A 114,122-nucleotide genomic window follows, 5' to 3' on the forward strand; every position below is an offset into this window, starting at 1 on the left:
CTTCTGGCCGCCCGCGGGTTCCACGTCGCGCTCGGCCTCGCGCTCCGGGCCGGACAGGACGAAGCGGCGGTAATCGTCCATGTCGCCGTCGAAGGTCTTCACGGTGCCGTCCGCCACCAGCCACAGCCGGTCGGCGCAGGCCTCGACCAGGAACCGGTCGTGGGAGACCAGGATCACCGCGCCCTCGTAGTCGTTGATCGCCTCGACCAGGGCCTGGCGGCTCTCGATGTCGAGGTGGTTGGTCGGCTCGTCGAGGATCAGCAGGTGCGGGCCGTGGAAGGCCGCGAGCCCCATCAGCAGCCGCGCCTTCTCGCCGCCGGAGAGTTTCTCCACCGGGGTATCGGCCTTGTTGGCCCCGAAGCCGAGCCGGGCGGTGGCCGAGCGCACCTTCGCCTCCGGCACGTCGGGCATCAGGGTGCGGACATGCGCGTAGGCGCTCTCGGCGGGGCGCAGCTCGTCGAGCTGGTGCTGGGCGAAGTAGGCGACCTCCATCTTCGAGGAGCGCTTGACCTCGCCGGCGAGCGGCCCAAGCCGGCCGCCGATCAGCTTGCAGAAGGTCGATTTGCCGTTGCCGTTGGCGCCGAGCAGCGCCACGCGGTCGTCGGGGGCGAGGCTGAGATCGAGGCCGGTGAGCACGATCCGGTCGCCGTAGCCGGCCTTGACCCGCTCCATGGCGACGATCGGCGGCGACAGGGGCTTCTCCGGGCTCGGCAGGTGGATCACCGGCACGTCGTCCTCGAGCAGCGCCGCGATCGGCTCCATCTTGGCCAGCCGCTTGACCCGGGACTGGGCCTGGCGCGCCTTGGTGGCCTTCGCCTTGAACCGGTCGATGAAGCTCTGGAGATGCGCCCGTTCGGCATCCTGCTTCACCTTGGCCTTGGCGAGCAGCGTGCGCTTCTCGGAGAGCTGCTTGGCGAAGCTCGTATAGCCGCCGCGGTAGATGGTGAGCTTGCCGCGGTCGAGGTGAAGGATGTGGTCGACGCTGGTGTCGAGCAGATCCCGGTCGTGACTGATGACGATCGCGGTGCGCGGGTAGCGCTCCAGGTAATCGTAGAGCCAGAGCGTGCCCTCGATGTCGAGGTAGTTGGTCGGCTCGTCCAGCAGCAGCAGGTCGGGCTCCGAGAACAGCACGGCGGCCAGCGCCACCCGCATCCGCCAGCCGCCGGAGAAATCCGAGCAGGGCCGCGCCTGCGCGGCCGCGTCGAAGCCGAGCCCGTGCAGGATCGCGGCGGCGCGGGCCGGGGCCGAGTGGGCGCCGATATCGACCAGCCGCGTCTCGATCTCGGCCCGGCGCAGCCCGTCGGCGTGTTCGGCCTCCGCCATCAGCCGGGCCCGCTCGGTATCGGCGGCGAGCACCACCGCATGCAGGGTCTCCGGGCCGGCCGGGGCTTCCTGGGCGACCGCGCCGATGCGCATGCCTCTCGGCAGCGACACCGATTTCGCGTCGACCGGCAGGTCGCCGAGGATCGCCTTGAACAGCGTGGTCTTGCCGGCACCGTTGCGCCCCACGAGGCCGACGCGGGCGCCCTCCGGGATCGTGAAGGTCGCGGAATCCAGGATCAGACGGTCGCCGATGCGGTAGGTGAGGTCGTTGACGCTTAGCATGGCGGCGTTCTGGCCGTCCGGAAGCGGCGAGGCAAGCGCCGGCTGCCGTGCGGTGTCGGCGGGGCCCACCGCGCCACCGACCCCGGGCAGTTTCCTGAAGCGGCTGCGAAAAACTGCATTGCCAGCAGGGCGTTTAACGAATTTGCAGCATTCGCGCGGCATTTTTGGCCGTCGCGCAGTAGTGCAGCCGACGAAACGTCTGATACGGACGCTGGCTGACATGGCTGGAGAGCATCGCGTCGGACCATGCCATCGATCGTCGCGCCATGATCTCCGAGACTTTGCGCCGGCCTACGGTATGACAGGAGGCACGTGTTGGGCCGGACCCTGATCCTCACCGACGACGTCAGCCGCGCCGGCCGTCTGGCGCGCAATCTCGGCGGCGATGGAGACGTGTCGCTGCACGATCTCTACGGGGACGCTGCGCCACCCTCCGGAGCCGCGCTGATCATCAGCGACGTGAGCGCGCTGACATCCGAATCCCTGCGGCGCCTGCGCCAAGCCCTCGCGGTGGTGCGCGGCCCCGAGACGCCATTCCTCGCCCTCATCCACGGCAATCTCGGCCGCGGCGAGATCCAGGCGTCCGCCCTCGGAGCCACCAAGGTGCTGCAGGCCTCGGCGGCGAGCGCGCTGCTGCTCAACACGGTCACCGCCCTGGCGGCGGGTGCCACGGCGCGACCTCCGGGGGGCGGCGACCTTCGGCATCAAGCCACGGCATCCCGGGACGCCTTCGTGGCCATCTTCCGTGCGGATGGCGCCCCGGCGCTGGCGACCGTCGAATCCGGTGCCGTCCTGGTCAATCGGGCGATCCGCGACGCCAAGGTCCGGGACTGGCTCGACGTCGTCGCGAGCTTCGACGACGCCACGCACCGGCACTGCCTCAGCGTGGCCGGCCTCGCGGCGGATTTCGCCCGGACGCTCGGCCTCAACGATGTCGATTCGCGCTACCTGATCAAGGGCGCCCTGCTCCACGACATCGGGAAGGCCAAGATCCCGCGGGCCATCCTGAACAAGCCGGGACCACTGACGCCCGAGGAGCGGTGCGAGATGGATCGCCACCCAGCCATCGGCCACGCGATGCTGCTGAACGGGCATTACGACGCGCTCACCCTCTCGGTCGTCCGCTCGCACCATGAATATCTCGACGGTTCGGGCTACCCGGATGGCCTGCGCGGCCAGGAGATCCCGGACCTCGTGCGGCTGATCACGATCTCCGACATCTTCGCGGCCCTCATCGAGGCGCGGCCCTACAAGGCGCCGAAGCCGGCCCACGAAGCCTACGCGATCCTGAAGGCCATGGGCGCGAAGCTCGACACCGATCTGGTGCGCGCCTTCGGAGCCGTCGCCACGGCCTGCGAGATGCCCTACCGCGCATCCGCCTGAGCGCGGCCGGGCGATCGGTCCGGACCTCAGTCCAGTTCCCAGGCGGTCTCGTCCTGCATCAGCGCCGCCACCAGGGCGTGATTCAGCTCGTGCCCGGTGTGGAAGGCGGTGACCCATCCCTCGACCGGATGACCCACGAGGGCCAGGTCGCCGATCAGGTCGAGCACGCGGTGCCGCACCGGCTCACCCGGGACGCGCATCCCGCCGAGCACGTGGCCGCGCACCAGGAGCGCCGCCGAGTGCCGAGAGACGCCCTGCAGGAAATCCTTCCGTGCCACATACCCGAAAGCGCGTCCGGCCATCGCGCGCGCGAACCGGCCGAAGCTGCGCGACGGCGCGATCTCGGTCACGAACGTCTCGGGGGTGATGGCCCCCGACCAGTCGACCGATCCGAAATGCGAGAGCGCGATATGACCGGTCACGTGAAGACCCGTACCGGGTTCGATGCGGATGTGCCGCCGCCCATTCGTCACCGAAACAGTGCGGCGCACCCGGATCTGACGGCAGGGCTGCGCCTGCTCGCTCCGGCCCGATGCCCGGATCGCCTCGCACCAAGGCGTGGCGCTCCCGTCGAAGATCGGTAGCTCGTCCGCATCGATCTCGACCACCGCATTGTCGATCTCCAGGGCGCTCAGAGACGCCATCAGGTGCTCGATGGTGCGGACGAGAATGCCCTCGCGCCGCAGCGCCGAGGAGAGCGGCTGCGATTCCCGATGGTACCAGCGCGCCGGGATATCGATGACGCGCCCGTCCCTCAGCCGGCGGCGGAAGACGATGCCGTGATCGGCCGGCGCCGGGCAGACGCGCACGGTGGCATGCCGGCCCGAATGCAGGCTCTGCCCGGACCGCTCGAACGGGCGGGTCAGCGTGGCCTGGAGGCGCGGGACCGGCACGGACGTCCGGGAATCGAAACGCGTGATCGTCACATCATGGTGCATCGGAATCGCCCGCTGCGGCAAGCTTGGCAGGGAGGCCGGGCATGTAGCCCGGATATCCTGATCCACGCTAATAAACTCCTGTTCACCCGGGCCCGGCTTGACCGGCCGGCAAGTGACGGTCACGATCATCTCCGCCCCGTGGATGGAGCGCTGCAGTCGCGGCGTCCAGCTAAACCGTGCGGGCCGCTCCCGTCCCGAGATCTGCTGGCCGGCACCCGTTTGGGCAGGGACGGAGGCCGGACTGGAGTTGAGGGAACAGCATCGATGGCGCGGCTGGGGACCATACCCTTCTTCAAGGACCCGGGCATCGAGCTCAACACCTACGAATCCCGGTGCCACTGGCGGCGCTTCGACGAGAACGAGGTGCTGGTCGACTTCGACGACATCTCCACCGACGTCTACTTCATCGCCTCCGGCGAGGTTCGCATCCTTAACCGGACCCAGTCCGGCAAGGAGGTGATTCTCGGCGAGATGCGCGGCGGCGCGTTCTTCGGCGAGCTGGCTGCGATCGACGGGATCGGGCGCTCGGCCAACGTCACGGCGCTGACCCGCGGCGAAGTCTGCGTGGTGCCGGCGGCGGTGTTCCGGCAGATGGTCTTCGCCTCGGAGGCGATCGCCGACCGGCTGTTCCGTCTCCTCGCCAAGCGCGTGCGCGAATTGAACACGCGGCTGATGGAGCACGCCCTCCTCGATCTGAAGCATCGCCTCTACGCCGAATTGCTGCGCCTCTCGGTGCCGCGGACCGGCGCCTCCGGCGAGCGCGTGGTCTCGCCGCCGCCCTACCACCACGTCCTCGCCGCGCGGATCGGGTGCCGACGGGAGCAGGTCACCCGGGAATTCACCGCCATGGCCGCGGAGGGCCTGGTCGACCGGACCCGCGGCGCCCTGGTCCTGCGCCGGCCGGATCTCCTCGAAGCACGCGTCGCCGAGGCCCTGCGCGAGGATTCCTGATCCCGTGTCGGGCACGCCGCCGCGCCTGGAATTGGACGCGCTGACCAAGCGCTTCGGCGCGCATCCGGCCGTCGATTCGGTGACGCTCGCCCTCGAACCCGGGGAGTTCTTCTGCCTGCTCGGCCCGTCCGGCTGCGGTAAGAGCACCCTGTTGCGCATGATCGCGGGGTTCGAACGGCCGAGTTCCGGCCGGATTCGCCTCGGCGGCCGGGACATCACCGGGCTGCCGCCGCACAGGCGCCCGGTCAACATGATGTTCCAGTCCTACGCGCTGTTCCCGCACATGCGTGTGGCCGGCAATATCGCCTACGGCCTCAAGGGGATGGGCCGGAGCGAGGCTGCCGCGCGGGTCGCCGAGCTGCTGCGGCTCGTCCGCCTCGAAGGCTTCGGCGACCGCCGTCCCGAGACGCTCTCGGGGGGCCAGCGGCAGCGGGTGGCCCTGGCCCGGGCGCTCGCCCGGGAGCCGGAGCTGCTCCTGCTCGACGAGCCCCTCGGCGCCCTCGACCGGGGCCTGCGGGAGGAGACCCAGGGCGAATTGCGCGCCGTGCAGCGCCGCCTGGGCACCGCCTTCGTGGTCGTGACCCACGATCCGGAGGAGGCGATGATGCTCGCCGATCGGATCGGCGTCATGGAGGCCGGCCGGCTGGTTCAGGTCGGACCGCCGGCCGAACTCTACCGGCGGCCGGCGAACCGGTTCGTGGCGGGGCTGCTCGGCGACGTGAATCTCCTCCCCGGGCGCCTCGGACCGGACGCGGCGGGCGGTGCGCGCACCGTGCAGACCGCGCACGGGCAAGTCCGGGGGATCGCCGCCGCGGCGCTGGCTGAAGGCGCGGCGGTGGTGGTGGCGGTGCGTCCGGAGGATCTGGTCTTCGGCGGGACAGGACTGCCGGTCACGGTGGCGGAGGCGACCTTCCTGGGGGATCGCCTGCGCCGAACCCTGCGCCTGCCGGACGGCGGAATCCTTCGGGCCAGTGGCCGCCCGGCCGATGCCGACCTGCCGCCGGGGTCGCAGACCTGCGCCGGGTTCGCGGCCGAGGCCGCGGTGATCCTCCCGGCATGAGCGAAAAGCCGCGGACCCTGTTCGATCGGCTGGTCCGTCTGCCGCCCTTCGTCTGGCTGGCGGCCTTCTTCCTTCTGCCCTTCGCCATCACCCTCAAGATCAGCCTGTCGGAACCGGCGACGGCGATACCGCCCTACCTTCCGGTGCTCGATTGGCGGGGCGGCCTCGATGGCTGGTCCAGCTTCCTCGAAGCCCTCAACTTCGACAATTACGCCACGCTCTCAGCCGACCCGCTCTACCGCGACGCCGCGCTGGGTTCGCTGGGCTACGCCGCCCTGGCCAGCCTGATCCTGGTCGCCCTCGGCACGCCCCTGGCCTATGCCCTGGCGCGGGCGCCGTCCCGCTGGCAGCCGCTCCTCGTCGCGCTGGTGGTCGTGCCGTTCTGGACGAGCTTCCTGATCCGGGTCTACGCCTGGATCGCGATCCTGAAGCCGGAGGGTCTGCTCAACCTCGTGCTGCTCCGGCTCGGACTGATCGCCGAGCCGCTGACGATCCTCAACACCGACGCCGCGGTGATCATCGGTCTCGTCTACGCCTACCTGCCGTTCATGGTGCTCCCGCTCTACGCGGTAATGAACCGCCTGGACCCCGCCCTGCGGGAGGCCGCGGCGGATCTCGGTGCCACGCCGACCCGGGTGTTCTGGAGCGTGACGCTGCCGCTCAGCCTGCCCGGCATCGCGGCCGGCGCAGCCCTGTGCTTCATCCCGATGGTGGGCGAATTCGTCATTCCGGACCTGCTCGGGGGCTCGGAGACCCTGATGCTGGGCCGGGTGCTGTGGACGGAGTTCTTCTCGAACCGGGACTGGCCCCTGGCCTCCGCGGTCGCCGTCCTGATCCTCGCCATCGTCATCGGCCCGGTGGTGCTGTTCCGCGACAGTCTGCGCTCGGGCGAGGGGGATGCGCCGTGACCTGGGTCACCCGTACCGCCCTCGTCGCCGGGCTTGGCTTCCTCTACCTGCCGATCCTGGTGCTGATCGCCTACTCGTTCAACGCCTCGCCCCTGGTCACCGTCTGGGGCGGAGTCTCGACCCGGTGGTACGGGGCCCTGCTGGCCGATGCGCCCCTGCTGGCCGCGGCCTGGGTCTCGCTCAAGGTGGCGATCCTGGCGAGCCTCATCGCCACGATCCTCGGGACGCTGGCGGCGCTCGTTCTGGAGCGGCAGCGCCGCTTCCGCGGACGGGCGCTGTTCACCGGCCTCGTCTTCGGGCCGATCGTGATGCCGGAGGTGATGATCGGCCTGTCGCTGCTGCTGATGTTCATCGGCATCGGACTCGACCGCGGACTCGGCACCATCGTGATCGCGCACGCCACCTTCTGCACCGGGTTCGTGGCCGTGGTGGTCGCCGCGCGCCTGCGCGGCCTCGACCGGACCCTGGAGGACGCCGCCGCCGATCTCGGCGCCCCGCCGATGAGGGTGCTGACGACCATCACCCTGCCGCTGCTGGCGCCGGCCGTGGCGGCCGGAGGGCTCCTCGCCTTCACCCTGTCGCTCGACGATCTGGTCATCGCGAGCTTCGTCTCGGGTCCGGGCTCGACGACGCTGCCGATGCGCCTCTACAGTCAGGTCCGGCTTGGGGTGAACCCGGAGATCAACGCCGCCTCGACCCTGCTGGTCGGCCTCGTGAGCGCGGCGGTGCTCCTGGCCTCCTGGCTGACGGCGCGCCGGGGGCGGCCCTGAGCGATCCGGCGGTCCAAGACAGGACCGTGCCCCGGGTCGCGGGACGCCCGTCCGGACGCGGCCTCAGGCCACCTGGGCCTGGGACGCCGTGTCGGCGCGGGTCAGGCGCGCCACCGCGGCCGTCACCGCGAGGTTCACCACCAGGGCGGCGACGCCGACATTCACGTCCTGGAGCGGCCCCAGGATCGGGAGCTTCGACAGGCTGAACCCGCTCAGCACCGTGGCCGCCACGGTGGCGACGCCGGCCACGATCCCCGCCGCCGCCGCCGGCCGGCTCACGGGATTGCGGGGCAGCAGGCTGGCGATGAAGCAGGGGAACAGCTGCGTCACGAAATTGTAGCCCATCAGCAGGAGCTGCACGATCGTATCGCCGCCGCTGAGGGTGAACCCGACGCAGACCAGGGCCAGGACCGGCACTAGGATCTTGCACAGCCGCGCGGTCGCCGCGTCATCCATGCCGGGCCGCATCGGCCGGACGAGGTTGTTGGCCACCAGGGTGACGCCGGCGATCAGGATCATCGAACCGGGCACCAGCGCGGTGAGCACGCCGGTGGCGCCGATCAGGCCGATGAACCAGGGCGGGAAGCTCGCCAGCGAGAGCTTGAACAGCGACAGGTCGACCTCGGATCCGGCGAGGCCGGGCACCTGCAGCACGGCCGTGAAGCCGATCATGAACACGAACAGGTTGATCAGCTGGTAGACCGGCAGGAGAACCGCGTTGCGCCGGAAGGCGCCGGGCTCGCGCGCCGTGTAGAGCGACGCGAAGGTATGCGGCCACATGTAGCCGCCGAGCGCCGTGAGCAGGACCGTGGTGGAGAACCAGACCGGGCTCTGGCCGCGCTCGGGCAGGGCCAGGAATCCCGGCTTGGCGGCCTCGATCGCCCGGAACAAGCCGTCGTAGCTGCCGTAATAATGCAGGGGCAGGTAGATCCCGAGGAAGATCACCAGCGCCAGGATGGTCGTATCCTTGATCACCGCCGTCCAGGCCGAGCCGTGCACCCCCGACACGACCACGTAGGCCGTGAGCGCGGCGGCGCCGATCCAGACCGCAGCCGTGGACGAGATGGCGCCGTAGGACGCCGTGGAGACGATGATCCCGAGGCCCTTGAGCTGGAGCACGAGGTAGGGGACGAGCGCGACGAGCCCCACCGACGCCACCAGCATGCCCAGGGCCGGGCTCCCGTATTTCCGCGCGAAGAAGTCCGGCTGCGTGTAGAGGCCGTGCTGCTTGGCGTAGCGCCAGACCGGCGGCAGCAGCCAGTACGAGGTCACATAGGCGAGCGTCAGGTAGCAGAGGATGTAGTAGGCCGGGCCGCCCTTCCCGTAGGCGATGCCGGACCCGCCGAGGAACGTGAAGGTCGTATAGATCTCCCCGGCCATCAGCAGGAAGACCAGGGCGGTGCCGAAGCCGCGCCCGCCGACGGTCCATTGCTCCAGGCCCATCTCGCGGCCCAGCCGGGCGTAGAGCCCGAGGCCGATCGCCAGCGCGAAGCCGGCCGCGACGATGGCGAGGGCGACGCTCATCGGGGATCCCCGGACGCGCGATTCTCGGGATCCGCCCTGTAGATCAGCGCCATCACCACCGACGTTCCGATCACGCAGAACACGAGCCAGGCGAGGAGCAGCGGCAGCCCGAGGACGAACGGTTCGACCCGATTCAAGAAGAAGGGCCCGATCAGGATGCCGATGAACGGCAGGGCGGCGAGCCATCGCAGGTTTCGCATGCGCGATACCGTCCAGAAGCCATCAATCCTTTGGGTTGAATCAGTCCCGGGCGGCTGTCAATCGCGGATCTCGAGAAGGCCTGCCCGCGCGGGGGGTGCGCCGACGCACACGGCTACGCTTCGGGCGATCCTATCCTTGTCCCGTCCGCGACCGCGACCGCCGCGGTTGATCGTGAGGGACGCCGTCGATGACCCGCACCCTGACCTTTCTCTCCCTGGCCGCGTTCCTCGCGGCCCCCGTCGCCGAAGCGCACCCGGCTCGGAATCCGGCAAAGCCCGGGCTCAGCGCCGCCATCAAGGCGCGCCAGAGCGCGATGAACGATTTCAGCGCCCGGATGAGCCGCCTGGATGGTCTGATGGGCGTACGGCCCGCCACGCCGGTCCGTACGCGATCGGCCGAGGCCGGGCGATAACGGGCCGTCCGGCTCCGTCGGCCCGGGTCACCGGCCCAGCCCGCCCGCCTCCTCGACGAAGCGCGCCACGGCGTCGGCGCCCGCGCCATCGCGCAGGGACGCGAACACGTAGGGACGGGTCCCGCGCATCCGCCGCGTATCGGCCTCCATCACCGACAGGTCCGCGCCGACGAGCGGCGCCAGATCGGTCTTGTTGACGATCAGCAGGTCCGACCGGGTGATGCCGGGGCCGCCCTTGCGCGGGATCTTCTCGCCCCCGGCCACGTCGATCACGTAGAGGGTGAGGTCGGCCAGTTCCGGCGAGAAGGTCGCCGCGAGGTTGTCGCCGCCGGATTCGATCAGAACCAGATCGAGCTTCGGGAAACGCCGGCTCATCTCGGCGACGGCCGCGAGGTTGATCGAGGCGTCCTCGCGGATCGCGGTGTGCGGGCAGCCGCCGGTCTCGACCCCGAGGATACGCTCCTCCGGCAGCGCCCCGGCCACCGTCAGGATGCGCGCATCCTCCTTGGTGTAGATGTCGTTGGTGATCGCGCAGATCTCGTAGCGGTCGCGGAAGCGCTTGCAGAGCTGCTCCATCAGGGCGGTCTTGCCGGACCCGACGGGGCCGCCGATGCCGACGCGGAGGGGGCCGTTCGCGGAACCAGTCACGGGGGTCATGCAGCGCCCTCAGGAGCGGAAGATGCGGGAATACTGAGTCTCGTGCCGGAACGAGCCGAGGTCCAGGCGGAACGTGGCGGAGCCGAGGGCGTCGAGATCCGCGCTGCCGGCATCGGCCGCCAGCGCCACGAGGCGGGGCGCCAGGGCGGCGACGATCCGCGTCCCGGCCGCTTGGCCCACCGGCGCCGCCCGCAGCGCCGCCGAGACGAGGTTCTGGACGAAGGCGAGGCCGTAGGCGGCCAGCACGGGACCGGCCGCCATGGCGTGCGCCCCGGCGGCGGCCCCGACCGCGACCGGATAGGCGAGTGGGCCGGGCAGGCGTTCGGCCAGTGCCGCCAGCGGCCCGCAGGGCCAGGCCCCGAGGGTCGCGTCGAGGAAGCTGCGCCCCTGCTGGCTGGTCTCCAGGTGCAGCTCGCGTGACGGGGCGAGCGCCAGGGCGAGGTCGTTGAGGTCGGCGAGGGCGTCCCCGTCGCCGGCCCGCCCGGCGCGGTGGGCGTGGGCTGCGAGGATCAGGTCGTTGCGCAGGGAGCCGCAGGCGCAGACATCGCCGAGCCAGGCCGTCAGGCTCGCCTCGTCGCGCACATCGCCCGCCTCCACGGCCCATTCCAGCCCGTGCGAGTACGCGTAGGCGCCCACCGGGTAGCCCGGCGACAGCCACGCCGTCAGCCGGAGCGCCTCCAGGGTCTCAACCATGGGCATCGTGATGATGATGGTCCCCGCCATGCGGATGGTCGTGCCCATGGCCTCCGGCATAGGCCCCGCCCTCGGGGCGGAACGGGCGCACCACCGGCTCGGCGCTGCCGCCGAGTCCCCGCACCATGTCGGCGAGCACGTGATCGTCGGCGATCCAGACGGCGTCGGTGCCGATCTCGGCCGGGATGTGGCGGTTGCCGATATGCCAGATCAGGCGCTTGAGGGCGCGGTCGCTCGGCGCGCGGATCTCCAGCAGCCGCTCCGGCGCGGCCTCGACCCAGACGAGGCGCCCGTCCTGCAGCACCAGGGCGTCGCCGTCCTCCAGTACGGTCGGTTCCGGGAGGTCGAGCAGGAATCCCAAGCCGCCGGCCCCGCGCATGGCGACGCGGCGGCGGTGCCGGTCGCCGTGGTCGAGGATCACGCGGTCGACGATCTCGCCGCCGGACAGGGCGTCCCGGCGCAGGATGCGGGTGGCGCGGATCATGGCCTCAGGACGGGTCAATGAGGTCGGGCTCCTTCGGCAGAAAGCCGTCGGCCAGCGTCTGTTCGATGCCGAAGGGGGGCTGATCGGGCAAGAGCGTGCAATCGATGCCCTCCTGTCCGTCGGCACCACGATAGCTCAGAACAGGAAATAACGCTGGGCCATCGGCAGGACCTCGGCGGGCTCGCATACGAGGAGCTCGCCGTCGGCGCGGACGTCGTAGGTCTCGGGATCGACCTCGATGACCGGGGTCGCGTCATTGAGCACCATGCTCGCCTTCGAGATGCCGCCCCGGACATTCTCCACCGCGACCAGCTCCTTCTGCACGCCGAGACGGTCCCGCAACCCGTCCTCGACGGCCGCCTTGGACACGAAGGTGAGGGCGGTGGCGAAGGGCGCGCGCCCGTAGGCGCCGAACATCGGGCGGTAATGCACCGGCTGCGGCGTCGGGATCGAGGCGTTCGGGTCGCCCATCGGCGCGGCCGCGATGCTGCCGCCCTTGATGACGAGGTCCGGCTTCACCCCGAAGAAGGCCGGCGTCCAGAGCACGAGGTCGGCGAGCTTGCCGGGCTCCACCGAGCCGATGTGCTTCGACACGCCGTGCGCGATCGCCGGGTTGATCGTGTACTTGGCGACGTAGCGGCGGGCGCGCAGATTGTCGGTGCCGGAGGTGTCGCCCGCCAGGGCGCCGCGCTGGCGCTTCATCTTGTCGGCGGTCTGCCAGGTGCGAATCACGACCTCGCCGACCCGGCCCATGGCCTGGCTGTCCGACGACATCATCGAGAGCGCGCCGAGATCGTGCAGGATGTCCTCGGCCGCGATGGTCTCCCGGCGGATCCGGCTCTCCCCGAAGGCGAGATCCTCGGGGATCGACGGGTCGAGGTGGTGGCAGACCATGAGCATGTCGAGATGCTCGTCGATGGTGTTCCGCGTGTAGGGCCGCGTCGGGTTCGTCGACGACGGGAGCACGTTCGGCAGACCGGCGACCTTGATGATGTCCGGCGCGTGGCCGCCGCCGGCGCCCTCGGTGTGGAAGGCGTGGATGGTCCGGCCCTTGAAGGCCGCGATCGTGTCCTCGACGAAGCCCGATTCGTTGAGCGTGTCGGTGTGGATCATGACCTGGACATCGTGGGCATCCGCCACCGACAGGCAGGTATCGATCGCCGCCGGGGTGGTGCCCCAATCCTCGTGGAGCTTCAGCGCGCAGGCCCCGGCCCGGACCATCTCGATCAGGCTTTCGGGGCGCGAGGCGTTGCCCTTGCCGGCAAATGCGAGGTTCATTGGGAAGGCATCGGCCGCCTCGATCATCCGGGCGATGTGCCAGGGGCCGGGGGTGCAGGTGGTGGCGAAGGTGCCGTGCGCCGGCCCGGTCCCGCCGCCGAGCATCGTGGTCACGCCCGAGCAGAGCGCCTCCTCGATCTGCTGCGGGCAGATGAAGTGGATGTGGCTGTCGAAGCCCCCGGCGGTCAGGATCTTCCCTTCACCGGCGATCACCTCGGTTCCGGGGCCGACGATGATGTCGATCCCGGGCTGCACGTCCGGATTGCCGGCCTTGCCGAGCCGGAAGATCCGGCCGCGCACGATTCCGACGTCGCATTTCACGATGCCCCAATGGTCGAGCACGACCGCGTTGGTGATCACCGTGTCGACCGCACCGGCGGCATTGGTCACCTGGCTCTGGCCCATCCCGTCCCGGATGACCTTTCCGCCGCCGAACTTCACCTCCTCGCCGTAGATGGTGAAATCGCGCTCGACCGTGATCTCCAGGCTGGTGTCGGCGAGGCGGATGCGGTCGCCGGTGGTCGGGCCGAACATGTCGGCATAGGCGGAGCGGGGGAGGCTCGCGGGCTTGGGTGTGTTGGCCATGGTCAGAGCGTGCCCATCACGTCACCGCGGAAGCCGAAGACGGTGCGGCCGCCGGAGAGCGGCACCAGCGTGACCTCCCGGGTGGACCCGGGCTCGAAGCGCACCGCGGTCCCGGGCGCGATGTCGAGGCGCTTGCCGCGGGCCTGCTCGCGCGGGAAGACGAGGCCCGGATTGACCTCGTAGAAATGGTAGTGCGAGCCGACCTGGATCGGTCGATCCCCGGTATTGGCAACCTCGATCACGGTGCGCTCGGCATCGGCGTTGAACACGATCTCGCCGGGCAGGGGCGTCACCACGCCGGGCACGTCCGCCGAGGCCGCCCCCCGAATCGGATGATGCACGGTCACGAGCTTGGTGCCGTCCGGGAACGTCGCCTCGACCTGGATGTCGTGGATCATCTCGGATACGCCCTCCATCACCTGATCGGCGGTGAGGACGGTGGCGCCGGCCTGCATCAGCTCGGCGACGGTGCGGCCGTCCCGGGCGCCCTCGACCACGAAGTCGGTGATCAGCGCCACCGCCTCCGGATGGTTGAGCTTGACGCCCCGGGCCAGACGGTTCCGCGCCACCTGGGCCGCCATGGCGATCAGCAGCTTGTCTTTCTCGCGGGGTGTCAGCAGCACGGGCAACCTCGTCGTCGCGACGGCCGGAGCAAGGATCATGCGCGCGGCGCGGTCAAGGGAGCCTGATCGGGCCGCGCGACGGGCCGGCCGCCCTCAGGGTGTCATGCCGGTGAAGCCGGCGAACAGATCCGGAAGCGGCTCGCCCTTGATGGCGGTGGGCAGGTCCCGGGGATGGATGAACTCGTCCCGGAACCAGGGATAGCGCTTCGGATCGAAGGCGGCCCGCAGCCAGTCGATCGTCCGGCGCACCCGCTCGATCCGCTCCGCGTCCGGATGATAGGTCAGCCAGATGTCCAGGCTGAACCGGCCCAGATTGTCCACCGGTATGACCCGCGCCCCGATCGCGCTGGCGTAGGTCGGCAGGAGACCGATCCCCGCCCCCTTGGCGATCGCCCAGTAATACGCGCTGCTGACGTTGATCTTCAGCGCGATCGGAACCGAGGCGGGGAAACCCGGCAGCTCGCGGCTGAAATCCTCCAGGCGGATCGTCTGGCTGCTGGCCTGGACCACGATCCGGTGGCGGGCGAGATCCTCCGGCGCGGCGGGAAGTCCGTAGGTCTGTTCGTATTCGCGCGCCGCGTAGGGAATCAGGTGGATGCGGCCCAGCTTGACCAGCCGCAGATCGGGGCTGGTCGGCCGCGACAGCTGGATCGCCACGTCGGCCTCCAGACGGAGGACATCGGCGGATTCCATCGCGCAGCGCAGATCGACCGTCAGGCGCGGGTTGGCCCGCTGAAACTCGACCAGGCGCGGCGCCAGCCAGAACGCGCCCAGCCCTTCCGTCACCGCGATCCGGACCTCGCCGGCCTCGGCGAAGGGCGCGGTCTCCCCCGCCCGCATCAGGCCGAACGCCGCGGTCTCCATGCGGGCGGCGGCCTCCAGGATCGCGTGTCCCTCCGAGGTCAGACGGATGCCGTCCACGTGGCGCGTCAGCAGCGGCGCGCCGATCAGGGTTTCGAGATCGGCGATCCGCCGGCGCACCGAATTCACCGACACGCCGAGCTTGGAGGCCGCGGCCCGGAAGCTCCCGGAGCGCTCGAGGGTCAAGAAGACGCGGATGCTCTGCCAGTCGGGCATCACGCCCCGGCCCGCCTCCGTCTGTTCCATCTACGGAACGCCCCTGTTCCAAATTTTGCACATACAGGGAGTGCGCTAGATGCGAAGTGCTGAACCGTCAATCCGTACCTCAATGTCAGGTCATCCGATGACGGTGCACATTGCACGCTCCCATTTCGTCGCGACGGACGTGGATCATCTTGGGTCTTCCCAAGTCTCTCCGCGGCAGCGGCACGCACTCGGCGCGCTCAAGGTCGATCGCGTCGCCCGCCACCTCGTGATCTTCATGCCGGCGTCATGCGATCTCGAACGGCTCATCGCGGCCGCGCGGCTCGATCTGCCGGACCTTGCACCGCTGAAGACTGTCCAGCGGGTGATGTCGCGCAACCCGGATAGTGTGATGGCGATCGCCCATCGGCACAGATTCGACGCCGCCGCGCCACGGGGCGACGGCTTCGTCGCCTGCCTGATGCTGAATGCCGACGGCCTCGCCGCACTCAAGGCGGGACGTTTCGACGCGGCGGATCCGCCGGACGCGATGCTGGCCGGCCAGCACGAACGCCCCGCTTGCATCTATGTCTGGGCCGTCCACGCGCGGCGGCGTCTGGCCGGCGGCGTCAGCCTGGTCTTCGACCGCCTCTCCAGCCCGAACTACCAGGGCGTCGACTTCTACGCCCGGGCGGCGACGCCGGAGGGCGCGAGCCTGCTGACGGCCCTCGGCTTCGAAGCACCGAGCGCCGCACAGGGCGGACTCTACCACTTCGCCCGCGGGCCGAAGGCCGAGCCCGCACCGCCCTACGACAGCCACCGCCCCGGCGGGACCGGCACCAGCGTCGCGGTCGCGCGCAGCATGGAGGATCTCGCCCGCGTCATCGCGCTGCGCGCCGCCGTCTACATGGCCGAACAGGCCTGCCCCTACGAGGAGGAGTTCGACGGCAACGACCTCTCGGCCACCCACCTCATCGGCTATGTCGGCGATGAGCCCGCCGGCTGCCTGCGCATCCGCTTCTTCGCGGACTTCGCCAAGATCGAACGCCTGGCGGTGCGGGCCGAGTACCGCAACACCCGCATGGCCTTCGCCCTCGTCCGCGCGGGAATCGAACTGGCCCGGGTGAAGGGCTACCGCCGCCTCTACGGGCATGCGCAGAAGCGCCTCGTCGGGTTCTGGAGCCGCTTCGGCTTCGCGGTCTTCGAGGGGGCGCAGGAACTGGTCTTCTCGGATTTCGACTATGTCGAGATGCTGCTGGAAACCGAGCTCCATCCCCAGGCCATCGGGCTCGGCGTCGATCCCTACGTGATCATCCGGCCCGAGGGCCGCTGGCATCGCGCGGGGGCCCTCGACCGCTCCCGTGCCCGCGCCGTCACCCGGCCCTCCGTCGATCGGAAGGTCGCGGTGTGATGCGCCAGACGAATCCGATCCTCTACCGTCGGCCGCGCAGCGTCCCCGTGCTGGTGCTGGTGGACATGCAGCAGGAATATGAGATCGCCGGCCGGCCGCTGGCGCTCCCGCGCATCGGCCCGGCCCTGGAAAATTGCCGCCGCGCCCTCGGCCATGCCCGGGACAGCGGCATCCAGGTCGCCTATGTGCGCTGGATCGGCGCGCCCCTGTTTCAGGCCGGCACCCGATTCGCCCGCTGGATCGAGGGTTTCGAGCCGCTGGGCTGCGACATGATCTTCGATCGGGATCGACCGTCCTGCTACGCCAGCCCGGCCTTCGCCGACGTGATGGAGCGGGGCAGCCCGCCCCTCGTCGTCGCGGGCTTTGCCGGCGAGGCGGCCTGCCTGGCCACCGCGATCGACGGCTATCACCGCGGGCAGGACGTGACCTTTCTGTGCGACGCCTCCGCCAGCCACGCCCTCGACGGGATCGCGGCCGAGGACATCCATCGCTCGGTGAGCGCCGTGCTGCGCGCCTTCGCGGATGTCACGGACACGCAGGCCTGGATCGACGCCTCGGCGCCCTTCCGGACGACGGCCTCCATCTCAAGACCGACGCATGCCCATGATTGACCGAAGCCACGACAATGCCGCCGGCGGCGCCGTGTTCGCCCGGGACGCGGATATCGATCAGCGCCTCGGACGCCACGCGATCGCGCTCCTCCAGGCCGCGCGGGACGCCGGGGATCCGACGCTGATCGCCCATGCCGAGGCCGCGGCGATGGCGGTCGGCTTCGCGCTGGCGGCCCGCCAGCCGGACGGGGGCCCGGGCGACGACTGATCAGCTCGCGTCGTCTTCGCCGCCGATGAGGCGCATGGCGCGCAGCCGCGCCGTCCGCTCGTCGCGGGCCCGCCGCTCCGCGTCGAGGGCGAGCCAGAGGGCGATCGTTTCGGCCTTGGGCTGCGGCGCGACGCGTGCGTCGGCATCGCGGGCCGCTGCGGTGTGATCGAAGGCGTCCATCGTACGGGTTCCGTGCGCTGATTTGTCGTCCGCTACCGCCCAGGGATCGAGCGGTCCAGCCGAATGGCAGGCTGGGCGTCGACAATGCGCCGCCATCGTCACATCCATCCGCCCCAGTTTCCGCCACACCGGACTGAAGGCCTGTCGCGGACCGGCATCGGCACCGTGCTCCGAACATGTCCGGCCTATGGACCTCGATGACAGAACCGTAATGGACTCGAGCCAGTCTCTGACCATTTACGAGATTGAAATCATTCGTTTCGTCCGTGACGTGTGATTAATATTTTGTCATTACAAAATTGCATGGGGCACGACACGGCGTAGATCTCAGAAACAAGATGGACATCAAGATGGCCTAGACCATCGCGATATCCGCCGAGGGAACTCGGCGTGCCGGGCGCTCTGCGAGCCGAGCGTGTCAGGTCTGGGATTCCATCAGCGTGGCGATAACGGACTCGACCACCTCGATCTGCTGCTGCAGCGCCACGAGCCGCGGCCCGGCCTCCGAGCCGTCGCCCAGGACGAACGTGCCCTTCTGCCGCCGGGTCTCGCGCAGCTTTCGCACCGACGCCACAAGGATCTGCCGCTCCTCGATGAGCGCGGCGCGAAGTTCCTGCAATCCGTCCAGTTCCAGCGTGGAGATCATGCAGCGTCCTGGTCTCTTCGGCCGGGTGCGGCAACGCCGGCCTGTCGGTGATGGGCGATGCCGCTCAGCGCCGGTTGGGCCACGCGACGCCGGGACGGGCGATCGCTGGCCGCTGCGGAGCGGCGGCCGCGAAGCTACCCTGCGACACCCGGATTTGCACGCCCTGTCCCGGCCACGATTCCCCGGCTCGGTGTATCGCATCGGTGTCGGCGGTGGGGATTGTATGCTATTGAATGCAAAATACTCAGGTTCGACCGAGGGCCGGACCGGGAGGCGGACGTGAGCGCATGCTGAGCGGGGACGAGGATGATCGCGCCGCATCGCGATCGCGTGAGATCGATGCGGCGCCAGGCGGGGTCGACCGGCGGCGCGATCCGGTCGCGCGCGGGTCGCGGCGCGGCCGCTCCTTCGCGGCGATCCTGGTCCTGCTCGCCCTCGCGGGCGGGTGTGCCTATGGCTATACGCGGCTCGGCCAGCCCGCCGAGAAGCCGAAGGCCGCCGCCCCGCGTCCCGTGCCCGTGACCCTCGGAACCGTCGAGCAGGGGCCGTTCGCGCTCGTGTCGAACGGTCTCGGCACCGTCCAGGCCTACAACACCGTTCAGGCACGCACGCGCGTCGACGGCGAGATCCAGCAGGTCGCCTTCCGCGAAGGCCAGGCCGTCCACAAGGGCGACATCCTCGTTCAGGTCGACCCGCGCCCCTATCAGGCGGCGATGGACCAGGCCAAAGCCAAGAAGGAGCAGGACACCGCCAACCTCAACAACGCCAAAGCGGATCTCGTCCGGTACACCGGCCTCGGCGCCTACGCGTCGCGGCAGCAGACCGAGACGCAGACCGCCCTGGTCGCACAGCTCACGGCGCAGGTCGCCTCCGATCAGGCCGCGATCGACAATGCGTCGACCCAGCTCGGCTACGCCACCATCCGCGCGCCGATCGACGGCGTGACCGGCTTCCGGCAGGTCGATATCGGCAACATCGTCAACGCCGCCGGCCAGACCCCGATCGTCACGATCACCCAGGTGGAGCCGATCTTCGTGGTCTTCACCGCGCCGGAGGATCAGCTGCCCGCCATCACCGCGGCCCTGCGGAAGGGCGACGTGCCGGTGGAAGCCTGGAGTTCGGACGGGCTCACCAAGCTCGCCGACGGCAAGCTCGCCCTGTTCAACAACCAGGTGGACACGGCGACCGGCACGATCCGCCTCAAGGCCGTGTACGAGAACCGGAACCACGCCCTCTGGCCCGGCCTGTCGGTCTCCACCAAGATGCGGGTCGGCATCGTCGCCGTCGCCACCACGGTTCCCGACAACGCGGTCCAGCATGGACCGGACGGCCTGTTCGCCTTCGTGGTGGACGACGGCAATCACGCCCATCAGCGCGCCCTGAAGGCCGGGCGCTCCGATTCGGGCCGGACCCAGATCCTGAGCGGCGACCTGAAATCCGGCGAGCGGGTGATCACCGCCGGGCAGTACAAGGTCCAGGACGGGAGCCTCGTCGGTGAGCCGCCCGCATCCCGGGCGGCCCAGGCGGAGGCGCCGGACACGTCCGCGCGCCGGGTGGAGGCTCAACGCTGATGGGCCTTCACGCCGCGACGGCGGTCTCACAACTCGGGCGGGCCCGGCGATGAAGGGCGGCATTTCGGCGCCGTTCATCCGGTTCCCAGTGGCGACCACGCTGATCATGGTCGGCATCCTGTTCCTCGGGGTGGTGGCCTATCCGCTCTTGGGCGTCGCCCCGCTGCCGCAGGTGGATTTCCCGACGATCCAGGTGACGGCGCAGCTCCCCGGCGGCAGCCCCGAGACGATGGCGTCCTCGGTGGCGCAGCCCCTGGAGCGGCAGTTCTCGCAGATCCCGGGCGTATCGCAGATGACCTCGACGAGTTCCCTCGGGATCTCGACGGTCACCGTTCAGTTCGAGCTGAACCGCAACATCGACGGTGCGGCGAGCGACATCCAGGCGGCGATCAACGCCGCCGGCGGCCAGCTGCCGAAGAACCTGCCGAGCCCGCCGACGTACCGGAAGGTCAACCCGGCTGATTCGCCGATCCTCCTGCTCTCGGCCACCTCCGACAGCCTGCCCCTGATCGACGTCGACGATGCCGTCGACGTGCAGCTCGCCCAGCGGATCAGCCAGATCTCCGGCGTCGCGCAGGTCTTCATCGGCGGCCAGCAGAAGCCCGCTATCCGCATCCAGGTTGATCCCGCCAAGCTCGTGGCCAAGGGTCTCTCGCTGGAGGACGTGCGCACGCAGCTCACCCTGACCACGGTCAACAACCCCAAGGGCAGTATCGACGGCGGCAGCCACAGCTACACGATCTACGCCAACGACCAGCTCACCGAGGCCAAGAACTGGGACGCCGTGATCGTGGCCTACCAGAACGGCGCGCCCCTGCGCGTGCGCGACATCGGCCACGCGGTGGCCGGCTCCGAGGACACCAAGCAGGCCGGCTGGACCAACGGCCAGCGCGGCGTGTTCCTGGTGGTGTTCAAGCAGCCCGGTGCCAACGTGATCGACACGGTGGACAGCATCAAGGCGCAGCTGCCGCGCCTGACCTCCACCCTCCCGGCCGGGATCAAGATCGGGATCCTGAGCGACCGGACCCAGACCATCCGCGCCTCCGTGGAGGATGTGCAGTTCACCCTGCTGCTCACCATCGTGCTGGTGGTGGCGGTGATCTTCGTCTTCCTGCGCAGCTTCTGGGCGACGGTGATCCCGAGCGTGACGGTGCCGCTCGCGCTGCTCGGGGCATGCGCGCTGATGTGGATCGCGGGCTACACCCTCGACAACCTCTCGCTGATGGCGCTCACCATCTCGGTGGGCTTCGTGGTCGACGACGCCATCGTCGTGCTGGAGAACATCAGCCGCTACGTGGAGGAGGGGATGCGGCCGATGGAGGCCGCCTTCAAGGGCGCGGGCGAGATCGGCTTCACCATCGTGTCGATCTCGGTGTCGCTGATCGCGGTGCTGATCCCGCTCCTGCTGATGGGCGGCATCATCGGCCGACTGTTCCGCGAATTCGCCGTGGTGCTGTCGATGACGATCGCGGTGTCGGCCTTCGTGTCGCTGACGCTGACGCCGATGATGGCCGCCCGGCTGCTCAAGCCGCACGACGCCGAGCGCCACGGCCGCCTCTACCGGATGAGCGAGGCCGGGTTCGACTGGCTGCTCTCGGTCTACGAGGACGCCCTCGACGTCGCCCTGCGATTCCGCAAGGTCACGCTCTTGGTCTTCTTCGCCACCTTGGCGCTGACCGGCTACCTGTTCGTGGCGATCCCGAAGGGCTTCTTCCCGCAGCAGGACACCGGCTTCATGATCGGCGTCACCGAGGCGGGACAGGACATCTCCTTCTCGGCGATGATGACGCTCCAAGAGAAGGTCGGAGCGATCGTCCAGGCCGACCCGGCGGTGGCCACCGTCGGCATGTCGCTCGGCGGGAACGGCCAGGCGCTGAACTCGGGCCGCATGTACATCACGCTCAAGCCCCGGGAGGAGCGCGACGTCAACGCGTTCCAGGTGATCGGCCGCCTGCGCCCGAAGCTCGATCAGGTCGCGGGCATCCGCACCTTCATCCAGGCCACGCAGGACGTGCGCACGGGCGGCCGGACCTCGCGTACGCAGTTCGAATACACGCTCCAGGACCCGGACCTCGCCGAACTCAACACCTGGGCGCCGCGGATCCTCGACCGGCTGAAGACCCTATCGGAACTGCGCGATGTCGCCACCGACCAGCAGACCCGGGGCACGACCCTGACGCTGTCGATCGACCGCGACGCCGCCTCGCGCTACGGGATCACGCCCCAGCTGATCGACGACACCCTCTACGACGCCTTCGGGCAGCGGCAGATCGCGCAGTACTTCACCCAGCTCAACAGCTACCACGTGGTGCTGGAGGTGCTTCCGGCCCTGCAGGGCAGCGTCGAGAGCCTCGACAAGATCTACATCAAGGCGCCCAACGGCGGCGGCCAGGTGCCGATCGCGGCCTTCGCCCGCTGGACCACCGACCCGGTGGCGCCGCTGGCCGTGAACCACCAGGGCCAGTTCCCGGCGGTGACGATCAGCTTCAACCTCGCCCCCGACGTGGCGCTGGGCCAGGCGACAGAGGCGATCGGCCAGGCGATGCGCGACCTCCAGGTGCCGCAAACCGTGGTGAGCGGCTTCCAGGGCACCGCGCAGGCCTTCCAGCAATCGCTCTCGACGGTGCCGCTGCTGATCCTGGCGGCTCTGTTCGTCGTCTATCTGATCCTCGGCATCCTCTACGAGAGCTTCATCCACCCGATCACCATCCTGTCGACGCTGCCCTCGGCCGGCGTCGGCGCCCTCGCGGTGCTCATGTGGGCGGGGTACGATTTCAGCCTGATCGCGCTCATCGGCATCATCCTGCTGATCGGCATCGTGAAGAAGAACGGCATCATGCTGGTCGACTTCGCCATCGTGGCCGAGCGCGAGGAGGGGCTGACCCCCGAGGAGGCGATCCGCCGGGCCGCGCTGCTGCGCTTCCGCCCGATCCTGATGACCACCATGGCGGCCCTGCTCGGGGGCATCCCGCTGATGTTCGCCACCGGGACCGGCTCGGAGATCCGGCAGCCGCTCGGCTACGCCATGGTCGGCGGCCTCGCGGTCAGCCAGATCCTGACGCTGTTCACGACGCCGGTGATCTACATCTACCTCGACCGGCTGGCGCACCGCTTCTCCTTCTGGGACAAGCCCGGGGCGGTGGACGCGGCCCTGGCCGATCCCGGGGCGGAGCCGGTCGAGGAAGTCCGGGGACCGCCCGCGCTCCGCGCGGCGGAGTGATCCGCGTCCCCGCGCGCAGCGCGACGCGGAAGCCAGTCTGACGCTCACGGCAGCGCGGCCCTGTCACCGGACCCGGCTTGGCGCGGGCCGAGGCTGACCCAGGTGAGCCGGGTCCGGCCCCGCGGGGCAGCTTAAAATCAAAGGACGCGCATGAGCCAGACCCTGCCGCTGCGCGGGCTGACCGTCCTGGCCCTGGAGCAGGCGGTGGCCGCGCCCTACTGCACCGCGCGGCTCGCGGATGCCGGCGCCCGGGTCATCAAGATCGAGCGCCCGGAGGGGGATTTCGCCCGCGGCTACGACGATGCGGTGAACGGGCTGGCCAGCTACTTCGTCTGGCTCAACCGCGGCAAGGAGAGCTTCGTCGCCGACATCAAGGATCCGGAGGATGCGCGCCTCCTGCACGCGGTCCTCGCCCGGGCCGACGTGTTCGTCCAGAATCTCGCCCCCGGTGCCGCCGCCCGGGCGGGCTTCGGCGCGGCGGACCTGCGCGCGCGCTACCCGCGGCTGATCACCGTGGACATCTCCGGCTACGGCACCGGCCACGCCTACAGCGCCATGAAGGCCTACGACCTGCTGGTCCAGGCCGAGAGCGGGCTTGCCGGGATCACCGGCCATCCGGCCGGGCCCGGCCGGGTCGGCGTCTCGGTCTGCGACGTGGCCTGCGGGATGGATGCCCATGCCGCCGTGCTGGAGGCGCTGATCGCCCGGGGAATCTCGGGGCAGGGCTGTGCCCTCGACGTGAGCCTGTTCGGCGCCGCCGCCGACTGGATGACTGTGCCGCTGCTCTATTTCGAGGGCACAGGCCGGGTCCCGCAGCGGGTCGGCCTCGCCCATCCGTCGATCTGCCCCTACGGCGCCTTCCCCACGGCCGATGACAGCCTGGTGCTGATCTCGATCCAGAACGAGCGTGAATGGGCCCGCTTCTGTGCGTCGGTGCTGGAGGACCCCGACCTCGCCACCGCCGAGGGATACGCGTCGAACACGGCCCGCGTGGCCAATCGGGACGCGGTCGATCTCCGGGTCGGGGCCGCGCTGGTACGGCTGTCCCGCGACGCGGCGGCGGCCCGGCTGAAGGCCGCCGGGACCGCCTACGGCTTCGTCAACACGCTGGCAGACTTGGCCGCCCATCCGGCCCTCGTGCGCAGTGTGGTCGAGACACAGGCCGGACCCGCCCGGATCGTGGCGCCGCCTGTGCTGATCGACGGGCAGGTGCGGGCGCTCGGTCCGGTCCCCGAAATCGGCCAGCACACTGCGCGGATCCGGGCCGAGTTCGCGCCCCCTGGAAGCAGCGGGCGGAACGCATGACCGAACGGGAGGTGACGATGAGGCTCGAGGGCAAGATCGCGATCGTGACGGGGGCCGGCGGCGGTTTCGGGGCGGGGATCGCCCAACGTTTCGCCGCCGAGGGGGCCCGGGTCGCCTGCGTCGACATTGATGCGGCGGCCGCTGGGCGGGTGGCGGGCGAGATCGGCGCGAATGCCCTCGCGGTCGGTGCGGATGTGGGCGAGGCCGCCGATGTCGAGGCCGCCGTCGCGGCGACCCGGGAGCGGTTCGGCGACCCGCACATCCTCGTCAACAATGCCGGCACCACCCACCGCAACAAGCCGCTGCTGGAGGTGACGGAGGACGAGTTCGACCGGGTCTTTCGGGTGAACGTGAAGTCGATCTTCCATTTCGTCCGGGCGGTGGCGCCGCTCATGCGCGACGGCGGCGGCGGCGTGATCCTGACCGTCAGCTCGACGGCGGCTCTGCGGCCGCGCCCCGGGCTCACCTGGTACAACGCCTCCAAGGGGGCGGCGAGCCTGGCCTCGAAGTCGCTGGCCCTGGAGCTGGCGCCTTGGAAGATCCGGGTGAACGCCCTCTGCCCGGTCATGGGGGCGACCGGGTTGCTCGAGCAGTTCATGGGCATGCCCGATACGCAAGAGAACCGCGCGCGGTTCATCGCCTCGATCCCGCTCGGGCGGTTGTCCCAGGCGAGCGACATCGCGGCGGCGGCCCTCTTCCTCGCCTCCGACGAAGCCGCCTTCATCACCGGCGTCGACCTGCCGGTCGATGGCGGGCGCACCGCCTGAGGAGCCTGCCATGGAAGCCTATACCGAGATCCGCGAGGCCGTGGCGAAGCTCTGCGCGGGCTTCCCCGGCCCGTACTGGCGGGCGCTCGACCGGGAGATGGCCTACCCGACCGCGTTCGTGAACGGGCTGACCGAGAGCGGCTACCTGTCGGTCCTGATCCCGGAGGAGTACGGCGGCTCCGGCCTGCCGCTCTCCGCGGCGGCGGCGATCCTGGAGGAGGTGCAGCGGGCGGGCTGCAACGGCGGCGCCTGTCACGCCCAGATGTACACGATGGGTACGCTGCTGCGGCACGGATCCGACGCCCAGAAGGCGGCGTATCTGCCGGCGATCGCCGAAGGACGCCTGCGGCTCCAGGCCTTCGGGGTAACCGAGCCGACCTCCGGCACCGACACCGGCAGCCTCAAGACCACGGCACGCCGCGAGGGCGACCACTACGTGGTCAACGGCCAGAAGATCTGGACCAGCCGCGCAGAGCATTCGGACCTGATGCTGCTGCTCGCCCGCACGACGCCCCGGGCCGAGGGCATGAAGCGCACCGACGGGCTGTCGGTGCTCCTCGTCGACATGCGCGAGGCGCGGGACAGCGGGCTCACCATCCGCCCGATCCGGACGATGATGAACCACGCCACCACGGAGGTGTTCTTCGACAATCTCCGCGTCCCGGCGCAAAACCTGATCGGCGAGGAGGGCAGGGGCTTCCGCTACATCCTGTCCGGCATGAACGCCGAGCGCATCCTGATCGCCGCGGAATGCGTGGGCGACGCCAAGTGGTTCATCGACCGGGCAAGGGCCTATGCGGGGGAGCGCTCGGTCTTCGGCCGGCCGATCGGCGCGAACCAAGGCGTGCAGTTCCCGATCGCGAAGGCCTACGCCAACATGCGCGCGGCCGAGCTGATGGTGCGCGAAGCGCTCGCCCTCTACGAGGGCGGCGCGAATCCCGGGGCGGAGGCCAACATGGCCAAGATGCTGGCGGCCGACGCCTCGTTCGAGGCGGCCAATGTCTGCATCCAGACCCATGGCGGCTTCGGCTTCGCGGAGGAATACGACGTGGAGCGCAAGTTCCGCGAGACCCGCCTCTACCAAGTCGCGCCGATCTCCACGAACCTCATCCTGGCCTACCTGTCCGAGCACGTGCTCGGCCTGCCGCGCTCCTACTGACATGATGGACTTCGCCGCCTGGATCGGCCGGACCCGCACGCAATCGGACCTCGTCACGCCGCGGCTGCTGGCCGAGTTCCGCGCCACCTTCGCGCCGCATCTGGCGCCGGTCGCCGACGGGACGGCGCCGCCGGCCCTGCACTGGTGCCTCGCCCCGGAGACGGCGCCCGCCGAGTCCCTCGGGCCGGACGGCCATGCCGCCAAGGGTGGTTTTCTGCCGCCGGTGCCGCTGCCGCGCCGGATGTGGGCGGGCGGGCAGATCGAGACTCTATCCGCGTTGCGCGAGGGCGACCACGTCACCCGGACCGAGACGGTGCGGGATGTGGCCTTCAAGGATGGGCGCAGCGGCCGGCTGTGCTTCGTCACGGTCGAGCACGCGGTCGCCACCGACCGCGGCGTGGCGATCCGGGAGCGGCAGGACATCGTCTATCGGGAAGCCGCCGGCGCGCAGACCGGGGCAGCGGCCGCGGCCGAGCGCGACGATCCGGGTGCCTACGATACGGTCTGGTCCGTGCCGGCGACGCCGACGCTCCTGTTCCGTTACTCGGCCATGACCTTCAACGGTCATCGGTTCCACTACGACCAGCCCTACGCCATGCAGGTGGAGGGCTATGCCGACCTCGTGGTCCACGGGCCGATGCAGGCGACGCTCCTGATGAACCTCGCCGCCACGATGCTCGGCCAGGTTCCGCGGCTGTTTCGCTATCGCGGCCTCTCGCCGATGACCGCCAACCAGATTTTTCGCGTCTGCGGCCGGCGGACTGGGGAGCGGTTCGAGGGCGTGACGCTGGATGCAGCGCGCGGCGTCTGCATGCGGGCGCACGCAGAAGTGTGAGCGCGGGTTCGGCCAGTCACGGCTCGCACCGAATCACGCCGTCGTCCCGCGACTGTCCAAGACGCACCCTCATCCCGAGGGCACACCGCATTGCGGGCGCAGTTCGGGATGAGGGACGGATCGATAGAGGCGCTCAGGCGAGCGTCAGGCCGACATTCACGTTGCCGCGGGTGGCGTTCGAGTACGGGCAGACCTGATGGGCGGCGTCCACCAACTTCTGCGCGTCGGCGCGGTCGAGGCCCGGCAGGCTGACCTTCAGATCGGCGGTGATGCCGAAACCGCCCTCGGAGCGCGGCCCGATGCCGACATCGGCGGTGACGCTGGTCTCGGCCGGGACCTTCAGCTGCAGCGACGGGGCGACGGCCTTCATGGCGCCGAGGAAGCAGGCCGAGTAGCCGGAGGCGAAGAGCTGCTCCGGATTCGCACCCGGACCACCCGCGCCGCCCAGTTCCTTCGGGGTCGAGAGCTTGACCTCGAAGCTGCCGTCGGCGGTCCGGGCCGCGCCGTCGCGGCCTCCGGTGGCGGTGGCGGTGGTGCGGTACTTCACGTCGACGGACATCGGCAATCTCCGGTTTCAGGGCAAGGGCGGCATCTAGGGGCCTGCCGCCGGCTGCACAGCCCCGATTTAGATTGTGCGCAATCGAAATTCAAGGATCGATCAGCATGAACCGGTCGACATCCACGAGCCCGCGATCGGTGATCTTGAGGTGCGGGATGACCGGCAGCGGCAGGAACGCCACCTGCAGGAACGGCTCCGGGAGGACCACGCCGAGGCTGCGCGCGGCGGCCCTGAGCGCCACCAGGGCGTGCCGGATCGCCTCGAACGGCATCAGGCTCATCAGGCCGGCGACCGGCAGGGCGATCTCGGCGAGCACGCGGCCGCCCTCGACCACGACGAAGCCGCCCTCGATCTCGCCGAGCCGGTTCACCGCGACGGCCATGTCGGCCTCGTCGACGCCCACCACCGTGATGTTGTGGCTGTCGTGCCCGACCGACGAGGCGATGGCGCCGCGCTTCAGGCCGAATCCCTTCACGAAGGCGACGCCGATCCCGCGCTCCCCCGGCGGCGTCCGGCCGTGGCGCTCCACGACCGCGACCTTGATGGCATCCTGATCAAGGTCGACCCGGCGCTCGCCGCCGACATAGGGCAGGCTCAGATCGTGGCGCAGGGTGATGATCTGGCCCGGGACGACGCCGATCACGGGTGTCGACGGCCCGGAGCCCGGGGCTGCGAAATCCGCGCCCGTCACGCGCCGCGCGCGGACGCTGCCGCGGCCGATCGGCGTCACGGGGGGCCGCGCGTCGAACAGCGCCGCGTCCACCGGTCGCCCGGCGGCGAAGACCTGCGAGACGGCGCAAATCTCCAGATCGTCGAGCGCCACGAGGTCGGCGCGCTGGCCGGGGGCGACGAGGCCGCGGTCGAACAGGCCGAAGGCCCGCGCGGCCGACCACGACGCCGCCCGGTAGGCGGCCAGCGGCGGGGCGCCGAGGGCGATGGCGGTGCGGATGATGTGGTCGAGATGCCCCTCCTCGGCGATGTCCAGGGGATTCCGGTCGTCGGTGCAGAAGGCCAGGAACGGCGCCGTGCGCTCGGTCAGGATCGGCGCCAGGGCGTGCAGATCCTTGCAGACCGAGCCCTCCCGGATCAGCACGGTCATGCCCTTGGACAGTTTCTCCATCGCCTCTTCGGGCGTCGTCGCCTCGTGCTCGGTGCGGATGCCGGCCGCGATGTAGCCGTTGAGCGCGGCGCCGCGCAGCAGGGGCGCGTGGCCGTCGATGTGCCGGCCCTGGAACGCCGCGAGTTTGTCCAACACGCCCGGATCGCCCGCGAGCACGCCCGGAAAATTCATGAACTCGGCGAGTCCGATCACCTTGGGATGGCCTGCGAAGGCCAGCAGGTCCGCGGCAGAGATCCGCGCCCCCGATGTCTCCAGGTGGTCGGTGGCTGGGACGCAGGAGGAGAGCTGCACCCGCAGGTCCATGGCCAGCGTCCCGGCGGAGTCCAGGAACCAACCGAAGGCCTCGGTCCCGAGGACGTTGGCCATCTCGTGCGGGTCGCAGATCCCCGTCGTGACCCCGTGGGGCAGGACGCAGCGCTCGAATTCCTGCGGCGGCATGAGCGAGGATTCGACGTGGAAATGCGTGTCGATGAAGCCAGGCACGACGATGCGGCCGGACAGGTCAATCTCCCGCCGCCCGCGATACGTGTCGAAGGTGCCGACGATCCGGTCGCCGCAGATCGCGATGTCCGAGGCGACGATGTCGCCGGTGACGAGATCGAGGAAGCGGCCCCCCTTCAGGACGAGGTCGGCCTCGACGCGCCCCTGGCCCTGGTCGATCGCCCGTCGCAGGAAGTCCACCTGATCCATCACGCCTCGCTCCACCCCGGCATCTGCCAGGAGCATGCCACGGATGCACGGCCCGCGGCGACGCTTGCGGCCGCGCGGCGGCGGGCGCAGAAGCCCTGCACCTTCAAACCGATCGAAGCTCGCGATGCCCGCCTATCGTTCCCGCACCACCACCCACGGCCGCAACATGGCCGGCGCCCGCGGCCTGTGGCGCGCCACCGGCATGAAGGACGGCGATTTCGGCAAGCCGATCATCGCGGTGGTGAACTCGTTCACGCAGTTCGTGCCGGGCCACGTCCACCTCAAGGATCTCGGGCAGCTCGTCGCCCGGGAGATCGAGGCCGCCGGCGGCGTCGCCAAGGAGTTCAACACCATCGCGGTCGATGACGGCATCGCCATGGGCCATGACGGCATGCTGTACTCGCTGCCGTCACGGGAGCTGATCGCGGATTCCGTCGAGTACATGGTCAACGCACACTGCGCCGACGCAATGGTGTGCATCTCGAATTGCGACAAGATTACCCCCGGCATGCTCATGGCGTGCCTGCGGCTGAACATCCCGACGGTGTTCGTCTCCGGCGGCCCGATGGAGGCCGGCAAAGTCCAGCTCCCGGGGATCTCCAGGAAGGTCGATCTGGTCGACGCCATGATCGCGGCCGCCGACGACCGGATCTCGGACGCCGATGTCGAGGTGATCGAGCGTTCGGCCTGCCCGACCTGCGGATCGTGCTCCGGCATGTTCACGGCCAATTCCATGAATTGCCTGACCGAGGCCCTCGGGCTGGCCCTGCCGGGCAACGGCTCGGTGTTGGCGACGCATGCCGACCGCCGGCGCCTGTTCGTCGAGGCCGGACACCTGATCGTCGACCTCGCCCGCCGCCATTACGAGCAGGACGATGCCGGCGTGCTGCCGCGGGCGGTGGCGAGCTTCGAGGCGTTCGAGAACGCCATGACGCTGGACATCGCCATGGGCGGGTCGACCAACACGGTGCTGCACCTGCTGGCCGCCGCCCACGAGGGCGAGGTGCCCTTCACCATGGCCGATATCGACCGGCTGTCCCGCCGGGTGCCGGTCCTGTGCAAGGTCGCCCCGGCGGTGGCCGATGTCCACATGGAGGACGTGCATCGGGCCGGCGGGATCATGGGAATCCTGGGCGAGCTCGACCGGGCCGGGCTGATCGACACGGCGGCCGGCAACGTCTCGGCCGGGACGCTCGCCGCCGCCCTGGCGCGGTGGGACGTGCGCGTGGGCCCGAGCGCGTCGGTGCAGACCTTCTACCGGGCGGCCCCCGGCGGCGTGCCGACCCAGGTGGCCTTCAGCCAGGAATCCCGCTTCGACGACCTCGATCTCGACCGGGAGGGCGGGGTCATCCGCGACGCGGCGCATGCCTACTCGCAGGATGGCGGCCTCGCCGTGCTCTACGGCAACCTCGCGGAGCAGGGCTGCATCGTGAAGACCGCGGGCGTCGACGCCTCGATCCTGACCTTCTCGGGGCCGGCCCGGGTGTTCGAGAGCCAGGACGCGGCGGTGGACGGGATCCTGAACGGCAAGGTCTCGGCCGGCGAGGTCGTGCTGATCCGCTACGAGGGCCCGCGCGGCGGCCCCGGCATGCAGGAGATGCTCTACCCGACGAGCTACCTGAAATCGAAGGGGCTCGGCAAAGCCTGCGCCCTGGTCACGGACGGGCGGTTCTCCGGCGGCTCCTCGGGGCTGTCGATCGGACACGTCTCGCCGGAGGCGGCCGAGGGCGGCCTGATCGGCCTCGTGCGCGACGGCGACACCATCGCCATCGACATCCCGGCCCGGAGCATCCGCCTGGAGGTCGCGCCGGACGAGCTCGAGCGGCGGCGGGCGGCGCAGGCGGCGGCGGGCTGGCAGCCGGCAACCCCGCGCAAGCGCAAGGTCAGCGCGGCCCTGCGCGCCTACGCGATGCTGACCACCAGCGCGGCGCACGGGGCGGTGCGCCGTCTCTGATCAGCGGTTGCGGCGGACCCGGGCGGCGACCGCGGCGAGCACCGCCGCGAGGCCGGCGACGCGCCGCTGCGCCGCTCCGTGGGCCGGTGCGGCAGCGGCGTCGGCCCCCGCCCCGGGCGCAACGCGGCCGAGGGCCGAGAGCATCAGCGGCTCGATCGCCGCGTAGCCCGCCCGGCTCAGATGCAGCCCGTCGGTGCCGTAGGAACGGCGCAGCCCGCCGGACTTGTCCGCCAGGACGGAATGGTAGTCGATGTAGGTGGCGCCGTGCGCCTGCGCGTGCGCCCGGAGCCACGCGTTGACCGCCGCGATCATGGACGGAGCGTCGGGCACCTCCGGGTTCCACGGGATCCGGGCGGCCGGCATGATCGAGCCGACCCAGGCCGTCACGCCCATCGCCCGCGCCTCGTCGAGCATGCCGGCGATGGTCCGGGCGATCTCGTCGGCGGGGACGAAGAACCCCTCGTTGCGGCCGATATCGTTGACCCCGCAGAGGAGATGGACGCCCCGGGCTCCCGTCTCCTCCAGGTCGCGGCGGAACCGCATGGTGATCCAGCGCGCCGTCTGCCCGGATCCCCCGCGGGGGATGAGATCATGGGCCGCGAAGGTCGCGGCGCGGTGGAAGCCCCATTGCTCGGTGATCGAATCCCCGATGAAGACGATCGGCCCCGTCATGGCCTAGGCCGGCGATCCGGCGCGGGCGCCGAGCACATCGGCGACCTCCGCCAGCAGCCGGTCGGCGATCATCTGCCGGCCCTCGGAGGTCACGTGCACGATGTCGGTGAACAGGAGGCGGCTCTCGCCCTCGAACAGCCGGCCGAGGTCCCGCACCGCGAAGGGCGCGTCCGCGCCGCCTCGGGCGTCGAGGCGGTCGAGAACGCCCTCGAAGCGCGTGTATTGCCGGTCGAGATACGCGAGGAACGTACCGGAGGCGGCGTGGGCCTCCTCGCCGACACGCTCCGCCTTGCGGACGACGGTCGGCTGGAGCAGGAAGCGGACCGGTGCGCCGATGCCCGGTGCGAGCCGGGCCAGCCGCTTCAACGACAGCTCGAATTGCCGCACCACCTCCCATTCCCAGATGTCCGACTGCCAGTTGGTCAGCACCCGCAGGTTCTCGAGACGGTTGAAAATCATCTCCTGCAGGCTCTCGTAGGACAGCTCCTCCGTATCGGCTTCCATCCTCCGGTGGTCGAAGAAGTACTCGTAGAGGCATTCGCTGGCGAATTGGTTGTAGGGATAGCCCGCCCGCGGATCGAAGCTCCACGGCTGGAAGATGTCGGTGCCGCCGCCGACGATCAGGATCACGTCCGGCTGGAGATCCATCAGCCGGCTCGTGATCAGGGCGATCATCTGGTTCAGGCAGGCCGAGATCACGCCGAAATTGTAGACCCGCGCGCCCTCGCCGTGGACCCGCTTCAGGCCGGTCTCCATTCGGCCGGGTATGGTGTCGGCGAAGACCTGCCCGTCGACCAGCGTGCTGTCGCCGACGACGAACACGCGCAGGGTCTCCGAGGGCGGGCGCGGCTCCGCATGCGTGTCGTTGCGGTAGCCGAGCACGTCGTAGCGCCAGCCCTTCTCGGCCAGGACCGCCAGCGGCTTCCCGGCGAACTGCACGTAGGGCGCGGGAAATCGGGTGTTGGCATCGAAGTTCTGGAAGACCTTCAGGAACTTCTGCCGTCGCATGTGTTCGTCGGCATCGGACCGCCGCTCGGCCATGAGCCCTCTCCTCCCGATCGATACGTCAATGGCGGCGCGCCCGCGCGGGTCGCTGGCCCCCGCTCAGCTCCGCAGGGTGGCGTGGTTGTCGAGGAACCAGGCGTAGGTCTGGCGCAGGCCGTCCTCCAGGCCGACCTCCGGCCGCCAGCCCATGGCTCTGAGCCGCGACACGTCCATCAGCTTGCGCGGCGTGCCGTCGGGCTTCGACGCGTCGAACTCCAGCGCGCCGTCGTAGCCGATCACCCGCGCCAGCGCCTCGGCCAGGTCCCGGATCGTGCAATCCTCCCCCGTGCCGACATTGATGTGCGACAGGTCCGGCCGGGTGTTGGCCGCGTAGACCGCGTCGTCCATCTCCATCACGAACACGCTGGCCCGCGCCATGTCGTCGACGTGCAGGAACTCGCGCATCGCCCGGCCCGTGCCCCAGACCGTGACCGCCGGGCGGCCCTCCGCCTTGGCCGCGTGCAGCCGGCGCATCAGCGCCGGCAGGACGTGGGCGTTCTCCGGGTGGAAGTTGTCGTTGGGCCCGTACAGGTTGGTCGGCATCACGCTGCGGTAGCGCCGCCCGTACTGGCGGTTGTAGCTCTCGCACATCTTGATGCCGGCGATCTTGGCGACGGCGTAGGGCTCGTTGGTCGGCTCCAGCACCCCGGTGAGCAGCGCGTCCTCGCGCATCGGCTGGGGCGCGTGCTTCGGGTAGATGCACGAGGAGCCCAGGAACAGCAGCCGGTCGACCCCGTGCCGATGCGCGGCGTCGATGATGTTGGCCTGGATCAGCAGGTTCTCGTGGATGAACGCGGCCGGATAGGTGTTGTTGGCGTGGATGCCGCCGACCTTGGCGGCGGCGAGGTAGACCTGATCGATCCGGTTCTCGGCGAAGAAGCGCCGGACCGCGGCCTGGTCGAGCAGGTCGAGGGCCTGCCGGTCGGCCGTCAGGATCTGCGCGCGCTCCCGCTCCCGCAGGCGGCGCACGATCGCCGAGCCCACCATGCCCCGGTGGCCCGCCACGAAGATGGTCTGATCGCGACCGTCCATCACACGTCCCATGTCCCGTTGAAAGCGCCTCTCACCACGGCCCTATAGCGCCGTTCGATCGGATAATCGCCGCGCGACCATGGAATTTCTGCCGCGCATGGCATCGTCGCAACGGCCATCGGGGCGTTCGCGCCGAGGCACCGGGCCCGGCCGTATCCGAGGCCCCATCGCCGCCATCCGTGCGCCTTCGCAATTCGCCCTTGCGGACCGGCGAACCGGCGCGATAGTGTCAAGCCATGCTGACACTCGCGGTCGATCAAAGCGTGGTGCAAGAGGCCGATCGGCGACCGCATGCCGTGGTCATCGGCTCGGGCTTCGGCGGCCTCGCCGCGGCCGTGCGCCTCGGGGCCCGGGGCTATCGGGTGACCGTGCTGGAGCGGCTGGAACAGGCGGGCGGCCGGGCGCGGGTCCACCGCCAGGACGGTTTCACCTTCGATGCCGGACCGACCATCGTCACGGCGCCCCAGCTGTTCGAGGAACTCTGGACCCTCGCCGGGCGCAAATTGTCGGACGACGTGACGCTCTGTCCGGTCGATCCATTCTACCGGATCCGCTTCGCGGACGGCACGTCCTTCGCCTATAGCGGCGATCCCGAGCGCATGCGCGCCGAGGTGGCCCGCTTCGCACCCCAGGATGTCGCCGGCTACGAGCGCTTCATGGCCCATAGCCGCGCCGTCTGCCAGATCGGCTTCGAGCAGCTCGGCCACGTCCCGTTCGGGCGGGTCGGCGCGATGCTGAAGATCGCCCCGGACCTGCTGCGCCTGTCCGGGCACCGCTCGGTCCACGACGTCGTCTCCCGCTTCGTCCGGGACGAGCGGCTGCGCACGGTGTTCAGCTTCCATCCCCTGCTCATCGGCGGGAATCCCTTCCGGGCGAGCGCGATCTACTGCCTGATCGCGGATCTCGAGCGGCGCTGGGGCGTCCACTTCGCCATGGGCGGCACCGGCCAGCTGGTCGACGGGCTCGTGCGGCTGATCCGCGGCCAGCGCGGGCGGGTGCGCCTGGGCGTGGAGGTCGCGCGGATCCGCGTCGCGGGCGGGGCGGCCACCGGGGTCGAGCTCGACAGCGGCGAGACCATCGCGGCCGATCTCGTGGTCTCGAACGCCGATTCGGCGGTGACGCATGCGCGCCTCCTGCCGCAGGCGCAGCGCTGGAGCCCGGGCCGGTTCCGGCGCGCCCGCTCGTCCATGGGCCTGTTCGTCTGGTATTTCGGCACGCGGCGCCGTTACCCGGAGGTGGATCACCATACGATCCTGCTCGGGCCGCGCTATCGCGGATTGCTGGCCGACATCTTCGACCGCAAGGTCCTGGCCGATGATGCCAGCCTCTACCTGCACCGGCCCACCGCCACCGATCCGAGCCTCGCGCCGCCCGGCTGCGACGCCTTCTACGTGCTGGCGCCGGTGCCCAACCTCGCGGGCGGCCAGGATTGGCGGGCGCTCGCGGAGCCGTACCGGCGGCGCATCGCCGAGATGCTCGAGACGAGCGTGCTGCCGGGCCTGTCAGAGGCGATCGTCACGTCCCGGGTGACGACGCCGCAGGACTTCCAGGACGATTTCCTGAGCTATCGCGGCTCCGGCTTCGGCCTTGAGCCGGTGCTGACGCAGTCGGCGTGGTTCCGACCGCACAATCGCTCCGGCAACGTGCGCAACCTCTATCTGGTCGGCGCCGGCACGCATCCCGGCGCCGGGCTGCCCGGCGTCCTCTCCTCCGCCCGTATCCTCGACAGCGTGGTCCCCGATGCCCGCGTTACCGCCTGAATTCGCCGCCGCGGCCGACCGGACCGCCTGCCGCACCGCGATCCGGCGCGGCTCGAAGAGCTTCTTCGCGGCCGGGCAGCTCCTGCCGGGGGATGTCCGCGAGGCCGCCTATGGGCTCTATGCCTTCTGCCGCCTGTCGGACGACCTCGTCGACGAGGCGACGGACCCGGAGGCCCGCCACGCGGCGGTGGCGCGCCTCGATCGGCGGATCGGCCGCGCCTATGCCGGCCAGCCGGCCGACACGCCCGCCGACCGGGCCTTCTCGGAGATCGTCGCCGGCTTCGCGATCCCCGAGGCGCTGCCGCGGGCGCTCATCGAGGGTTTCGCCTGGGACGCAGCGGGGCGGCGCTACGCCGATCTCGACGCCCTCCACGCCTACGCGGCCCGGGTCGCCGGCTCGGTGGGGGCGATGATGGCGCTGATCATGGGGGTGCGGACCCCGGAGGCCCTGGCCCGCGCCTGCGACCTCGGGGCCGCCATGCAGCTCACCAACATCGCCCGCGATGTCGGCGAGGACGCCCGCATGGGCCGGCTCTACCTGCCGCTCGACTGGATGCAGGAGGCCGGGCTCGACCCGGAGGCTTTCCTGGCCGATCCGCGCCCGAGCCCGGCGCTGGCCGCCATCGTAGCCCGGCTTCTGGCCGAGGCCGACCGGCTCTACGCCCGCGCCGAGGCCGGGATCGACGCGCTTCCGCCCCGCTGCCGACCGGCCATCCGCGCCGCGGGCCTGATCTACGCGGAGATCGGCCGCGTGATCGCCGCCTGCGGGCACGATTCGGTCAGCCGCCGGGCCCGCGTGGGGGGCGCCCGCAAGCTCGCCCTGATCGCCCGCGCCACCCGCATGAAGGCGGTCGCCGCGGACCTCGCCGCGCCGGTGCTGCCGCAGGCGGCGTTCCTGGTCGAGGCGGTCGCGCGCAATCCGCGCCATCCCGCCCGCCTGCGGCCCGCCCTGCGGCCCTGGTGGGATGTGGGCGGCCGCGCGGTTCATGTCCTCGACCTGATCGAGCGCCTCCGCGAACGCGAGGCCTTCGGCCGGTCCGCGCCGTCCTGAGTTCCGGAGATGGGCGAGGGGCTCTTCGCCGTGCTGGATCTCGGCCTCGCCTTCGCCGTGGTGTTCGGTCTGGGCGTCTGGCAGCTGGTCGCCGTGCGCCGGAGCATCCGCCGCGATCGTGATCGACCGGGCGGCGGCCCAGATGGTACCCGGTGAGCCGGGGCCCGGTTATTTCAGCTCGCACACATAGGTGTCGCCGGCCGCGGCCTTGAGGGCCGCCCCGGCCTCGCGGCCGATCCGCTCGGCCTCCGCGGCCGGTCCTTGTCGGGACACCGACCAGTGGCGGCTGCCGTCAGGCAGAAACAGCAGGCCGTCGAGCGACAGGGTCTCGCCCTCGATCCGCGCCAGGGCGGCGATCGGCGTCCGGCACGAGCCGTCGAGTTCGGCGAGCAGCGCCCGTTCGGCGGCGACGGCGGTGGTGGTGCGGGCGCAGGCGATGGGCGCCAGCAAGGCGTGGATCGGGCGATCGTCCGCCCGGCACTCGATCCCCAGGGCCCCCTGCGCCACGGCGGGCAGCATATCCTCGACCGACAGCACGCTGCGCGCCATGGCCTCGAGGCCCAGGCGCTGGAGGCCGGCCAGCGCGAGCAGCGTCGCGTCGCATTCACCGGATTCGAGCTTGCGCATCCGGGTGTTGGCGTTGCCGCGCAGCGGGACGACCCGGAGGTCCGGCCGGCGCATCAGTACCTGAGCGGCCCGGCGCAGGGACGAGGTGCCGACCCGCGCACCCGCTTGCAGGCCGGCCAGGCCGTCGGCATGCGGGGACAGGAACGCGTCCCGCGGATCGTCGCGCTCCAGGATGCAGGCGATGGTCAGGCCCTCGGGAAGCCAGGTCTCCACGTCCTTCATCGAGTGGACGGCGACATCGACCTCCCCGGCGAACAGGGCCTGCTCCAGCTCCTTGGTGAACAGGCCCTTGCCGCCGATCTCCGAGAGCGGCCGGTCCAGGATCTTGTCGGCCACCGTGGTGACGACCACGAGTTCGGTCTCGAGGCCCGGATTGGCCGCGACGATCCGGTCGCGCACCATCCCGGTCTGCGCGAGCGCCATCGGGGAGCCGCGGGTGCCGATGCGCAGGGGACGGTTCAACATCTGGGTCCGGATCTTCTTCGCGGGACGGGGAGGGGCCTTATAGACCGGCCTTCACGTCAGGCCACGGTCCGGTTAGGGATTCAGAGTTGCTGAACCCGGCGCATGTCAAGCTCACGGGCGGCGCGAGTCGGCCCCGCTTTCGCCGGACTGCGCGCCTAGCCGCTCACGGCGAGATTCAGGGCCAACGGAATGGTGCGATGCTGATCCTGCCGAGTCGACGGCAGTTCCTGACCGGCCTCGGCGCGGGCGTCGGGATGACGGCGGCAACGGGCGTCTACGCCCTCGATATCGAGCCGATGCACCGGCTCGTGGTGACCTCCTACGCGCCGGCCCTGCCGCACTGGGACCCGGCGCTCCGCCTGCGCGTGGCGGTGCTGGCGGATTTCCACATCTGCGAGCCGTACATGCCCTTCGACCGGGTCGCGGAGATCGTCGACGCCACCAATGCGCTCAAGCCCGATCTCGTGCTGCTCCTCGGCGACTACCCGGCGGGGGGGATCGCGTGGCGCAAGCTGCCTCTCGGCCAGTTCGCCCGGATGATGGAGGCGTTGAAGGCCCCCCTCGGCACCCACGCGATCCTCGGCAACCACGATTGGTGGGACGACGAGGCGGTCCAGTCGGCCCGGCGCGGGACGCCCGCGGTCAAGGGACTGCTGGAGGCGCGCGGCATCCCCGTGATGGAGAATCAGGCCGTCCGTCTGGTCAAGGACGGGCGCCCGTTCTGGCTCGCCGGCCTCGCCGACCAGCAGCCGTTCACCGGAACCTGGATGTCGCTGAGCCACGCCGACGTGCCCCAGACCCTCGCGGCGGTCACCGATGCGGCGCCGGTGATCCTGATGGTGCACGAGCCCGATATCTTCGTGCGCGTGCCCGAGCGGGTCTCCCTCACGCTGGCCGGCCACACCCATGGCGGGCAGATCCGCCTGTTCGGGCGCTCCCCGGCGATCCGCAAGGTCCGCGGGCACGACTATTCCTACGGTCACATCGTGCAGGACGGCCGTCACATGATCGTGTCCGGCGGCTTCGGGATGAGCCGGATCCCGGTCCGCCTCGGCGTTCCGCCGGAGATCGTCCTGCTGGAACTCGGACAGGTCGAGGCGTCGCCCGCCGCCGTCTGATCGGGCAGGGCGGGGCCCGCGCCGGAACGCCGCGCCGCTCGTTTTTCCGGCATCGCCGCGCTACCTGCCCCACATGCGCGCGCTCCTGCCCCTTCTCGCCCTCACCTGCCTGACGGCCGCCCCCGGACCGGCCCGGGCCCAGTCCTGCGACACCCTCGTCGACAAGGTCACGGCCGAGACCGCCGCCAAGGCGACCGAGCGCCGGAGCGATTACGCCAGCTTCACGGCCAGTCCGGACATGACGCTGACGCTCGCCTGCGGGGAACCGGACCTGTCCTCGGTGGGCGCCCAGTTCCGGGGCGAGAATCCGCCGGACAGCTACTACGACCTGTTCGGCCATGCCGGCCACGCGGTCACGGGCATCGACGCCGCGGTGATCACCGAAGCCGCACGCAAGGCGCAGGCGGCGTCGGTTCGTCTGCGCCACAGCAACGTCGACCTCGGCGGCGCCCGCGTCACGTGCTCGGCGATGGTCTCCCCCGACAAGGGGCCGCTGACCCTCTGTGCGGTCATCGAGCACAGCGACCGGAGCTGAACCCAGCTTCCGGCCGCCGATCCCGCCTCAGAGCGGGATGTTGTCGTGCTTCTTCCAGGGCTGCTCCATCTTCTTGGTGCGCAGCATGCCGAGCGCCCGGGCGATCCGGCGCCGGGTCGAGTGCGGCATGATGACCTCGTCGATGTAGCCGCGCTCGGCCGCCACGAAGGGCGACAGGAACCGATCCTCGTACTCGCCGGTGCGCGCCGCGATCTTCTCGGGGTCGCCCAGCTCGCTGCGGAAGATGATCTCCACCGCGCCCTTGGCGCCCATCACGGCGATCTGCGCGGTCGGCCAGGCGTAGTTCACGTCCGCGCCGACATGCTTGGACGCCATGACGTCGTAGGCGCCGCCGAAGGCCTTGCGGGTGATGAGCGTCACGAGCGGCACGGTCGCCTGCGAGTAGGCGAAGAGCAGCTTGGCGCCGTGCTTGATCAATCCGCCATATTCCTGAGCCGTACCGGGCAGGAAGCCCGGGACGTCGACGAAGGTCACGATCGGGATCCCGAAGGCGTCGCAGTAGCGCACGAACCGCGCCGCCTTCCGCGACGCGTCCGCGTCGAGCACGCCGGCCAGCACCATCGGCTGATTGGCCACGAACCCGACCGTGCGCCCCTCGATCCGGCCGAAGCCGGTCATGATGTTGCGGGCGTAGGCCGCCTGGATCTCGAAGAAATCGCCCTCGTCCACGACGCGGCGGATCAGCTCGCCCATGTCGTAGGGCTTGTTCGGATTGTCGGGGATCAGGGTGTCGAGCGAAGAATCGAGGCGATCGACATCGTCGAAGCTCGTGAGTTCCGGCACGCCGTCGATGTTGTTGGCCGGGAGAAAATCGAGCAGCCGGCGGATCTGGAGGATCGCCTCCACGTCGTTCTCGAAGGCGCCGTCGGCGATCGACGACTTGGTGGTGTGGACCTTGGCGCCGCCGAGTTCCTCGGCGGTGACGACCTCGTTGGTCACCGTCTTCACGACGTCGGGGCCGGTGACGAACATGTAGCTCGTGTCGCGGACCATGAAGATGAAGTCAGTCATGGCCGGCGAGTAGACGTCGCCGCCCGCGCACGGGCCCATGATCACCGAGATCTGCGGGATCACCCCCGAGGCCATGACGTTGCGGCGGAACACCTCGCCGTAGCCGCCCAGCGCCGCAACGCCCTCCTGGATGCGCGCGCCGCCGGCATCGAAGATGCCGATGATCGGGGCGCGCATCTTCAGCGCCATGTCCTGGACCTTCACGATCTTCTGCGCATGGGCCTCCGACAGGGAGCCGCCGAACACGGTGAAATCTTTGGAGAACAGGAAGACCGTTCGGCCGTTGATCGTGCCCCAGCCGGTCACCACGCCGTCGCCGGGGATCTTCTGGCTCTCCATGCCGAAATCCGTGGAGCGGTGCTGCACGAACATGTCGAATTCCTCGAACGACCCATGGTCGAGGAGGAGTTCGATGCGCTCCCGCGCGGTGAGCTTGCCGCGCTTGTGCTGCGCCTCGACGCGCCGCTCACCGCCGCCGAGGCGGGCCTGCGCCCGGCGCTCTTCGAGCCTGTCGAGGATGTCCTTCATGATTGTCGCCCACCCTTCCGCCGCCCGGAACCTGCGGCCCGGATCGGGCCGGTCCAAGCTTATGCATTGACCGATGGAGCGCCCTTAGCACGGGCTTTTCGGGCGGCAAACCGACGCGGCGCATCGGGCGATCGGCCATCGGGAGGGGGGCTGGTGGACGGTGCAGGGATCGAACCTGCGACCTTTCCCGTGTGAAGGGAACGCACTACCGCTGTGCTAACCGTCCGTACCGGGGACCCGCCAAGAGGCGGAGACGCCGCGTCGCCTGTGCGGATGTGCCACCCGGGCACCGGCGACCGGATGCCGGGCCTTCTAGGGCGTGGCGGGCCGGGGCGTCAAGCGTCACGCGGCGGCGAGGTTGACAAGCCCCGTGACACAATGCGCTGTGCCCGGATGCACGAGGGGCCAGCGGACGTGAATCCCGGCAGCGACGTGACGGGTGAGGCCCCGGTTCGGGCGGAGCGGCCGCGCGTCGCGATCACCTACTGCACGCAGTGCAATTGGCTGCTCCGATCCGCCTGGATGGCGCAGGAGCTGCTCTCGACCTTCCGCGACGATCTCGGAGAGGTGGCTCTGATCCCGGCGACGGGCGGCGCTTTCCGGATCGAGCTGAACGGTGCCCTGCTGTGGGAGCGGGTGCGGGATGGCGGTTTCCCCGACGTGAAGGCCCTGAAGCAGCGGGTGCGGGACCACCTCGACCCGGAGCGCGATCTCGGCCATATCGACCGGTCATGAGGCGAGGGAACGGTGACGAGCCCGCGGAGCGCCGCGGGCCGGGGACGGGCCCCGCTTGAGTCCGGACCATCAGGCCGAGGGCGGCGGGCTCCCGGCGGTGATGCCCGCGCGCCGGTCATGGCTGGCGCGGCGGCTGCACCGCTTCGCCGGCAACGGCTTCTCCACGCAGGTCTATCTGATCGCGCTGGTGATCGCGCTGATCGGACCGGGCCTTCTGTTCACCAGCATCCTGCTGATGCGCTACGCCTCGGCCGAGCGGGCGCGGTTCGAGCAGGATGCGCGCGAGAACGTGCGCGGCATCGGCCTGTCGCTCGACCGCGATACGGCCGGTCTCGTCTCGGTGCTACAGACCCTGGCGACCTCGCCGCGGATCCGCCAGGGCGATTTCGAGGCCTTCGACGCCCAGGCCCGGCTCGTGCGCGATTCGATCGACCTCGACGTCCTGCTCCGGCGGCCCAACGGCCAGGAGGTCGTCAACACCGGCGTGCCGCGGAGTGCGCCGATGCCGATCATGGCGGTCCCGTTCGACCAGGAACTCGCCCGGGGCACGCAGCGCGCCATGGTCAGCGGCTTCGTCCCCGGTCCGACCCCCGGCGAGTCGACCTACGCGGTCGGCGTCCCCGTGATGATCGACGGCGAGGTCGGCTACATCCTGAGCTTCACCGTGCCGCTGTCCCGCCTCCAGGGGATCCTGTCCCGGGAGGTCGTCCCGGGCTGGACGACCGGCATCAGCGACCGCAACGGCGTCGTGCTGGCGCGTCTGCCCGATCCTGATTCGGTGATCGGCCGGCCGCGGCTCGCCAGCCTCCGGCAGGTCCAATCGGCGACCCCCGGGGTGTGGGAGGGCCAGGACCGCCAGCACAAGCCCGTGGTGGTGATCGAGGCGCGCTCCCGCCTGACCGGCTGGATGGTCGCCACCAGCATCCCCCAGGCCCTCGTCGACGCCCGGGTGCGGCGCTGGATCTGGGCCTTCGCGGGGTTCGGCCTGCTGGTGCTCGCCACCTCGTCGCTGCTGGCGGTCAATCTCTGGTCGCGGGTCTCCCGGCCGCTGCGTCTGCTCGCCGCCTCTGGACCCGCCCTGGCGCGGGGCGAGGCGATCCCCCGGGTGTCCTCGCCGGTCCACGAGATCGAGCGGCTCGGCCTGGTCCTGTCGGAGGCCTCGCTCCGGCTGCGCACCCGCGAGCAGGAGCGGGACCGGGCGCTGGCCGACACCAGGCGCGGCCTCTCGGCGCTCAGCGAGAGCGAGGCCCGATTCCGGCACATGGCCGATTCGGCGCCGGCCCTGATCTGGATGACCGACGAGACCGGGGAGGTGAGCTTCGCCAACCTGCATTTCGAGCACATGTTCGGGACGCCGGCGGCGGAACTCGCCAATCAGGGCTGGCACCGGATCGTCCACCCGGAGGAGCTCGAGGGGTTCCGCGCTGCCTTCACCGAGGCCTTCGAGGCCCGGGCGTCCTTCCGCATCGAGGTCCGGGTCATCGACCGGGAACGGGCGGTGCGCTGGCTGCGCTGCGAGGGCGTGCCGCGCCTCGACGACGACCACAACTTCCTCGGCTATACCGGCTGCAACATCGACATCACCGATGCGAAGAACGCCGAGGAGCACCTGCTGCTCCTGATCCACGAACTCAATCACCGGGTGAAGAACACCCTGGCCACGGTCCAGTCGATCGCGGCCCAGTCCCTGCGCGGCCTCGAAGGCGCCGAGGCCGACGCCGCCCGGGCGGCGTTCGAGGCGCGCCTGCTGGCGCTCGCCCGGGTCCACGACGTGCTCACCCGGGAGAGCTGGGAGGGGGCCGAACTGTCGGCGGTCGTGGCGGACGCGATCCGGCCGCTCGAATCCGGCGATGGCCGCGCCTCGCGCTTCCGGGTGGCGGGGCCGCCCCTGCGCCTGCCGCCGCGCCTGGCTTTGTCGATCGCCATGGCGCTGCACGAACTCGGCACCAACGCGGTCAAGTACGGCGCGCTCTCCGCCGAGGGCGGGGTCGTCGAGATCGCCTGGACGGTGCGGCGCGAGACCGAGACGCGCCTCGCGCTCCGCTGGTCGGAACGGGGCGGGCCGCCGGTGAAGAAGCCGACCCGGACGGGTTTCGGATCGCGGCTGATCGAGCGCAGCCTCGCCCGGGAACTCGCCGGCGAGGTCGCCTTGACCTACGAGCCCGGGGGCGTCGTCTGCACCATCGACGCGCCGGTGCCGCCCCCGGGCCTGATCGAGCGCAAGAGCGCCGTGGCGCCCGCCCGGATCGCACCGCTGCCGTTGGCCGGATGATCCCGGATCCGCCGCCCGTCAATGATACGGGTCGGCGGCGTCGCGAAGGCCGTCGCCCATGAAGTTGAAGGCCAGCACCGTCACCAGGACGGGCACGACCGGGAGCAGCAGCCACGGGTAGATCTGTACGGCGGCGAGATTCTGCGCCTCGTTGAGCAGCACGCCCCAGCTCGTCACCGGCGGACGCAGGCCGAGGCCCAGGAAGGAGAGGGCGGTCTCGCCGAGGATCATGGTCGGGATCGACAGGGTCGCCGAGGCGATCAGGTGGCTCATGAAGTTCGGGATCAGGTGCCGGCCGATCACCCGCGCCGGGGACGCGCCCATCAGCTCGGCCGCCTGGACGAAATCCTCCTCGCGCAGCGCCAGGAGCTTGCCCCGCACCGCCCGGGCGAGACCCGGCCAGTCGAGGAGGCCCAGGATCACCGTGATGCCGAAGAAGACGAGGAGCGGGCTCCAGTTCGGCGGCAGGGCCGCCGACAGGGCGAGCCAGAGCGGCAATTCGGGCAGGGAGCGCACGACCTCGATCAGGCGCTGCACGCCGGCATCGACCAGCCCGCCGAAATAGCCCGCGACGCCGCCGAGGAGCAGGCCCAGCGCGAAGGAGATCGCCACGCCGACGAGGCCGATCGTGAGGGAGATCCGCGCGCCGTAGATCATCCGAGAGAACAGGTCGCGCCCGAGCTTGTCGGTGCCGAACAGGAACAAGGTGCCGGTCTCCGGCGGGCAGACGAGGTGCAGGTCCCCGTGGATCAGGCCGAGCCAATCGTAGCCGTCCCCGCGGCACAGGAAGCGCAGGGGCTGCGGTGCGCCCTCATCCACCACGTAGTCCCGGCGGAACGTGTCGAGGTCGAGATGCGCCCGGTACGGGTAGACGAACGGACCGGCGAGGCGCCCGTCGTGGACCAGGTGGACGCCCTGAGGCGGCGCGTAGAGGAAATCGCCGTTGCGCCGCGCCTGTCCATAGGGCGCCATCAGCTCCACGAACGGCACGATCGCGTAGAGCGCCAGCAGTATCAGCGCCGAGGCCACGGCAAGGCGGTGCCGCAGGAATTTGCGCAGGATCAGCCGCCAGGCCGAGGCGCTGCCCGCCATGCCCTCGGCGCGGGCATCCGGCTCGAAGGGCAGCGGGTCGACGAAATGGCCGGCGGCGGGCATCGCGTCGTTCATCGCAACCCCATGCGGATGCGCGGATCGAGCCAGAGGAGGGTCAGGTCCGAGATCAGCATGCCGACGAGCGTCAGGGCGGCGACGAACATCAGGATGAAGCCGGCCATGAACTGGTCCTGGCTGCGCAGCGCGTCGAGGAGCAGTGGCCCGACGGTCGGCAGGCTCAGCACCAGCGAGACCAGGACCGACCCTGAGACCAAGTGCGGAAGCAGGTTGCCGATATCCGCCACGAACGGGTTGAGCGACATCCGGAACGGGTATTTCACCAGCGCCCTGACGGGCGGGAGGCCCTTGGCGCGGGCGGTCACCGTGTAGGGCTTGGCGAGCTCGTCCAGCAGGTTCGCCCGCATCCGGCGGATCATCGCCGCCGTGCCGCCGAGCCCGATCACCAGGGTCGGGACGACGAGATGCGCCAGGAGCGAACGGATCTTGGCCCAGGTCCAGGGCTGGTTGGTCAGGGCCGAATCGTAGAGGCCGCCGATCGAGAGATCGAACCAGCGGTTGGCGTAGAACAGCAGGATCAGCGCCAGCAGGAACCCCGGCACCGCGAGCCCGACATAGCCCAGGAGGGTCACGACGGCGTCGCCGACGGTGTGGCGGTGCGTCGCCGAGTAGAGCGCGGCCGGGATCGCCACCAGATGGACGAAGATCACCGCGGTGAGGTTGATCAGCAGCGTGAGCCAGAGGGCGTCGCCGATGACATCCGCCACCGGCTTGTCGTACTCGAACGACCAGCCCCAATCGCCCTGGAGCAGGCCGGAGAAGCCGGCCGGCCCCGGCATCGCCCCGATCCACATCAGGTATTGCTGCCAGACCGGCCGGTCGAGCCCGTATTGGTGGATCAGCAGCTCGGCCTTGGCCACGGAGGTCGCGTCCCCGGTGGCGCGCAGCTCCATGATGCGGTTGGTCAGATAGTCGCCCGGCGGCAGCTTGATGATGACGAAAACCAGCACCGAGATGACCAGGAGCGTGGCCGCCATGGTGGCGACGCGCCGGAGCAGCGGCGCGATCACCGGACCTCCGCGCGCGGACCGGCGCCGCTATCCCAGAACATCTCGTCGAGGCGCTGGACGCCGATCATCGCGGTGGGCTCCCAGGAATACAGGGCGCGCTGCGGCAGGTTGATCAGGCGGGCCGCGCCGACCACCGGCTGGAGCGCGCCGGCGACCGTGCCGATCACCCAGGTGTTGCGGGCGTGATTCATCAGCATCTCGCGCCAGATCGTCGCCTGCGTCCCGGCATCGGTGGTGTCGCGCCATTGCCGGTCGAGGTCGAGGAGGCGCTGGACGTCCGCGACATCGCAGGGCTCGCCGCTCTTGCCGTGACTTTCCGCGCTGAGGCTCCAGGCCGGCCAGGAATAATGCTCCGGCTGCGCCGGGCTCAATTCCGTCGGCGGCATGATCGCGGTCGGCACCGCGAGGTCGAGGCCCTGGGCGGCCACCATCACGGTGAGGCCGCCGATCGAGCGCCGATGCAGATTCGTGCGCTCCTGGGGCTTGGCGATGAGGCGGATACCGACCTCGCGCCAGAATTCCGTGATCAGCTGGAGGGCGTCGAGCACCATCTCGGCCTCGCCGTCGCTCTCCACCACGATCTCCAGGGGCCGTCCGTCGGGCAGCAGGCGGATGCCCGCGCCGTCGCGGCCGGTCAGGCCCAGCGCGTCCAGGAGACTCGCGGCCTGGGCCGGATCGTAGCCGGCGTTGAGGGTTCGAAGCTCCGGCGCGTAGAGCGGACTGTCCGCCACGATCGTGTCGTTGCCCTCGGTGCCCAGCCCGAACAGCAGCGTGTTGTTCAGCGTCCGCCGGTCGATGGCGTGCGACAGGGCGTGGCGGTAGCGCAGATCGCGGTTGAGCCGCCGCCAGACGGGATCGGCCGTGGTCAGGTTCGGATAGAGCGCGATCTCCGAACCGCGGGCCACCGGCCAGAGGTTGGTGCGGTAGCCATGCGCTTTCTCGCCCTCCTTGAGGCTCGGGATGTCGGGCATCGCCAGGCCACGGAACATCAGGTCCGCCTCACCGGCATTGGTCTTGGCGACCAGCAGACCCTGCGAGGCCACGTCCATCACGATCGCATCGACGTAGGGCAGTTGCGTGCCCGCGGTGTCGACGCGGTGATAGCTGCGGTTGCGCTCGAACCGGAACCGGGTGGCCGGCGAGCGGGTCCGCGGCACCCAGCCCTGAAGGGTCGGGCAATCCGGGTTGTTCAATTCGTAATTGTCGTCGAGGCGGTTGTGCAGGGCTGCCCAGCTGCGCAGCTTCTGCGCCTTGGCCTTCGCCTCGGCCACCTCCTTGCCGACGTAGCGGGCGTGGACCGGCTTCAGGTAGTGCGACGGCCGGTAGATCAGCGGATCGCGCGGCGCGGCCAGCGCCGGGAGAAAGATCGGGTTCGGCCGCTCCCAGGTATAGCGGATCGTGAGCGGATCGGGATAGGCGACCTGCGGCGGCTTGCCGTCCACCAGGAAGAAGGCCGGCGGCCCCTCGGGGCTCAGCGCCTTCTCGTTGGCGACATCCTCCCAGTAGTAGCGGAAATCCTCGGCGGTGAACGGCTGCCCGTCCGACCAGCGGTGTCCCTTGCGGATGGTGAAGGTGAAGCGGCCGCCCTCGACATCGACCCGCTCCAGCAGATCGGGCCGGAGGTTCAGGTCGGCATCGTAGCCGACGAGGCGGGTGTAGCCGTAGACCGAGAGGTAGCGCACGTCCCGGGCCTTGGCGATCAAGGTCCGGATCGTCCCGCCGGCGCTGCCGACCCGGCGCCCCCGGGCGGCGAGGTCGACCACCAGGGGATTTTCGGGCGGGGCGGGGGTCTCGCCCTCCGCGCGGGCGATTCGCGGACCGACAAGGGCGGCGGCGCCGAGGCCGGCGACCAGGGTGCGGCGCGAGATGCCGCGCGCGTGGGTCGGCTCACGAGACACGGGACACACGTCGCGTTCGTCGACCCGCGAGTCCGCTTGCTCCAGGAGCGTCGCGAGGAAACCGGCGCCGGTCCCGACCTCGCTCACGACCCGCCTCCCGACACAGGATGCAGGCCCACATAGGTCAGCCGCGCGGGGGAATAGCCGGTGGCCCGGTGCAGGTCGTCGAAGGCGTGCGACCGCTGGATCAGCCCGGACGCCTGCCGCACCAGCGCATCGTCGGCCGGCTGCTCGAACTGGCGGCCGTTGCGGGTCCAGCGGATCGGCTCCGGGCTGTGCGCGGGACCGGTAATCATCGCGATGGTCGGATGCGCGGGTCCGCCATGGGCGTGGATGCGGTGGCCGGCCGCGTCGTCGTCGAACAGCAGACGGGTCAGGCCCCGGGCATGCGCCTCCACGACGCGCCGGCCCTGCGCCACGTGATCGTCGAAGAACGCCACCGTGGCGGCCGGATCGAGCATCGACCAATCGGCCGTCGACCAGTCGGCGGTGCTGTAGCGGGCGCGGGCGTCGCGGTACTGGAGGCCCGACAGGTCGGGGTCGTGGCAGAAGATCGCCGCCCGCGGACAGGCCTGCCGGATCACCCACGTGGTCAGCCCGCGGAACACCCCCGATTCGATCACGCAATCCGGCTTGAGCGCCCGCATCGCCACGTAGAGCTGCAACGCGCCGTTGAAGCCGCTGCCGCCCCGCCGCTGCCGCACGGGGGCGGTCGGGATCAGCGACCAGAACGCCCGGACCTGTTCGAGCACGTCGCCGTCCGGCACGAGGCCGGCGGCCGCGAGGTCGCGTTCCAGGATGGCCGCTGCGGACTCGAGCAGCGTCGCGACCTCGCGCGGCGAGGTCGGCCGGTGGCTCCAATCGGGGGCGGCGGGAACGAGGTCGTAGCCCAACCGGTCGAACAGCGGCGACAGCACCTTCCGGCGCAGGCGTTCCAGCAGGACGGGCGGCCGCGGCTGGATCATGCGGCCACGGCCTCGGCGGCACCGCCGAACCGGACCCGGTGCCCGGGCTCGATCGCCCGCATCGTGCCGGCCTCGTCGGGGTCGAGCCGGTACGGCGCCTCCCAGCGGGACGGGTCGTTCCGGTCGGTGGCCACGGCCGCGAAATCGAGGGGGTGATCCAGGCTCGGATCGGGCACGGCGGCCAGGAGCGCCCGCGTATAGGGATGGACCGGCCGACGGAACAGGGCGGCCCGGGGGGCCTCCTCGACGATCCGGCCCCGGCACATCACGCTGATCGTATCCGCCATGTAGTCGATCACCGCCAGGTTGTGGGACACGATGAGGAAGGACAGGCCGAGGGCCGATTGGAGGTCCTTGAGCAGGTTCAGGATCTGCGCCTGCACCGATACGTCCAGGGCCGAGACCGGCTCGTCGAGCACCAGGAGGCGCGGGTTCGGGGCGAGCGCCCGGGCGATGCCGATGCGCTGGCGCTGGCCGCCCGAGAAGGCATGCGGGTAACGGCCGAGGCCGCCCGGTTCGAGGCCGACCATGGCCATCAGGGCCCGGCAGCGCGCCCGCCGCTCGCCGGCCGGGACGCCGTGGATCTCCATCGGCTCCGACAGGATCTGGCGCACGGTCATGCGCGGGTCGAGGGAGGCGTAGGGATCCTGGAACACGAACTGCACATTGCGCCGGTAGGCGAACAGGGCGTCGCCGGACAGGCCGTGCACGTCCCGCGGGCCGCCGCCGTCGTCGAACAGGATCCGGCCCGAATCCGGGGCGAGCGCCCGCATAATCATCTTCGAGACCGTGGTCTTGCCGGAGCCCGATTCGCCGACGAGGCCCAACGTCCGCCCGGCCGCGAGGCTCAGGGACACATCGGAGACGGCGTGGACGAGCCGGGGTTTCTGCCACAGGCGGCCGGAGCGCAGGGTGAAGGTCTTGCTCACGCCCTCGACCTGGAGCAGCGGGCCGGCCAGCGGCGCGGGCGCCCGCGCCGGCGGGATCTCCGCCTGGGCCGGGCGGATCGGCGTCAGCCGCTCGCCCGGGGCCATGTCGAACCGGGGCACCGCGTGAAGCAGGGCCCTCAGATAAGCGTGGCCGGGGGCGCGCATCACCGTGTCGCGCGGCCCGGATTCCACGAGGCGGCCGCGGTAGAGCACCGCCACGTCGTGCGCCATGTTGGCGACGACGCCGAGATCATGGGTGATCAGCAGGATCGCCATCCCGCTCTCCTCCTGGAGCCGGGCCAGCAGCGCCAGGATCTGGGCCTGGGTGGTCACGTCGAGCGCCGTGGTCGGCTCGTCGGCGACCACCAGGGCCGGCTTCAGGATCAGCGCCATGGCGATCATGGCGCGCTGGCGCAGGCCCCCCGACAGCTCGAACGGGTAGGTCCGCAGCGCCCGGCGCGGATCCGGGAAGCCGACGCGGGCCAGGGCCTCCTCCGTGCGCGCATCGGATTCCCGTCGGCCGGCACCGGTGTGGATGCGCAGGGCCTCCCCGACCTGATCGCCGATCGTATGGAGCGGCGACAGGCAGGTCATCGGCTCCTGGAAGATCATCGCGATGCGCTGGCCGCGGATCGCCCGCATCGCCGAGCCCTCGGCGGGCAGTTGCGCGATGTCGATCTCCGAGGACCCGTCGCGCAGCAAGATCTGGCCGCGGGTGATGGCGGCGGAGGGCGGCAGGATCCGCAGGATCGCCTGCGCGGTCACCGACTTGCCGGACCCCGACTCCCCGACGAGCGCCAGCGTGCGCCCGCGGTTCACATCGAGGGACAGGCCGTGCAGCGCCTCGAACGGCGTCGGTTCCGTGCGGAACGCGACCGCGAGATCGCGTATGGACAAGAGTGCGCTCAACCAGTCCTCACGATCTGGAGGCCCGGATGATGGGGTGCCGCGCCGCCCCTGTCCATCGCGCTACGGTCGAACAGACGCCGCGGATCCGGGACACGCACCGCCGGATGTCCGAGGAGGACGGCCAGCAGATCCTCGACGAAGCGCCAGACGGCCGCATCCTGGACGAGATGGTGGGTGAGCAGGCCGATCGGCCGGTCCGGCACCCGCGTGATGTCGTCCGCGAGCGCGCGCAGCATCGCTTCCGGCTCGCGCAGGGAGCGCGTGCCGCGCCAGTCGATCGGGTCCAAGGTGGCGTCGATCCGGCGCAGGCCGGGGATCGGCGGTCCCGGGACGGCCGACAGGCCGCGATAGCCGAGCTCCGGCAGGAGCGCGGCGAGCGCCGGGGCGAGGCGGTTCCACGGCGGCACGAAAACCGGCAGCAGGATCGATTCCGATATGCGTTCCCGGGCGATCCGCAGACCCGCGGCGGCGTCCGCACGCAGGTCGCTCAGGGGCCGGTCGGCGCCGAACTCCGCGGGCTTGGCGCCGGGCGGGGCGTGATTCCGGTGCGCGAGGCCATGGACCGCGACGCGCATCTCGGGCGCCATTTCGAGGCGTCGTGCCAGCGCGGCATCGATGCCGTCCGGGATGGCGGCGAGCAGGATCGGCGTGCCGCGGGTCTGTGCCAGCCCGATCAACCGGTCGAGCGCCGGTGTCGCCGTCACCGCGTCGTCGTCGCGCCACAGGAAAGGCACCGACAGGCCGCGCCCGGCGATCGCGTCGAGGGCTCGGCGCAGGGCCTGAAAGCCGGGGCTTGCCGGTCGGGTCTGATGGCGCGCCCCGCGTCGGCCGGCATGGAGCGTCGCCACGATCTCGACCGTGCGCCGGGCCCCGCCGAGGTCGATCCCGTGGGGTCCGGGCGGGGGTGCCGCACGCTGCGCCTCCACCGCCCGGAGCAGCGTATCGGCGCTCAGTTCCGCCTCCGGCAGGACCCGGGCGAGGCCCCGGGCGGCGAGGCGCTCGGCACGCAGCCGCTGCTCCGTCTCGCCGCCGGCCTCGAACGGCACCAGCACCGCGGGCGTCCCGGCCGCCAGCAGATCCGTGGCGGTGTTGTAGCCGCATTGGCTCACCGAGACCGCGGCCCCGGCCAGCAGGGTCCGGTAATCGGTCCGGGCGCGGCCCAGGACGCCCTCCGGCAGGCCGCGGGCGAGCGCCGACAGGGCCGCCTCCGGCACGCCGTGTCCCGCCAGGATCCGCCAGCCGAGCTCCGGCCGCCGGCGGCCCGCCTCGGCGGCGGCGCGCAGCAGGACCAGCCCGGCCGGCCCGGACCCGGCGGCGACCAGCACGCCGGCGCGCGCGCCACCGACGGCGGAACGGGTCCCCTCATCCACGTAGCCGGTGTAGCGGAGCTTTCCCGGGGTTTCGGCATCGAGCGGCCAGGAGGCGTCGAGGGGCGCGAGCGCCGGATCGCCGTGGACCAGCACGGCATCGTAGAAGGCGGCAACCCGGGCATGGGCCTGGGCGATCCGCTCCGGCTTTGCGGAGGCGACCAGGATGTCGCGCACCGAGGCGAGCACGAGCGGGCGCGGCACGCTCGCATGCGCGGCCTCGACGAGGGCCAGGAACTCAGCCGCCAGGGCCCTGCGGCCGAAGGGGAACAGCTCGGTCACGACGGCGTCCGGCGCGAAGGTCCCGACCGTCTCGACCATCACGGCGCGGCGGCGCGCCAGCCACACCGCATCCGCCGGCGCCCCATCCGGCTTGAGCAGCGTCGAGAAATCCGTGCCGGCGATCTTGAGCGGCGGCAGCTGGACGAGACGGACGCCGTCGAGGCGCACCATCGGGGCCGGCACCCCGCCGGAGATCAGCATCGCCTCGTGGCCGGCATCCGCGAAGGCCCGGGCGAGGGCCGCGGCGCGGGTCAGGTGCCCGGCGCCGAGCAGGTGCGTGACGGCGATCAGGACGCGCACGCGGTGACCTCCGTCGCGGTCGGAAGCGTGGGTGTCGCGAGGCCTGCCGAAGCCCGCAGCCGCTCCGCGATCAGTGACACCGCCGCCGCCTCGGAGAAGTCTGTCACGAGCCGGGCCCGCGCCGCCGCGCCGAGGCGGCCTCTCCGATGCGGATCCCGGGCCAGGCGGATCAGGGCCGCCCGCAGCGCCGCCGGATCGCCGGGCCGGACGAGGAGTCCCTGGACGCCGTCGGCGATGAATTCCGGCGTCCCCGCGAAGGCGGTCGCGAGGATCGGCAGGGCCTGGCTCGCGGCCTCCATCAGCACGTTCGGCAAGCCGTCGCGGTCGCCGTCGGGGCCGGGCTTGGTCGGCAGCACGAACAGGTCTGCCGCGCGCATGGCCGCGATGACGTCGGGTTGCGCCAGGGCGCCCCGGAACGTCACCCGCCCGGCGAGGCCCCGGTCGCGGACCCGCGCCTCCAGGGATTGGCGCAACGCGCCGCCGCCGATCAGGTCGAGGGTCCAATGCAGGGTGGCGGGCAGGGAGGCGAGGGCGTCGATCAGGTCGTCGTGCCCCTTCTTGGCCACGAGCCGCCCCACGCAGAGGAACCGGAGCGGTGCGGCCGGATCGGTGCCGTCGCGCGCCTCCCGGGGCGGAGGCGGTGCCGGGAAACGGCCGAGGTCGAGCCCGTGATAGGCGAGGCGCGTCCGGCCCGGAGCGAGGCGGTCGAGCCGCCCCTGGCCGTCGCGGGTGCAGGCTACGCCCCAGCGCGCGTCATTCAGTTTCTCGGTCAGCTCCCAGTCCGGCGTCGTCCAGATGTCCTTGGCGTGGGCCGAAAAACTCCAGCCGCGTCCGGTCAGCAGGGCGGCGTAGCGGGCGACGCTGGCGGGCGTGTGCAGGAAATGCACGTGGATGTGGGCGATTTCGGCGGGCAGTTCCCGGGCGAGCACCAGGGCCTGCCCGAGGCGGCGCAGGCGCGAGAGCGTCCGGTCGCGCCGGAGATCGCGGGCAAACAGCGCGAGCAGCGCGCCGAACCGCGGCCGCCGCAACGCCGCCAGGAGGCCCCGGAGCACCCGCAGCGGCGCCGTGTGCAGGTATTCCGGCAGATAGGTGACCGGGGCGCGGATCTGCGCGTGCATCGGATGGCGCGCCCGGTCGGTCGGCCGGCGCAGGGACCAGATCTCCAGGGGCAGGCCGCGCTGCTCCAGCGCCAGGATCTCCTGGGCGATGAAGGTCTCGGACAGCCGCGGATAGCCCTTCAGCACCACGGCGATCCGCCTGTGCGTCACGAGTAGGCCCGCACGCGCGGGCGGCCGATGCCGGACCCGGCGAGCGCCCGGACCCGGCGGGCGACCGCGTCGAGACCGCCGAGCAGGCCCGGGATCAGGACCCGCGACGGCTCGGTCTGGTCCGGCAGAGCCCGGAGTGCGGCGGCCATGCGGTCCGGCGCCCGGCCCTCCGCCTCCATCAGGACCCGGACCAAGCCCAACCGCTCCGCCGCCAGAGCGCGGATCGCCTGTTCCCGGCGCGGCTCGGTGCGGGGGACCAGGATCGCCCGGCGATCGAAGGACAGGATCTCGCAGAAGGTGTTGTAGCCGCCCATCGCCACGACGCCGGCCGCCTTGCGCATCAGGAATTCGATCTCGCTGTCGAAGGTGATCGCGGCGATCTTCCCGGACAGCGCCCGGATGCGCGCGTCGAACCCGTCGCGCGTCGCGGCGTCGAGGAACGGCCCGAAGGCGACGAGGGCGGGCAGCGGGATGCCGGGATCAGCCTCGTAGGCGGCGATGACCCAGTCGATCAGGGAGGCGCCGTCGCCGCCGCCGCCCGCGGTGACCAGGATGAACGGGCCGCTCGCCATGGCGGGCTCCTCGCGGCCGGGGCGCCGCTCCGGGAGGTCGCGGCGCAGATAGCCCGTGAAGATCAGCCGGGCGGCGATCCGCGCGGTCAGCGCCGGGTCCATCGGCAGCGCCGCCAGGGGCTCGTGGATACGGCTGAGCCCGTAGACCCAGATCTCGTCGTAGAAGCGCGCCATGGTCTCGACGGCACCCTTGCGCTCCCACTCGGGCACGAGGCGGTCGGCCTCATCGAGCACGTCGCGCAGGCCGAGGACCAGGCGGATGCCACGGGCAGCGGCCCATGCCAGGGTCGGCAGCAGCTCGCCGTGGAACCCGGCGGGCTCCTTGTCGACGATGATCATGTCGGGATCGAAGGTCTCGCAGCTGCGGGCGATCACCTCTGAGCGAAGGGCCACGGTCCGGGCCAGGGGGACGGCCGCATCGAGGCTGCTGTATTCCCCATCCGCGGATTTGGTCACCGGGGGCAGCCGGACCGTCCGCACCCCGGGGGCGAAGGCGAAGCGGTCGATCACCGGCGAACCCGAGACGATCATCGCCTTGGCCCGGCCGTCGCACGCGACGATGGCGTTGGCGATGGCCCGCGAGCGGCGCAGGTGCCCCAGCCCGAACGTATCGTGGCTGTAGATGAGAACGCGCGGACCGATTGACGCCTCGTCGACTCGCATGCCGGTGACCGCCTCGGTTGACGGCGCGAGGATCGCAGCCGCCGCCCTCTCGCACAAGCGGGGTCACCGGGTAAACACTGAGCGGCCCGCCCGGCGGCGGCACGGCAGCCCTCCCTACCGGACCACCGGCGGCCGCGGCATGCGGAAGGGCAGCATCAGCTGCACCAGCGGGTTCCGGAAGCGATCCAGCGACAGGCTCTCGTGCATCGCCCGGACCGGCTCGCCGCAGAGCGTCGAGGCGAGCAGCGAGCGGGCGTAGAAGGGCGTGTTCTCGTAGGTGGCGAGAACCCGCGCGCGGCCGTCGTCGCTGCGGGTCTCCCGGCCCACCCGCCAGAGGCGGGTCGCCGGCAGGGCGGCGGCGACCGGCGGGCGGATCTCACGGCGGCTGCCGTCCCGGGCGAAGCGCAGCGACAGGTTCTGGCCGCCGCCCTCCCGGTGATGCACGTCGTAGAGGATCGCGGCGCCGTCCGGCAGGTCGGCGCGGCACCAGGTCCAGCGGGAGAACGCCGCCTCCAGCGCCTCGTCGCCGTCATTGGTGTCAAAGTAGGCGCTCCCGCTCCAGCGCAGGCCAGGCTGCGCGAAATCGACTTCGACGCGGGAGGAGGGCGCCATCGGCCACCAGCGGTGGCGTCCGGCCCGGTCCAGGTGGAACGGGCCGGCGGTGAAGCCCGGCGGCTCCAGCCGGACGGTGCCGCGCAGGGCGAAGGGCAGGGGCGCACCGCGCTCGTCGATGCGGATCGTCAGCGCCGTGCCGTCCCAGTGCATGGCGCTCGGGCCGATGGCGATATGGTCGGCGTCCCGCGACAGGCTGTGGCCCCGGCGCTCCGTCATGGCGAAGCGGCTGCGCGCGCCGTAGAGGACCACGTTCATGGCGCAATGGGCGAACGGATCCCGCTCGGCGCTCCAGGCATAGTAGGGCGAGAACACGCTGCCGATGAACGCGATGATCGTGAGGCCCTGACGGCCGTCGTCGCTCACCGCATCGACGTACCACCACGCGTAGCCGCCCTGGGCGACCGGGCCGTCGAAGCGAGGTCGTCCAGGATCGCCGCCGCGGCCAGCCGGCCCGACTGCGCCGCCATCGGCACGCCGGGGCCCGGATGGACCGAGCCCCCCGCCAGGTAGAGGCCCGGCACCGCCGTCCGGGCGCCGGCCCGTTTGAACGTCGCCGCCCAGCCCTGTGCCGCCCGGCCGTAGAGCGCGCCCCCCGTCCCGGGAAACAAGGCCTCGAACGCCGCCGGCGTCGTCACCGCCGGGGCCGACGCCGCGTCCAGGCTCAGCCCGCAGGCCTCCAGCCGGCGGTACAGGGTCCGCGTGCATGTCTCGATCTCCGGCGGCGTGAGCGGGCGGTCCCGGCCATCCGCCGGGGCGTTGACGAGCAGGAGCAGCCGCTCCGGTCCGGCGGAAACGGTGCCGGACTCGGTCCTGTCCTGGGCGCAGATGTAGACGGTCGGGTCGTCGGGCAGGCGCCGGTCGCGCAGGATCGCGTCGAACTCGGCGCGGTAGTCCCGCGAGAAGAACACGGAATGGTGGGCCAGGGGGAAGCCCGTGGGCACCGCCGTGGTGCAGAGGGTCACGGCCGAGAGCGAGCGCTCGGCGGGCGCCAGCCGCGCGCCGGCCGCGGCCGCGTCCGGCCCGAGCAGCCCGGCCCCCAGGGCGGCGCAATCGGCGTTGCAGACGATGCGGTCGGTAGCGATCCGCTCGCCGCCCGCGAGCACGATCCCGGCGACCCGGCCGCGCTCGACGACGATCCGCTCCACATGGGCGCCGTAGCGGAATGCCGCGCCCCGCGCGGCGGCGAGATCCGCCACCGCCCGCGCCAGGGCGCTCAAACCCCCCGCCACGGTCCAGACCCCCGCCTGCTCCACATGGGCGACGAGCATCAGGGTCGCCGGCGCGCTGAACGGCGAGGCGCCGCAATAGGTGGCGTAGCGTCCGAACAGCTGCAGCAGCCGCGGATCGCGGAAGAAGCTGCCCAATGCCGACCACAGGGTGGCGAAGGGCTGGATCCGCCAGAGATCGCCGAGCCCGGACAGCCCGACCCGCTGCGCGAGGCCCGCCGGGCTGGTCCGCCCGTCGCGGATGAACGGCCCCTCCAGCGTGCGGTAGACCTCCGCCGAGCGGGCGCAGAACCGCCGGTAGCCCTCGGCCTCCCGGGGACCCGCGAAGGCGTCGACGGAGGCCGCCGAGGCCTCGATATCGGCGAACAGATCGAGCCGTTCCGTGCGGCTCCAGGCGTGCCGGGCGAGGAGATCCGCCCGCGTCAGCACAACCCGGTCTTCGAGGTGCGCGCCGCATTCGGCGAAGAGTTCCTCGAACACCCAGCGCATGGTGAAGACGGTCGGCCCGGCCTCGACCGCCCGGTCTCCGACCGGAACGCTGCGCATCTTTCCGCCGGGACGCGCGGCCCGTTCCAGGACGGTGACGTCGAGGCCGGCCTGCGCCAGCCGGAGGGCGGCGGCCAAGCCGCCGATCCCGGCCCCGATCACGACGACGCGTTCCTGCGCCACGTTCGCCCCGCTCTGCACCCCGGGAGGGATTGATCTCCCGCCACCGGAGTGTCAATAAGAAATGACACCTGTCGCTGACAAGCCAACACCACACAGGAGGCAACGCGATGGAGTCGGGCCGGCGGATCGAGATGGCGCTGGATCGCGCCGTAGCCTACGCGGAGGCGCCGGGCGCGCCCCCCCTGTTGGCGGAGGCGTTGCGCTACGCCGTCTTCCCGGGCGGGCACCGGATCCGCCCGCGCCTGTGCCTGTCGGTGGCCCGCGCCTGCGGCGACGACGATCCCGCCGGGTCCGAAGCGGCGGCGGCGGCGATCGAATTGCTCCACTGCGCCTCCCTGGTCCACGACGACCTGCCCTGTTTCGACGACGCGCCGATGCGGCGCCAGAAACCCTCGGTCCACGTGGCCTTCGGCGAACCGATCGCCGTGCTGACCGGCGACGCGCTGATCGTCCTCGCCTTCGAGACCCTGGCCCGGGCCGCGGGCCCCTATCAGGGACGGCTGGTCCGCCTGGTGGGGCTGCTCGGCCGGGCCGCGGGCTCGCCGTCCGGCATCGCGGCGGGACAGGCCTGGGAATCCGAGGCCCATGTGAGCCTCAGCGACTATCAGCAGGCCAAGACCGGGGCCCTGTTCGCCGCCGCCACGGCGGCCGGGGCGGCCGCGGCCGGCGCAGAGCCGGAACCGTGGCGGCGCCTCGGGGAATGCCTCGGGGAGGCCTATCAGGTCGCCGACGACCTGCGTGACATCGCCTGCCGTCAGGAGGAGATCGGGAAGCCGGCGGGGCGCGATGCCACGCTCGGGCGCCCCAACGCGGCGGCTCTGCTCGGGACCGGCGGCGCGCTGGACCGCCTGTCGCGCCTGACCCGGGAGGCGGTGGCGGCGATCCCGGCCTGTCCCGGCGCGGCCGCACTCACCGCCGAGATCGAGGCGCAGGCGCGGCTGTTCCTGCCCGCGCGCCTGCGCGCGGTCGCGGCCTGAGCGCCGGCTCGCTCCCGGGGTCCGGTGCCGCGGCGCCGGTCCCGACGGCCCTGCGCGACCGGTGGCTCGCGTGGCGCAATCGTCTGGTGGCGAGCCCGCGGTTCCAGCGGTGGGCAGCGGGCTTCCCGCTGACCCGGGGCATCGCCCGCCGGAATACCCGGGCGCTGTTCGATCTCTGCGCCGGCTTCGTCTACGCACAGGTGCTCGCCGCCTGCATCCGGCTCGACCTGTTCGCCATCCTGGCGGCGGGCCCATTGACCGTGGACGCCCTGGCGTCGCGCCTCGACCTGCCGCCGGAGAACGCCCGGCGCCTGCTGCGGGCGGCTGAATCCCTCGCGCTGCTGCGGTCCCTCCCCGGAGACCGGTTCGGGCTCGCCGATCTGGGCGCGGCCCTGGTCGGTAACCCCGGGATCGGCGCCATGGTCGCGCATCACGCGCTGCTCTATACCGACCTCGCCGATCCGGTGGCGCTCCTGCGCGGGCAGGCGCCGCCGACGCGCCTCTCCGGCTACTGGCCCTACGCCACCGGCGCGGAGGGGGATGCGCAGACGGTCGCCCCCTATGGCGGCCTGATGGGCGCCTCGCAGGCGCTCATCTCGGAGGATGTGCTCGACGCCTGCGACCTGTCCCGGATCCGGCACCTGATGGATGTCGGCGGTGGCGAGGGGGCCTTCCTGGAGGCCGTCGCGGCCCGCCATGCCGGGCCGCGACTCACCCTGTTCGACCTGCCCGCCGTCGCCGAACGGGCCGCGGCGCGCCTGTCACGGGCGGGCCTGTCCGAGCGGATCGCCTGCCGCGGCGGCGACTTCCACGCCGATCTGCCGGCGGGCGCCGACGCCATCACGCTGGTGCGCGTGGTCCACGACCATGACGACGGCCCGGCGCAGGCCCTGCTCGCGGCGGCCCACCGCGCTCTGGCGCCCGGCGGGCTGCTGCTGCTGGCCGAGCCGATGGCCGGCACGCCCGGCGCCGAGCCGGTCGGGGACGCCTATTTCGGCTTCTACCTCCTGGCGATGGGATCCGGACGCCCGCGCCGCCGCGAGGAGCTCCACACCATGCTGACGGCCGCCGGTTTCACCGCCGTCCGCGAGCGGCCGACGCGGCGTCCGCTGCTCACCCGCGTGCTCGTCGCCCAAAAAACGGGCCCGCTTGCGTAAGAATGACTTGACGCTTTGATGTGTCTATCTAGGATGACACTTAGCGGCTCCGATCGGCGAGAGTCGCGTCACACAGGGCGGAATCTCCCAGCCATGGACGCTCTCGCCGTCATCCTCGAAGGACCGGAGCGCCTCGCCATCCAGCATCTTCCGCTGACCCCTCCCGGCGAGGCCGACGCGGTCGTCGCCGTGGCCTGGAGCGGGATCAGCACCGGGACCGAGCGCCTGCTCTGGTTGGGCCGGATGCCGCCGTTCCCGGGCATGGGCTATCCCCTGGTGCCGGGCTACGAGTCGGTGGGCACAGTCGTGGAGGCCGATGCCGCCGGTGCGGTCCGGGTCGGCCAGACCGTCTACGTCCCGGGGGCGCGCTGCTTCGGCCCCGTGCGCGGCCTGTTCGGCGGCGCCGCCTCCCATCTCGTGGCGCCGGCCGCGCGTCTCGTCGCGGTCGATGCGGCGCTGGGCGACCGTGCCTGCCTGCTCGCCCTGGCGGCAACCGCCTACCGGGCGCTGGGCGGAATCCGTCCCGGCGCGACCCCGCTGATCGTCGGGCACGGGGTGCTCGGGCGGCTGCTCGCCCGCCTGACCCTGGTGGCCGGCGCGGAGCCCACCGTGTGGGAGACGGACCTGACCCGCATCGCGGGGGACCACGGCTACCCGGTGGTGACGCCCCAGGCGGATCCGCGGCGCGACTATGCGGTCGTCACAGATGTGAGCGGCGATGCCTCCGGGCTGGACGCGCTGATCGCCCGCCTCGCCCCCGGCGGCGAGATCGTACTGGCCGGCTTCTACGAGGCGCCGCTCAGCTTCACCTTCCCCCCCGCCTTCATGCGGGAGGCCCGGATCCGGATCTCCGCCGAGTTCCGCCCCGAGGATCTCGCCGCCGTGACGGCGCTGATCGAGGGCGGCCGGCTCAATCTCGACGGGCTGATCACGCACCGCACCCCGGCCGCTCGGGCCGAGGACGCCTATCGCACAGCCTTCGCCGATCCCGCCTGCCTGAAGATGATTCTCGACTGGAGGGACGCCGCGTGAACGTTCAGCTCAACAAAGCCGCCCTCAGCCAGGCCACCCAGCTCCGCGCCGAAGCGGCGATCGAGCCGGACGCGGTCCCGACCGCCCCGGTGAAGAAGGAGACGCAGATCATCGCGATCTACGGCAAGGGCGGCATCGGCAAGTCGTTCACCCTGGCCAATCTCAGCTACATGATGGCCCAGCAGGGCAAGAAGGTCCTGCTGATCGGCTGCGACCCGAAGAGCGACACCACCTCGCTGCTGTTCGGCGGCAAGGCCTGCCCGACCATCATCGAGACCTCGACCCGGAAGAAGCTCGCCGGCGAGGCGGTGGCGATCGGCGACGTCTGCTTCAAGCGCGACGGCGTCTACGCCATGGAACTCGGCGGCCCGGAAGTCGGACGCGGCTGCGGCGGCCGCGGCATCATCCACGGCTTCGAGCTGCTGGAGAAGCTGGGCTTCCACGATTGGGGCTTCGACTTCGTCCTGCTGGACTTCCTCGGCGACGTGGTCTGCGGCGGCTTCGGCCTGCCGATCGCCCGGGACATGTGCCAGAAGGTCATCGTCGTCGGCTCGAACGACCTGCAATCCCTTTACGTCGCCAACAACGTCTGCTCGGCGGTGGAGTATTTCCGCAAGCTCGGCGGCAATGTCGGGGTCGGCGGCCTGGTGATCAACAAGGACGACGGCACCGGCGAGGCCCAGGCCTTCGCGGACGCCGCCGGCATCCCGGTCCTGGCCTCGATCCCGGCCGACGACGACATCCGCCGCAAGAGCGCGAATTACGAGATCATCGGCCGGCCGGAGAGCCGCTGGGGCTCGCTGTTCTCCGACCTCGCCGCCAACGTCGCCGACGCCGCGCCGCACCGGCCAACGCCGCTGACACAGGACGGGCTGCTCGGCCTGTTCTCCAGCGACGTGACCGGCCGCGACGTGGTGCTGGTCCCGGCGACCCACGAGGACATGTGCGGCGTCGCCCACGTGACCAAGCCGTCCCTCGAAGTCGTCTACGACGAGGTTTGAGGCATGGCCGTCTCCCTCGACATCGCCGATCTGCGGGCCCGCCCCCGCGCCGCCGCCCCGCCGGCCGAGGCGATCAACCTCGACGCCACGAAGGGCGACGGGCTGGGCTGCCATTCCGGCAAGGACGCGATGCGGGAAGCCGCCGAGGCGGCCGGGATGTCGGAGACGCTGGCGCAGCTCCGCGAGGACTACCCGCAGGGGCCGCACGACCAGCCGCAGAGCATGTGCCCGGCCTTCGGCTCGCTCCGGGTCGGCCTCCGGATGCGCCGGACCGCCACGATCCTCTCGGGCTCGGCCTGCTGCGTCTACGGCCTGACCTTCACGTCGCACTTCTACGGAGCCCGCCGCAGCGTCGGCTACGTGCCGTTCAATTCGGAGACGCTGGTCACCGGCAAGCTGTTCGAGGACATCCGCGAGGCGGTCTACGCCACGGCCAAGCCCGCGGATTACGACGCCGTCGTCGTCATCAACCTCTGCGTGCCGACCGCCTCGGGCGTCCCGCTCCGCCTGCTGCCGAAGGAGATCGACGGCGTCCGGGTGATCGGCATCGACGTCCCGGGCTTCGGTGTCCCGACCCATGCCGAGGCCAAGGACGTGCTGGCCGGCGCCATGCTCAAGGTCGCCCGCTCGGAGGCCGAGCAGGGCCCGGTGGCGGCGCCCCGCGGCGGCCGTTCGGAGCGTCCGAGCGTGGCGCTGCTGGGCGAGGTCTTTCCCGCCGACCCGGTGGTGATCGGCGCGCTGCTGGAGCCCCTCGGCCTCGCGGCCGGCCCGGTGGTGCCGACCCGGGAGTGGCGGGAGCTCTACGCGGCCCTCGATTGCGCCGCCGTGGCGGCGATCCACCCGTTCTACACGGCCTCGATCCGCGAGTTCGAGGCCGCTGGCCGGCCGATCGTCGGCTCCGCGCCGGTGGGCGTCGACGGCACCGCCGACTGGCTCGACCGGATCGGCGCGGCCTGCGGGGTCGCCCGCGGCACCGTCGAGGCGGCCAAGAACCGGATCCTGCCCGGCATCCGCGGGGCGCTCGCCGCCATGCCGATCAAGGGCCGGATCACGCTCTCGGGCTACGAGGGCTCGGAGCTGCTGGTGGCGCGCCTCCTCGTCGAGAGCGGCGCCGAGGTGCCCTATGTCGGCACCGCCTGCCCACGCACCCCCTGGTCCGAAGCCGACCGCGACTGGCTGGAAGCCCGCGGCACGCAGGTTCAGTACCGCGCCTCCCTGGAGGACGACCTCTACGCCCTCGACTCGCTCAAGCCCGACCTCGCCATCGGCACGACGCCGGTGGTGCAGCGGGCCAAGGAGCGCGGTACCCCCGCGCTCTACTTCACCAACCTGATCTCGGCCCGCCCGCTGATGGGCGCGGCCGGCGCCGGATCCCTCGCCACGGTGATCAACGCCGCGCTCGGCAACAAGGCGCGGTTCGACGCCATGCGCGACTTCTTCGAGGGCGTCGGCACCGGCTACGCCGCCGGTGTTTGGCAGGACGTCCCGCAGAAGCGCCAGGGCCCGAAGATCGAGGGCGCAGCGAAGCCGATCGGGGAGATGGCGTGATGCTGATCCTCGATCACGACAGGGCGGGCGGCTACTGGGGCGCGGTCTACGTCTTCACGGCGATCAAGGGCCTTCAGGTCGTCATCGACGGACCGGTCGGCTGCGAGAACCTGCCGGTGACCTCGGTGCTGCACTACACCGACGCGCTGCCGCCGCACGAGCTTCCGATCGTCGTCACCGGCTTGGCGGAGGAGGAACTCGGCCGCCACGGCACCGAGGGCGCCATGAAGCGCGCCCACGCCACCCTCGATCCCGGACTGCCCAGCGTGGTCGTCACCGGCTCCATCGCCGAGATGATCGGCGGCGGCGTGACCCCCGAGGGCACCGGCCTGCAGCGGTTCCTGCCGCGCACCATCGACGAGGACCAGTGGCAGGCGGCCGACCGGGCCATGCGCTGGCTCTGGCAGGAATACGGGGCCAAGAAATTCGCCAAGAAGGGCATCCCGGCCCGGCCGGAGAAGAAGCCCGGCGAGAAGCCGCGGGTCAACCTGATCGGCCCGGCCTACGGCACCTTCAACATGCCCTCCGACCTCGCCGAGATCCGGCGGCTGGTCGAGGGGATCGGCGCCGAGGTGAACCTGACCTTTCCGCTGGGCTCGCACCTCGCGGATGTGCCCAAGCTCGTCAACGCCGACGCCAACATCTGCCTCTACCGGGAGTTCGGCCGCCTGCTCTGCGAGGATCTGGAGCGGCCCTACCTGCAGGCGCCGATCGGCATCCTGTCGACCACTAAGTTCCTGCGCTCGCTCGGCGCGATCCTCGGCCTCGATCCGGAGCCGTTCCTCGAGCGGGAGCGCCACACGACCATCAAGCCGGTCTGGGACCTGTGGCGCTCGGTGACGCAGGATTTTTTTGGGACCGCGAGCTTCGGCATCGTCGCCACCGAGACCTACGCCCGGGGCGTCCGGCACTTCCTCGAAGACGAGATGGGCCTGCCCTGCCATTTCGCCTTCGGACGGTCGCCGGGGCTGAAGCCCGACAACGACGCCGTGCGGAAGGCCATCGCCGCCAGGCCGCCGCTGGTCCTGTTCGGCTCATTCAACGAGCGGATGTACCTCGCGGAATGCGGAGCCCGCGCGACCTACGTCCCGGCCTCATTCCCGGGGGCGATAATCCGGCGGCACACCGGAACGCCGTTCATGGGCTTTTCCGGCGCGACCTACCTCGTCCAGGAGGTTTGCAACGCCCTGTTCGACACGCTCTTCCACATCCTGCCGCTCGCCCGCGACATGGACAAGGTCGAGGCGACCCCGGCGCGCCACCATCGCGAGCTGCCCTGGGACGAGGCCGCACGCGCCGCCCTCAACGACCTGGTCGAGGCGCAGCCGGTTCTGGCCCGGATCTCCGCCGCCAAACGCCTGCGGGACGCCGCCGAGCGCGCCGCCCGCAACGCCGAATCCGCCGCCGTCGCGCCCGCCCATGTGGCGCGGGCCCGGGCCGATCTCGCCGGGGGTGTCCCCGCATGAGCCGCCTTTCCGTTTCACCCAGAGGAGACCTGACGATGCGAACGATGGTCCCGACCGCCCGCCAGCACCAGGAAGAGATCCAGTTCCGGCTGATCCTGGCGGCGACCTACCCGTTCTTCCTCGCCGCGGCGACGCTGAACCGGGTCATGCCGACCCGCGCTCCGGCCCGCCCGGGGCTGGTACCGGCGCGCCGCTCGGTCTTCGGCGAGGCCCGCGCCATGGCCGTCCAGGCCATTCCCTTTGCCTTCATGGGCTGAACGCCCTGTCCGAGACGCTTCCGTCCGGTGACGCGGGGGAAGTCAAGCCGTGACCGCCTAGAGCAACACGGCAGCACCCGTCGCGCTTCGTCAGAAGCGCGGCCAACACACGGAGGTCTGAACGATGGCCGGTGGACCCGTTGCAACAGAAAGACCGAGCAGCCTGTCCGGGCTGACGGAACCGGAAGCCAAGGAGTTCCACGCGATCTTCCTGACGAGCTTCCTCATCTTCACGGCGATCGCCGTGGTCGCCCACATCCTCGTCTGGCTGTGGCGCCCGTGGCTTCCCGGACCGCAGGGCTATGCCTCGCTCGAAGGCGTCCGCGATGCGGCCCACGCCCTCGTCACGATGATCGGTTGAGGAGGATCGGATGCACAAGGTTTGGTTGCTGTTCGATCCGCGGCGCACGCTGGTGGCCCTGTTCACCTTCCTCTTCATCCTGGCGCTGCTGATCCACTTCATTCTGCTCTCGACCGACCGGTTCAACTGGCTGGACGGCCCGAAGAACAACAAGGCCGCGAACGCGATCACGCTCGCGCTGCCGCAACTGCCGGCCTGAGTGCCGGTCCGGACCGCGGCGCGCGAGGGCCGCGGTCACCCCCCATCCCTTCTTCGGCCTGACTGGGGAGCAGCCGCCATGGCGATGCTGAGCTTCGAGCGCAAATACAGGATTCGCGGCGGCACGCTGCTCGGCGGCGACCTGTTCGACTTCTGGGTCGGGCCGTTCTTCGTCGGCTTCTTCGGCGTTGTCGGAATCTTCTTCACGGTGCTCGGCACCGCCCTGGTGATCTACGGCGCGGCAATCGGCCCGACCTGGAACGTCTGGCAGATCAACATCGCGCCCCCCGACATCAGCTACGGATTGAAGCTGGCCCCGCTCAGGGAGGGCGGGCTCTGGCAGATCATCACGTTCTGCGCGCTCGGTTCCTTCGTCTCCTGGGCCCTGCGCGAGGTCGAGATCTGCCGCAAGCTCGGCATCGGCTACCACGTGCCGGCGGCCTTCGGGATGGCGATCTTCGCCTACTTCACCCTGGAGGTGATCCGCCCGTTCCTGATGGGCGCCTGGGGCTACGGCTTCCCCTACGGCATCCTCAGCCACCTCGATTGGGTGTCCAACACCGGGTACCAGTACCTCCACTTCCACTACAATCCGGCGCACATGCTGGCCGTGACGTTCTTCTTCACGACCACGCTGGCCCTGGCGATGCACGGCGGCCTGATCCTCGCGGCGACCAACCCGAAGAAGGGGGAGACCGTGAAGACCCCCGAGCATGAGGACACCTTCTTCCGCGACACGATCGGCTACTCGATCGGCACCCTGGGCATCCACCGCCTGGGCCTGTTCCTGGCCCTGTCGGCGGGGTTCTGGAGCGCCGTCTGCATCGTGATCAGCGGGCCGTTCTGGACGCAGGGCTGGCCGCAATGGTGGGGCTGGTGGCTCAACCTGCCGGTCTGGCGCTGAGGGCGGAACGGCGCACCACGCGACCGAAAAGAAACCACACGGGATGAGGCGGGCCGGCGGCTCGCGCGGCTCACCGGGGAGGGCGGGCGATGGCCTATTACCAGAACATCTTCACGCAGGTTCAAGTCCGCCCCCTGAAGCCGGAGCAGGGCATCCCGGTCGAGATCGACGACCGGGTCGGCAAGCCGTTCAACAGCTACCTGTTCGGGCTCTTCGGGAACAGCCAGGTCGGGCCGATCTACATCGGCTACATCGCGGCCCTCTCGATGGTCTGCGGGCTGATCGCCTTCGAGATCATCGGCCTCAACATGTGGGCCTCGGTGAACTGGAGTCCCGTCCAGTTCGTCCGGCAATTGCCCTGGCTCGCCCTGGAGCCGCCCCTGCCGAAATACGGCCTGAAGGTCCTGCCGCCCCTCAACGAGGGCGGCTGGTGGCTGATCGCCGGCTTCTTCCTCACCGCCGCGATCCTGCTCTGGTGGGTCCACCTCTATCGGCGGGCGCGGGCCCTGGGTCTCGGCACGCACGTGCCGTGGGCCTTCGCCTCGGCGATCTGGCTCTACCTCGTCCTCGGCTTCATCCGCCCCGTGCTGATGGGCTCCTGGTCGGAGGCGGTCCCCTTCGGCATCTTCCCGCACCTCGATTGGACGGCGGCCTTCTCGCTCCGCTACGGGAACCTGTTCTACAACCCGTTCCACATGCTCTCGATCACGTTCCTCTACGGATCGACGCTGCTGTTCGCGATGCACGGGGGCACGATCCTGGCCTGCTCGCGCTACGGTGCCGAGCGTGAGATCGACCAGATCGTCGACCGCGGCACGGCGACCGAGCGCGCCGCCCTGTTCTGGCGCTGGACCATGGGCTTCAACGCCACGATGGAGTCGATCCACCGCTGGGCGTGGTGGTTCGCGGTCCTGACCACGCTCACCGGCGGCATCGGCATCCTGCTCACCGGCACCGTGGTCGACAACTGGTACCTCTGGGCGGTCAAGCACGGCGTCGCGCCGTCCTATCCGCAGGTCTACGGACCGATCATCGATCCCGCCCATCTCGCACCCGGCATGAAGCCGTGAGGAGGCCGTCATGAAGACGATACTGGCGGTAGTCGGCGGGGCGCTGGCCCTGTTCCTCACCATCGCGATGTTCGGCGGCGCGGGCTGGACCCACCCGCCCATGGCGGTCAAGCAGACCGGCTTCCGCGGCACCGGGATGGACCTGATCCGCACCCGCGCCGGCAACGCGGCGCTGACCGCCGCCAACGTCGCGCCGGCCCCGGCCGACCCGGCGGAGGCGGGGGGCGACAAGGCCTCGGCGGTCTACGAGAACGTGCAGGTGCTCGGCGACCTCTCGGCCGAGCAGTTCAACCGGCTGATGGTGTCGATCACCGAGTGGGTCGCGCCCCAGCAGGGCTGCACCTACTGCCACAGCACCGAGAACATGGCCTCCGACGAGCTCTACCAGAAGCGCGTCGCCCGGCGGATGCTGCAGATGACGCAGTACATCAATTCGTCCTGGAAGGAGAACCACGTCCATGAGGCGGGCGTGACCTGCTACACCTGCCACCGCGGCAATCCGGTGCCGGCCAACATCTGGTTCGACCACCCGGTCCAGGGTGCCGGACGGTTCATCCCGCGCAACAACAGCCAGAACCTGGCCTCCGCGGAGGTCGGCAACACCTCGCTGCCCTACGACGTCTACCAGGCCTTCTACCAGTACAAGGACACGTCCGAGGACGCGGTCCGCGTCAACGCCACGACGGCGCTGCCGGTGTCGAAGGGCAAGCCGATCCAGGACGCGGAGAAGACCTTCGCGATCATGATCAGCATGTCCCAGTCGCTCGGGGTGAACTGCACCTTCTGCCACAACACCCGGTCGGTGGCGCAGTGGGACACCAGCACTCCCAACCGGGTCCATGCCTGGTACGGCATCCGCATGGTCCGCGACCTCAACCAGGACTACATGACGCCGCTGACCTCGACGTTTCCCCGCAACCGCCTCGGGGCGCTCGGCGACGCGCCGAAGATCAACTGTGCCACCTGCCACAACGGCGCGAACAAGCCGCTCAACGGTGCCAACGTAATCGAGCCCTATCCGGAGCTGGCGCACCCGACGGTCGCGGTGAACCTGCCCACCGGCGAGGCCAAGGATCCGATCCCCGGCACCCAGACGCCGACGCCCAAACCCTGACCCTGACCCTGACCTCGATGAGCCCGACTCATCGGGGTCTGCCCGTGCGACCGTGCAGCGGCGGGGGGCCGACGAACCTCACGGATCCCGTCCCTGGGTGAAGATCCATGAGGCTTGGAATCGTGGGGGCGGTCGGACTTTCCGGCCGCTCCGCTCAAGCTTCAGGGAACCTCCGTGGGGTAGGGGCGTCGATATCGGCGGCCAAGCTCGGCCCCGGGAGGCGTCCGTGACGATCACCATCTCGAACCTCCAGCCGCTCATCGCGATCCTCGCCGGGATCCTGATCCTCGTGATGCCGCGGCTCCTCAATTACATCGTGGCGATCTATCTGATCGTCGTCGGCGTGCTCGGGCTGGGCATCCTCCGGTGAGCGTCGGCGCCGCGCCGCGGTGAACGGGCGCGGGCCGTCCTCCATCGCGCCGGAGCCACCGCGGGATCGGGTCGGGAACGGCGCCGGTCTGACAGACCGCCATCGCCGTCAGCCGCGTGCGCACAACGCCGCCGGGTGTTCATCTTGCGTTGCGGTGCGTGATGGTCCAACCCCGCCCATCGGCTCGGCGCGCGCCGGGCATCAGAGACGGACGGGATCGACATGGCGACCGGCAGCGCGAAGTGGGTCTATGCCTTCGGCGACGGCAAGGCGGAGGGCAAGTCGCAGATGCGCGACCTGCTCGGCGGCAAGGGCGCCAACCTCGCCGAGATGTCCAACCTCGGCCTGCCGGTCCCCCCCGGCTTCACGATCACCACCGAGGTCTGTACCGCCTACTACGACAACGGCAAGTCCTATCCGCCGGAGCTGAAGGCGCAGGTCACGGAGGCGCTCGGCCAGATCGGCACGCTCACGGGCCGCCGGTTCGGCGACGCCACGAACCCGCTGCTGGTCTCGGTCCGCTCGGGCGCCCGGGCCTCAATGCCCGGCATGATGGACACGGTGCTCAACCTCGGCCTGAACGATCAGACCGTCCTGGCGCTCGTTAAGGAGGCCGAGGACGAGCGCTTCGCCTACGATTCCTACCGCCGCTTCATCACGATGTACTCGAACGTCGTGCTCGGCGTGGAGCACCACGCCTTCGAGGAGGCGCTGGAGCACTACAAGGAGGGCAAGGGCTTCGACCTTGACACGGAACTCGGCGCCGAGGACTGGAAGACCCTGATCCAGACCTACAAGAAGATCGTCCGCGACGAGCACGGCTCCGACTTTCCGCAGGGCGCGGAGGACCAGCTCTGGGGCGCGATCAGCGCCGTCTTCGACTCCTGGATGATCCCGCGGGCCAAGAAGTACCGGGAGTTGAACAGCATCCCGGAGAGCTGGGGCACGGCGGTGAACGTGCAGGCCATGGTGTTCGGCAACATGGGGGACACCTCGGCGACCGGCGTCGCCTTCACCCGCAACCCCTCCACCGGCGAGAAGGCGCTCTACGGCGAGTTCCTGATCAACGCCCAGGGTGAGGACGTGGTGGCGGGCATCCGGACCCCGCAGAACATCACCGAGAAGGCCCGCATCGAGGCCGACAGCGACAAGCCTTCCATGGAGAAGGCCATGCCCGACAGCTTCGCGGAGCTGACCCGGATCTACGGGATCCTGGAGAGCCATTACCGCGACATGCAGGACATGGAGTTCACCATCGAGAAGGGGAAGCTCTGGATGCTCCAGACCCGGAACGGCAAGCGCACGGCCAAGGCCGCCCTGCGCATCGCCGTGGACCTGGCGGGGGAGGGGCTGATCACCCGGGAGGAGGCGATCGGCCGGGTCGAGCCGGGCGCCCTCGACCAGCTCCTGCATCCGACCATCGACCCCAAGGCCGAGCGCAAGGTCGTCGCGTCGGGCCTGCCGGCCTCGCCCGGCGCGGCCACCGGCGAGATCGTGTTCAATTCCGAGGACGCGGAGGCGCACCGCAAGGCGGAGCGCAAGTGCATCCTGGTGCGGATCGAGACCTCGCCCGAGGACATCCACGGCATGCACGCCGCCGAGGGCATCCTGACCACCCGCGGCGGCATGACCAGCCACGCGGCCGTGGTCGCCCGCGGCATGGGCAAGCCCTGCGTGTCCGGCGTCGGCTCGATCCGGATCGACTACAAGGCGCAGACCCTCACGGTCGGCGGCGTCACGCTCAAGGCCGGCGACCGGATCACCATCGACGGATCGACGGGCCAGGTGATCCAGGGCGCGGTGAAGATGCTGGAGCCCGAGCTCTCCGGCGACTTCGCCACGCTGATGGAATGGGCCGACGATTTCCGGGGGATGAAGGTCCGGGCGAACGCCGATACGCCCACCGACGCCCGCACCGCGCGCAACTTCGGCGCCGAGGGCATCGGCCTGTGCCGCACCGAGCACATGTTCTTCGAGGGTGACCGCATCATCGCGGTCCGCGAGATGATCCTGGCGGACGACGCCGAGGGCCGCCGGGCGGCTCTGGCCAAGATCCTGCCCTATCAGCGCCAGGACTTCCTGGAGCTGTTCACGATCATGTCCGGCCTGCCGGTGACGATCCGGCTGCTCGACCCGCCGCTCCACGAGTTCCTGCCGCATACCGACGCCGAGGTCGCCGAGGTCGTGAAGGCCACCGGCGTGTCCGAGGAGAAGATCCGGCACCGGATGCGGGAATTGTCCGAGCACAACCCGATGCTCGGCTTCCGCGGCTGCCGCCTGGCGATCGCCTTCCCGGAGATCGCCGAGATGCAGGCCCGGGCGATCTTCGAGGCGGCCGTGCAGGCCGCCGCCGATACCGGCGCGCCGGTCACCCCCGAGGTGATGGTGCCGCTGGTCTTCACCCGCGCCGAGTTCGACATCGTCAAAGGGCACATCGACGCCATGGCCAAGGCCGTGGCTTCGGAGAAGGGCGCCACCCTCGATTATCAGGTCGGCACCATGATCGAGCTGCCCCGGGCGGCGCTGATGGCCGGCCAGATCGCCGAGACCGCCGAATTCTTCTCGTTCGGCACCAACGACCTGACCCAGACGGCGTTGGGCATCTCCCGCGACGACGCCGCGACCTTCCTGGGGCCCTACACCCAGAAAGGCATCCTTCCGGCCGACCCGTTCATCACCATCGACCAGGAGGGTGTCGGCGAGCTGGTGCGCATCGGCGTCGAGCGCGGCCGCAAGACGCGTCCGAACATCAAGCTCGGCATCTGCGGCGAGCACGGTGGCGACCCGGCCTCGGTCGGCTTCTGCCAGGAGGTCGGGCTCGATTACGTGTCCTGCTCGCCCTACCGGGTGCCGATCGCCCGCCTCGCGGCGGCCCAGGCGGCGCTCGGGAAGGTGTCCGGCAAGGAAGGCTGAGCGGCTGCGACAGGACGGGGAGGGGGCCGGCCGGTGCCCTCCCGCGGGTTCGTCAACCAAACGGACCAATACCAGTTGAAAAATCCGTCCAACGTCGCGAACCCGGCCGGGTACGGCACGTTGCACTGTTGAGCTGACGGATCGTGCGTGCGTCTGATCGATCCGCGGCGGGTCCAGCATAACCCGTCAGAATCACCGGCCATGATGCAGCTAGATTCCACACCGCTGTGCCTTAGCGAGACCGGAGCGGTGACGCCGCGGGCGGCGCGGCGCGCCTACCTGGCCCTGATGGCCGCCGCGGGCGGGTTGATCACCGCGCTCCTGCTGGCGACATCGGTTGCCGCGAACAGCGGTGGGGAGGCGGAGCGTATCGCCGCCATGCCGGATGACGGCTACGTTGCGACGCTCGTCGCCGCCCTGGCGGTCGATCTCGCGAAGCCCCTGCGCTGAGGCGCGGAGCGGGACCAGCCAGAGCTCAACGCAAACGTCCCGGGCAGCCAGAGCCTGACGGATCGGCAGCGCCGTCCCGCCGAGCCGCCGGCTCAGCGTCCGCCGGACGGTGCCCGCGCCGCCGAGCCGGTGAACCGCGCCGCGGTGAGATCGTCCCCGGGACTGCGGGTGCTGAACCGCGTCGCCAGGCGCTCGGGGGCCGCGGCCACGACGGCGTCGGGGGCGGCGTCACGGACACGGGTGGCGGCGATCCGGACCGGTGCGCCGCGGCTCGCGGGCGCCGTCACGGGCCCGGACGAGGCTGCCTCGAACAGCGCGCGCAGCTGCGCCTTGGCATCGGCATTCGGGGCAACCAGGGTGCGGGGGTGGACCGGCTCGGGCAGGGTTGCCCGCGCCAGGGCGCGGAGTTCGCCCGGCGCCGCAAAGTTGGCCATGCCGCCATCCAGGGCGGCGAACTGTACGGGGCGTGGCGGCGGCAGCGGCATGGTGAGGGCCGCCGCCACGGCGGCGAGGTCGGAGGGCCGGCGCGGCGGCAGCGGCGCCACCACGGCCACGGCGTCGTCGATCGCCGGAGCCGGGCGGTCCGCGGTCAGCAGGGACTTCGCGTCCGCGTCCCGCCCGCCCGACGCCTTCGCCAACTCGCGCTGGACCAGCGAGCCTCGCAGGGCGTCGTCGGCGGCGGGGGCCGCGTAGGCGAGGGCGGCGCGCGTCCCCACCGGATCCTGCGGATCGGCGCTCGCCACGGCGATGACGGGGGCGCGGCGGGTCTTCGCTGCCACGGCCACCGGCGGCGGTGCGGGCGGGGGTGCGGGTTCGGATCGGCCGCCCCCGAACAGGCTCGCCAGGAAGCCGAACAGGCTGGGCCCGTCCTCCTCTTCGCCATCGGCCATCTGGGTGGTGATGCCGGCCACGGTGCCGCCCCGGGCGAGGATCTCGGCCTTGGCCTCCTCGTAGCGGGGGAACGGCCGGTTGTCGCTCGGCAGCAGCACGGTCTTGCCGTCCGGGAACAGGCGGGCGAGCTGGTCGTGGGTCATGCGCGGCCACATCCGCACCGAGCCGACATCGAGATGGATGAAGGGCGTGCCGGCATGCGGATACCAGCCGACGCCGCCGCGCTGCATTCGCAGCCCGACCTCGCGGATCCGATCGATCGGCACGTCCGGCAGGAAGAAGTCCATCGCCTTGCCGAGCATGTGCTGGCTGTACTCCGCCACCATCTTGGAGCGCCGGCGCAGCATCGCGTTGGTGCCGGGGGAGCGATAGGCCGAGACGATGTGGATCGGCTGGCCCGCGCCGACCTGCCGATAGGCCTCCCAGACCGTATCGAACAGGCGCGGATCCATCTTGGTGGGCTCGTTGATGCGCCAGTCGCGCAGGAGCCAGTTCAGCTGATCGAGGGCCGCGCGGTCGTAGCGCCCGTCACGCTTGAACGTGATGGTCGCGCTCTCCTGGGTATGCGTGTGGTAGATCGTGAGCGTGCGGGTGTCGCCGTTGGCGACCGCGTTCTCGGTCTCCGCGGTCCCGGCGGCGAGGCCGAACGCGATGCCGGACAGGGCGAGGGTGACCCGTCGAAGGGCGTGGAGAAGGCTCGGCACGATGGTCCTCATCCACTCCCGTCCGGCCGGCGCGGATCGCGCACGGCTATCGGCGGCAACGGTTAAGGTTGGACCGTGGCGAAATCGTGCCCGGATGTGTGGTCCCGCACGTGAAAGTTGCGGGTGGCGGCGAAGCCTACCACCAGCTCCGGGGCGCGGCCTGCTGCGGCGCCGGGGTCCATAGGCCGGGCTCGCCATATTCCGGCGCGCCACCGGCGCGCGCGGCCCGGCGCAGATGGCGCGTCGGCTCGACCTCCTCGTAGCGATCGTCCGGCCAATCGTCGGCGACGCGGCGATGAGTCGGGTGGCGCTGGGCGGTGCGGGCCTGGGGCGGCGTCGGCACGCTGTCGGCTTTCTTTCGGGACGGCTCGTCCGGCAGCCGGGCGAGGGCCGGACCGCCGCCGCCCGGCAGGCCCAGGGCCGCGCGCATCGGCGCGTCGTAGCCATAGAGGTCGGGCAGGGTGCGGTAGCTGCCGCCGTCGTCCACGTAGGCGGTGAAATAGGCGAGGTGGACCGGCAGCTTCTCCGGCAGCCGGATCGTGCGCTCCCCCTTGCCGATCAGCTTCTTGAGGCGCTCCGCGGACCAGTTCGGCAGGACGGTGTCGGCGAGACGGAACGGATCGTCGACGCGCACGCAGCCGTGGCTGAAGTCGCGCTTCGCGGCCGAGAACAGCGAGCGGTTCGGCGTGTCGTGCAGATAGACCGCGTGCTGATTCGGGAACATGAACTTGATGAAGCCGAGGGCGTTGCGCTCCCCCGGCGGCTGGCGCAGCGCGATGTGGCCGCCGTGCCGCACGACCTCGTAGCCGCCCCAGGTCTTGCCGCCGTATCCGGCGAGCTTCGGCGCCATGGTCTTCAGGATGGAGGGCGGCACGTACCACGACGGGTTGACGACGGCGTATTCCATCAGCCCGGAGAAGAGCGGCGTGCGCGAGTCCGGCTTGCCGACGATCACCCGCGCCTCGTCCCGCAGAACCCCGCCGCGATAGGCCCGAAGGCGATATTCCGGGACGTTGACGAGGATGTAGTCCGGACCCAGGTCGCCGGGCAGCCAGCGCCACCGCTCCATGTTGACGATCAGCTCGGCCTCGCCGCCGGTCGGTCGGTTGGCGCGTCCGGGATCGGCCAGCGCCAGGACGGTCTGGACGTTCAGGACGCCGCTGGCGGGCAGCCCGTGGCTGCGCTGGAAGCGGCTGACTGCATCGGCCACCGTGGCGTCGTAAGTGTCCGGCTCACCGGGTCCCTGATCGAGCGTCCCGGCCGGGCGGTTCTCCAGATCGAAATGCGCCCGCAGCAGCGGGACGCGGGCATCGCGCATGCCGATCCGCAGGGCGGGTCCGGCCGGCAGCCGCAACGGCTTCGCCGCCGCCGGGGCCGGCCCACGCAGCGACGCGAGCCGGCTTTTCAGGGCGCGATAGCCGGGCGTCGCCGGGTTGTAGGCCTGCAGGGTCTCTCCGGCCTTGGCACCGGCGTCGGCGAGCTTGGCCAGGACGTCGTTGCCGGCCGGAAGGTCCAGGGTCGGGGTGATCAGACGCGAGATCGAGGCGAGGTTGACCCGGCCGCCCCGCGCATCCCGGGCATAGAGAACCGCCGCCGCCGAGAGGCGAAGGTCGGCGTCGGCCACCGCCTTCGCGTCCGGCTTCTCGGGGAGGTTCGGGATCGTGTAGGCGCGGGCGTCGAGTCCGTCCTCCCCGGCCGCCGCCAGCCGCGCCGAGACCGTCTTCGCGGCCTCGCTCCAACTGCCGTCGGCGATCCAGAGGGGCTTGTCGACGCGGGCCTCGTAGAACGAACGGATCGCCTCGCGGTCCCGGGTGGTCAGGCGCAGCAGGAGCGGGGCCGGATCGGCGAGCCGGGCGAACACCGCGGCGCCGAGGGGATCGGTCGGGGCGACGGGTGCGGCAGCCGCCGGGGCCGGGGCCGGTTCGGCGGCCGGTGCCTCGGGCTTGTAATCCGGCAGCGCGGCCGGGGCGGGGCCCGGTTCCGGCGATGGCGACTGCGCCGGGGTATCGACCGGTGCCTTGTCGAGCGCGGCCATCTCGGCGGAGAAGGCGCCGGCCGAGGCCAGCGTTCCGGTCATCAGGGCGGCCAGCACCATCAGGCTGGAGCGCGGGACGCGCATCGTGATCTCCCGGGAAAGCGACAGCAGGGCCGCACGCTTGGATTGTGATTATCCGCCCAAGCGTGGCGTTGGGCAACCGCAGTCTTGAGTAGTCGAAGCCGCGCTATACCGGTGCGGACTTGCTATCAATGCTGTAGAATTTCTGGATCTCACGAAGATCGAGTGTTTTCGTGTAAGAGCTTGGCATGAAGACTGGATGGGCAGCTCCGTCGCCCGCCCGGTGCGCTAGCACACCTGAACGCCGGTCAGGCCGCGTCCTCGGCCTTGTCGTCGCCCTCGAGGCCGAGGTCCTTCAGCTTGCGGTACAGGGTGGATCGGCCGATCCCGAGGCGGCGCGACACCTCCGACATGCGCTGCCGATAGAATTGCAGGGCGTAGCGGATGATCTCGGCCTCCAGCACATCCATGGGCTTCATCTCGCCGGTCTCCTCGGCAACGAGCGACATGGCGTGGGGGTCGCGCACCTCGACGCGGACGATCTCGCGCACCGGCTCGGGGGCGTAGGACGGCGTCGACGGCTGGCTGGGCGCCGGCGGGATCCGGACATCGAAGCCCTCGACCTGCGCGGCGATCTGCGGGAATTCGGCGACCGTGAGCTCGTCGCCGTCGGCGAGCACCACGGCGCGGAACAGGGCGTTCTCCAGCTGGCGGACGTTGCCGGGCCAGGGATAGCGGGTCAGCAGCGCCATCGCCTCCGGGGTGATCGCCCGGACGCGCTTGCCCTCCTCAGCGGAGAATCGGGCGCAGAACGAGCGGACCAGATCGGGGATGTCCTCCCGGCGCGCGCGCAGCGGCGGCAGCGTCATGGGGAACACGTTGAGACGGTAATACAGGTCCTCGCGGAAGCGGCCCTGCTTCACGAGGTCGAGGAGCGAGCGGTTGGTCGCCGAGACGAGGCGGATGTCGACCCGCACCGCGCGCTTGCCGCCGACCGGATCGACCTCGCCCTCCTGGAGCGCGCGCAGCAGCTTCACCTGGGCGTCGAGGGGCAATTCCCCGATCTCGTCCAGGAACAGGGTCCCCCCCGAGGCCTCCACGAACTTGCCGGCATGCTTCTCGGTGGCGCCCGTGAACGCCCCCTTCTCGTGGCCGAACAGGGTCGATTCCACGAGGTTTTCCGGGATCGCGCCGCAATTGACCGTGACGAACGCTTTGCCGCGCCGGTCCCCCGAGCCCTGGATCGCCCGGGCCAGAACCTCCTTGCCGACGCCGGATTCGCCCTCGATCAGCACCGGAATGTTCGACTTCGCCGCACGCTCGGCGAGGCGGATGACCCGCTCCATGTCGGGGCTCTTCGAGGTGAGATCCTTGAAGGTCAGCGCCCCGGAGGCGCGACGGCGCATGCGGCGCACCTCCTCCTCCAGCGTGTCGACCCGCAGGGCGTTCTTGATCGAGACCTGCAGCCGCTCCGCGCCCGCGGGCTTGACCACGAAATCGACCGCGCCGGCCCGCATGGCGGTGACCACGGCGTCGATGGAGCCGTTGGAGGTCTGCACGATGACCGGTGTTGCGAGGCCACCCTTGCGCATCTCGGCCAGCACGCCGAGCCCGTCGAGCCCCGGCATCACGAGATCGAGCAGGACCACGTCCGCGCCCTCGGTCTTGAGCAGGGCGAGCGCGTCCGCCCCGGTCTCGGCGACCCGGGCCTCGAAGCCGAACCGGCGCACCGCCGCCTCGGCGAGGCGCCGCTGGACCGGATCGTCGTCCACGATGAGCACGGTGGTGGACATGGCGGCTCCCTGACCGGCGCGAGGCTCGGGCCGGCAGCCCGGGATCGATCCCGGGCGCAGATTCCGATTCGGCACGTGTTCCGTTTCGATCCGCAGGGTGACCGAGAGACGTAAAGTGGCGCTTAACGACGTTTGCCCGGCTCCCCCGGGGGTCGGCGGAGGGCCCCGCCAACCCGCCGCGTTGAACGCGTGGCGGCCCACTCGATATCAGGGTAGGGAGCCACGCCCGTTTGAAGGAACGCACGCTATGATGCCGAGCCACACCGCCGCGCCGGTGAACGTCCGTCTGCCCGAGGGTGTGAGCGCTGCCCGCGCCGCCGCGAAGGCCGCCGACCTCGGCCATCTCCCGGAATGGGACCTGTCCGACCTCTATTCCGGCCTCGACGCGCCGGAGTTCTCCGCCGACATGACCCGCGCCGAGGAGGAGTGCCGCCGCTTCTCGGAGAGCTATGCCGGAAGCATCGCGGAGATGGCCGCCGGGCCGGACGCATCCGGGCGCCTCGCCGAGGCGGTGCGCGCCTACGAGCGGATCGAGGACCTGCTCGGCAAGCTGATGTCCTTCGCCGGGCTGGTCTATTCCGGCGACACCACCGACGAGGCCCGGGCCAAGTTCTACGGCGACACCCGCGAGCGCCTGACCAACGCCTCGGCCGACCTGCTGTTCTTCGCCCTCGAACTGAACCGGGTCGAGGACGCGGTGATGAACGCCGCGATGGCCGAGGGACCGCTCGCCCAATACGCGCCCTGGATCGAGGATCTCCGCCGGGAGAAGCCGCACCAGCTCGACGACCGGACCGAGAAGCTGTTCCTCGAGAAGTCGGTCACGTCGAACGCCGCCTGGGACCGGCTGTTCAACGAGACGATCGCCGCCCTGCGCTTCACGGTCCAGGGCGAGGAGATGCCGCTGGAGCCGACCCTCAACAAGCTTCAGGATCCGGACGGCGCCGTCCGCAAGGAGGCCGCCGAGACGATCAGCACGGTGCTGCGCGGGAACCTGCGGGTGTTCACGCTGATCACCAACACCCTGGCGAAGGACAAGGAGATCTCCGACCGCTGGCGCGGCTTCAAGGACGTGGCCGAGGCGCGCCATCTCGCCAACCGGGTCGAGCCGGAAGTGGTCGAGGCGCTGGTGGACGCCGTGCGGGCGGCCTATCCGCGCCTGTCGCACCGCTATTACAAGTTGAAGGCCAAGTGGTTCGGGCAGGAGACGCTGCCCTACTGGGACCGCAACGCGCCGTTGCCGAAGGTCGAGCAGCGCACGATCCCGTGGACGGAGGCCCGCGACACGGTGCTCTCCGCCTACGACGCCTTCTCGCCGAAGATGGCCGGGATCGCCCGGCGCTTCTTCGACGAGCGCTGGATCGACGCGCCGACCCGCCCCGGCAAGGCGCCCGGCGCCTTCGCGCACCCGACGGTGCCCTCCGTCCACCCCTACGTGCTGGTCAACTACCAGGGTAAGCCCCGGGACGTGATGACCCTCGCCCACGAGCTCGGCCACGGCGTCCATCAGGTGCTGGCCGGGCCCAACGGCGCCCTGATGGCGCCGACCCCGCTGACGCTCGCCGAGACCGCCAGCGTGTTCGGCGAGATGCTGACCTTCCGCAAGCTGCTGGCGGCGACCACCGATCCGACCCAGCGCCGGGCCATGCTCGCCGCCAAGGTCGAGGACATGATCAACACCGTGGTGCGCCAGATCGCGTTCTACTCGTTCGAGCGGAAGGTGCATCTGGCCCGCGCCAAGGGCGAGCTGACCATGGATCAGATCAACGCCCTGTGGCTCTCGGTCCAGGCGGAATCACTCGGACCGGCCATCGCGCTGGATGCGGGTTACGAGCCGTTCTGGGCCTACATCCCGCACTTCATCCACTCGCCGTTCTACGTCTACGCCTACGCGTTCGGCGATTGCCTCGTGAACTCCCTCTACGGGGTCTACGCCCAGGCCGAGGAGGGCTTCGTGGAGCGCTATTTCGCCCTGCTCGCGGCCGGCGGCTCGAAGCCCTACGGCGAATTGCTCGCCCCCTTCGGCCTCGACGCCAAGGATCCGGGCTTCTGGCAGATCGGCCTCGGGATGATCGAAGGGATGATCGTCGAGCTGGAGGGGATGGAGGGCTACGCCTAGCCAACCACCTGCTGCCCAGGCTCCGCGGCGTCATACGCGCCGTATGACACCGCGGAGATCACCCTGACGCTCGAGGTCAGGCGCGTCGGGAACTCGACCGGCCTGATCCTGCCGAAGGATTTCGTCAGCCGCCTGAATCTGGCTCAGGACGATTGGCGCTGCGTCACCGAGGACGCCGACGGCTCCGTCAGGCCGTCGTCCCACGGCCCCGCCTTCGAGAAAGGCATGAAGGTCGCGGAGAAGGCCACAAAAACCTATCGGAACGCCCTGCCAGAACTCGCGAGATGACCACCGATCGCGAGATCATCCGGCTCACGGGCGAACTCGTCACGGCGTTCCACGGGCTGCACCGGAAGCAGTTCGGCGGGCCCACTGGCATACGTGACGAGGGGGCGCTCGAATCGGCGCTGGGACGGCCGATCAACCGCGTTGCCCATGTCGAGGATGGCGCCGATATCGAACGCGCCGCGGCTTACGCGTTCGGCATCGCCCAGACCCACCCGTTCGTCGACCACAACAGGGGGCTGCCCTGCCGGGGCTCATCACGGTCCCGGGCCTCAACGACGTCGTCGCCGACGAGGCCGAGGCCGCGGTGACGATACGCGGCCTCGCGGCCGACGCGATCGACGATTCCGGCCTCGCCCGCTGGATCCGCGACAACGGGCCGGCGCCCTGAGCCGCCGCGGCGCAGCGCCCCTACCGTCTGGTGCGCGGTGCGGAACGACTTATGTCCTCGTCAGCACCGAGGAAGATCCTGGACAATGGCCGAGACCGATCGCGAAGCCAACCGCTTCTCCGCCCGCGCCGGGCGTTACGCCAGCGTCGGCGCCAATGTCGGCGGTGTCGCCGCGCGGATGGCCATGTCGCGGCTGTTCGGCAAGGAGGGCACCACCAACGCCGCGGCGCTCGCCCAGGCGCTCGGCGGGCTGAAGGGCCCGATCATGAAGGTGGCCCAGCTCCTGGCCACCGTCCCGGACCTGCTGCCCCCCGAATACGCCGCCGAACTCCAGAAGCTCCAGGCCGACGCGCCGCCCATGGGCGCGGCCTTCGTGAAGCGCCGGATGCAGTCCGAGCTGGGCGCCGGATGGCAGCAGCGGTTCGGCAGTTTCGACCTGAAGCCCGCCGCCGCGGCCTCCCTCGGTCAGGTCCATCGCGCCACCGGACAGGATGGAACACGGCTCGCCTGCAAGCTCCAATATCCGGACATGCAATCGGCCGTCGAGGCCGACCTCAAGCAACTGGAGGTGGCGTTCGCCCTCCACCGCCGGATGAATTCCTGGCTCGATACGCGCGAGATCGCCAAGGAGATTGGGGCCCGGGTACGCGAGGAGCTCGATTACGAGCGGGAGGCCAAGCACGCCACCCTGTACGGCGCCGTGCTCAAGGACATCGCGGCGGTGCGCGTCCCCAGCGTCTTCCCGGACCTGTCCACCAAGCGCCTGCTGACCCTCGGCTGGCTCGACGGCGACAAGATCCTGGGCTTCGCCGAGGAGCCGGTCGAGATCCGCAACCGCATCGCGCAGGCGATGTTCAAGGCGTGGTGGCATCCGTTCAGCCGGGCCGCCGTGATCCACGGCGATCCGCATCTCGGCAATTACACGGTCTTCTCCGAGGGCGGGGAGGCGGCCGGCATCAACCTGCTCGATTACGGCTGCGTGCGGATCTTCCATCCTCGCTTCGTCGGCGGCGTCGTGGACCTCTACCGCGGCCTCCTCGAGGGCGATTCGGCCCGCATCGTCCATGCCTACGAGGTCTGGGGCTTCAAGGCCCTCGACAAGGAGAAGATCGACATCCTGAACATCTGGGCGCGGTTCATCTACGGCCCGCTCCTGGAGGATCGGACCCGCACCGTCGCAGACGGGGTGAAGCCGGGGGATTACGGCCGCCACCAGGCCTTCCAGGTGCATCAGGCCCTCAAGGAACGGGGGCCGGTGACGGTGCCTCAGGAATTTGTGTTCATGGATCGCGCGGCGGTGGGGCTTGGCGCCGTGTTCCTCCACCTGCGCTCGGAGCTGAACTACCACCGGCTGTTCGAGGCGGAGATCGAGCATTTCTCCCTGGACGAACTGGCGAAGCGCCAGGGCCGCGCCCTCACCGCGGCGGGGTTGGCCACGCCCGCTTGAACGGCTCGGCAGCCGATTGGGGCGTGATCAATTGCGGGCGTCCGATTGCGGCAGATAAACGCTTGAGCTACATCCCACCGTGACCGCAAGAAGTCGCGTCTAGGGACACGAGCGCACGATGGCCGAGAGTGAGACGGTGGCCGGGCACACCTACAGCCCGGCGATGGACGCGAAGACCCACGAGCAGACCTATCGCGGCTTCGTCCGCTTCGTCGAGATCGCCACCGGCGTCGTGATCTGCTGGGTTCTGGCCCTCGCCATCGGCGGGATCCGTGAGGCGTGGCTGCTGGCGATCCTCGGGGTGATCCTCGCGGGCGCGGCCGGCGCCGTTGGGGCCCTGGCGCCCGCCGTCGGCTGGCGCGGCCCGCTCGTCGTCGCAATCCTGCTCCTGCTGTACCTGTTCTTCGCCTGAATCCGCCGGGGCGGCCCCGGCCGCCTCCCGCCGACGGGCTGCACGCCCGGTGATCGGCCCGGGGCGCTAACGCGTGGCTCTCGATTCGATTGGCCACAAGTTACATTCAACGCGGTTTCATTATTTCATCGCCGGTCCCAGTCTCGAAAAGCCGCGTCGGTTCGCGCATTCGAAGGGCCGAGCTTATCCAGGGGAAACCTCGCATGCGCATCGCTGTGCTGTCCGAGACGGACTCCGCGGAACCGCGCGTGGCCGCGGTTCCGGAGACCGTCAAGAAGTTCAAGGCCCTCGGTGCCGACGTGGTGGTGCAGTCCGGCGCCGGCATGAAAGCCGGTTTTCTCGATGGTGAGTACGAGGCGGCCGGCGCCGAGGTGGCCGGCAGCGCCGCAGACGCCGCGCGCGACGCCGATCTCGTCCTCAAGGTCCGGCGCCCGAGCGCAGAAGAGCTGCCGCTGTTCAAGCACGGCGCCACCGTGGTGGCGATCATGGACCCCTACGGCAACGAGGACGCCCTCAAGGCGATGGCCGATGCCGGCGTGGCCGGCTTCGCCATGGAGTTGATGCCCCGCATCACCCGCGCGCAGGTCATGGACGTGCTGTCCTCGCAGGCGAACCTCGCCGGCTACCGCGCGGTCGTGGATGGTGCCGCCGAGTACGGCCGCGCCATGCCGATGATGATGACCGCCGCCGGGACGGTCCCGGCGGCCCGCGTCTTCGTGATGGGCGTGGGCGTCGCGGGTCTCCAGGCCATCGCCACCGCGCGCCGCCTCGGCGCCATCGTGACCGCCACCGACGTGCGCCCGGCCACCAAGGAGCAGGTCGAGTCCCTCGGCGCGAAGTTCGTCGCGGTGGAGGACGACGAGTTCAAGCAGGCCGAGACCAAGGGCGGCTATGCCAAGGAGATGTCGGCCGGCTATCAGGCCAAGCAGGCCGAGCTGGTGAAGGGTCACATCGCCAAGCAGGACATCGTCATCACCACGGCGCTGATCCCCGGCCGCCCGGCGCCGAAGCTCGTCTCCGAGGAGATGGTGGCGTCCATGAAGCCGGGCTCGGTCCTGGTCGACCTCGCAGTCGAGCGCGGCGGAAACGTCGCCGGCGCCAAGGCGGGCGAAGTCGTCACCAACGAGCGCGGCGTGAAGATCGTCGGCCACGTCAACGTGGCGGGCCGGCTCGCCGCCACCGCGTCCAGCCTCTACGCGCGCAACCTCTACGCCTTCGTCGAGACCCTGATCGACAAGGAGTCGAAGGCGCTGGCCATCAAGTGGGACGACGAGCTGGTCAAGGCCACGAACCTGACCCGGGATGGCTCGGTCACCCACGCATCCTTCCAGTCCAAGAGCGACGGCGCCGCGTCGGAAGCCGCGTCCGTGGGCCTGTCCAAGTCGGAGGCCAACAAGGCGTCCGGCACGGCCGCCCCGGCGGGCGCGCAGTGATCCCCCGTCGAGAGGAGTAGCAGAATGGCAACCGTCATCATCCCTCCCGATCAGGCGACCGATCAGGCCCGCGTGCTGGCCGACGCCGCCCGCGCCGCCGCCGACGTGGCGCGCAACGCCGCCGATCAGGCCCAGGCCATCGCCGACGGCATGGGCCACGGCCTCAGTGCCGCCACCGGCGGTGCCGTCGACCCCACGGTGTTCCGTCTGGCGATCTTCGTGCTGGCGATCTTCGTCGGCTACTACGTGGTCTGGTCGGTGACCCCGGCCCTCCACACCCCGCTGATGTCGGTCACCAACGCGATCTCCTCGGTGATCATCGTCGGTGCGATCCTCGCGGTCGGCGTCCCGCTGATCGAGAAGGGCACCGGCTTCGCCCGGTTCTTCGGCTTCATCGGCATCGTGCTGGCCAGCGTGAACATCTTCGGCGGCTTCCTGGTCACGCAGCGCATGCTCGGCATGTACAAGAAGAAGGGCTGAGCCGGTGTCAGAGAACGTCTCTTCCCTTCTGTATATCGTCGCCGGCGTCCTGTTCATCATGGCGCTGCGGGGGCTCTCGCACCCCACCACCTCCCGGCAGGGCAACCTGTACGGCATGATCGGCATGGGGCTGGCGATCCTGACCACCCTGGTCGGCCATCCGCCGGCCGGGTTCGGCGCCTGGATCCTGGTTCTGCTGGGTCTCGGCATCGGCGGCGGCGCCGGCGCCGTGATCGCCAAGCGCGTGCCGATGACCGCCATGCCGCAGCTGGTGGCGGCCTTCCACTCGCTGGTCGGCCTCGCGGCGGTGTTCGTGGCGGCGGGTGCCCTCTACGCGCCACAGGCGTTCGGCATCATCGAGAACGGCCACTTCCACAAGCAGTCGCTGTTCGAGATGGGGCTCGGCGTCGCCATCGGCGCCATCACCTTCACCGGCTCGGTGATCGCCTTCGCCAAGCTCGACGGGCGGATGTCCGGCAAGCCGATCATGCTACCCCAGCGCCATCTCATCAACGCGCTGCTGGCCGCCGGCCTCGTGCTGCTGATCGCCCTGTTCATCGGCACCGAGTCGAAGGCCCTGTTCTGGCTGATCGTCATCGTCGCGCTGGTTCTCGGCGGCCTGATCATCATCCCGATCGGCGGCGCCGACATGCCGGTGGTCGTGTCGATGCTCAACTCCTACTCGGGCTGGGCCGCGGCGGGGATCGGCTTCACCCTGGGCAATCTCGCGCTGATCATTACCGGCTCGCTGGTGGGCTCCTCGGGCGCGATCCTGTCCTACATCATGTGCCACGCGATGAACCGGTCGTTCATCTCGGTCATCCTCGGCGGCTTCGGCGGCGATGCCGCGGCGTCCGCCGCCGGCGGGCAGGTCGAGACGCGGCCCGTGAAGCAGGGTTCGTCGGACGATGCCGCCTACATTATGAAGAACGCCGAGCGGGTCATCATCGTCCCGGGCTACGGCATGGCGGTCGCCCAGGCGCAGCATTCGCTCCGCGAGATGGCCGACATGCTGAAGAAGGAGGGCGTCGACGTGAAATACGCCATCCACCCGGTGGCGGGCCGCATGCCGGGCCACATGAACGTGCTCCTCGCGGAGGCCAACGTGCCCTACGACGAGGTGTTCGAACTCGAGGACATCAACGGCGAGTTCCCGCAGGCGGACGTCGCCTTCGTGATCGGCGCCAACGACGTCACCAACCCGGCGGCCAAGACCGACAAGGCCTCGCCGATCTACGGCATGCCGATCCTCGACGTGGAGAAGGCCAAGACCGTGCTGTTCATCAAGCGCGGCATGGGCTCCGGCTACGCGGGCGTCGAGAACGAGGTGTTCTTCCGCGACAACACGATGATGCTGTTCGGCGACGCCAAGAAGGTCGTCGACAACATCCTCAAGGCACTCTGAAGCACCGACCCGCGCGCGGTCGGCCGGGGCGGGCAGCGATGCCCGCCCCGTCTCGTTTCAGGGATTGGTCGTCTCGGCGCAGCCGGCTGTTGCGGCCAGGCCCGGGATTCCGTGATCCGGCCCGTGTAGGATGGCCCCGTGTCCTGCGCCGCGCTCCTCGCCGATCCGCCGCCCTTCCTGGGTGTCGCCGCCTCCGTGACCGGCCGACGCTGGCAGGAGCGTTGCGGCGGCGCGGCCGTCCAGAACCACATCGCCAAGATGGTGCAGGCCCACGGGCTGCCGGAGCTGCTCGCCCGCGTCCTCGCCGGCCGGGGCGTGGCCCCGGAGGACGCCGCGCGTCACCTCGCGCCGCGCCTGCGCGACCTGATGCCGGATCCCGACACGCTGCTCGACATGGATGCGGCCGTCCGCCGCCTCATGCGCGCCGTGCGGCGGCGGGAGACCGTGGCGGTGTTCGGCGATTACGACGTCGACGGTGCCGCGAGCGCCGCCCTCCTGGCCGGCTATCTCCGCAGCCTCGGCCTTCAGGTGCCGATCCACATCCCGGACCGGATCACCGAGGGTTACGGTCCCAACATCGCGGCGATCACCGCGCTCGCGGCGGACGGCGCGACCCTGCTGGTCTGCGTCGATTGCGGGACCAGCGGCCACGGCCCCCTGGAGGAGGCCGAGAAATCGGGCCTCGACGTGATCGTCCTCGATCACCACGCCGCCGCCGAGGTGCTGCCCCCGGCCCGCGCCGTGGTGAATCCGAACCGCCTCGACGATCTCTCGGGCCTCGGCCATCTCTGCGCGGCCGGTGTCGTGTTCCTGACCCTCGTCGCCCTCAGCCGCGCCCTGCGGCAGGAGGGATTCTTCGGACCGGACCGCCCCGAGCCGGTCCTGACCGATGCCCTCGACCTCGTGGCCCTCGCCACCGTCGCCGACGTGGTGCCGCTCACCGGCCTCAACCGGGCCTTCGTGACCCAGGGGCTGACGGTGATGCGCCATCGCGGCCGGACCGGCCTGGCGGCGCTCCTCGACGCCGCCTCGCTCAGTGAGCCGCCCGAGGCGTGGCATCTCGGCTTCGTGCTCGGGCCGCGCATCAATGCCGGTGGTCGCATCGGCGATGCGGCCCTCGGCGCCCGGCTGCTGACCACGGCCGATCCGCACGAGGCCACCCGTATCGCCGCCGATCTCGATCACTTGAACCGCGAGCGTCAGGCCATCGAAGCGCAGGCCGTGATGGAGGCCGAGGCCGAGATGGACCACGCGGTGACCCGCGATCCCGCCCGGGCCGTGCTGGTCGCGGCGAACGCGGCATGGCACCCGGGCATCGTCGGCCTGATTGCATCGCGGCTGAAGGACCGTTTCAACCGGCCGGCCTTCGCCTTCGCGATCCGTCCGGACGGCAGCGCCACCGGCTCGGGCCGTTCGATCCCCGGGGCGGATCTCGGCCTCGCGGTGCGCGCCTGCGTGGAGGCCCGGATCGCCAGCAAGGGCGGCGGGCACGCCATGGCGGCGGGCGTGACCCTGCGGGCCGACGACATCCCGCGCTTCGAGGCGCATCTCACCGCCCTCCTCGGGGCCAGCATCGCCCTGGCACGGTCGGCGGAGGCCCTGCTGATCGACGGCGGACTCAGCGCCGGCGGCGCCACGGCCGAGACCGTCCGGCTGCTCCAGCGGGCCGGCCCGTTCGGACAGGGCGCGCCGGAGCCGGTCTTCGCCCTCGGACGGCACCGGCTCGTCGATGCGGCCTTGGTCGGGTCGAGCCACGTCCGGGCGCGCCTGCGCAGCCGCGATGGGCAGGCCGTGGGGGCGATCTGCTTCCGGGCCGCGGAGCGGCCCCTCGGCCTCGCCCTGCTGAACGGGATCGGGCGCGAGATGCACGTCGCCGGTACCCTGTCGTGCGACCGTTGGCGCGGTGCCGAACGGGCGCAGCTGCGGATCGTGGATCTGGCGCTTGCAGATCCCTGATCGGCCTCAGGCGCCGGCCATCACCAGCGCCCAGAACCGCTTGTATCGGGTGCCGGGGGCGTCCACCCGGGCGATGCCGATCCGGCGGATCTGCGGGATCAGCATGTTCCTGTTGTGCTCGGGGCTGGCCTTCCACCGGGCGAGCACCTGCTCCAGGGTCTCGGAGCCGGCGCTGAGATTCTCGGCCGCATAGGACTTCGCCAGACCCGCCGACGCCATGCGCGACGTGAAGCTGCCTCCGATCTCGTGGCTGAGCTGCCCGTTGCGGGCATTGTTGCCCGCCTGGAAGGCCGCCGCCTTGACCAGGGTCGGATCGACGATCACCGGGCTCAAGCCGTGCTGGACGCGGTAGGCCGAGATCGCCGCCGCAGCCGCGACCTCGTCCAGAACCGTGGTCTGCGTCGCGTTCTCGACGCTCGGCTCGGGGGTGAAGGACAGGCCGCCGCATCCGGCGAGGGCGAGCAGCAAGGCGGCGGCGAGGGTGCGGGTGAGGATCGGCACGGTCCGGACAGCGGGTTCGAGGAAATCGCCAGCCTCCCTCCGGCCGCCTTGCGGCGAAAGCGCGGCGGGCTCGGAGGGGCGCGGTCCGTTGGCCACGGTCGTGGCCGCGGCGCCACGCCCGCTGCGGTCAGGCCGCCAGGGCGTTGCCCCCGAGCATCGCCGGCGCGAAGGCGCGCAGGAGATCGGTGTCGAGATGGCCATGGCTCTCGACCATGATGGCCAGGGCCTCCGCGGCGGTGGCGGGCTGCCGATAGGTGCGGCGCTCGGTCAGGGCCGAGAACACGTCGCAGATGCTGACGATCCGGACGAGGTCGGTGACGGCCGCGCCCGCGAGGCGGTCCGGGTATCCCTTGCCGTCGAGCCGCTCGTGATGGTGGCGCACCACGTCGATCACCGCGCCCTCGAACTCCCCCTGCGCCAGCAGCAAGGCGGCGCCGATATCGGGATGGCGCTGCATCAGCCGCAATTCCTCGGGATCGAGCGGCCCCGGCTTGTTGAGGATCTCGACCGGGATCCGCGACTTGCCGATGTCGTGCAGCAGGGCGGCGCGAACGAGCCGACTGAGATCGCCGCGGCTCAGGCCGATCTGCGATCCGAAGGTCGCGGCGTGGCCGGCGACACCGAGCGTGTGCTGATACACGCCGATATCGTGGCGCCAGACCGCGTCGAGCCAAGCGCCGATACCCGCTTCCGACACGGCGGCGAGCACCAGTTCGGTCCCCCGTTCGACATCGGCCCGCTGGAGCCCGGCCCCGAGGGCGGCGCTGTCGAACAGTTCGGTCACGATCGCGGTGGCGCCGGTCACCTGCTCCAGCAATCGTCGCTCACGCGTCGCCACCGATCGCGTCGCCTCCTCGATCATGGCGAAGGCGTTCGCCAGGACGATCTGGCGCGGAGCGGCGGCGGGAATCTGACGCAGATGCGGGGCGGGCGGCATCGGACCTGCGCCGCGGGCCAGGACCAGACGCGGCACCGGCGGCCGCGGGAAGGTGAGGGCCGGTTCGAGCGCGGCGGCCCGGTCCGGCGGCACGTCGAGGAGGATGAGGTGAGGCCGCGCGGTCGGGATCGCGGCCTGGGGCGCGAGGGCGCGGCAATCCATCACCAGCGCGATGGCCCGCTCCAGCGCCGCCCGCTCCGTCGGCCGATCGGAGATCAGCAGGACGAACGGCTGGTTCAATGTTCCATCTGTCGCGCCGAGGGCCAACACGGTTGCTCCCCGCCCGCTTGGTCAACGATGCGTTGACCCTAACGGGAAGTTCCGAGGAAAGTGTTAACCCTAAGCAGTCAGCGCGATCCGAGCAATCGATGTCAGGCGAGTCTGGCGCTGCCCACGGCGCGCGCGGGCGCGGCGGCGGCGCGATCCGAATCGCCGGCCGGGCTCACGAAATCCGCGAACTTGACGGTGAGGACGGCCTGGCAGGCCGCGAACGCGACGAAGATCAGAGCGAAGCTGGCGATCATGGGGGGCACTCCGAAGCGGCGGGACAGGCCGTATGTTGCGATGCGGTAGATGTCATGCCGCTTCGCAACCTGGTATACCAGATACGGAATGCCGACTATGCCGCCGGTGCATGACGCAACGTCAGGGCTCAAAACACCGGTTCGCGATGTCGTTGGACGGGCGCGGGGTACAGAGCGCCAAGGTCGCGGACCGCGCAGATCTTGCCGACATGCTGCGGTGCGGTCGGCCGATGCCCCGGCGAAATTCCTCGGATCGCAGCATCGCCCGCGACACAGCCCCGTTCAGGCGCGACCGCTTTCCATAACCGGGCGGCATGCGGATGCGCTCGGCGCTCCCCGAGGGGGCAGTCCAGCTGCGATCAGTCGAGGTAATCGCCGTAGGTGTCGACGTGCTGGGCGAGGCCGAGCCCGTGCTCGCGCACGAGCCGCTCGGCCAGATCGGCATCCCGGGCTTCGAGCGCAGCGATGATGGCCACGTGCTCGCGGATCGACCGCTCCGCCCGATCGCCCTGGCGCAGCGCCGTGCTGCGGATGCCGCGGACATGCATCAGGAGATTGCTCGTGAGGTCGGCGATCGCCTCGCAATGGCCGAGCGCGATGATCCGCTGGTGGAAGCGGATGTTGGCATCCGAGTATTCGTCGATGTGTTCGGACGGTTGGCCTTCGTAAAACTCCGGGAACGAATCCCGCAGGGACCGCAACTGCGCATCCGTGGCTCCGGTACAGGCCAGCCGGGCCGCCATGCTCTCCAGCGCCGTCCAGGCGTGGATCATGCCGACGATCTCGCGCTTGTTCTTCTTGATCACGAACACGCCGCGCCGCGCCTCCGAGCGGACGAAGCCCTCCTGCTCGAGAACCGTCAGCGCCTCGCGCACCGGTGTGCGGCTGACGCCCAGATCTTGCGAGAGCTTGCGCTCGTCGAGCCGCACCTCGTCCGGCCGCCCATAGATGTCCATGTTGGTGATGGCCGTCTTGAGTGCCTCATAGGCCAAGGTCCGGAGACTTGAACTGGCAACGATCGGCTTCACGCTCAGCGGTTCGGAGTTCGACATCCCTGGTCCGGCGGCTCACATGCATGATGTACCGCACGCATTCTCAGTCGTGCGCGCCTCTGTGGACTAACGCAAACCTTATCCGGATCCTAGTCGAGCTCGGACCACGCCCACAGACCTCTGACGGGGACGTGACGCCCGGAGCGCACATAGTCGCAAGACACCGCCGCCGGGCCATGTCTGGCCTCACGTCCCGAACCGCCTCCTTAATCCCGAGCCGGGACCATGTATTTTTCTGCAAGTCCGATTGACACGAACCCGCAATATAAGCACCATTCTGCTGGCATACCGTCGACCAATTGTTGTCGAAGTCGTTCGAGCAGCACGACTTCGGACCGGAAGACTTAATTTTACGGTGACGCAAGAATTTTTCAACGCACGGCGGTCGCTTTGCTCTGCCGCTGCGTAGCATGGCGGGGCATACAGACCGCACAAGATCATCGACAACAATAAAACTGGCTGGGAGGGAAGCGAATGTCCGAGATCCGCAGACCCGTGGGGCGCGGCCGCTGGCTGCAACTCGCCTTCGGCGTCGTCTGCATGTGCATGATCGCCAACATGCAGTACGGCTGGACCTTCTTCGTCAATCCAATGCAGGAGCGCCACGGCTGGGACCGGGCGGCGATCCAGGTCGCCTTCACGCTGTTCGTGGTCACGGAGACGTGGCTGGTCCCGATCGAGGGCTGGTTCGTCGACAAGTACGGCCCGCGCATCGTCACCCTGTTCGGCGGGCTGCTCTGCGGCGTCGCTTGGGTGATGAACGCCTACGCCGACACCCTCACCATGCTCTACATCGCCGCCGCCATCGGCGGGACCGGGGCCGGCGCGGTCTACGGGACCTGCGTGGGCAACTCGCTGAAGTGGTTCCCGGACCGCCGCGGCCTCGCCGCCGGCATCACCGCGATGGGCTTCGGCGCCGGCTCGGCGCTGACCGTCGTGCCGATCCAGGCGATGATCAAAGCCCAGGGCTACGAGGCCGCGTTCTTCGCCTTCGGCATCGGGCAGGGCGTCATCGTCATGCTGATCGCGCTGTTCCTGCGGGCGCCGGCCAAGGGTCAGGTCCCGGAGGTCGCCCGGGTCAGCCAGTCGAAGCGCGACTTCAAGCCCTCCGAGATGGTGCGCACGCCGATCTTCTGGGTGATGTACGCCATGTTCGTCATGATGGCCGCCGGCGGCCTGATGGCGACCGCGCAGCTCGGCCCCATCGCAAAGGACTTCAAGATCGCCGACGTGCCGGTCTCGCTGCTCGGGATCACGCTGCCGGCGCTGACCTTCGCGGCGACCCTCGACCGGGTACTCAACGGCGTCACGCGGCCGTTCTTCGGCTGGGTCTCGGACCATATCGGGCGCGAGAACACGATGTTCGTCGCCTTCGCCATCGAGGGGCTCGGCATCTACGCGCTCAGCCAGCTCGGCCAGAACCCGATCGCCTTCGTGCTGCTGACCGGCCTCGTGTTCTTCGCCTGGGGCGAGATCTACTCGCTGTTCCCCGCCACCTGCGGCGACACCTTCGGGTCGAAATACGCGGCCACCAACGCCGGCCTGCTCTACACCGCCAAGGGCACGGCGGCGCTCATCGTCCCGTATACCAGCGTGCTCACGACCATGACCGGAAGCTGGCACACGGTGTTCCTGGCGGCCGCCGCGCTCAACATCCTGGCGGCCCTGCTGGCGCTCTTCGTGCTGAAGCCGATGCGCGCGGCCTACACCGGGAAGCGTGACACCAGCCTCGCCCCGGCGCTGGCCCAGTAACCCGCCGCGCGCGCACCGGAGAGCCCGGCGCCTTTACGGCGTCGGGCTTTTGCGCCTACCCGGAGCCGGGCCTTCCGGAGATCGGTCATGGACAGGGACGAGCGCAGCGCGCGGGAGAGCGTCGTGGCGGCGGCGCGGGATCTCGACGCGCAGGGGTTGAACCGCGGCACCTCCGGCAACGTCTCGGTGCGCTTCCGCGACGGCCTGCTGATCACGCCCTCGGGCCTGCCCACGGCGCGGATGGGGCCGGACGACGTGGTCTCCATGGCCCTCGACGGCACGCACCCGCCGGATCAGAAGCCCTCATCGGAATGGCGCTTCCATCGCGACATCCTCGCGTCCCGGCGGGATTGCGGCGCCGTCGTCCATGCACATCCGGTCTACTGCACGGCCTTCGCCCTGTGCCGAAGGGAGATCCCGGCGGTCCACTACATGATCGCGGTCTTCGGGGGGCCGAACGTGCGTTGCGCCCCCTATGCGCCCTACGGTACCGCGGAGCTGTCGGATCTCGCGCTCGCTGCGCTCGCCGACCGCACAGTCTGCCTCCTGGCCAATCACGGCATGATCGCCGCGGGGGCGAACCTGGAGAAGGCCCTCTGGCTCGCCGTCGAGTTGGAGACGCTCTGCCACCAATACGCGGTGGCGCTTCAGGTCGGCACGCCGACGATCCTGTCCGATCACGAGATCGGCACAACGGTCGAACGCTTTCGCGGCTATGGGCTGAATGCCGCCGGACCGGATCGGGACCGCGGTTGAGAGCCCTCGGCCGCCTCAGCGGCCGAGCGTCTGACCGACTGCGAGCCCCGTCTCCTTGGCATACTCGGCGGCCGAGACCTTCTTGCCGCCCTCCGCCTTGACCTTGCGGATCGCGATCCGGCCGCCCTGCGCGCAGACGCTGAACCCGTCCTCATCGACGGCGATCACCTCGCCGGGCTTGCCCTTCACGTCGGCCAGCCGCCGTACCGGGTGCAGGCAGGCATCGAAGATCTGGAGCTTCCGGCCATCGAGGGTGGTCCAGGCCCCGGGGGCGGGGTTGGCCGCGCGGATCAGGTTGTAGATCTGCTCGGCATGGGCCGACCAATGAATCTCGGCCTCGGCGGCGCGGAACCAGCCCTCGTAGGTCGCCGCGTCCTCATCCTGATCGACCTCGATGTGCTGGCCGGCCACGACGAGGTCGGCCGCTTCGAGCATCGCGTCCACCCCCATCGGGAAGAGGGCATCGAAATAGACCTCGCCCAACGTCGCGTCTGCGCCGATGGGGCAGGTCTTCTGGAGGATCACCGGCCCCTCATCGAGCCCGTCCGTCGGCCGGAAGATCGTGAGGCCCGTCTGGACATCGCCCCGGGCGATCGGCCAGTTGATCGACGACGGCCCGCGATAGCGCGGCAGCAGGCTCGGATGATACTGGATCGTGCCGTGCTTCGGGATGCTGACGAAGCTCTGGGGCGCGAACTGCAGGACATAAGCCATGATGCCGATATCGGTGTCGAGGCCGCGCATCGCCGCCTCGGCCTCGGGACTCTTCAGGCTGGGGAACTGGAAGACCGGGAGCCCCTTCTCCTCCGCCGCGGTCTTCAGGACGTCCGGCTTCGCGCCCGGTTTCTCCGGCGCGCAGAAGACGGCGGCCACCGTGTCGCCCCGCTTCAAGAACGCCTCCAGCACGGCTTTTCCGAAATCCTGCTGACCGATGAAGGCGATGCGCATGCAAGCTCCTGAGCGTCGTCCCACCCGGGCCGTGGGGACAGATGAGGAAACTCCGAGCGGAGCGAGACCCGTCCCGATATGCGGTCATCGGCGCTCGGAGACGGACGATGCGACTCAAAACAGCAGGTCGTCGCGCCGGTTCCGATATCCGGGACGCGGCGCTTCGGGCGGCCCGACCAGGCCGCCCAGGGTGACCGCGATATCCGATCGCAGCCGTTGGCGGCGGCGATTAGTTCATTCCGCAGCGATCTTCTGGACCGACCCGATCGCCCCCGAATTCGCGATCTCGTCGAACTCCGATTCGGAGTAGCCGAGCACGCTGCGCAGGATCTCCTCCGTGTGCTCGCCGAGCAGCGGCGAGCGCACCACGTCGCTCGGGCTCGCCGAGAGCTTGATGGGGTTGCCCACCGTCAGGTACTTGCCGCGGGTCGGGTGATCGACCTCCACGATGGTGCCGGTCTTCCGCAGGGCCTCGTCCTCGGCGATCTCCTTCATCGACAGGATCGGCCCGCAGGGGATGTCGTGCTTGTTCAGGGTGTCCATCGCCTCGAACTTCGACACCTTCATCGTCCACGCCTCGATCCGCGTGAAGATCTCGTTGAGGTGCGGCAGGCGCGCCTTCGGCGTCGCGTAGTTCGGATCGGCCTTCCAGCTGGGCTCGCCGATGATGTCGCAGATCGGCTCCCAGACCGCAGCCTGGGTGATCACGTAGATGTAGGCGTTGGGATCCTGCTCCCAGCCCTTGCAGCGCAGGATGCGGCCGGGCTGGCCGCCGCCGGAATCGTTGCCCGCCCGCGGGGTCGCCTCGCCGAACGGGATGCCCTCGCCGAACTGGCTGTATTCCTTCAGCGGGCCATGCTCCAGACGCTGCTGGTCGCGCAGCTTCACCCGGCACAGGTTGAGCACGCCGTCCTGCATGGCGCAGTCGACCTTCTGGCCGAGGCCGCTCTGGGTGCGGTGGTAGAGGGCGGTCACGATGCCGAGGGCGAGGTGCAGCCCGGTTCCGGAATCGCCGATCTGCGCGCCGGTGACCATCGGGATGCCGTCACGGAATCCGGTGGTCGAGGCCGAACCGCCCGCACATTGCGCGACGTTCTCGTAGACCTTGCAATCCTCGTAGCGGCCGGGCCCGAAACCCTTGACGGAGGCCAGGATCATCCGCGGGTTGGCCGCGTGGATCTTCTCCCAGGTCAGGCCCATCCGGGCGAGCGCCCCGGGGGCGAAATTCTCGACGAGCACGTCGCATTCCGCGATCAGGCGCCAGAGGACCTCCTTGCCCTTCGGGTTCTTCGAATCCAGCGTGATCGAGCGCTTGTTGTGGTTCAGCATCGTGAAATAGAGGCTGTCCACGTCCGGGAGGTCCTGGAGCTGCTGGCGCGTGGCGTCGCCCACGCCGGGCCGCTCGACCTTGATCACGTCGGCACCGAACCAGGCGAGGAGCTGGGTGCAGGTCGGGCCGGATTGAACGTGGGTGAAGTCCAGGATGCGGACGCCTTCGAGGGCCTTGGTCATGATCGGTCTCGGAGCTGGGGGCGGTCGTCGGGATTTGGAGGCGCGGATCAGGCCGCGGGCGCGGAGGGCCTGCGGGTTCCCCGGGGGCGCGTTGCGCGGCGCGGGGTATCTGGGCCGGCTCGTCCCATCCTCGAACGGGTCATGTCTGCACTCCCTCCCGACGCGCAGTCCCGTCGTGAACGCGAGACCGTCATGCGGACCCCCGGGTTACGGGTCCGACGATATGTATACCACATGCCATTTGGCCGAAGCGAGAGCCATTCTGGCTGGCGCAATCGTGGCCGGCTACGCACGGTAAGCCGGCCCGGTGCCGGGCCCAGCGCGCTGCCGGACCCAGCGCCGGGATGGCGGCACACCCTTGGCATTTGAGCCGAAGCGGTTCATGATTTCGACAAAATCCGCAGCCGGCCGAACGACGCGATGCTGCAGGAGGAACGCCCATGCTCGCCAGCACCAGCCTGATCAAATCGTCCTGGATCGCCGTCGATGTCGCCCATGACCGGGCCGAGCGGGTGCTCGTGGTCGAGACGTACATCGCGGTCAGCCCGCTGGAACCCAATTTCGACGCGGCACAATACGAGCGTGTGCTCGCCTGCGTACAGAACGTGCTCAAGACCCACCCGGAGATCGACCGCGCGTCGATCCTGAGCATGCACCGCGGCTCCGGCTGCACGGCCCTGTTCCGCGAGGCGCCGGTGACGGCAAAGCAGCCCGCAGCGGCCTGAGACGGGTCAGGTTTCCTCTGCGGCCGCGCCACCCGTGATCCCCGACGATTCCAGGGCGACCCGGGCCGCGTGGAACCACCAGAGCGGGATATCGCGATTGGCCTTCGTCAGTTCCGAGGCCCAGCCCTCCTTGGGCATGACCTCCGCCCGATCGGCGAACAGGCGCAGAGCCGCCTCCGCCCGCTCCCGTCGGCAGCGCTCGCGGATCGCGTCCCGCTCCGCCGCGGCCCGGACCTCCGCCTGCTCGACGAGGCGCCGGGTGGCGAGGTCGTCCGCGTCGAAGGCGAATTGCTGCCAGAACGCCTCGGCCTCCCGCGCGACGTCACGCTCACGCCCCATCCGCGCGAGCGCCGCCTCGGCCGCGTCCCGGGCCACTTCGGCGGCCTCTGCGCGGCTCAGCATCCGGTTGTTGGCCTCGAGCAACTCCCGTTCCCGCTCCGGCGCCATCCGCTGGCGCCGGAGCACGCGCAGCTCCTCTTCCCGCGCAGCCTCTTCCGCCGCGGCGGCGAGCAGCGGGGCGAGGGGGCCGGCGGCCAGGGCGTCGGCGCGCTGGAGATAGCGCTCGCGCTGGCCCGGAAGTCCATCTTCTAAGGCCTCATCGTCCCAGGCCGGACGATCAGGGTGACTGCTGCGATCGCACTCGTACAGGGCGCGTGCCAGGGCATTGCGCAGAGGGTCCGGAAGCGGCGCCGCGGCGTGCTCGTTCATGAACCTGCATTCGCGAAGGGCGATCGACACAGCTTACAACGCGGCGGGGCGAATAAAGAGACCAGGACGGCGCCGCGGGGATGAATTTTTCGACACGCCGTCATCGATGCGCGCCGCGAGACGCGTCGAAACGCTGCCATACCTGAGCGTTCCGATGCTTGGGTAAAAAAGACAGCGCCGATTCGACAGATCACCGCTCGGCCACCGCCGCTGCAGGTCTTGGGCAAAGCGCATCCCGAGATCCAAGAACGCACGGCGTTCTTCGCGCGAGCGCGTGAGATCATGGTGCGGTGCCGATGCCGTCGAGGCAGGTCACGCTCCCCGATCCGCCGCACAGGGATGTTCATATAGCGCTTCCGGATGCAGGCAATGGGCGGACCCTCACGCGTTTCGCTTCCTCCTTTGCGGGCTGCGATGTTCAGACATCGCCCGCTGCACGGCGCAACGCGCTCTCCCCCCGTTGCGACTACGGGCGACACAGGTTTGAGGTCTAAGCGAGCGCGCCGGTGAGATCGGCGGGGCTCGGGTTCCCTCTTCCGTGCGGGAGAGGGGGCCTGTCGCGCTGCGTCATGAGCCGCGTGCCTTGACCCTGTGTCGCCCGTAGCCCGTGCGGGGAGGCGTTGGAGGTGGGGGTGGCGCAGGATCGGGCGTGACGGTGTCTTCTGCACCACCCCACCCCTGACCCCTCCCCGCAAGGGGGAGGGGAAAAGCGCACCCTTTCAAAATTTTAGTGTCAGCCGGAGAAGCGTGAATCCGGTAGCCTCTGCGGGGGAGGGCGCGTGGCAGGTCTGGACTGCCGTACCCGTCGACCGGGCGATGGACCGAAACCCGAAATCCGGTTCCGATCGGCCCACCGCCGGCTGTCTCCGTCCGAAGCGTGGCCCCGAAAAACGCCGGCCTTCGGGTGCGCGACGGTGCGCCGGAATCCATGCTCCGCATGCCGGCTCATATCGTGTGGCGCGGTTCACGGACGCGGGCTAAACTGGGGCGTGCGCCCGTCGCGCGGCGATGCATCCCATGATCCATACCGGCTACAATCCGGCGCTCGTCGCCCTGTCGATCGGCCTGTCGGTCTTCGCCTCGTACACGGCGCTCGATCTCGCGGGGCGCATCCGCGGGGCGGCCCCGGGACCGCGCTGGTCTTGGGTCGCGGGTTCCGCCCTGGCGATGGGCGGGGGCATCTGGGCGATGCACTTCGTCGGGATGCTCGCCTTCGACATGGGCGTTCGGGCCACCTACCATCTCGGCCTGACTCTGCTCTCCCTGGTGATCGCCGTCGCGGCGACCGGGATGGCGTTCGCGTGGGTCGCCGACAAGGACGCGCAGCCGGCGGCCGTCCTGGTCGCGGGACCGCTCATGGGCCTCGGCATCGCCGGGATGCACTACACCGGCATGGCGGCGCTGCAGATCCCCGGGGACCTCGCCTACAACCCGTCCATCGTCGCGGTCTCCGTCGCGATCGCGGTGACCGCGGCCACCGCCGCCCTGCGCCTCGCGTTCCGCCCGCACGGCGTCGGGCAGAGATTGCTCGCGGCCGGCGTCATGGGGCTGGCCGTGGCCGGGATGCACTACACCGGCATGGCGGCGGCGACCGTCACGGCGGTGGCGGCCGGTGCCCCCGCCGCCCATGCCGCGATGCTGCCGCAGGGACAGCAGAACCTCGCGCTCTACGTCGCCGGGGCGACCTTCTTCATCCTGTTCCTGGCGATGCTGGGGTCGTCCCTCGACCAGCAGCGGGTCCAGCGCGACCTCCAGGCCAGCGAGGCCCGGTTCCGGGCCGCGATCCAGGCCGTCCGCGGCGTGCTCTGGACCAACGATGCCGCCGGCCGGATGATCGGCGAACAGCCGGGCTGGAGCGCCCTCACCGGTCAGACCCGCGCCCAGTATCAGGGCTACGGCTGGGCCGACGCGGTTCATCCGGAGGATGCCCAGGCCACGGTCCATGCCTGGAACGAGACCGTCCGGACCCGGACGACCTTCAACCACGAACACCGGGTGCGCATGGCGGACGGGAGTTGGCGTCACTACGCGATCCGCGCCATCCCGGTGCTCGACGCGCGCGGCGCCATCCGCGAGTGGGTCGGGGTCCACACGGACATCACCGAGCAGCGGGAGGCCGAGGCCGAGCTTCGGGAGTCGAACGAGGAGATCCAGCGCTACGCCTATATCGTCAGCCACGATCTGCGGGCGCCGCTGGTCAACGTCATGGGCTTCACCAGCGAGCTGGAGGCGACGCGGGTCGAGTTGCGCGCGGCCCTGTCCGGGCACCCGCAGGCCGAGCGGATCGACGCGGATTTCGGCGAGGCGCTCGGCTTCATCAAGGCGGCGGTCAACCGCATGGAGAGTCTGATCGCCGCCATCCTGAAGCTGTCCCGGGAGGGGCGGCGGCAGTTCATGCCGGAATCCCTGGACATGACGGCCCTGCTCCAGGGCCTCGCGGACGCGCACAGGCACCAGGCCGAGGCGGCCCGGGCGGTCGTGACGGTGGCGCCCGACCTGCCGCGGATCGTCGCCGACCGGCTCGCGATCGAGCAGATCTTCGGCAACCTGCTGGACAACGCCCTCAAGTACCTCGACCCGTCCCGCCCCGGGCAGATCGCCATGACGGCCCGCGCGGTCGGCAGCCGGGGCATCTGTTTCTCCGTCACCGACAACGGCCGCGGCATCGCCGCCCGGGACCATGCCCGCGTGTTCGAACTGTTCCGCCGGTCCGGGGCGCAGGACCGGCCCGGGGAGGGCATCGGCCTCGCCCACGTCAAGGCACTGGTGCGCTCCTTCGGCGGCCGGATCGAAGTCCGTTCGCAACTCGGCGCGGGCACGACCTTCGACGTGACCTTGCCGCGCGGTGCGTCTACAGCGGTCCGGGAGGATTCCGAACCGGCGCCCCTCGCCGCCGCATGAGCGTGGAGCGACCCGTGCACCCCGTCAGCATCGTGATGATCGAGGACGACGAGGGTCATGCGCGGCTGATCGAGCGCAACATCCGCCGGGCCGGCGTCAACAACGAGATCGTGCCGTTCCAGGACGGAACCTCGGCGCTCAAGTACCTGCTCGGGCCGGACGGGTCCGGCGAGGCGAGCGCCCGGCGCCACCTGCTGATCCTCCTCGACCTGAACCTGCCGGATATGACCGGCCTGGATATCCTGGAGAAGGTCAAGGCGAACCCCCATACCAGGCGCTCGCCGGTGGTGGTGCTCACCACGACCGACGACAGCCGTGAGATCCAGCGCTGCTACGACCTCGGCGCGAACGTCTACATCACGAAGCCGGTGAACTACGAGGGCTTCGCCAACGCGATCCGCCAGCTCGGCCTGTTCTTCTCGGTGATGGAGGTTCCTGAGAACCCATGACCGCGGAGCACGCCGGCGCGGACGGGGCCGCCGCGGCGGCGCGGATCCTGTACATCGACGACGATCCGGGCCTCGGCCGCCTGGTCCGGCGGGCGCTGGAGGCGCGCGGCTACGCGGTGGAACTCTGCCCCAACGGCGCCGAGGGACTGGTCCGGCTCGCGCGGGGCGGGATCGACGCCGTGGCCCTCGATCATCACATGCCGGGCCAGACGGGGCTCGACCTGCTGCCGGAGATCCGGGCCCTTCCGGGGGCGCCGCCGGTCATCTACGTGACCGGCTCCGAGGACAGCCGCGTCGCCGTGGCCGCCCTGAAGGCGGGGGCGGTCGATTACGTCTGGAAGGACGTCCAGGGCCAGTTCCGCGAGCTCCTCGGCGAGGCCGTCGATACCGCCCTCCGGCAGGAGGCGCTGCGGCGGGACAAGGAGCGTGCCGAGGCCGAGATGCGCGAGGCCCGCGACCGGGCCGAATTGCTGCTGCGCGAGGTCAATCACCGGGTTGCCAATTCCCTGGCCCTGGTGGCAGCCCTGGCCCACATGCAGCGCAATGCCGTGACCGATCCGGCCGCCAAGGCGGCCCTCGACGAGATGCAGGCGCGGATCTCGGCGATCGCCGGCATCCATCGCCGCCTCTACACGTCGGACGACGTCGAATCCGTCGCGCTGGACGCCTATCTTGGCAGCCTCGTCGAGGAGTTGCAGGCAGCCATGCGGGCGGACGGGCGGGACCACGCGATCCGCCTGACCGCCGCGCCGGTGCGGCTCTCCCCGGACAAGGCGGTGTCGGTGGGCGTGGTGGTGACCGAACTCGTCACCAACGCCTACAAGTATGCCTATCCCCTCGGGACGCCGGGGGAGATCCGGGTCGCCGTGGATCAGGACGGGTCCGACAACGTCCGCCTCGCGGTCGAGGACGACGGGATCGGCTGGACCGGGGAGGGGGAGATCCGCGGAACCGGCCTCGGCTCGCGGATCGTGCGCGCCATGGCGACGAACCTGCGCTCCGCCCTCTCCTACGCACCAGGAAGTCCCGGCACCCGCGCCGTCCTGGCGTTCCGGGCCTGACCCGGCGGATCAGGAATCCGAACGGCCGGCGATGCGCTCCAGGGCGGCCAGCATCGGCTGCAGGTCCGCCTCCCCGAGGTCGTGGAAGCCGAGGGCCCGCCCCATGAACAGGCCCAGCACCGCGAAGAACAGCACGGAGCCTTCGCCCGGGCAGGCGCCCTCGATCCGGCCGAGACGGCCCAGCTGATCCGCCACGAAGGCGCGGTAATCCTGCAGGGCGTCCGGGGATTCGATCGAGGCGACGAGCAGGGCGCGGGACGATTCGTCGTCGTTGCCGTAATGCCCGCGGACATGCGCGACCATCGCCCGGGGAAGCTGCGACGGGCCGGGCGGGATCGCGGCCTCGCAGGCGGCGATCTCCTCCCGCAGCTGAGTGAGCTTCCTGGCGACCAGCGCCGCGATCAGGGCGTCCTTCGATGCATAATGGTGCAGCACGCCGCCCTTGCTCAACCCCGCCTCGGCCGCGACCGCGTCGATGGTCAGGGCCCGTGAGCCCCCCTTCAGGAGGACTGCGGCGGCCGCTTCGAGAATGATCCCGGGCCGCTCCGCCAGCCGCTTGCGCTTCGCCTGCATCGAACACCTGCATTAAAAACCGACTGGACGGTATGTAACGATTGGGCTAGGAACGCGCCACGCCGATCTTATGAGCCCGGCCACCACGGTCGACCGCATGACCCGCTGCTCCGCTCACGATCCTGCCCGACTTCTCTGGGCGATAACGGTCTTCGGCTGGATCGGGTGCGCCCGCGCCGAGCCGATCGTCATCGGTGGCCCGACGCTGGCGCGTGTCAGGGTCATCGAGGCCCGCCGGACGCCGATGGCCTCCGAGGTGGTGCTCACGGGCGATATCCAGGCCCAGGCTCAGGTCAACGTGGCGTTCCGCACGAACGGCAAGGTCGCCGAGCGGCGGGTGGAGGTCGGCGACCACGTGGCGGCCGACCAGGTCCTGGCCGTGCTGGAGCCACTGACCCAGCAGGCGAATCTCGACAACGCCCGGGCCGCGCTGAACTCGGCGGAGGCGCTGCTGACCCAGGCGAAGATGTCCTTCGAGCGCCAGAAGCAGCTCCTGGCCGGGGGCTTCACCACCCGCTCGACCTACGACAACGCCGAGCAGGAACTGCGCACGACCCAGGCCGCCGTCGATTCGGCGCGGGCCGCCCTCGGCACCGTGCAGGAGCAGTTCGCCTACACGGAACTCCGGGCCGGCGTCGCCGGGATCGTGACCAGCCGCAGCTTCGAGGTCGGTCAGGTCGTCCAGTCGGGCCAGACCGTGCTGGTCCTCGCGCAAGACGGGCCGCGGGACGCGGTGTTCAACGTCTACGAGTCGCTGCTCGCGCAAAAGCCGGCCGACAGCACCATCGCGGTGGCCCTGCAGGCCGATCCCACGGTCACGGCGACCGGGACGGTGCGCGAGGTCTCGCCGACCGTGGATTCCGCGAGCGGCACGGTCCGCGTGAAGATCGGGCTCCGGGCGACGCCGCCCGCCATGGGGCTGGGCGCCGTGGTGGTCGGACGCGGGCGGTTCGCCCCGCACGACACGGTGGTCCTGCCGTGGTCGGCGCTCTACCGCTACGACGGCCACCCCGCGGTGTGGATCTTCGATCCGGGGGCGCGGACCGTGTCGGTCCGCGCCGTGGAGATCGACCGGTTCGGGCCCGACATCATCGCGCTGAAGCGCGGCGTCGAGCCGGGGGAGCGCGTGGTCGTCGCCGGCATCCAGTTCCTGCGGCCCGGCCAGACCGTGGCGGCCGCCGAAATCGAGGGCGGCCGATGAGAACGCGCGCGATCCTGACCCTCGGCGCCGTCGCGGCGCTCGGCGGCTGCAACGATCGCGCCGGCGGCGCCGATCCCCATGCCGCCGCCGCGCCCGTCAGGCCGGTGCTGACGCAGGTCGCCGAGCCGAGCGACAGGATCACCCTGGGCCCCTTCGCCGGCACCGTGGAACCGCGCTATCAGGCTCAGCTCGGTTTCCAGATCCCCGGCCGGATGGTGGCGCGCGACGTCACGGTCGGCGACATCGTCACGAAGGGCCAGCGCCTCGCCGCGCTCGACGTCATCGTCACGCGCTTCGACCTGACCCGCGCCGAGGCCGACCTCGTCGATGCCCGCGCCCAGGCCGAGAACGCGGAATCCGCCGAGGGGCGGACCCGCCGCCTCATGGCGGGCAACAGCGTCGCGCAGGCCACCCTCGATCAGGCGGTGGCCAAGCGCGAGACCGCGCGGGCGCGGCTCGATCAAGCCCAGGCCAGCCTCCAGAAGGCCCGCGACCAGATGGGCTACACCGAGCTCAAGGCCGAGTTCGACGGCGTCGTCACGCAGCGCCAAGCCGAGATCGGGCAGGTGCTGAGCGCCGGGCAGGCCGTGGTGACCGTGGCCCGGCCGGAGGTGCGCGAGGCCGTGGTCGACATCCCGGAAGCCTATGTCGGCGCCCTGCCGCCGGACTGCACCTTCACCGTCGCGCTCCAGAGCGCCCCGGAACTGACCGCGACGGGCCGGGTGCGCGAGATCGCGCCGCTCGCCGAAGCGGGCACGCGCTCGAAGCGGATCCGCATCGCCCTGGACAATCCGGGGCCCGCCTTCCGCCTGGGCGCGACGGTCGACGTGGCGCTCACCAGCACGGTTCAGCGCCGCTTCCTGCTGCCGCCCTCGGCGCTGCTGGAGGAGGGCGGTCACCACGCGGTCTGGGTCGTCTCGGCCGACGGCAAGTCGGTGGCGCGCCGTGCGGTGACGCTGGCCGCCGGGCGCGACCGCGCGGATCCGAGCCGCGTCGCGGTCATCGAGGGCCTCCAGGCCGGGGAGCGCGTCGTCATCGCCGGCGTCCACGCGCTGAGAGACGGTCAGGCCGTGCGCCTGGGCGACGGCGCCGTTTGAGCGGGCGGCAGGGGCTTTCCCAGTGACGAACTTCAACCTCTCCGACTGGGCGCTCGGGCATCGCTCGTTCGTCTGGTTCCTGATGCTCGTCGCCCTCGTGGCCGGCGTGATGGCCTATTCCCGCCTCGGCCGGGAGGAGGATCCGCCCTTCACGATCAAGACCATGGTGGTCCAGACGACGTGGCCGGGCGCAACCATCAAGGACACCCTCGATCAGGTCACCGACCGGGTCGAGAAGGAGCTGCAGCAGCTTAACGGCCTCGATTACGTGCGCAGCTACACGACGCCCGGCTCGTCCACGGTCTTCGTGCAGTTCCGCGACACGCTCAAGAAGAGCGAGATCCAGCCGGCCTTCTATCAGGTCCGCAAGCGGCTCGCCGACATCAAGGGCCAGTTCCCGGACGGCGTGCAGGGTCCGTTCTTCAACGACGAGTTCGGTGACGTCTACGGCAACATCTACGCCTTCACGGCCGACGGCCTGACCTATCGGCAATTGCGCGACTACGTCGAGGGCGTCCGGACCGAGGTGCTGCGGGTGCCCGACATCGGCAAGACCCAGCTGATCGGCACCCAGGCCGAGACGATCTTCCTCGATTTCTCGACGCGCAAGCTCGCGGGCTACGGCATCGACTTCTCCGCCCTGATCAAGGCGCTTCAGGCGCAGAACGCGGTCTCGGCCTCGGGCGTCGTCCAGGCCGGTCCCGAGCGCGTCTCGCTGCGGGTCAGCGGCTCCTTCGCGTCCGAGGCCGCGCTCCAGGACTTCAATCTGCGGGTGAACGACCGCTTCTTCCGCCTCGCCGACATCGCCGAGATCAGCCGCGGCTACGAGGATCCGCCGTCGCCGCTGTTCCGGGTCGACGGCAAGCCCGCGATCGGCCTCGCCATCGCCATGCGGCCCGGTGCCAACCTGCTGCATTTCGGCGACGCGCTGAAGGAGCGGATGCGGCTGATCGAGGCCAAGCTGCCCGTGGGTGTCGGCGTCCATCTCGTCTCCGATCAGCCCAGACAGGTCGAGCACGCGGTCGGCGGCTTCACCGAGGCCCTGGTCGAGGCGGTGATCATCGTGCTCGCGGTGAGCTTCGTCAGCCTCGGCGTGCGCGCCGGTCTCGTGGTCTCCGTGTCGATCCCGCTCGTCCTGGCGATCGTGTTCGTGGTCATGCAGATCATGGACGTCACCCTGCAGCGCATCTCGCTCGGCGCCCTGATCATCGCGCTGGGCCTGCTGGTCGACGACGCCATGATCACCGTGGAGATGATGGTCGCGCGCCTGGAGCGGGGCGACACGCTCCGGAAGGCGGCGACCTTCGCCTACACCTCCACGGCGTTCCCGATGCTCACCGGGACCCTGGTCACCGTGGCGGGCTTCCTGCCGATCGGCTTCAACGGCTCGGGGGCGGGGGAGTACACCTACTCGCTCTTCGTGGTGATCGCGGCCGCGCTGCTGGTCTCATGGGTCGTGGCGGTGCTGTTCGCGCCGCTCATCGGCGTGACGCTGCTGCCGAAGACCATGAAGCACCACAGCGAGTCGCGTGGGCTGTTCACCCGCCTGTTCACGGCGGCCCTGCGCATCGCCATGCGCTGGCACTGGACCACGGTCGTGACCTGCCTCGCGGTGATGGCCGTGGCGATCGTCGGCATGGGCCACGTCCAGCAGCAGTTCTTCCCGTCCTCCGACCGCTCCGAACTGCTGGTCGATCTGACCCTGCCGCAGAACGCCACCATCGCCGAGACCCGGGCGCAGATGGATCGCTTCGAGGCGACGCTGAAGGACGATCCCGACGTGTCGAGCTGGTCCTCCTATGTCGGGCAGGGCGCCGTGCGCTTCTACCTGCCCCTCGACCAGCAGCTCGCCAACGCGTTCTTCGGGCAGATCGTGATCGTGACGAAATCCCTCGGCATCCGCGACCGGGTGATGGCGCGCCTTCAGGAGTTCGCCCAGCGCGACTTCGTCGGCACCGACGTGCTGGTGCAGCCGCTCAGCCTCGGGCCGCCGGTGGGACGGCCGGTCCAGTACCGTCTGAGCGGGCCCGACATGGAGACGGTGCGCCATCTCGCCCTCGACCTCGCCAACGTGGTCGCCACCGACCGGCGCCTGGACGTGCCGACCTTCGACTGGAACGAGCCCGGTAAGGTCCTGCGGGTCGAGATCCTCCAGGACAAGGCGCGCCAGCTCGGCGTATCGAGCCAGGACGTCGCGGGCATCCTCAACGGTATCGAGGGCGGCCAGTCGATCACGCAGGTGCGCGACTCGATCTACCTCGTGAACGTCGTCGGCCGGGCCCGGGCGGCCGAGCGGTCCTCGCTCGACACCCTGCAATCGCTCCAGGTCGGGCTGGCCAACGGGTCCGTGGTGCCGCTCCTCGCCTTCGCGCGGATCGGCTACGACCTCGAACAGCCAATCGTCTGGCGCCGCGACCGGCTGCCCACGGTGACGGTGCGCGCGACGATCCACGATTCGACCCAGCCCGCCACCATCGTCGCCGCCCTGCAGCCGGGGATCGACGCCTACGTGAAGGCGCTGCCGGAGGGCTACACCCTCCAGACCGGCGGAGCGGTGGAGGAGTCGGCCAAGGGCCAGGGTCCCATCGCCGCCGTGGTCCCGGTGATGCTGCTCGCCATGGCGTTCTTCCTGATGGTGCAGCTCCAGAGCGTCGGGCGGATGCTGCTCGTCTTCGCCGTGGCGCCCCTGGGGCTGATCGGCGTGGTGCCGGCGCTGCTGCTGTTCGACAAGCCGATGGGCTTCGTCGCCATCCTGGGGATCCTGGCGCTCGTCGGCATCATCATCCGCAACGCGGTGATCCTGGTGAGCCAGATCGAGGAGTTCCGGGCGGAGGGCATGGCGCCCTGGGACGCGGTCTACGAGGCGACGCACCACCGGATGCGACCGATCCTGCTCACCGCCGCGGCCGCGAGCCTCGGGCTGATCCCCATCGCCCGCGAGGTGTTCTGGGGGCCGATGGCCTTCGCGATGATCGGCGGAATCCTGGCGGCCACGCTCCTCACGCTGCTGTTCCTGCCCGCCCTCTATGTCGGCTGCTACCGCATCCGGCCCAAGAGCGGCGGGGCCTCGCACACCGCCTGATCACCGGCGGACGGGATCGCAGCGCGCACAGGGCGCTGCGAGACGCGGTCGACCCGCCCCTTCGCCCCCTCAGGGCGGGTCGACCGTCATCGGATTCGGACGGCTCCGGTCGCGCAGCGCGGCAACCAATCGCCGCGCCGCGCATAGGGTGGTGTGGAACGAGGAGTCCCATCCGCATGAACGCCTTCATCGCCGTGGTCCTGGTCTGCGCCAACGGCCTCGCCCAGGAGGCCTGCACGGACGATCAGGCCCTGGAGGTGCGCAAGGTCCGCGTCGCCAACGAACTCGGCTGCGCCACCGGCTGGCAGGAGATCATCGCCCGCACCGAGCGGCGCGACGAGATCGGCAAGAGCGCCTATCTCAAGACGGAGTGCCGCCGGGTGAAGGCAGAGCCGTGACGGCCGCGCTACCGCTCGTACTTGATGTAGGCGAAGCGCGGATCGGTGGGCGTCCCTTCGAGGCCCTGGCCCTCCAGCCCGGGCTGCCAGGACACGACCTCCTCGATCTTCCGCGCCAGGGCGAAGTCCTTGTCGGTGATGCCCTTGGCGGCGTGGTTCATCAGCCGCACCTCGACCCAGGCGTAGGACGCGGTCAGGTCAGGGTGGTGCCAGGCCGCCTCGGCGAGGTGCCCCACGGTGTTGATCACCATGAGCGTGCTCTTCCAGCCGGAGGTCTTGTAGGTCCGGCGGATCCAGCCGTCCTCCAGCCGCCAGGCGGGCAATTCGGCCTTGAGCCGCGCCTCCACGGTCGCGTCGTCCAATGCGCCTTCACGTCGCTCGGTCATGTCCGGCGTCCCTCTCAAGTCGGTCCCGCGCGGCAGGGTGCCGCCGCATCCTGTCCTGCGCAAGCGGTCCCATCCGGTGGACGCCGCGCTATGCGGGCCCTATGACCTTTTTCCAATGGCGCCGGGACAAGTCCGCACCCCAGTCTGCCGGCTTTCAAGACTGCGCAATACGATGGGAGAAGGCGTGATGCTGTCACGGCGCGCGATGCTCGCCGCGGGTCTGCTCGGCGGCCTCGGCTTGCGGGCGGCGCGGGCCGACGCGCCGGTGATCCGCCTCGGGAGCCTGCCCTTCGGCACGTCGACCTGGGAGGCGGCGGTGATCAAGGCCCGCGGCCTCGACGCCGCCAACGGCTTCCAGCTCGACGCCGTCAAGCTCGCCGGCAACGACGCCGCGCGGATCGGCTTCATCGGCGGTCAGGTGGACACGATCATCGGCGACCTGCTCTGGGCGGCCCGCCTCGGCAACGACGGGCAGGCGGTGCGCTTCATCCCCTATTCCACCTCGGAGGGCGCCGTGATGGTGCCGGCCGACAGTCCGATCCGGAGCCTCAAGGACCTCGACGGCAAGCGCCTCGGCGTAGCCGGCGGGCCCCTCGACAAGAACTGGCTGCTGCTCCGGGCGCAAACCAAGGACGCCGCCGGCATCGATCTGGAGCACGCCGCCGAGATCGCCTACGGCGCGCCGCCGCTCATCACCCTGAAACTGGAGCAGGGGGCGCTCGACGCGGCGCTGACCTACTGGACCTACTGCGCGCGCCTCGAAGCCAAGAAGTTCCGCCGGCTCGTCGGCGCCGAGGACATCATGCATGCCCTCGGGGTTGCGGGGGACGTGGCGCTGATCGGCTACCTCTTCCAGGATGCCACCGTGAAGGAGAAGCCCGACGCGGTGGCGGGTTTCGCCCGGGCCTCGCGCGCCGCCAAGGACATGCTCGCCCAGGACCCGTCGACCTGGGAGATCGTGCGCCCATTGATGGCCGCGGAGGACGACGCGACCTTCGAGGCGTTGAAGCGCGATTTCCTGGCCGGGATCCCGCGCCGGCCCGTCGCGGAGGAGCGGGCCGACGCCGAGACGCTCTACGCCGTGATGGCACGGCTCGGTGGCTCGCGCCTCGTCGGAAAGGGCACCGGCCTGCCCCCCGGCCTCTATTACGACACCGGCCGCAATGGCTGAGGCGGCCGGCTGCCGCGGTCCCGCGATGTGGCTCCAGATCGCCGGAACCGCACGGGCGTGCTGACCCGGATCGCATCCCTGCTGGTGCTCGTCGCCGCGTGGCAGGCCGCCGCGCTGGAGGCCAAGTCCCGCCTGCTGCCGGCGCCCCTGGCGGTGCTGCGCTTCATCGGGCAGGAGGCCGAGCGCGGCGACCTCCTTCACAATGTCGGCGTCACCCTGCTGCGGGTGGCGATCTCCTTCGCGGTGGCGATGGCGCTCGGCATCGCCCTGGGGGTGGCGCTCGGCCGCTCGAAGGCCGCCGATTTGACCCTCGACACGCCGCTCCTCGTGCTGCTCAATACGCCGGCGCTGGTCATCACCGTGCTGGCCTATGTCTGGGTCGGGCTGACCGAGACGGCCGCGATCCTCGCCGTGGTGCTGAACAAGCTCCCCAACGTCGCGGTGATCGTGCGGGAGGGTGCCCGCAACCTCGATCCCGGCCTCGACGAGATGGCCAAGGTCTACCGGCTGGACCGGCGCGACTGGGTCGGCGATGTGCTGATCCCCCAGCTCCAGCCCTACATGGTCACCGCCGCGCGCTCGGGCCTGTCGCTCGCCTGGAAGATCGTGCTGGTGGTGGAGCTGCTCGGCCGCCCCGACGGCGTCGGCTTCGCGATCAACTACTACTTCGTCCAGAGCACCGATGTGGCCGCGATCATCGGCTACAGCCTCGTCTTCATGGCGGTGATGATCGGTATCGACGTCCTTCTGCTCCAGCGGCTCGAAGCCCATGTCCGCCGTTGGCGCTGATCCCGTCCTGCGCGTCGCGATCGATTCGAAATGGTATCGCCCCCGGGACGGCGAGCCGGTCGAGGCAGTCCGCGACCTCGCCTTCGCGGTCGGGGCCGGCGAGATCGTCTGCCTGATCGGCCCCTCGGGCGCCGGCAAGACCACGACCCTGCGGATCCTGCTCGGGATCGATCCGGCCTTCGAGGGCCGCGTCGCCGGGGCGGAGGGGGCCGGGATGGTGTTCCAGGAGCCGCGGCTCCTGCCCTGGCGGAGCGTCGAGCACAATGTCCGCCTCGGCCTGCCGCGGGCACGGCGCGGTCGCGACCTCGACGACCTCTTCGCGCGGCTCGGGCTGAGCGCGTGGCGCGGCAGCTATCCGAAGGCGCTCTCGCTCGGGATGCAGCGGCGCGTGGCCCTCGCCCGCGCCCTCGCCGACGGCCCGCGGGTGCTGGTGCTCGACGAGCCCTTCGTGTCCCTCGACGATGCCGCCGCCGCCGAGCTGCGCGCGCTGGTGGTCGACACGGTCGATCGGGCCGGCATGAGCGTCCTGATGGTGACGCACAACGTCGCCGAGGCGATCGGCATCGCCGATCGGCTGCTCCTCGTCTCGCGCCGGCCCGCCCGCCTAATCGCGGACGTCCCCCTCGATCGGCCGCGCAAGTCCCGCGACCGCGCCTGGGCGGAGGAGACCCGAGCCGGCCTCGCGGCGCGGCACCCGGACATCATCGCGGTGTAGAGGCCCCGCTCCGGAGGGGGCGCCGGCTCTCGGGAAGCGCCAACGCGCGCGGCGGCGCGGCTCAGTTCGCCTTCGCGTCCACGTCCAGCCGGTCGAGCACGGCGGCCGGGGAGCGCGCCGCCCCGAGATCGATGAAACCGATGCCGGCGGGCTCCTTGGCCCTGGCGTGCAGGACCAGCTTGCCGGGCTTCAGGACGAACTGCCCCATGGCGGCGCCGATTCCCTTGGCGGCGGGGCCGTTGCCGAGGATGATCGGCACGCCGAGCAGGCTCGCGGTGACGTATTCCTTGCGCAGCTCCTCCGGCTTGAGGCTGAGATCCTTCGACTGCGCCGCCAGAAAGCGCTCGAACAGGCCGGCATTCTCCACCGTCAGGTCGAGGTTCTTGGCGCTCCCCGAGAACATCAGCAGCGTCGCCGCCGGGAGCGTCCCGGACAGCAGTTCGGGTCCGATCCCGCCCAGCGTTCCGGCAAGGCGGACGGTGCCGACATCCCGCCCGGAGAGCACGACTTCGCGCACGGACAATTCGCGCGCCATCTCGTCCACGGTCGCGTCAGCCACGAGGTCGAGGTCGAGGTCGCGATAGCCATAGGCCGGCAGCATGCCGACGATCGGCTGGCCGGCGAGCAGATCCGCGGGCAGGCTCAGGCCGGACAGGGTCAGGCGGCTGCTGCTCGGCACGCCGTCGCTCGGCGGACCGACGGCGAGGGTCGCGACGCGCAGGGCGATCCGGCGCGACGGGTGCGGAGCGACCGTGACCGCGAGGGGATCGCCGGCCCGCGGCTCCGGGGCCTTGGGATCGCCGAGCCTCCCGACGACCGGCCGGTTCGGCTCAAGGGCCGGGCCGCGACCGGGCAGCCGTCCGTCCCGCGGGGGAACGCGGTCGGCTTCGGCCTCCGGGGGGAGTTCGATCGACAGGTCGTTGAGGCTGAGGTCGCCGACCTGCGGCGTGAGGCGGCGCATCTCCGCGTCGGACAGGCCGGCCGCGGGGCCGGGTTCGGCGGCGATGGCCTGCAAGGCCGCCACCGTGGGGGCCAGCGAGGTCCCGCGGAGGGTGAGGCGACCGATCCGGGCTCGCAGGCTGCCCCGGGTCAGCGCCAGATCCTCGAGCCGCGTGCCGGCCTCCGGCCCCGACGACGCGTAGGCGACCCGGCGGATCTCGAACAGGAGGGGGCCCTTCGGGTCGGCATCGCTGACGCTCAAGCCCTGCATCTCCAGGCTCCCGAGCGTCGTCGCGTCGATCAGGTCCGCAGCGGCGCCCGCGAAGGCGCGGCGGTCGTTCGGCTCCGCGAAGCCCGCACCCACGATGGCGAAGGCGCCGTTCCAGCCGTCCGGGATCTGCCGGCCGCCGAGATCGCGTCCGTTCAGACTCGTGATCTTCACGGTGGTCCCGCGCGCGTCCGAATAGGTGACGTCCGACACCTGGATCGTGCCGTAGACCCGCTGGACCGGTCCCTTGCCGTCCCCCGGGACGGTGTAGAGGCGGCTGAGAGCCGCGAGGTCGAGGTCGGTCGCCCGCACGGCCCCGTAGGTGCCCGAGCCACGGTTCGGCCCGGAGACCACGCTGACGGTCGCGCCCGCGGCCGTCAGTTCGCCGACGCGGCCCGCCCGGACGTCCCGGGCGACGACGTCGCGGTAGGTGACGGTCTGGCGGTTCTCCCCGGGCCCGGCATTCTCGGAGGTGAGGACCGGAACGGTCAGGCTTCCGGCATCGAGCCGCGCCAGGCGCTCGTTCCACGGGACCGCGGAGTCGGGCCGGAGGATCGCTTCGAGATCCTCCTTCGACAGGCGCGTCCCGCTCGCCGTCAGCTTGGGCGCCTTGAGCAGCGTGCCCCCGAGGGGCAGAACCACGTCGGTGACCGTCACGTCCTGAACGGCGGCGGCGCCCTCCTGCGCGGCGAGCAGCCCGGGGCAGGCGGCGAGGCCGAGCAGCACCGACACCCCGGCCGCCGCCAGGGCCGACCGGAGGCGGGATCGAGCCTTCGGGTGGATCATGGCAGGGTCCGGACCTGAGCTCTCGGGCGAAGCCCGTAGGCCTGCCGCGTTTTCCCGGGCGAGGCAATCGCACGCGCCAGCGCAGGGCGTCGCGCCGCCACGAGTGTCGTAAGGGAGCAACGGCCGGCGGCGCGCGCCGGAGCGGACGCGGCGCCGGAGGCGGGCGGTCGCCCTACAGCGAGAACGAGGTGCCGCAGCCGCAGGAGGCCGTGGCGAGCGGGTTCTCGATCTTGAACGACTGGCCGATCAGGTCGTTCACGAAATCGATGATCGAGCCGTTCATGTATTCCAGGGAGACCGGGTCGACGATCACCGTGGCGCCGTTGCGCTCGATCGCGATGTCCTGGGCCTCGCGGCTCCGGACGATGTCGAAGGCGTAGGAGAAGCCCGAGCAGCCGCCGCCGTTGACGCTGATCCGCAGGGACGAGCCGGAGGGCTCGGAGACCATGATCTCGTTGATGCGCTTGGCGGCGCGGTCGGTCAGGATGATTTCAGCCATCGGTCTCTGGCCACGCATTCGTTCGGTGGACGCCACCGCCGGGCCGTTGCCCTGGACGTCATGACCGACAAGATATGGGTCCTGAGCCTGCGCCGCAACGCGTCGGGTGGGGGAGGGGTCATGATCGGGATGCGCG

102 protein-coding genes and 1 tRNA gene are annotated in these 114,122 nt (G+C 70.5%); 59 read left to right on the plus strand and 44 right to left on the minus strand.

What is annotated here, in order from left to right; all coding sequences use genetic code 11:
- Positions 1-1,605 (minus strand): ABC-F family ATP-binding cassette domain-containing protein (locus MKK69_RS06885; RefSeq protein ID WP_243967013.1); only part of this gene is annotated, 1,605 nt, incomplete at its 3' end.
- Positions 1,606-1,917: 312 nt separating this feature from the next.
- Here MKK69_RS06885 and MKK69_RS06890 point away from each other — a divergent pair.
- Complete coding sequence (locus MKK69_RS06890) at positions 1,918-2,988, plus strand: HD-GYP domain-containing protein (protein ID WP_243967014.1); 1,071 nt, start codon at positions 1,918-1,920, stop codon at positions 2,986-2,988.
- 26 nt (positions 2,989-3,014) lie between these two features.
- On the opposite strand, the gene MKK69_RS06895 is transcribed toward MKK69_RS06890, so the two are convergent.
- A complete protein-coding gene (locus MKK69_RS06895; RefSeq protein WP_243967015.1) occupies positions 3,015-3,914 on the minus strand; it encodes a UDP-3-O-acyl-N-acetylglucosamine deacetylase in 900 nt (299 codons plus the stop codon).
- A gap of 276 nt (positions 3,915-4,190) precedes the next feature.
- Here MKK69_RS06895 and MKK69_RS06900 point away from each other — a divergent pair, with 276 nt between their 5' ends.
- Genes MKK69_RS06900 through MKK69_RS06915 form a run of 4 tightly spaced genes read left to right on the plus strand, consistent with a single transcriptional unit; the run spans position 4,191 to position 7,615 of the window.
- Entirely contained in the window at positions 4,191-4,877 is a 687-nt protein-coding gene (locus MKK69_RS06900) for a Crp/Fnr family transcriptional regulator (RefSeq protein WP_243967016.1), read from the plus strand.
- 4 nt (positions 4,878-4,881) lie between these two features.
- Entirely contained in the window at positions 4,882-5,937 is a 1,056-nt protein-coding gene (locus MKK69_RS06905; protein WP_243967017.1) for an ABC transporter ATP-binding protein, read from the plus strand.
- Positions 5,934-6,845 carry an ABC transporter permease gene (locus MKK69_RS06910; protein ID WP_243967018.1) on the plus strand — a complete coding sequence of 304 codons (912 nt, stop codon included), beginning with the start codon at positions 5,934-5,936 and terminating at the stop codon, positions 6,843-6,845. Before MKK69_RS06905 ends, MKK69_RS06910 begins: the two co-directional genes overlap by 4 nt.
- On the plus strand, positions 6,842-7,615 hold the full coding sequence (locus tag MKK69_RS06915) for an ABC transporter permease (protein ID WP_243967019.1): 774 nt from the start codon (positions 6,842-6,844) through the stop codon (positions 7,613-7,615). Before MKK69_RS06910 ends, MKK69_RS06915 begins: the two co-directional genes overlap by 4 nt.
- 63 nt (positions 7,616-7,678) lie before the next feature.
- Here MKK69_RS06915 and MKK69_RS06920 read toward each other — a convergent pair whose 3' ends face one another.
- Both MKK69_RS06920 and MKK69_RS06925 read right to left on the minus strand, forming a co-directional pair.
- A complete protein-coding gene (locus tag MKK69_RS06920; RefSeq protein ID WP_243967020.1) occupies positions 7,679-9,139 on the minus strand; it encodes a sodium:solute symporter in 1,461 nt (486 codons plus the stop codon).
- The gene (locus tag MKK69_RS06925) at positions 9,136-9,339 is read right to left on the minus strand and encodes a DUF3311 domain-containing protein (RefSeq protein ID WP_243967022.1); all 204 of its coding nucleotides are present in this window, start codon (positions 9,337-9,339) and stop codon (positions 9,136-9,138) included. Before MKK69_RS06925 ends, MKK69_RS06920 begins: the two co-directional genes overlap by 4 nt.
- Positions 9,340-9,527: 188 nt before the next feature.
- On the opposite strand from MKK69_RS06925, the gene MKK69_RS06930 reads away from it, so the two are divergent.
- The gene (locus MKK69_RS06930; RefSeq protein ID WP_243967023.1) at positions 9,528-9,752 is read left to right on the plus strand and encodes a hypothetical protein; all 225 of its coding nucleotides are present in this window, start codon (positions 9,528-9,530) and stop codon (positions 9,750-9,752) included.
- A gap of 27 nt (positions 9,753-9,779) precedes the next feature.
- Here MKK69_RS06930 and ureG read toward each other — a convergent pair whose 3' ends face one another.
- The 6 genes from ureG to MKK69_RS06960 all read right to left on the minus strand — a co-directional run bounded on the left by ureG (position 9,780) and on the right by MKK69_RS06960 (position 15,179).
- Positions 9,780-10,400, minus strand: a complete 621-nt coding sequence (gene ureG, locus MKK69_RS06935) for an urease accessory protein UreG (RefSeq protein WP_243967168.1) — start codon at positions 10,398-10,400, stop codon at positions 9,780-9,782.
- An 18-nt stretch (positions 10,401-10,418) separates the two neighbouring features.
- Complete coding sequence (locus tag MKK69_RS06940) at positions 10,419-11,108, minus strand: urease accessory protein UreF (protein WP_243967169.1); 690 nt, start codon at positions 11,106-11,108, stop codon at positions 10,419-10,421.
- A complete protein-coding gene (locus MKK69_RS06945; RefSeq protein ID WP_243967170.1) occupies positions 11,095-11,586 on the minus strand; it encodes an urease accessory protein UreE in 492 nt (163 codons plus the stop codon). The genes MKK69_RS06940 and MKK69_RS06945 overlap by 14 nt, the downstream gene beginning before the upstream one ends.
- Before the next feature lie 135 nt (positions 11,587-11,721).
- Positions 11,722-13,449, minus strand: coding sequence for an urease subunit alpha (gene ureC / locus MKK69_RS06950; protein WP_243967024.1), 1,728 nt, complete (start codon positions 13,447-13,449; stop codon positions 11,722-11,724).
- Positions 13,450-13,451: 2 nt separating this feature from the next.
- Positions 13,452-14,072, minus strand: a complete 621-nt coding sequence (locus MKK69_RS06955) for an urease subunit gamma (protein WP_243967025.1) — start codon at positions 14,070-14,072, stop codon at positions 13,452-13,454.
- Positions 14,073-14,165: 93 nt separating this feature from the next.
- Positions 14,166-15,179 carry a LysR family transcriptional regulator gene (locus MKK69_RS06960; protein WP_243967026.1) on the minus strand — a complete coding sequence of 338 codons (1,014 nt, stop codon included), beginning with the start codon at positions 15,177-15,179 and terminating at the stop codon, positions 14,166-14,168.
- Positions 15,180-15,276: 97 nt separating this feature from the next.
- Here MKK69_RS06960 and MKK69_RS06965 point away from each other — a divergent pair, with 97 nt between their 5' ends.
- From MKK69_RS06965 to MKK69_RS06975, 3 genes are read left to right on the plus strand one after another with little or no spacing between them, the layout of a single operon-like run.
- Positions 15,277-16,527: a GNAT family N-acetyltransferase gene (locus tag MKK69_RS06965; protein ID WP_243967027.1), complete on the plus strand. Its 1,251-nt coding sequence runs from the start codon at positions 15,277-15,279 to the stop codon at positions 16,525-16,527.
- Positions 16,527-17,138, plus strand: a complete 612-nt coding sequence (locus MKK69_RS06970) for a cysteine hydrolase family protein (RefSeq protein WP_243967028.1) — start codon at positions 16,527-16,529, stop codon at positions 17,136-17,138. Before MKK69_RS06965 ends, MKK69_RS06970 begins: the two co-directional genes overlap by 1 nt.
- Complete coding sequence (locus tag MKK69_RS06975) at positions 17,131-17,346, plus strand: hypothetical protein (protein ID WP_243967029.1); 216 nt, start codon at positions 17,131-17,133, stop codon at positions 17,344-17,346. The genes MKK69_RS06970 and MKK69_RS06975 overlap by 8 nt, the downstream gene beginning before the upstream one ends.
- Here MKK69_RS06975 and MKK69_RS06980 read toward each other — a convergent pair whose 3' ends face one another.
- Positions 17,347-17,526 (minus strand): hypothetical protein, encoded by a 180-nt coding sequence (locus tag MKK69_RS06980; protein ID WP_243967030.1) that lies wholly within the window; start codon positions 17,524-17,526, stop codon positions 17,347-17,349.
- 418 nt (positions 17,527-17,944) lie between these two features.
- Positions 17,945-18,172: an HOOK family protein gene (locus MKK69_RS06985; protein ID WP_243967031.1), complete on the minus strand. Its 228-nt coding sequence runs from the start codon at positions 18,170-18,172 to the stop codon at positions 17,945-17,947.
- A gap of 287 nt (positions 18,173-18,459) precedes the next feature.
- Here MKK69_RS06985 and MKK69_RS06990 point away from each other — a divergent pair, with 287 nt between their 5' ends.
- The 6 genes from MKK69_RS06990 to MKK69_RS07015 all read left to right on the plus strand — a co-directional run bounded on the left by MKK69_RS06990 (position 18,460) and on the right by MKK69_RS07015 (position 27,029).
- Complete coding sequence (locus MKK69_RS06990; protein ID WP_243967032.1) at positions 18,460-19,743, plus strand: efflux RND transporter periplasmic adaptor subunit; 1,284 nt, start codon at positions 18,460-18,462, stop codon at positions 19,741-19,743.
- Between the two features lie 49 nt (positions 19,744-19,792).
- A complete protein-coding gene (locus tag MKK69_RS06995) occupies positions 19,793-22,963 on the plus strand; it encodes an efflux RND transporter permease subunit (RefSeq protein ID WP_243967033.1) in 3,171 nt (1,056 codons plus the stop codon).
- A 150-nt stretch (positions 22,964-23,113) separates the two neighbouring features.
- Complete coding sequence (locus MKK69_RS07000) at positions 23,114-24,268, plus strand: CaiB/BaiF CoA transferase family protein (protein ID WP_243967034.1); 1,155 nt, start codon at positions 23,114-23,116, stop codon at positions 24,266-24,268.
- 17 nt (positions 24,269-24,285) lie between these two features.
- Entirely contained in the window at positions 24,286-25,035 is a 750-nt protein-coding gene (locus tag MKK69_RS07005; protein ID WP_243967035.1) for a glucose 1-dehydrogenase, read from the plus strand.
- Between the two features lie 10 nt (positions 25,036-25,045).
- Positions 25,046-26,194: an acyl-CoA dehydrogenase family protein gene (locus MKK69_RS07010; RefSeq protein WP_243967036.1), complete on the plus strand. Its 1,149-nt coding sequence runs from the start codon at positions 25,046-25,048 to the stop codon at positions 26,192-26,194.
- A 1-nt stretch (position 26,195) separates the two neighbouring features.
- Entirely contained in the window at positions 26,196-27,029 is an 834-nt protein-coding gene (locus MKK69_RS07015) for a MaoC family dehydratase N-terminal domain-containing protein (RefSeq protein ID WP_243967038.1), read from the plus strand.
- 133 nt (positions 27,030-27,162) lie between these two features.
- Here the strand turns inward: MKK69_RS07015 and MKK69_RS07020 are convergent, their stop codons facing one another.
- Together MKK69_RS07020 and ade are read right to left on the minus strand one after the other, a co-directional pair.
- Positions 27,163-27,588 carry an organic hydroperoxide resistance protein gene (locus MKK69_RS07020; RefSeq protein ID WP_243967039.1) on the minus strand — a complete coding sequence of 142 codons (426 nt, stop codon included), beginning with the start codon at positions 27,586-27,588 and terminating at the stop codon, positions 27,163-27,165.
- An 88-nt stretch (positions 27,589-27,676) separates the two neighbouring features.
- Positions 27,677-29,398: an adenine deaminase gene (gene ade / locus MKK69_RS07025; RefSeq protein ID WP_243967040.1), complete on the minus strand. Its 1,722-nt coding sequence runs from the start codon at positions 29,396-29,398 to the stop codon at positions 27,677-27,679.
- Between the two features lie 124 nt (positions 29,399-29,522).
- Here ade and ilvD point away from each other — a divergent pair, with 124 nt between their 5' ends.
- Positions 29,523-31,352 carry a dihydroxy-acid dehydratase gene (gene ilvD, locus MKK69_RS07030; protein ID WP_243967041.1) on the plus strand — a complete coding sequence of 610 codons (1,830 nt, stop codon included), beginning with the start codon at positions 29,523-29,525 and terminating at the stop codon, positions 31,350-31,352.
- On the opposite strand, the gene MKK69_RS07035 is transcribed toward ilvD, so the two are convergent.
- From MKK69_RS07035 to MKK69_RS07045, 3 genes are all read right to left on the minus strand, one after another.
- The gene (locus MKK69_RS07035; protein ID WP_243967042.1) at positions 31,353-32,024 is read right to left on the minus strand and encodes a GDSL-type esterase/lipase family protein; all 672 of its coding nucleotides are present in this window, start codon (positions 32,022-32,024) and stop codon (positions 31,353-31,355) included.
- A gap of 3 nt (positions 32,025-32,027) precedes the next feature.
- Positions 32,028-33,065 (minus strand): SGNH/GDSL hydrolase family protein, encoded by a 1,038-nt coding sequence (locus tag MKK69_RS07040; protein ID WP_243967043.1) that lies wholly within the window; start codon positions 33,063-33,065, stop codon positions 32,028-32,030.
- 63 nt (positions 33,066-33,128) lie between these two features.
- Positions 33,129-34,100, minus strand: coding sequence for a GDP-L-fucose synthase family protein (locus tag MKK69_RS07045; protein WP_243967044.1), 972 nt, complete (start codon positions 34,098-34,100; stop codon positions 33,129-33,131).
- A gap of 236 nt (positions 34,101-34,336) precedes the next feature.
- Between MKK69_RS07045 and MKK69_RS07050 the strand changes: the two genes are divergently transcribed.
- The 3 genes from MKK69_RS07050 to MKK69_RS07060 are packed head-to-tail and all read left to right on the plus strand — an operon-like array spanning position 34,337 to position 37,067.
- Entirely contained in the window at positions 34,337-35,860 is a 1,524-nt protein-coding gene (locus MKK69_RS07050) for a phytoene desaturase (RefSeq protein WP_243967045.1), read from the plus strand.
- Positions 35,841-36,911 carry a phytoene/squalene synthase family protein gene (locus MKK69_RS07055; protein WP_243967046.1) on the plus strand — a complete coding sequence of 357 codons (1,071 nt, stop codon included), beginning with the start codon at positions 35,841-35,843 and terminating at the stop codon, positions 36,909-36,911. The genes MKK69_RS07050 and MKK69_RS07055 overlap by 20 nt, the downstream gene beginning before the upstream one ends.
- A 9-nt stretch (positions 36,912-36,920) precedes the next feature.
- Positions 36,921-37,067 (plus strand): hypothetical protein, encoded by a 147-nt coding sequence (locus MKK69_RS07060; protein WP_243967048.1) that lies wholly within the window; start codon positions 36,921-36,923, stop codon positions 37,065-37,067.
- A gap of 12 nt (positions 37,068-37,079) precedes the next feature.
- On the opposite strand, the gene hemC is transcribed toward MKK69_RS07060, so the two are convergent.
- Entirely contained in the window at positions 37,080-38,003 is a 924-nt protein-coding gene (gene hemC / locus MKK69_RS07065; protein ID WP_243967049.1) for a hydroxymethylbilane synthase, read from the minus strand.
- Between the two features lie 197 nt (positions 38,004-38,200).
- Here hemC and MKK69_RS07070 point away from each other — a divergent pair, with 197 nt between their 5' ends.
- Together MKK69_RS07070 and MKK69_RS07075 are read left to right on the plus strand one after the other, a co-directional pair.
- Entirely contained in the window at positions 38,201-39,121 is a 921-nt protein-coding gene (locus MKK69_RS07070; protein WP_243967051.1) for a metallophosphoesterase, read from the plus strand.
- A 73-nt stretch (positions 39,122-39,194) separates the two neighbouring features.
- Complete coding sequence (locus MKK69_RS07075) at positions 39,195-39,656, plus strand: ABC transporter ATPase (protein WP_243967052.1); 462 nt, start codon at positions 39,195-39,197, stop codon at positions 39,654-39,656.
- Positions 39,657-39,683: 27 nt separating this feature from the next.
- Here the strand turns inward: MKK69_RS07075 and MKK69_RS07080 are convergent, their stop codons facing one another.
- Complete coding sequence (locus tag MKK69_RS07080; RefSeq protein WP_243967053.1) at positions 39,684-41,216, minus strand: acyl-CoA carboxylase subunit beta; 1,533 nt, start codon at positions 41,214-41,216, stop codon at positions 39,684-39,686.
- Between the two features lie 151 nt (positions 41,217-41,367).
- Positions 41,368-41,442, minus strand: a tRNA-Val gene (locus MKK69_RS07085).
- 167 nt (positions 41,443-41,609) lie between these two features.
- Here MKK69_RS07085 and MKK69_RS07090 point away from each other — a divergent pair.
- Positions 41,610-41,951, plus strand: a complete 342-nt coding sequence (locus tag MKK69_RS07090; protein WP_243967054.1) for a SelT/SelW/SelH family protein — start codon at positions 41,610-41,612, stop codon at positions 41,949-41,951.
- A gap of 100 nt (positions 41,952-42,051) precedes the next feature.
- The gene (locus tag MKK69_RS07095) at positions 42,052-44,223 is read left to right on the plus strand and encodes a sensor histidine kinase (protein WP_243967171.1); all 2,172 of its coding nucleotides are present in this window, start codon (positions 42,052-42,054) and stop codon (positions 44,221-44,223) included.
- Positions 44,224-44,241: 18 nt separating this feature from the next.
- Here the strand turns inward: MKK69_RS07095 and MKK69_RS07100 are convergent, their stop codons facing one another.
- From MKK69_RS07100 to crtD, 10 genes are all read right to left on the minus strand, one after another.
- Positions 44,242-45,390 carry an ABC transporter permease gene (locus MKK69_RS07100; RefSeq protein WP_243967055.1) on the minus strand — a complete coding sequence of 383 codons (1,149 nt, stop codon included), beginning with the start codon at positions 45,388-45,390 and terminating at the stop codon, positions 44,242-44,244.
- The gene (locus MKK69_RS07105; protein WP_243967056.1) at positions 45,387-46,403 is read right to left on the minus strand and encodes an ABC transporter permease; all 1,017 of its coding nucleotides are present in this window, start codon (positions 46,401-46,403) and stop codon (positions 45,387-45,389) included. The genes MKK69_RS07100 and MKK69_RS07105 overlap by 4 nt, the downstream gene beginning before the upstream one ends.
- Positions 46,400-48,310, minus strand: a complete 1,911-nt coding sequence (locus MKK69_RS07110) for an ABC transporter substrate-binding protein (protein ID WP_243967172.1) — start codon at positions 48,308-48,310, stop codon at positions 46,400-46,402. The genes MKK69_RS07105 and MKK69_RS07110 overlap by 4 nt, the downstream gene beginning before the upstream one ends.
- A 74-nt stretch (positions 48,311-48,384) precedes the next feature.
- Complete coding sequence (locus MKK69_RS07115) at positions 48,385-49,263, minus strand: hypothetical protein (protein ID WP_243967173.1); 879 nt, start codon at positions 49,261-49,263, stop codon at positions 48,385-48,387.
- Positions 49,263-51,104, minus strand: a complete 1,842-nt coding sequence (locus MKK69_RS07120) for an ABC transporter ATP-binding protein (protein WP_243967057.1) — start codon at positions 51,102-51,104, stop codon at positions 49,263-49,265. The genes MKK69_RS07115 and MKK69_RS07120 overlap by 1 nt, the downstream gene beginning before the upstream one ends.
- A complete protein-coding gene (locus MKK69_RS07125; protein ID WP_243967058.1) occupies positions 51,101-53,053 on the minus strand; it encodes a glycosyltransferase in 1,953 nt (650 codons plus the stop codon). Before MKK69_RS07125 ends, MKK69_RS07120 begins: the two co-directional genes overlap by 4 nt.
- Positions 53,041-54,321, minus strand: a complete 1,281-nt coding sequence (locus MKK69_RS07130) for a glycosyltransferase (protein WP_243967060.1) — start codon at positions 54,319-54,321, stop codon at positions 53,041-53,043. Before MKK69_RS07130 ends, MKK69_RS07125 begins: the two co-directional genes overlap by 13 nt.
- Positions 54,318-55,556, minus strand: a complete 1,239-nt coding sequence (locus tag MKK69_RS07135) for a glycosyltransferase family protein (protein WP_243967061.1) — start codon at positions 55,554-55,556, stop codon at positions 54,318-54,320. Before MKK69_RS07135 ends, MKK69_RS07130 begins: the two co-directional genes overlap by 4 nt.
- Before the next feature lie 114 nt (positions 55,557-55,670).
- Positions 55,671-56,534, minus strand: a complete 864-nt coding sequence (locus MKK69_RS07140) for a carotenoid 1,2-hydratase (RefSeq protein WP_243967062.1) — start codon at positions 56,532-56,534, stop codon at positions 55,671-55,673.
- Positions 56,531-58,066 carry a 1-hydroxycarotenoid 3,4-desaturase CrtD gene (gene crtD, locus MKK69_RS07145; RefSeq protein ID WP_243967063.1) on the minus strand — a complete coding sequence of 512 codons (1,536 nt, stop codon included), beginning with the start codon at positions 58,064-58,066 and terminating at the stop codon, positions 56,531-56,533. The genes MKK69_RS07140 and crtD overlap by 4 nt, the downstream gene beginning before the upstream one ends.
- 107 nt (positions 58,067-58,173) lie before the next feature.
- Between crtD and MKK69_RS07150 the strand changes: the two genes are divergently transcribed.
- From MKK69_RS07150 to MKK69_RS07220, 15 genes are all read left to right on the plus strand, one after another.
- Positions 58,174-59,043, plus strand: a complete 870-nt coding sequence (locus MKK69_RS07150) for a polyprenyl synthetase family protein (RefSeq protein ID WP_243967064.1) — start codon at positions 58,174-58,176, stop codon at positions 59,041-59,043.
- Positions 59,040-60,200 (plus strand): acetylserotonin O-methyltransferase, encoded by a 1,161-nt coding sequence (locus MKK69_RS07155; RefSeq protein ID WP_243967175.1) that lies wholly within the window; start codon positions 59,040-59,042, stop codon positions 60,198-60,200. Before MKK69_RS07150 ends, MKK69_RS07155 begins: the two co-directional genes overlap by 4 nt.
- Before the next feature lie 93 nt (positions 60,201-60,293).
- Positions 60,294-61,232 (plus strand): chlorophyll synthesis pathway protein BchC, encoded by a 939-nt coding sequence (bchC, locus tag MKK69_RS07160; protein ID WP_243967065.1) that lies wholly within the window; start codon positions 60,294-60,296, stop codon positions 61,230-61,232.
- The gene (locus MKK69_RS07165) at positions 61,229-62,233 is read left to right on the plus strand and encodes a chlorophyllide a reductase iron protein subunit X (RefSeq protein WP_243967066.1); all 1,005 of its coding nucleotides are present in this window, start codon (positions 61,229-61,231) and stop codon (positions 62,231-62,233) included. Before bchC ends, MKK69_RS07165 begins: the two co-directional genes overlap by 4 nt.
- A 3-nt stretch (positions 62,234-62,236) precedes the next feature.
- A complete protein-coding gene (bchY, locus tag MKK69_RS07170; RefSeq protein ID WP_243967067.1) occupies positions 62,237-63,781 on the plus strand; it encodes a chlorophyllide a reductase subunit Y in 1,545 nt (514 codons plus the stop codon).
- A complete protein-coding gene (gene bchZ / locus MKK69_RS07175; RefSeq protein WP_243967069.1) occupies positions 63,781-65,247 on the plus strand; it encodes a chlorophyllide a reductase subunit Z in 1,467 nt (488 codons plus the stop codon). Before bchY ends, bchZ begins: the two co-directional genes overlap by 1 nt.
- A gap of 35 nt (positions 65,248-65,282) precedes the next feature.
- Positions 65,283-65,504, plus strand: a complete 222-nt coding sequence (locus tag MKK69_RS07180; protein WP_243967071.1) for a hypothetical protein — start codon at positions 65,283-65,285, stop codon at positions 65,502-65,504.
- A 124-nt stretch (positions 65,505-65,628) separates the two neighbouring features.
- A complete protein-coding gene (pufB, locus tag MKK69_RS07185; protein WP_210028951.1) occupies positions 65,629-65,865 on the plus strand; it encodes a light-harvesting antenna LH1, beta subunit in 237 nt (78 codons plus the stop codon).
- A 10-nt stretch (positions 65,866-65,875) separates the two neighbouring features.
- Positions 65,876-66,064 carry a light-harvesting antenna LH1, alpha subunit gene (gene pufA, locus MKK69_RS07190; RefSeq protein WP_243967072.1) on the plus strand — a complete coding sequence of 63 codons (189 nt, stop codon included), beginning with the start codon at positions 65,876-65,878 and terminating at the stop codon, positions 66,062-66,064.
- A 78-nt stretch (positions 66,065-66,142) separates the two neighbouring features.
- Entirely contained in the window at positions 66,143-66,967 is an 825-nt protein-coding gene (pufL, locus tag MKK69_RS07195) for a photosynthetic reaction center subunit L (RefSeq protein WP_243967073.1), read from the plus strand.
- Between the two features lie 89 nt (positions 66,968-67,056).
- On the plus strand, positions 67,057-68,037 hold the full coding sequence (gene pufM, locus MKK69_RS07200) for a photosynthetic reaction center subunit M (protein ID WP_243967074.1): 981 nt from the start codon (positions 67,057-67,059) through the stop codon (positions 68,035-68,037).
- Between the two features lie 10 nt (positions 68,038-68,047).
- A complete protein-coding gene (gene pufC, locus MKK69_RS07205; RefSeq protein ID WP_243967075.1) occupies positions 68,048-69,151 on the plus strand; it encodes a photosynthetic reaction center cytochrome PufC in 1,104 nt (367 codons plus the stop codon).
- Positions 69,152-69,377: 226 nt separating this feature from the next.
- Positions 69,378-69,521: a DUF3096 domain-containing protein gene (locus MKK69_RS07210; protein ID WP_243967076.1), complete on the plus strand. Its 144-nt coding sequence runs from the start codon at positions 69,378-69,380 to the stop codon at positions 69,519-69,521.
- A gap of 222 nt (positions 69,522-69,743) precedes the next feature.
- A complete protein-coding gene (gene ppdK, locus MKK69_RS07215) occupies positions 69,744-72,434 on the plus strand; it encodes a pyruvate, phosphate dikinase (RefSeq protein WP_243967077.1) in 2,691 nt (896 codons plus the stop codon).
- A 147-nt stretch (positions 72,435-72,581) separates the two neighbouring features.
- A complete protein-coding gene (locus MKK69_RS07220; RefSeq protein WP_243967078.1) occupies positions 72,582-72,884 on the plus strand; it encodes a hypothetical protein in 303 nt (100 codons plus the stop codon).
- Positions 72,885-72,976: 92 nt separating this feature from the next.
- On the opposite strand, the gene MKK69_RS07225 is transcribed toward MKK69_RS07220, so the two are convergent.
- From MKK69_RS07225 to MKK69_RS07235, 3 genes are all read right to left on the minus strand, one after another.
- Positions 72,977-74,491, minus strand: a complete 1,515-nt coding sequence (locus MKK69_RS07225) for a DUF882 domain-containing protein (RefSeq protein WP_243967079.1) — start codon at positions 74,489-74,491, stop codon at positions 72,977-72,979.
- Positions 74,492-74,615: 124 nt separating this feature from the next.
- Positions 74,616-76,598: a murein L,D-transpeptidase gene (locus MKK69_RS07230; RefSeq protein WP_243967080.1), complete on the minus strand. Its 1,983-nt coding sequence runs from the start codon at positions 76,596-76,598 to the stop codon at positions 74,616-74,618.
- A gap of 245 nt (positions 76,599-76,843) precedes the next feature.
- Complete coding sequence (locus MKK69_RS07235) at positions 76,844-78,328, minus strand: sigma-54-dependent transcriptional regulator (RefSeq protein ID WP_243967082.1); 1,485 nt, start codon at positions 78,326-78,328, stop codon at positions 76,844-76,846.
- Between the two features lie 247 nt (positions 78,329-78,575).
- Between MKK69_RS07235 and MKK69_RS07240 the strand changes: the two genes are divergently transcribed.
- The 8 genes from MKK69_RS07240 (at position 78,576) to recJ (ending at position 88,256) form a co-directional block, all read left to right on the plus strand.
- Positions 78,576-80,447, plus strand: coding sequence for a M3 family oligoendopeptidase (locus tag MKK69_RS07240; protein WP_243967084.1), 1,872 nt, complete (start codon positions 78,576-78,578; stop codon positions 80,445-80,447).
- Positions 80,448-80,731: 284 nt separating this feature from the next.
- A complete protein-coding gene (locus tag MKK69_RS07245) occupies positions 80,732-81,043 on the plus strand; it encodes a type II toxin-antitoxin system death-on-curing family toxin (protein WP_243967085.1) in 312 nt (103 codons plus the stop codon).
- Between the two features lie 165 nt (positions 81,044-81,208).
- Positions 81,209-82,570 carry an ABC1 kinase family protein gene (locus tag MKK69_RS07250; protein WP_243967086.1) on the plus strand — a complete coding sequence of 454 codons (1,362 nt, stop codon included), beginning with the start codon at positions 81,209-81,211 and terminating at the stop codon, positions 82,568-82,570.
- 118 nt (positions 82,571-82,688) lie between these two features.
- The gene (locus tag MKK69_RS07255; protein WP_243967087.1) at positions 82,689-82,982 is read left to right on the plus strand and encodes an aa3-type cytochrome c oxidase subunit IV; all 294 of its coding nucleotides are present in this window, start codon (positions 82,689-82,691) and stop codon (positions 82,980-82,982) included.
- Between the two features lie 203 nt (positions 82,983-83,185).
- A complete protein-coding gene (locus MKK69_RS07260) occupies positions 83,186-84,415 on the plus strand; it encodes a Re/Si-specific NAD(P)(+) transhydrogenase subunit alpha (protein WP_243967088.1) in 1,230 nt (409 codons plus the stop codon).
- 24 nt (positions 84,416-84,439) lie between these two features.
- Positions 84,440-84,895: a proton-translocating transhydrogenase family protein gene (locus MKK69_RS07265; RefSeq protein ID WP_243967089.1), complete on the plus strand. Its 456-nt coding sequence runs from the start codon at positions 84,440-84,442 to the stop codon at positions 84,893-84,895.
- Between the two features lie 4 nt (positions 84,896-84,899).
- Positions 84,900-86,300, plus strand: coding sequence for an NAD(P)(+) transhydrogenase (Re/Si-specific) subunit beta (locus MKK69_RS07270; protein WP_243967091.1), 1,401 nt, complete (start codon positions 84,900-84,902; stop codon positions 86,298-86,300).
- A gap of 138 nt (positions 86,301-86,438) precedes the next feature.
- Positions 86,439-88,256 carry a single-stranded-DNA-specific exonuclease RecJ gene (recJ, locus tag MKK69_RS07275; protein WP_243967093.1) on the plus strand — a complete coding sequence of 606 codons (1,818 nt, stop codon included), beginning with the start codon at positions 86,439-86,441 and terminating at the stop codon, positions 88,254-88,256.
- A 6-nt stretch (positions 88,257-88,262) separates the two neighbouring features.
- Here the strand turns inward: recJ and MKK69_RS07280 are convergent, their stop codons facing one another.
- From MKK69_RS07280 to MKK69_RS07295, 4 genes are all read right to left on the minus strand, one after another.
- Positions 88,263-88,757 (minus strand): CAP domain-containing protein, encoded by a 495-nt coding sequence (locus tag MKK69_RS07280; protein ID WP_243967177.1) that lies wholly within the window; start codon positions 88,755-88,757, stop codon positions 88,263-88,265.
- Between the two features lie 127 nt (positions 88,758-88,884).
- Positions 88,885-89,934 carry an HD-GYP domain-containing protein gene (locus tag MKK69_RS07285; protein WP_243967094.1) on the minus strand — a complete coding sequence of 350 codons (1,050 nt, stop codon included), beginning with the start codon at positions 89,932-89,934 and terminating at the stop codon, positions 88,885-88,887.
- A 131-nt stretch (positions 89,935-90,065) separates the two neighbouring features.
- Positions 90,066-90,218, minus strand: a complete 153-nt coding sequence (locus MKK69_RS07290; RefSeq protein WP_243967095.1) for a hypothetical protein — start codon at positions 90,216-90,218, stop codon at positions 90,066-90,068.
- 359 nt (positions 90,219-90,577) lie between these two features.
- Entirely contained in the window at positions 90,578-91,270 is a 693-nt protein-coding gene (locus MKK69_RS07295) for a GntR family transcriptional regulator (protein ID WP_243967096.1), read from the minus strand.
- Positions 91,271-91,744: 474 nt separating this feature from the next.
- Here MKK69_RS07295 and oxlT point away from each other — a divergent pair, with 474 nt between their 5' ends.
- Together oxlT and MKK69_RS07305 are read left to right on the plus strand one after the other, a co-directional pair.
- Positions 91,745-93,022 carry an oxalate/formate MFS antiporter gene (gene oxlT / locus MKK69_RS07300; protein WP_243967097.1) on the plus strand — a complete coding sequence of 426 codons (1,278 nt, stop codon included), beginning with the start codon at positions 91,745-91,747 and terminating at the stop codon, positions 93,020-93,022.
- An 87-nt stretch (positions 93,023-93,109) separates the two neighbouring features.
- On the plus strand, positions 93,110-93,778 hold the full coding sequence (locus MKK69_RS07305; protein WP_243967098.1) for a class II aldolase/adducin family protein: 669 nt from the start codon (positions 93,110-93,112) through the stop codon (positions 93,776-93,778).
- 15 nt (positions 93,779-93,793) lie between these two features.
- Here the strand turns inward: MKK69_RS07305 and MKK69_RS07310 are convergent, their stop codons facing one another.
- Both MKK69_RS07310 and frc read right to left on the minus strand, forming a co-directional pair.
- Positions 93,794-94,726 carry a methionyl-tRNA formyltransferase gene (locus MKK69_RS07310; protein WP_243967099.1) on the minus strand — a complete coding sequence of 311 codons (933 nt, stop codon included), beginning with the start codon at positions 94,724-94,726 and terminating at the stop codon, positions 93,794-93,796.
- A 234-nt stretch (positions 94,727-94,960) separates the two neighbouring features.
- The gene (gene frc / locus MKK69_RS07315; protein ID WP_243967100.1) at positions 94,961-96,238 is read right to left on the minus strand and encodes a formyl-CoA transferase; all 1,278 of its coding nucleotides are present in this window, start codon (positions 96,236-96,238) and stop codon (positions 94,961-94,963) included.
- Positions 96,239-96,678: 440 nt separating this feature from the next.
- Here frc and MKK69_RS07320 point away from each other — a divergent pair, with 440 nt between their 5' ends.
- Positions 96,679-96,963: a hypothetical protein gene (locus tag MKK69_RS07320; RefSeq protein WP_243967101.1), complete on the plus strand. Its 285-nt coding sequence runs from the start codon at positions 96,679-96,681 to the stop codon at positions 96,961-96,963.
- Positions 96,964-96,969: 6 nt separating this feature from the next.
- Here the strand turns inward: MKK69_RS07320 and MKK69_RS07325 are convergent, their stop codons facing one another.
- Positions 96,970-97,671, minus strand: coding sequence for a hypothetical protein (locus MKK69_RS07325; protein WP_243967103.1), 702 nt, complete (start codon positions 97,669-97,671; stop codon positions 96,970-96,972).
- Positions 97,672-98,679: 1,008 nt separating this feature from the next.
- Here MKK69_RS07325 and MKK69_RS07330 point away from each other — a divergent pair.
- The 3 genes from MKK69_RS07330 to MKK69_RS07340 are packed head-to-tail and all read left to right on the plus strand — an operon-like array spanning position 98,680 to position 102,082.
- Entirely contained in the window at positions 98,680-100,572 is a 1,893-nt protein-coding gene (locus tag MKK69_RS07330; RefSeq protein WP_409564786.1) for an MHYT domain-containing protein, read from the plus strand.
- Entirely contained in the window at positions 100,569-101,021 is a 453-nt protein-coding gene (locus MKK69_RS07335) for a response regulator (RefSeq protein ID WP_243967105.1), read from the plus strand. The genes MKK69_RS07330 and MKK69_RS07335 overlap by 4 nt, the downstream gene beginning before the upstream one ends.
- A complete protein-coding gene (locus tag MKK69_RS07340) occupies positions 101,018-102,082 on the plus strand; it encodes a sensor histidine kinase (protein WP_243967106.1) in 1,065 nt (354 codons plus the stop codon). The genes MKK69_RS07335 and MKK69_RS07340 overlap by 4 nt, the downstream gene beginning before the upstream one ends.
- 9 nt (positions 102,083-102,091) lie before the next feature.
- Here MKK69_RS07340 and MKK69_RS07345 read toward each other — a convergent pair whose 3' ends face one another.
- Entirely contained in the window at positions 102,092-102,655 is a 564-nt protein-coding gene (locus MKK69_RS07345; protein WP_243967107.1) for a TetR/AcrR family transcriptional regulator, read from the minus strand.
- Positions 102,656-102,725: 70 nt separating this feature from the next.
- Between MKK69_RS07345 and MKK69_RS07350 the strand changes: the two genes are divergently transcribed.
- The 4 genes from MKK69_RS07350 to MKK69_RS07365 all read left to right on the plus strand — a co-directional run bounded on the left by MKK69_RS07350 (position 102,726) and on the right by MKK69_RS07365 (position 108,433).
- A complete protein-coding gene (locus MKK69_RS07350) occupies positions 102,726-103,856 on the plus strand; it encodes an efflux RND transporter periplasmic adaptor subunit (RefSeq protein WP_243967108.1) in 1,131 nt (376 codons plus the stop codon).
- Positions 103,853-104,953 (plus strand): efflux RND transporter periplasmic adaptor subunit, encoded by a 1,101-nt coding sequence (locus tag MKK69_RS07355; RefSeq protein ID WP_243967109.1) that lies wholly within the window; start codon positions 103,853-103,855, stop codon positions 104,951-104,953. The genes MKK69_RS07350 and MKK69_RS07355 overlap by 4 nt, the downstream gene beginning before the upstream one ends.
- 22 nt (positions 104,954-104,975) lie before the next feature.
- On the plus strand, positions 104,976-108,035 hold the full coding sequence (locus tag MKK69_RS07360; RefSeq protein WP_313900836.1) for an efflux RND transporter permease subunit: 3,060 nt from the start codon (positions 104,976-104,978) through the stop codon (positions 108,033-108,035).
- A gap of 176 nt (positions 108,036-108,211) precedes the next feature.
- Positions 108,212-108,433, plus strand: a complete 222-nt coding sequence (locus MKK69_RS07365; protein ID WP_243967110.1) for a hypothetical protein — start codon at positions 108,212-108,214, stop codon at positions 108,431-108,433.
- Positions 108,434-108,441: 8 nt separating this feature from the next.
- Here the strand turns inward: MKK69_RS07365 and MKK69_RS07370 are convergent, their stop codons facing one another.
- Entirely contained in the window at positions 108,442-108,819 is a 378-nt protein-coding gene (locus MKK69_RS07370) for a 4a-hydroxytetrahydrobiopterin dehydratase (protein ID WP_243967111.1), read from the minus strand.
- 187 nt (positions 108,820-109,006) lie between these two features.
- On the opposite strand from MKK69_RS07370, the gene MKK69_RS07375 reads away from it, so the two are divergent.
- The 3 genes from MKK69_RS07375 to MKK69_RS07385 are packed head-to-tail and all read left to right on the plus strand — an operon-like array spanning position 109,007 to position 111,494.
- The gene (locus MKK69_RS07375; RefSeq protein ID WP_243967113.1) at positions 109,007-109,990 is read left to right on the plus strand and encodes an ABC transporter substrate-binding protein; all 984 of its coding nucleotides are present in this window, start codon (positions 109,007-109,009) and stop codon (positions 109,988-109,990) included.
- Positions 109,991-110,047: 57 nt separating this feature from the next.
- The gene (locus tag MKK69_RS07380; protein WP_243967114.1) at positions 110,048-110,779 is read left to right on the plus strand and encodes an ABC transporter permease; all 732 of its coding nucleotides are present in this window, start codon (positions 110,048-110,050) and stop codon (positions 110,777-110,779) included.
- Positions 110,760-111,494 carry an ABC transporter ATP-binding protein gene (locus tag MKK69_RS07385; RefSeq protein ID WP_243967115.1) on the plus strand — a complete coding sequence of 245 codons (735 nt, stop codon included), beginning with the start codon at positions 110,760-110,762 and terminating at the stop codon, positions 111,492-111,494. The genes MKK69_RS07380 and MKK69_RS07385 overlap by 20 nt, the downstream gene beginning before the upstream one ends.
- 61 nt (positions 111,495-111,555) lie before the next feature.
- Here the strand turns inward: MKK69_RS07385 and MKK69_RS07390 are convergent, their stop codons facing one another.
- Together MKK69_RS07390 and MKK69_RS07395 are read right to left on the minus strand one after the other, a co-directional pair.
- Complete coding sequence (locus tag MKK69_RS07390; protein WP_243967116.1) at positions 111,556-113,487, minus strand: hypothetical protein; 1,932 nt, start codon at positions 113,485-113,487, stop codon at positions 111,556-111,558.
- 172 nt (positions 113,488-113,659) lie between these two features.
- Entirely contained in the window at positions 113,660-113,986 is a 327-nt protein-coding gene (locus MKK69_RS07395; RefSeq protein ID WP_243967117.1) for a HesB/IscA family protein, read from the minus strand.
- Positions 113,987-114,122 lie beyond the last annotated feature (136 nt).

This window comes from Methylobacterium sp. J-026 (assembly GCF_022829585.1).
Lineage (GTDB): Bacteria > Pseudomonadota > Alphaproteobacteria > Rhizobiales > Beijerinckiaceae > Methylobacterium.

Coding starts and splice junctions, on each gene's coding strand:
- MKK69_RS06900 (WP_243967016.1), top strand. CDS start 4,191: ATGGCGCGGCTGGGGACCATACCCTTCTTCAAGGACCCGGGCATCGAG.
- MKK69_RS06910 (WP_243967018.1), top strand. CDS start 5,934: ATGAGCGAAAAGCCGCGGACCCTGTTCGATCGGCTGGTCCGTCTGCCG.
- MKK69_RS06920 (WP_243967020.1), bottom strand. CDS start 9,139: ATGAGCGTCGCCCTCGCCATCGTCGCGGCCGGCTTCGCGCTGGCGATC.
- MKK69_RS06925 (WP_243967022.1), bottom strand. CDS start 9,339: ATGCGAAACCTGCGATGGCTCGCCGCCCTGCCGTTCATCGGCATCCTG.
- MKK69_RS06930 (WP_243967023.1), top strand. CDS start 9,528: ATGACCCGCACCCTGACCTTTCTCTCCCTGGCCGCGTTCCTCGCGGCC.
- MKK69_RS06940 (WP_243967169.1), bottom strand. CDS start 11,108: ATGCCCATGGTTGAGACCCTGGAGGCGCTCCGGCTGACGGCGTGGCTG.
- MKK69_RS06945 (WP_243967170.1), bottom strand. CDS start 11,586: ATGATCCGCGCCACCCGCATCCTGCGCCGGGACGCCCTGTCCGGCGGC.
- ureC (WP_243967024.1), bottom strand. CDS start 13,449: ATGGCCAACACACCCAAGCCCGCGAGCCTCCCCCGCTCCGCCTATGCC.
- MKK69_RS06960 (WP_243967026.1), bottom strand. CDS start 15,179: ATGGAACAGACGGAGGCGGGCCGGGGCGTGATGCCCGACTGGCAGAGC.
- MKK69_RS06965 (WP_243967027.1), top strand. CDS start 15,277: ATGACGGTGCACATTGCACGCTCCCATTTCGTCGCGACGGACGTGGAT.
- MKK69_RS06970 (WP_243967028.1), top strand. CDS start 16,527: ATGCGCCAGACGAATCCGATCCTCTACCGTCGGCCGCGCAGCGTCCCC.
- MKK69_RS06975 (WP_243967029.1), top strand. CDS start 17,131: ATGATTGACCGAAGCCACGACAATGCCGCCGGCGGCGCCGTGTTCGCC.
- MKK69_RS06980 (WP_243967030.1), bottom strand. CDS start 17,526: ATGGACGCCTTCGATCACACCGCAGCGGCCCGCGATGCCGACGCACGC.
- MKK69_RS06985 (WP_243967031.1), bottom strand. CDS start 18,172: ATGATCTCCACGCTGGAACTGGACGGATTGCAGGAACTTCGCGCCGCG.
- MKK69_RS06990 (WP_243967032.1), top strand. CDS start 18,460: ATGCTGAGCGGGGACGAGGATGATCGCGCCGCATCGCGATCGCGTGAG.
- MKK69_RS06995 (WP_243967033.1), top strand. CDS start 19,793: ATGAAGGGCGGCATTTCGGCGCCGTTCATCCGGTTCCCAGTGGCGACC.
- MKK69_RS07000 (WP_243967034.1), top strand. CDS start 23,114: ATGAGCCAGACCCTGCCGCTGCGCGGGCTGACCGTCCTGGCCCTGGAG.
- MKK69_RS07005 (WP_243967035.1), top strand. CDS start 24,286: ATGAGGCTCGAGGGCAAGATCGCGATCGTGACGGGGGCCGGCGGCGGT.
- MKK69_RS07010 (WP_243967036.1), top strand. CDS start 25,046: ATGGAAGCCTATACCGAGATCCGCGAGGCCGTGGCGAAGCTCTGCGCG.
- MKK69_RS07015 (WP_243967038.1), top strand. CDS start 26,196: ATGATGGACTTCGCCGCCTGGATCGGCCGGACCCGCACGCAATCGGAC.
- MKK69_RS07020 (WP_243967039.1), bottom strand. CDS start 27,588: ATGTCCGTCGACGTGAAGTACCGCACCACCGCCACCGCCACCGGAGGC.
- ade (WP_243967040.1), bottom strand. CDS start 29,398: ATGGATCAGGTGGACTTCCTGCGACGGGCGATCGACCAGGGCCAGGGG.
- ilvD (WP_243967041.1), top strand. CDS start 29,523: ATGCCCGCCTATCGTTCCCGCACCACCACCCACGGCCGCAACATGGCC.
- MKK69_RS07035 (WP_243967042.1), bottom strand. CDS start 32,024: ATGACGGGGCCGATCGTCTTCATCGGGGATTCGATCACCGAGCAATGG.
- MKK69_RS07040 (WP_243967043.1), bottom strand. CDS start 33,065: ATGGCCGAGCGGCGGTCCGATGCCGACGAACACATGCGACGGCAGAAG.
- MKK69_RS07045 (WP_243967044.1), bottom strand. CDS start 34,100: ATGGACGGTCGCGATCAGACCATCTTCGTGGCGGGCCACCGGGGCATG.
- MKK69_RS07050 (WP_243967045.1), top strand. CDS start 34,337: ATGCTGACACTCGCGGTCGATCAAAGCGTGGTGCAAGAGGCCGATCGG.
- MKK69_RS07055 (WP_243967046.1), top strand. CDS start 35,841: ATGCCCGCGTTACCGCCTGAATTCGCCGCCGCGGCCGACCGGACCGCC.
- MKK69_RS07060 (WP_243967048.1), top strand. CDS start 36,921: ATGGGCGAGGGGCTCTTCGCCGTGCTGGATCTCGGCCTCGCCTTCGCC.
- hemC (WP_243967049.1), bottom strand. CDS start 38,003: ATGTTGAACCGTCCCCTGCGCATCGGCACCCGCGGCTCCCCGATGGCG.
- MKK69_RS07070 (WP_243967051.1), top strand. CDS start 38,201: ATGCTGATCCTGCCGAGTCGACGGCAGTTCCTGACCGGCCTCGGCGCG.
- MKK69_RS07075 (WP_243967052.1), top strand. CDS start 39,195: ATGCGCGCGCTCCTGCCCCTTCTCGCCCTCACCTGCCTGACGGCCGCC.
- MKK69_RS07080 (WP_243967053.1), bottom strand. CDS start 41,216: ATGAAGGACATCCTCGACAGGCTCGAAGAGCGCCGGGCGCAGGCCCGC.
- MKK69_RS07090 (WP_243967054.1), top strand. CDS start 41,610: ATGCACGAGGGGCCAGCGGACGTGAATCCCGGCAGCGACGTGACGGGT.
- MKK69_RS07095 (WP_243967171.1), top strand. CDS start 42,052: ATGCCCGCGCGCCGGTCATGGCTGGCGCGGCGGCTGCACCGCTTCGCC.
- MKK69_RS07100 (WP_243967055.1), bottom strand. CDS start 45,390: ATGAACGACGCGATGCCCGCCGCCGGCCATTTCGTCGACCCGCTGCCC.
- MKK69_RS07135 (WP_243967061.1), bottom strand. CDS start 55,556: ATGCGAGTCGACGAGGCGTCAATCGGTCCGCGCGTTCTCATCTACAGC.
- MKK69_RS07150 (WP_243967064.1), top strand. CDS start 58,174: ATGGAGTCGGGCCGGCGGATCGAGATGGCGCTGGATCGCGCCGTAGCC.
- bchC (WP_243967065.1), top strand. CDS start 60,294: ATGGACGCTCTCGCCGTCATCCTCGAAGGACCGGAGCGCCTCGCCATC.
- bchY (WP_243967067.1), top strand. CDS start 62,237: ATGGCCGTCTCCCTCGACATCGCCGATCTGCGGGCCCGCCCCCGCGCC.
- bchZ (WP_243967069.1), top strand. CDS start 63,781: ATGCTGATCCTCGATCACGACAGGGCGGGCGGCTACTGGGGCGCGGTC.
- MKK69_RS07180 (WP_243967071.1), top strand. CDS start 65,283: ATGCGAACGATGGTCCCGACCGCCCGCCAGCACCAGGAAGAGATCCAG.
- pufB (WP_210028951.1), top strand. CDS start 65,629: ATGGCCGGTGGACCCGTTGCAACAGAAAGACCGAGCAGCCTGTCCGGG.
- pufA (WP_243967072.1), top strand. CDS start 65,876: ATGCACAAGGTTTGGTTGCTGTTCGATCCGCGGCGCACGCTGGTGGCC.
- pufL (WP_243967073.1), top strand. CDS start 66,143: ATGGCGATGCTGAGCTTCGAGCGCAAATACAGGATTCGCGGCGGCACG.
- pufM (WP_243967074.1), top strand. CDS start 67,057: ATGGCCTATTACCAGAACATCTTCACGCAGGTTCAAGTCCGCCCCCTG.
- pufC (WP_243967075.1), top strand. CDS start 68,048: ATGAAGACGATACTGGCGGTAGTCGGCGGGGCGCTGGCCCTGTTCCTC.
- ppdK (WP_243967077.1), top strand. CDS start 69,744: ATGGCGACCGGCAGCGCGAAGTGGGTCTATGCCTTCGGCGACGGCAAG.
- MKK69_RS07225 (WP_243967079.1), bottom strand. CDS start 74,491: ATGAGGACCATCGTGCCGAGCCTTCTCCACGCCCTTCGACGGGTCACC.
- MKK69_RS07230 (WP_243967080.1), bottom strand. CDS start 76,598: ATGCGCGTCCCGCGCTCCAGCCTGATGGTGCTGGCCGCCCTGATGACC.
- MKK69_RS07235 (WP_243967082.1), bottom strand. CDS start 78,328: ATGTCCACCACCGTGCTCATCGTGGACGACGATCCGGTCCAGCGGCGC.
- MKK69_RS07240 (WP_243967084.1), top strand. CDS start 78,576: ATGATGCCGAGCCACACCGCCGCGCCGGTGAACGTCCGTCTGCCCGAG.
- MKK69_RS07245 (WP_243967085.1), top strand. CDS start 80,732: ATGACCACCGATCGCGAGATCATCCGGCTCACGGGCGAACTCGTCACG.
- MKK69_RS07250 (WP_243967086.1), top strand. CDS start 81,209: ATGGCCGAGACCGATCGCGAAGCCAACCGCTTCTCCGCCCGCGCCGGG.
- MKK69_RS07255 (WP_243967087.1), top strand. CDS start 82,689: ATGGCCGAGAGTGAGACGGTGGCCGGGCACACCTACAGCCCGGCGATG.
- MKK69_RS07260 (WP_243967088.1), top strand. CDS start 83,186: ATGCGCATCGCTGTGCTGTCCGAGACGGACTCCGCGGAACCGCGCGTG.
- MKK69_RS07265 (WP_243967089.1), top strand. CDS start 84,440: ATGGCAACCGTCATCATCCCTCCCGATCAGGCGACCGATCAGGCCCGC.
- MKK69_RS07290 (WP_243967095.1), bottom strand. CDS start 90,218: ATGATCGCCAGCTTCGCTCTGATCTTCGTCGCGTTCGCGGCCTGCCAG.
- MKK69_RS07295 (WP_243967096.1), bottom strand. CDS start 91,270: ATGTCGAACTCCGAACCGCTGAGCGTGAAGCCGATCGTTGCCAGTTCA.
- oxlT (WP_243967097.1), top strand. CDS start 91,745: ATGTCCGAGATCCGCAGACCCGTGGGGCGCGGCCGCTGGCTGCAACTC.
- MKK69_RS07305 (WP_243967098.1), top strand. CDS start 93,110: ATGGACAGGGACGAGCGCAGCGCGCGGGAGAGCGTCGTGGCGGCGGCG.
- MKK69_RS07310 (WP_243967099.1), bottom strand. CDS start 94,726: ATGCGCATCGCCTTCATCGGTCAGCAGGATTTCGGAAAAGCCGTGCTG.
- frc (WP_243967100.1), bottom strand. CDS start 96,238: ATGACCAAGGCCCTCGAAGGCGTCCGCATCCTGGACTTCACCCACGTT.
- MKK69_RS07320 (WP_243967101.1), top strand. CDS start 96,679: ATGCTCGCCAGCACCAGCCTGATCAAATCGTCCTGGATCGCCGTCGAT.
- MKK69_RS07325 (WP_243967103.1), bottom strand. CDS start 97,671: ATGAACGAGCACGCCGCGGCGCCGCTTCCGGACCCTCTGCGCAATGCC.
- MKK69_RS07330 (WP_409564786.1), top strand. CDS start 98,680: ATGCATCCCATGATCCATACCGGCTACAATCCGGCGCTCGTCGCCCTG.
- MKK69_RS07335 (WP_243967105.1), top strand. CDS start 100,569: ATGAGCGTGGAGCGACCCGTGCACCCCGTCAGCATCGTGATGATCGAG.
- MKK69_RS07340 (WP_243967106.1), top strand. CDS start 101,018: ATGACCGCGGAGCACGCCGGCGCGGACGGGGCCGCCGCGGCGGCGCGG.
- MKK69_RS07345 (WP_243967107.1), bottom strand. CDS start 102,655: ATGCAGGCGAAGCGCAAGCGGCTGGCGGAGCGGCCCGGGATCATTCTC.
- MKK69_RS07350 (WP_243967108.1), top strand. CDS start 102,726: ATGAGCCCGGCCACCACGGTCGACCGCATGACCCGCTGCTCCGCTCAC.
- MKK69_RS07355 (WP_243967109.1), top strand. CDS start 103,853: ATGAGAACGCGCGCGATCCTGACCCTCGGCGCCGTCGCGGCGCTCGGC.
- MKK69_RS07365 (WP_243967110.1), top strand. CDS start 108,212: ATGAACGCCTTCATCGCCGTGGTCCTGGTCTGCGCCAACGGCCTCGCC.
- MKK69_RS07370 (WP_243967111.1), bottom strand. CDS start 108,819: ATGACCGAGCGACGTGAAGGCGCATTGGACGACGCGACCGTGGAGGCG.
- MKK69_RS07375 (WP_243967113.1), top strand. CDS start 109,007: ATGCTGTCACGGCGCGCGATGCTCGCCGCGGGTCTGCTCGGCGGCCTC.
- MKK69_RS07385 (WP_243967115.1), top strand. CDS start 110,760: ATGTCCGCCGTTGGCGCTGATCCCGTCCTGCGCGTCGCGATCGATTCG.
- MKK69_RS07390 (WP_243967116.1), bottom strand. CDS start 113,487: ATGATCCACCCGAAGGCTCGATCCCGCCTCCGGTCGGCCCTGGCGGCG.
- MKK69_RS07395 (WP_243967117.1), bottom strand. CDS start 113,986: ATGGCTGAAATCATCCTGACCGACCGCGCCGCCAAGCGCATCAACGAG.